The sequence below is a fragment of the Methylobacterium sp. C33D genome (assembly GCF_053345825.1).
In genome coordinates this window covers 1-92,612 of record NZ_JBKFAV010000026.1, presented here as the reverse complement: position 1 = coordinate 92,612, position 92,612 = coordinate 1, and the positions used below count along the sequence as shown (strand labels likewise).

The window sequence follows — 92,612 nt, the reverse complement described above, 5'->3', positions numbered from 1 at the left end:
GTCGCTGGCGTCGAAGGCGTAGCCGGCGTTGATACCGAAGTAGGCGCCGGTCCAGGTGAAGACCGGGACGGGGGTGAACACCGGCGGCGGGGCCGCGCGGCGCGGCAGGTCGGCGGCCGAGGCGGCGGCGGTGAGGGCCGTGAAGGCGGCCAGCGAGGCCAGGAGCTTGGTCATGTCGGTTCCCCGAATGTGTGATCTGGCGGTGTGGCTACCGATCAGCGGGGAAAATGGCTGTAGTTTTGAGGTCACACTGCCGGTCGAAGGCCCGAGATGCCAGAGTAATGCGTCTTTCAAGACGCGGCAGGGCGCGGAAATACAGCGCGCAGTACGCGAGCGAGCGCGATAACAACGCGGCGTCGTTTTGGTTGCATCGAGAAGTACGGTCGGCGCCGGCTGTGACGGGTGTGCCACACCAGGGCGCCGTGAGCCCGCCGAAAGGCCCGGCGGCGATGCCGATCGATGCCGACGCCGGCCCGCGCGGCCCGGCAAGGTGCGGGCGCCCCCCCGCGGCCGCGAGACCGGTTCTCGCCGCGCGGAACCCGCTCAGGACGCGTGTTGCGCGCGTATCGCGAGTCTCGATCCGAGGTTATGACTCCTGTTACCACCGGGAAAATAGATGGACTCGACAGTCGTCGTCTCGGCGACCGTGCGATGGGACCCGGGCGCCATGCATGTGAGAGTTCGCCTCGACGGCGCGAACCCGCGGCGCTGGCACGTCGCGCTGCTGGACCGGCTGTCCGGCCTGCCGGGCATCGCGGCCGTGAGCGTCGACGCCGCGCCCGGTCCGGACCGGTGGCCGGCACAGGCCGACCTGCTGTTCCGGCTGGAGGCCCTGATCTTCCGGCTGGCGCCGAACGGGTCGGCGCCCGTGCCGCCGGCGGATCTCGCGGCCTGGATCCGTGCCGCGACCCCGGACCTCGTGCTCGACCTGTGCGGCGACGCGGTCGCCCCCTGCCCGGTCTGGCGCGTGGCCTACGACGGCGGCCTCGGCGAGGCCGGCCTGCTCGCCAGCCTGCTCGCCGGCCGCGTCCCGCAGCTCGACCTCCTCGAAGGCGGCACCGTCGTCGCCGCGGGCCGCCTCGGCTCGGACTACCGGGGCTCCGTCGCCCTCTCGTTCGAGGACGCCCTGTCGCGCACGGCGACGGTCGTCGCCGCCGCCCTGCGGGCCCGGTCGGATGGCCGCGCCGGCGCGGCGACGCCCGCCGCGGCCGCGCCCGCCAGACAGGCGCGGATCCCGGCGTCCCGGCCGGCGCGGCTCGTCGCCCGGGGCCTCGTCGGCCGCCTGTACAGGCTGTGCTACCACGCCCCGCACTGGCGCACCGGGTGGCGGACCCTCCGCGGGCCGGACCTCGTCGCGCTGGGCCGCCATCCCGCGGAGGGCTGGCAGGTGCTGCCCGACGACGGGCGGCGCTTCTACGCCGACCCGTTCCCCCTCGCGGTCGACGGGACGACCCACGTCTTCGTGGAGGAGTTTCCGCACGCGACCGGCAAGGCGATCATCTCGGCGGTCCGCTTCGGTCCGGCCGGGCCCGAGGGGCCGCCCGTCCCGGTTCTGGAGGAGCCGCACCACCTCTCCTACCCGTTCGTGTTCGCGCGCGCCGGCTCCGTCTGGATGGTGCCGGAGAGTTCCGCGGCCGGCACGGTCGATCTCTACCGGGCGACCCGCTATCCGGGTGGCTGGGTGAAGGAGGCGACGCTCCTCTCCGGCGTGGTCGCCAGCGACGCGACGCTCCTCGAGCACGGCGGTCGCTGGTGGATGTTCGCCACCGTCCGGGACGCGCCCGTCGGCGCCCCGCCCGGCTCGGGCTGCCACCACGACGCGCTGTATCTCTGGTCCGCGCCGGACTTCCGCGGGCCGTACGCGCCGCATCCGGCCAACCCCGTGCTGGTCGACCCGTCCTTCGCCCGGCCCGCGGGCCGGATCGTCGCGCGCGACGGGACCCTGATCCGGCCGGTCCAGGATTGCGCCCACGGCTACGGCCGCGCCCTGTCGCTGGCGCGCATCGACCGGCTCGACCCGGAGGGCTTCGCCCAGACCATCCTCGGCCGGATCGAGCCCGGCCCGGCCTGGCCCGGCAGCTGCCTCCACACGCTCAACACCGGCGGCGGGATCGAGTGCATCGACGGCTCCGGCCGGGCCTCGCGTCTCAGGGCATACCTGAACGCGCGGTCCGGCGCCTAGGCGTGGCCGCGGCGGAAGCTCGACCGTCCGGAACCAGCCGCCGCGATCCGTGTTCGGTCACGAACGCGGAGACCCGTCGCCCCATGATCATGATCCTCATCTGCTTTCTCGCGCCGTGGCTCGCCATGTTCCTGCGCGGAAAGGTGCTCCAGGGCATCCTCTGCATCATCCTCCACCTGACGATCATCGGATGGATCCCGGCGACGATCTGGGCGCTCGTCGTCACCCGCAAGGAGGCGGCCTGACCGAGGCGGCCTGACCGAGGCGGGGCGGTCGGGGCCGGCGGCTCCGCCGCGCTGTCCGATCCCCGCACACGAGAACGGCGGGGCTCCCGCCCCGCCGCTCACGTCGTCCGTTCGGGCGGTCCGGCGCTCGGGCGGACCCGAGCCGGCGCACCGCGCGGCTCAGAAGCCCATCAGCACCCCGGCCGAGCCGGTCACCGTCATCGCGAGGCCGCCCAGGAAGGCGCCGATCATCGCGTAGGAGAAGCCCTTCAGGACCATGTCGTGCACTCCTTTCATCAAGCGGCGGGTCCTCAGCCGGACCCGGTCGGTTCGTCTGCAATGACGATGCCGGATCGGCCCCGCGCGTGCGGTGCGAAGAGTCACGCTGCACCGCGGAACCGTTCGGCGCCGGTTCAGGCTGCCACGGTGAGCGAGACGGCCGCAGGGCCCGTCTCGCTCACGCGAAATGCGCCGGCAGGCTGAGGGCCTGCGCGTAGGTCGCGAGGGCGACGGCGCCGGCGATCAGGGTCGCGGCCAGGGCGATGCGGTTGGTCCAGGTCATGGTCGTCTCCATCGGGTTCGCGACCGGGCTGCGACCCTGTTCGCGGTGTGATCCCGATGTATGCTCAAGCTTTCGGCCCCGGCGTGTCCCGGAACACCTGCGGTCGCCGGAGCCGCTCGGATCCGCCGCGCCCGGGCCGTTCCCGACCACCCGGAACGCGGGAGCGGCGCGCCGTCGGCGCTAGGCGGCTTGCGGCCCCGCCGCGCCGTCCTTCGCCGCGGCGCGCAGGGCGGCCGGGCGGGACCGGCAGCGGTCCAGATAGGCATCGAGGGCCGCGCTCGCCGGGAAGGCCGCGCGGCCGAAGCCCAGGGCGCTGCCGATCAGGATGTCGGCGCCGGAGAACCGCGCGCCCATCACGTAGGGACCGCGCGCCAGGGCGGTTTCCAGGCGGTCGACCACCGCCGCGTGGTTCCGGCGCTTCTGCGGCGATCCCGCGAGCTCACCCGTCAGGCCGGCGAACAGCGCGGGCTCGAACTCGGCGACGTACCAGGCCAGCCACGTCAGGTACGCGCCGCGCTCGGGGGCGCCCGCCGCCGGCGCCAGCCCGGCTTCGGGGAACGTCTCCGCCAGGTAGAGCACGATGGCCTGGGACTCGGTGACCAGACCGCCCGCGTGCAGGATCGCCGGGACGCGCTTGTCGGGATGCGGGTTGGCGGCGTCCGGCACGCCCTCGCCCGTCATCGGCCGGAAGATCGAGACCGGCGCGATGGTGTAGGGCACCCCCATCTCCTCCAAGAGCCAGACGATGCGCGAGGAGCGCGATTGCGGGGCGTGGTACAGGGTGATCATGGCGCGGTTCCTGTCGGCACGGCGCGCGGGAGGGCCGTGGCGGGAGGACTTGTAGGGACGCCCTGCTGACAGCATCCTGTCAGCAGGGGGCGGTGGATGCGGCGCGCGGACAGGCTGTTTCAGATCATCCAGATCCTGCGCCGCTCGCCGCGCCCGGTGACGGCCGCCGCGATCGCCCGGGAGCTGGAGGTCTCGGTCCGCACGGTCTACCGCGACGTCGCCGACCTCGTCGGCCAGCGCGTGCCGATCCAGGGCGAGGCCGGGCTCGGCTACGTGCTCGGCGCGGCGTTCGACATGCCGCCGCTGATGCTGACGCCCGACGAGATCGAGGCGGCCGTCCTCGGCGCGCAGTGGGTCGCGGGCCGGGGCGAGCCGGTCCTGGCCAAGGCGGCGCGCGACCTCATCGCCAAGATCACCGCCGTGGTGCCCGAGCGCCTGCGCCCGTTCATCGCCGATCCGTCGATCGGCACGCCCTCGGCCTTCGCGCAGGCCGCGGACGGGATCGACGTCGCCCGCGCGCGGGCCTGGATCCGCGAGGGCCGCAAGATCCGCATCCGCTACCGCGACGTCCGCGGGGATCCGAGCCAGCGCGTCATCTGGCCGGTGATCGTCGGGTTCTTCGATCAGGCCCGGATGGTGGCGGGCTGGTGCGAGCTGCGCGGGGAATTCCGGCACTTCCGCACGGACCGGATCACGGAGGCGGAGTTCCTGGAGGAGCGGCACGGCCTCCGGCCCGCCGTCCTGCGCGCGCGCTGGAAGCGGAGCCTGTCGGACCGGCGGGAGGCGGCGGCGCCACCCGCCTCGCCGGCCGTGCCGTAGGCGGGGGGCCGGACGCCAGGGCCACGCGGGACGGCGAGGCGACCCCGGTAGGGCTCGAACCTCCGGCCTGCCGCTGGGAGGGCTACGCAGCGGCGCGATGGATCAGCCTGCATTCCGACAGGTTCGCGGTTCGCCCCAACGCGGAGAGCGGTCGCTCATCGCGCGTCGTCGGAACGGCCGAGGAACGTCGCCGCACTGCCCTCGACGGGACGAACGGCATCCCGCTGGTGGTCCAAATCCGACGGATGGACCTCATGCGCTGGGTCCACGGGCGTGGGACACAGCGGTTCAGCATCTGACGGGTCGAAAGCGGCCGCGCGCTCACGGCCTCGTCTTGCTGCTGTCGTGGTCCTGGTTGGCCGCCTCGATCTCTGCACCATGGTCCAGGGCCCACGCGCAGAGCGCCTCGAAGGGCTGGCGCAGCGAATGGCCGAGCGGGGTGATCGCATACTCGACGCCGATGGGGGCGGTCGGCAGCACCGTCCGGGTCACCAGTCCGTTGCGCTCCAGCCGCTTCAGCGCGTCCGCCAGCGCCTTGTGCGTGATGCCATCCAGCCGCCGCTTGATGGCGTTGAACCGTGACGGCCGCGGGCAGAGCACCGTGAGGATCAGGATCGTCCACTTGTCGGCGATCTTGTCCAGCACCGGGCGGACCCGCGCCATGTTGGCGAGCGCGCACGCGGCCGCGGCCTCGAGATCGGTATCGTCGGCCATATCTAGGCTACTCTAGGTGCGTTCTTGATAGCAGATATACGATCTGTATCTGCTGAGCCATCGCGGATGGAGGGATGCGCTGATGGCTCGCATGGTGGACAAGGTTGCCCTCGTGGTCGGCGGGGCGAAGGGCATCGGCCTCGCGGTCGCCGAGCGGCTGGCGATCGAGGGCGCGTCGGTCATCCTCACCGGACGGCGCGCCGACGAGGTCGAGGCAGCCGCCGCGCGGATCGGCCGCGGTGCGCGGGGTCTCGTGGCCGATGCAGCCCGACAGGCGGATCTGCACCGCGTCGTCGCCACGGTGCGGGAGACGCATGGCCGGATCGACGCGCTGGTCCTCAACGCGGGCCTCTCGGAACCGGCGACCCTGCGCGACGGGACGCCGGAGCATTTCGACCGGCACTTCGCGGTCAACGTCCGTGGGGCTGTCTTCGGGTTGCAGGCGGCGCTCGGCGCGATGGGGCGGGGCGGGGCAGTCGTGCTGGTCGGCTCGATCGCCGACGTCATGGGGGTGACGCCCTACGGAACCTACGCCGCCACGAAAGCGGCCCTGCGTTCCTACGCGCGCACCTGGACAGCGGAACTGGCCCCACAGGGCATCCGCGTGAACGTGGTCGCCCCGGGCCCGACCGACACCGCCATGATGGCGAGCGTGCCGGAGGCGGGGCGGGCCGCGCTGATCGCGCCGATCCCGCTCGGACGCATGGCGCGCCCGGAGGAAGTGGCTGCGGCCACCCTGTTCCTCCTGAGCGACGAGGCCAGCTTCGTCGCGGGGGCCGAACTCTGCGTCGATGGCGGGATGCGCCAGATCTAGCCTCGCCAGGTTGGTTTCGGTCTGTCCGCTCCGGCAGGTTTGCCTCCCCGAAGCGGACCGGCCGAAAGCCACGGCGCGCGGTTCTCCCGCTTCCGGCCCAGACTCGTCGCACGCCTGCAAAGGCGCGCTTCCCGAAAGCGGACCGTGCTTTGGGCGTTGTTCAGCCCGCGAAGGGCCTCGAGTCACGCTTGGCAACTCTGGGATGAGAGCCCTCTTCCAGCAAGCGGCGGGTATAGACTCTGCCGCCTCGAAGCCGGAATCCGGAGCTGTGAGCATGGCTGAGCGATCGTCCCAGATCCGAACCATGACGCCGCCGGCCGATTGCGCGGTGGCCTCTTGGTATCCTGGCGCAGATCTCGTCGATGCCTTCGCGGTGACGCTGCCCGGGCCCGGACCGCATGACCTGTCCAGGCTGGCTCAAGCCGCACTCTCAGACCCGCCCCCCTGGGTCACGGCAGCCATGGCGCTGCGTGACGCGGCGGTGCGCCTCTTCGGCGTTCAGACGTCGGGGGAGATCAGGGCCCGCCTGAAGGCCGACAGCCGGGACCGGGTCGACTTCTTCCCAGTACGCTCACGGTCCGAGCGAGAGATCGTCCTGGGCGAGGACGACCGCCATCTCGATTTTCGCCTGTCGCTTCTTCTCAGCCGACGGCCGGACGGACAGGAGGAGCTCGTCGCCACCACGGTCGTGCGCTGCCGCAACCAGCTCGGCCGTGCCTATCTCGCGCTCATCAGGCCCGGGCACGCCCTCGTCGTCCGCTCCGGTCTGAAAAGGGCCGTGGCATTCCAGGCCGGTCGGCGAGGCGTTTGACGAATCTCGGGTCCGTTGGCGCCGCCGGGGCCGCTTCTGAGCGTATGGGACAGAGGATCCTGAGCGCCCCGAAAGCTGCCGGCCATCGCCCTACGATGGCAGCGACCGACATGCCTCATCCCAAAAGCGGTCGGGCCAATGTCCACCCTTCACGGACGTTCCGGAGGGGCTTGCCGAGCCTCTGATCGCCAGCAAGAGCTCCCACCCCACCGGTCATGAGCATGCGGCGCCGAGTTCCGAAGCAGCACGGCTCCCTGTTTCAGCGCGGCGACTGTCTATGCAGCGAGCACTGAACGTTGGCTAATCGTCGAGGACGTAGGAGAATCTCAGGACCGCGTGCGGACTGCTCGCGGAGTAACCGACAACGTCACATCCTCGACGAACGGGACCCGCCCCCCGGAGGGTCAGGGTGTACAGGTGGTCAGAGAAGTGCCCGTTCACCGGATACGGCGCAGGTGGGCAGCCATCCTTGAAGGCGAAAGCGATTCCTCGAACTCGGCCGGGTGAAAGATTGCCTTTGAACAGCACAGTGCCGGGCTGAACCGCCGAGCGGATCGACGCTTTCGGGCGATTGTAGATGAGCGTATCGTCGACCTGAACAACTTCGCTGCCGTTGTGCATCCAGGGTCTTCCGCTGACTTCCCCGGGTGCGATCGGTGGCGGGCGCCGCATCGCGGCCGCGGCGCCGGGCTGGACTGTTGGCGGAATGGGCCTGACGGTCTGCGGCGCCGCGCCGGGGCAGAGGGTTCTCCAGTTCTGATCGAGCGGGTAGGCTTCGCTCGCCATCCCCAATTCGACGACCCGTCTGTCCTCCGACCGCCATTTCGTGATGGGTTTGCCGTCAGTGGTGTCCGGCCAGACGCCGATATACTCGTAACGTCCGCCGCCGGCGAAGAATACAACACCTGCAGAGCAGTCGGCGCTGGCTGCGACCACCTTCGGAAGGGTCGCATCCCAATCTGCGACGCAGGCTTCGATATCCGCGGCGGCCGTGAAGAAGCCGCCGCAGTGCTCCCGCTTCGACGCCGCAGTGAATTCGCCAGTCGCGCGTGCGTCACGCGTTCCAAGTCCCGATGAGCTTCTCACCGTCGCGGCCGGCGTCCGCGTGGCCACCGCGAGCGTCAACTCCGCGGCACTCGCGCTGGCTGTGAGGCCACATGTGCCGAGGAGAAAGGCTGCGCTGCGCTTCATGCGAACAGGATGTCCCGTCTTCGCGCATGTTGAATGTATCCGTCCGATAAAATTGCACCGGTCGTGCGCTCGATCGAATCATGTTTCAGGAAGGTTTGATGTTCGCCGCAGCATGCGCGTCCGGCAGCACGAGGACGTCGGAAGCACAATGGGCGTGTCTTAAGGGGATGATTACGCTGACTTCGCGTCGTGCTGTATCGGATTGCCGATCTCTGTGATGTTGGAATGTGTTCGTGCGAGTTGTCGTGAGCGAAAATGGTCAGAACATCGTTCGTCGTGACTTTCCTCGCGGCCGTATCGACCGCTCCGGCGATCGCGGCTCCGTCGGGCCCCGCCGGTCAGGCGATCGCCGCTTACATGCGAGGGACCGGGATCCCGTGTTACAAGCCGTCGGGAGAGGGGCGGTGCAGCATTGCCGCGCTCAACCAAGGCACGAAGGTCTTCTACGGCAAGCCCGACAGCCTGTCCGAGATGGCGGTGGCGTTCGTCGTTTATCAATATGATGCGACCGGGAACGGCATGGACCAGATGGCCATCGTGTTCAGAAAGGAGGGCGACCGGTGGCTGCCAGTCGGCCGGGCCGACAACACCGTGGGAAGTTCGCCGCGCAACGTGCGCTTCGCGCCGGGCGCGATCGCCTACACCGGCACGGTCGTCGGCCAGAACGACAGCCGAGCCAATCCGACTGGGAAAGGCACCTTCCGCCTGGTTGTCACGTCGAACGGGGTCACCTTCGGCGGTAAAGGCAATGCTGGTGTCTCGCTGCAGAACGAGATCCAGCGCCGCAGATGAGACGCTCCCGCCGGGGGCATGCGCCGCACGGCGGCTGAGGCTCGGCAGAACTGCCGGTTCCCGCGAGTCCGGCCCGGACCGCGGCTCTCCAGGTCCGGCCATAGGGCGACTCGCCGGACGGTCCCCGAATTGGTGGTCAGATCCCGCCCTGGGGCGGGCCAGGCCGTCGGCATGGCTCGCAGCTCGCACCGGACCTCCGGCGAGCTGCGAGGGCGAGGCTGCGCGCGGGCCAGGACCGACTCACCGCGCTCGACCGGTGCCGTGACGTGACAGGGAACGGCCGTCCTCAGGCCGGTACGGCTTGGATCACGTTCCGCAGCGTTCCGAGCCCGACGATCTCCGTTTCCATCACGTCGCCGGGCTTGAGGAATTCCGGAGGCTTGCGCGCGTTGCCGATGCCGGGCGGTGTACCGGTGGCGATGATATCGCCCGGGACCAGGGTGAGGCCGTGTGAGAGCTCGGCGATGATGCGGGCCACCTTGAAGTACATCTGCTTCGTCGAGGCGTCCTGCTTCACCACGCCGTTGACCCGGGTCAGAAGGTGCAAGTCGGACGGGTCGAGGTCTGCGGCGGGAACGATCCACGGACCGATCGGCCCGTACTTGTCGAGGCTCTTGCCCTTGAACCACTGCCCACCATGCAGCTTGATCTGCATGTCGCGCGCGGTGGTGTCGTTGATGACGCTGTAGCCGAACACATGCCTCATGGCGTCGGCCTCTTTGATGTTCCGCCCCGCCGTCCCGATGATGACAGCGAGTTCCACCTCCCAATCGATCGCGGTCGAGACCTCCGGATCGAACGGGATCGGGTCGTAGGGCCCGTTCACGGTGTTGACGCCCTTGGTGAAGAACACCGGATGCGCCGGGTACTCCATGTTGGTGCCGCGGACCGCTTGGCCCTCCGCGAAGTGCTCCAGGTAATTCCAGCCGACCGCGTAGATGTTGCGCGTCGGCGCCGGGATCGGCGCCAGGAGGCGCACGGTCTCCACCTGTGGGCCATCGCCCGAAGCTGCGGCCCTGCGGATCGCGTCGAGTGCCGCGGGGCCGGCCTCGATCAGGGAGACCATCTGGGCCGGATCGAAGCCCGACAGTCCGGCGCGGGACAGGTCGACGACACGCCCGTCAGAGCGCACGACGCCGAGGCGCGGGGTGGCACCCGCATCGGGCATGAAGGTCACGAGGCGCAGGGCGTCGCCGCCCGCCGGCGGGATCGGGTGCCCGGGAGCCGAAGCGGGCGCCTGAGCCGACGCGGACGACGCCAGCGCGCCCGCCGCGGTGGCGGCCACTGTGAGGTTGAGGAAGTCGCGCCGGGTGCTCATGAGCCATTCTCCTCCACGCTCGCCCTTCGCTGAGGCGCTGCGCGCGTGGAACCTCAGTCCTGCGCATTCAAAATGCAATCGCCGGGTGCGACAGTTCAGGCCGCGCGTCGCGGCGTCGTCGCGGGCGTCGCAGGCAATGAGCGTCCCTGCCCGGCCCGAAGCACGCCGGGACGGGGGCCCCGGCGTGGCAGTGCTCTTTAGCGGCAGATGCGCCGCGGGCCGACCGGCGTCCGGCGCACGAAGCAAGGCGGACCGGGCCGGAAGCCACGAGCGATCGGGCGGCATCGACCGAGGGGGCCGCGAGCGAAGCCGGGACCGCAGCCCATAGCTACGGTGGTGACGTGGGCAGTGCCCGCGAGGGTTCCGGCACCGATCGGCGCAAGAGGTGCAGCGCTGGCTGCGGATGCGAGGCCGAGACCGCCAACGAGAGCGGCTGTGGCGGCGAGCATCTTCAGGTGCGTCATGGTCAGACCTCCTGTGGTTGAGCCGCGGGCCGCAGAAGACGACCAGCGGGCGTGCGCTGGTGCCACGGAAAGGGTCAACGAGACGTCACCTCCGCCGGGCGCGGGAGGGGGCGCCTCGACGACCGGCCCGGACGCTCTCGGACCCGACGACCTCTGAGCGGTGACCGCATTGCTTCTGCCACCCGGGCCGGAGAAGCCGGAAGGCGGGTGACCGCGCGCCGCAGATCGGGCGGCGCTGGCGGGCATCATCCCGGTTCTGCGCACCGGCCTGCGGTGGAAACACCTGCCGCGTTCCGAAGGGCGGCGGCAGTGGCGAGACGCGCCGGCGACGGCTCGGCGCGTGGCCGCCTGCGGCCTCGTCGGCGGAACGCGGGCCGGACGGTCCTGTCCCCGGCTCTCGGGCATGAACGCACGCGAGCACGTTCGGCGTCCCGGGGGCGGAGCACCCGATGCGCCTGGCGCGGACGCCCGCTCCCCGGTCGGATCGTTGAACCAGATGCCTGCTTCGGCTCTTCCCTATGCGCCGACGCGATCCATCTGCGCCGAGGCACGGAGGAACTCCATGCGTATTCTTGTTCTTGCTGCGCTCGCCGGCGTCGGTCTGGGCGTCCTGGCTGTCCCCGCCTCGGCCGTGCCAGCCGGTCCCGTGACCAGTATCGCGTCGCCGTCCGACATGGTCACCAACGTTCGGATGAGGCGCCATCACATGCGGCACCATCACATGCGGCGCCACTCGATGTCGCGGATCCAGCGGCGGCATCCCGGCGCAAGCTTCGTCCGGAACAAGACACGCGGTGCCGCGGGCGGCAGCAGTCGGGGCAATGGGGTCACCGGCAGCTACGCCGCGCCCAGCGGAAAGTAGGCTTCGACTCGCGGCGTCGTCACCGGCCCCCTGCTCTGCGGCACCGTGCCGGACCGTGGGCGGCCGATGGCGATGGCGGACAGCCAGAGCGGAACAGGGTGAGCCCGCCCGGTTTTCCGGTGCGGGCTTCTCTGTACGGCGCTGCGATCGACCGCCCGCGCAGGAAGTAGAAGCGGATCAGGACGAGGACCGGCCCCCCGAGGGCCGCGGCGGGCTTCCGGTCGGCAGGTCTCGCGCCAGGACCTGACTGGGCGTTCCCATGGCCCGTGTTCCAGGTCCTGCAGGCAGCTCCGCCAGCGAGGTCGGTCAACCTCTCATTAACCATCCGCGCGCAGACCTCCGGGCCGGCCGAGCCCGAAGGAAGCCGATGCCCGTGACCCACCCATTCGTTGCGCAAGCTATCGCGGCCGAGACCGAGGCGATGAAAGCGGCGATCTTGGCCGAGAGGATGCGGGCCATGGAAGCGACGGGCGCCGCCCGAGCGTTTGCCGAGATGGCCGCCGCCCAGAGGGCCCGAGCAGCATGGGCCAGGGCTCAGATCGCGCTCCGGCGGACCGCATGACCATCGCACCAACGGCCGCCCGGCCGATGTCCTGAGTTCACATCTGCCGTCGGCGCGGACGTCTCAGGACGTCGACCACTCGCGCATGACCTCGTCCGCCGGCCGATCGAGAAGAACCTTTCCCCCCTCGATCGCGTGCACGAAATCGACCGGGATGAAGTGGTGCAGGCCACCGGCGGCGGCGTCCTTCTTGGTCAACTTGATCTCGCCCTTGTCGACATGATCGACGGTCCCGACGTGTTGGCCGTCAGAGCCGATGACCTCGGCATGTTCCTGTATCCGTGCGACATCGACCATCGGTTTCACTCCCTGTTGAGCAGCCGTAACCGGCGTCCGAACGGCGATGTTCCGGCCGAGTCGATCTGCACCGACGGAGGGGGCGCCGAGCCCCGTCACGGCCGGGGCAGCGAAGCCGCGTTCTACCTGGAGGACGAGGATGCCGGGCCGTTCGCCTGGATCCGAGTCGCACCCGACGGCGGAGACGCTGCCCGCGCACGATGCCACCGCGGCCGGCGGAAGCCCGTGATGACCGCCGTCATCACGGGCTTCCCGGTCCAGGGACGGGCGGCTCAGATTCCGGCTGCTGCCGTGGAGAGGCGGCGCGCCCGTTCGCCCGCGCCTTCCCGCACGGGGTCGAGAGCAGGGGCGTTCCTGTCGAGGAACGCCTGCGCGGCGACCGGATGTGTCGGCGCCGCGAGCAGCCGCGCTGAGCCGTCGGCCACGCCGTGCCGGACCGCGTCCCCCGACGCGCGGTCGTCCCTGGGGCCTCGATCGCGGCAGGCGCCACCACGACGCTTGGCCAAGCGTCGCGCGCGCCCAGACATGCTTCGGACCGGCGTAAAAACGCAGGGTCGCGATCTGCTGACTGTGGTAGACGCACAGAATGCCCGCTGGCGATCCAGCGTCTTACGGCCTTCGAGGAGAATTGCGGTGGCGCGTCCGGACCTCGGCACGAAGCGAATCTGCCCGACGACCGGGCGGAAGTTCTACGATCTCGGCAAGAGCCCGGTGATCTCACCCTACTCAGGTGAGGTCGTGCCCATCGCTGCGACGACATCGTACTCCAGGGGGAGCGCGCCCGTGGCGGCGCGCAAGGAGGCGCCGAGCGACGAAGAGGACGAGACGGAGGGGCCTGAACTCGTCTCGCTGGATGAGGTTGCGGCGGAAGAGGCCGACAAAGACACCGATACCGACACCGAAGACGATGACGCTCTCGATATCGAGGACGACAGCGAGCAAGTCGACGATGACAACCTCGTCGTCGACGAGGATGACGACGACGACACCAGTGATCTCGTCGAGGTCACCGATGACGACGACGATCAATAGCCGCGTTCGACATCGGCGGCCGTTCGGCGGGCCGCCAATGATGCGTGCAGCCTCAGTCGCGGTTCGATCTGGTGGTGGGGCGGCTCATGAGCAGGGCCGCCCGCACCGCCATGCGGCGCGACGGCTCGTCGGCCTCGGTGTCAACCACGATCGCGGGCGCGGAGGGGTGGGCCGCGACCGCTGCCGCGAGATCGAGCAGGTGGTCTGGGCCGATCGAATGATCCTGCGTGGTCGGTCCGGCCAGATAGGCGTCGACGGCGGCGCCGACGTCTTCGATGGCGATACGCTCGGCGGTCACCAGATCCCAGAGCGTGGCCTCATCTGACATCCACGGCGTATCGCACCCGCCGCGCGAATATGCAACATTGTAACATGATCTCCGTCGACGGCGTCGGGCTGCGCGCGTATCGGCTGAGCGGCCGGCGCGATCCCTGCAGTGTGAGATGCCGAAGGCGCGCAGGACAGAGGGCACGTGACGGGCTCTCGCTGCCGAAGCAACGCCGTCGGCGCCCGGTGCGCCGACATCACCCTGTCGAGACGCGACGGTCAGGCTGCTGGGCCGCTGGAGGTCGCGATCCACACCACGTGCCGCGGTCCGCTGCGCCCGTTGGCGTGGGGGCGAACCTCCTCGACGACGAAGCCCGAGCGCTGAAGGCGCGCTTTGAACTTGCGGTCGGGCGCCGCCGACCAGACGCCGAGCACGCCGCCCGGCCGCAGCGCCCGCCGCGCCGACTCCAACCCGTGGCTGTTGTAGAGGCGATCGTTCTCCGGGCGCACAAACCCTTCGGGTCCGTTGTCGACATCGAGCAGGATCGCGTCCCAGGCGGCCGGGCTGCACCGGATGAGATGGTCGACATCGGCCTCGCGCAGGTCGACGCGCGCGTCGTCCAGGCAGCCGGCGAAGACGCCCGCGAGCGGTCCACGCGCCCAAGCCGCGACCGTCGGCACCAGCTCGGCAACTGTGACGCTCGCCTCGGGCCCGAGGTTGCGCAGGGCCGCGCGAAGGGTGAAGCCCATTCCGAGGCCGCCGACCAGCACGCGCGCTGCACCCCGGCCGCGCACCCGGCCGCAAGCGATGATCGCCAGCGCCTCTTCGGAGGCTCCGCGCGTGCTGTTCATCAACTCGATCGTGTCGGCGACGATCGAGAACTCGTGGCCCCGCCGCATCAGGTGCAGCGGTGTGCCGCCCGGAACGATGCCGGTGTCGATATGCGTCCACGATGTCACAGGCGTTTCTCCGAAGGCCGGCGCCCTGGATATTCCAGCGCCCGGGAAGGATGCGTTATGAGACGCGCTCCTGACCGCACGTCGCGCCTGCAGTAAGCAGGGGCCGCGACAGCGCTCGCCTCGTTCGAGAAGCCGGCATCACCGCCCATGGCTAAGCGTACCAAGTCTCTGCCCAAGGTGCAGGGGTTCGTGCTGTTCGACGTCACCTACGCCGACGGCAGCCGCGCCTCGAACCGACGCGTGCCGGCCGAGATCCTGGGTGGCCTCGACGGCGATGAGCCGGCACGCGCTCTCATCAGCGCGCAGGAAGAGGAGATCGCCCGCAAGTCGGGGAGGCCGAAGCGCGAGATCGAGAGGATGACGCGGTCTCCGGCTCCGAGCGCGAAGCCCGATATGTGACGAGCGGCCCCAACACAGGCCACTCGTCGCGTAGTGATCAGCCCGCCTTCAGGTTGGCGGCGCTCTCCTTGCCGCTGCGACGGTCCGCCTCGACGTCATAGGAGATCTTCTGACCCTCGTTGAGGGAGCGAAGGCCCGCGCGCTCGACGGCCGAGATGTGGACGAACACGTCCTTGCCGCCATCGTCGGGCTGGATGAAACCGTAGCCCTTGGTCTCGTTGAACCACTTCACGGTACCTGTAGCCATGGCTGTATCCTGGTCGTGACCGGCTCGCCGACGTGGCGGGCCGTGACGCCTGAACTGGCCGCCGCGGCCGCCTGTTCCAGAGGTGATCCTTCCAGACGGCCGCGGTATAGTCCCGATCGACGCGCGAGGGAGATCGGGTCCCCGGGCGCGCTCGGAAGGCGGAGGGCCGGATCTCTCGCCGGTGCGTGCACCCGGAAGCGCCGCCGGTCCGGCGGGACCGGAGCCTCGATACGGACGACAGTGAGTAGCCTTTCGCCGCCTCGTCGGGGGGGCCTCGGAGACGAAGCGATCGTAATGCGCAGCGCCGTCGCTTATGCCGTGGCTGGGAGCGTGCTGGCGATGATGTCAGCCCGGTCGGCCGAGCAACCGCCGGCGATCAACGGCGCGGCTTACTGCGCCACGACGGCCGAACTCGTCGATGACGAGGCCTTCAGGCAGCAATGCCTCGACAGTGAAGCGAAGGCGGAAAATCACGTTCGCGCCTTGTGGGCGGAGACGCCGGACAGCGTCCGGACCACCTGCGCGAAGGAACTCCTGCTGGTGACGCCCTCCTACCAAGCCTTGTCGACCTGCATGTCCACGATGGTTGGGGACCTGTGGATGGCCGGCGAATTGAAGGTGCTGCCTCGATGACCCCGTGCCTCGCCTCCTGGATACGGCGCCGATCGCGCTCGTCGGCAGGAGGAGGCGGTCTAGATCTGTGGGCCGGTAGCGCGATGATCCGAGCCGACCGCTCGTAACGGCCGGTCGCAGGTTCGCGACTTTCCGCCCCTACCAAGCTTCCCTCCCTGCCTCGTGGACGAGGCGAAGGCCGGCCGGGCAGCGATCGGGGTGCGTCGCAGCGCTACACAACCGCAGTAAACATAATGCGAAAGGCGTATTGATGCGTCATCTCTCGTCTTAAAATGCCTATATTCTGTATTCGTCGAATCGATATACGATCGAGCCGGATTATATTTTTGCCGGAATGTTCCGGCCCATTTTATAAGGTTTGGAGATGGCGGCGCGCGTATATCACCCCAAATTTGACGGGCTGCGTGCGCTGGCGATAATCGCCGTCATGTACGAACACTTAGTCAAGACTGACACTGTTGGCGGTCTCGGGACGGGGTTGTTCTTTTGCCTGAGCGGTTTTTTGATAACTGATATCATCCTCGACTCTCGCGAGAGAATGACTTTGAAGCCAGCTGCCGTGCAGTTTTACTGGCACCGGTTCCTGCGCCTCGCGCCGCCTTTCTATCTGGCTATAGCTGTCTGTCTTGCCTTGGGCGTCGGAGGGTCCCACCGAACGCTTCTGGCAAACGCCTTCTATGTCGCAAATATCAATATGTTTGCAACTTCCGATTTTAATGAGTCGGGGCATTTCTGGACGCTCTCTGTGGAAGAGCAATTCTATTTGCTCTGGTTCCCCGTGGCGATGTTGGCGCCTGTTCGGCGTATTCCGGCGATCTTGATCGCGCTTATTATCGCAAGTCTACTATCTCGACTCCATTTCTGTCTGTATCGAGTACCTAACGAATGGATGTTGCCTATCAATAGCGCTGATCTGCTGTGCTCCGGCGCTCTGCTGGCGACCGCGCTTCGGAGCGGCGGTCCTTTGCAACGAAGACTGGCTGCGGCGCTGGATTTCCGATTTGCCCTGCCTGCGTCCTTGGTCGTCGCGGCGCACTACGCGCATCTGATGGATTGGGCTGGAATAAGCGGGAAGATGGTGGCCTTCTCGGCGACATGTCTATGTATGGCTTCGCTGATCAGGCATAGTCTGTCCGGGGTCGCGTGCCGGCCTCTGGATTGGCTCGCCATGCCTTCTCTGCGGCATGCGGGCAAGATAAGCTATGGGCTGTATGTCTATCATTATTTCGTGCCACAGATATGTGAGAAATTCATTCCGGAGGTTCACACGTATTTGTCGCGCGGATTTTATCTGATCTGGATCACCGCCCTGTCGTTTATCGCTGCCGAATTGTCGTGGCGCTTTCTCGAGCAGCCTGTTCTTCGACTGAAGAGGATCCAATTGTCGCGCGCGACCTCATTGCAGGCGGGCTGAGTGCACAATTTCGACTGTGGCGGGGCTCGCGATGGCGGCCGCCCAGGGCAACGAAGCTCGGGATACGGGAGCGTCATGGCAAGCGCGAGGTACCAACTTGACGTCGGGACCCTGCGCCTCGCTCTGACCTGCCTCGGCGATAAGCCGCTACCCACCGTCGGAGGCCGTCCCGCGACGCTGCCGGGCCTTCGCGGCAGCCCACGCGGACAGGTCGGCGCAGAGGCATGCGGCGCGACGCTCTACTGGAACGGAGCGAGATTCGGCCCCGCTCCCTGGTCGCCCCCTCCCCTATCGGTCTCCGCATCTCCCGCGACGGATAAGGGCTACAGATTGTTCGACGCGGTTGCCTCTCGCGTTGCAGGTATGAAGCGCTTGGTCGACCAGACGATCTGGCCGGCATCGTCCCAGAGCGTCGCGGAACCGGAGCGATCGGCGAGCAGGGCCACGAACCGCGCTTCAGCTTGACTGATCGCTTCCGCGTTCGTCCATGCGTCGATCCGCTCGGAAGCGACCGAGAGTCCGCTCGCGCATCGGCGGTACACGGAGCATTCGAGGTGGAACACAGCCATCCCTGAGCGAAGCAACGTGCTTGCCACAGCGCGCGGCCGTGCATGCGCGCGCCTGTTGTCGGCGGCCTTCCAGCAGGCTCGCGCCGTCGCCGAGCCGGCGTTCCGCCGCACCGGCCCGTCGGCCGGTCTCATCGCGCATTGTCACAAAATTCGATTGCGAATACAGTTGATGATAAGTATAATCAGGTCTCATTGAGAAGGCTGCGTGTCTGCGAGCGGAATGTTCCACGAGAACGGGTGGGCGTGATCGCACATAACTGGCGCGGGCCGGATGCCGTGGCTCATCGACAGATGTCATGGGAGGAGGCACATGCTAAGCAGGCGCATGTTCACCGGCTGCGCGATCTGCGCGGCCCTCGGCGTAGTGGCCAACGACGTGTCGGCGCAGGGGCCCGGCGGCATAAAGCGGACCATCTCGTCGCGAGCCGATGGTCCGATGGAGGGTTACGAGACTCTTCAAGTCGTGGTCGATCTTGAGCCGAACTTCGTGCTCGATTGGCACACGCATCCCGGCACCGAGGCGGGCTACACTGTGGGAGGCGTCGGGGAACTGCGCGTCAAGGGCAAGGACGCGCAGATGCTCAGGGCCGGTTCGTCCTGGGTAACCGCGGCCGAAACGCCCCACATGCTGCAGAACGGATCCGAGGCAACCAAGCTGCTCGTCACGTTCACGGTGCAGAAGGGGAAGCCTCTGGCGTCGCCGGCCCCGGCTCCAACGTAGACGCGCACCGTCCGGGCGGACGCACATCAGGTTCGCTCCGCCGTCGCCTTCCGCCGGCCATGAGCCTGCACGATGTCGGCCGCGGCGGTAGGGCGTCATCCAAATGGGGGTGGTGTTCCGGAGCACGTCGCGCAGTGATGTGCGGTGCTTAATCATGGATCGCACCGCCATCGCCGATGAGACTATGCGGCGTCGGTGCTGGAGGGTCTCCACCATGTTGACTCGCACCGTCATCGGGCTCGCCGCCCCCGTCTTCCTCGTCGCCGCGTGGGCCGGTCCGTCTCTGGCCCAGCCCGCCGCCAATGGTGGGCCGAAGATCCTGATCCACGGCAACTACTGCGGTCCGGGTAACAATGCCCCGTTGCCGCCGGTCGACGCGCTCGACGCGGCCTGTGCTCGTCACGACGCCTGCACGCCGGATGTCGGCCTGCCCTCGAAGGCTTGCAATCTCCGGCTAGAGCGGGAGGCGGCGGCAGTCGCCCGGGACCCGCGCCAGCCGGATGATGTCCGCTCCCTGGCAGGCTTCGTGGCCTCCTTCGCTGCCTCCGCCGCGTCGAGCGCCGCTCCGTCGGTGCTCCCGGCGAGGCTCGGGCGCTGAGAGAGGGCGAGCCGGATTCCGCCAGCCGGAGCCATCGTCCGCCCGGGGCTGCATGCCGTGGAAGAGCGCGCCGGCGGCTATCCAACGGCCGATCGGGCTCTTGCCGGCAAGCTCCAGTTCACCGACGGCCTTCGCGGCGTCCGCCGGGTCGGGTTTCTGTCCGGTGGTTGATCCGCGTGTGATCGTCGCCCGCGGAGGCTGACGGCTCGGTGACCTCGACATCGAGACAGCCCGTTCTCCGATACGGCGCGGCATGCCGGAACAGGTTGCCGCTGCCGGAGGCTCAGCTAACCTGCGCACAACCGTCGCCGCTGTGTGGCGCACCTCATCACGCGGCAGGTCGACCATGAGAGGCGCGGCGGTCAGATGGTTCGTTGTCGCGCTTACGGGCCTCGCGAGCACCGAAGCCGTCGCGCGACGTCATCGAGCGGGCAGCTCTACTGCTCAGGGAACGATCGGGGCGCCCCCACTTGCATCTCCGCGATTGCCGGCCACGACGCTGCGGCCGCCTTCCGACGGCATCATCCATTGGAACACGCCGAACAAGGACGGCAACCTCGGTGGCCCCGGCACCGGCGGCGGCGGCGGTGGGGGAGGCTGACACGATCCATCTCCGTCACCTGCTGACTTCCGGACGTGCTACGCGGGCAACGCCCCGGTCGCCTGCCGTCGGCGCCGCCGTGATCGGCTTACCTCCGCCCTCGGCATGCGGATGCAGCTCGGCCGAGCAGCCGCCCCGGCCGCGCCTGCAGCCGCTGCAGCACCCGGTCGAACACACCGGCCTCGCGCCACCGGTAGAACCGGCTCGACACCGCTTCCACAGCACCGCAGCGCGCCGGTCGATCCTCCCAGGGTGCACCCGTGCGCTTCGATCCGGAGCATGCCGTCGAGGACTTGCCGGTGATCCTCCGCGGGCCGACCCGTGCGCGGCTTCCGCGGAGGCCGCACCGGGGCGATCTGCTCCCACCGCGCGTCGGTCAGTTCGAAGCGTCGCATCAAGCCGGCAGGGGTCCGACCACCCAGCCTGCGCACCCCTTTGCGGAGACGCCCCGGGCGGATGCTGCCGGGCGGCCTGAAAATCCCGTCGAATCCTCTCAAGGAGGGAACGGCCGATCGAGAACTGGCTAATTTGACCCCGGCTTCTGCAGTATCTCTGAAGTGGTCGGTTACGCGCCGAACGCGGCGTGGGCGGCCCTGTTCCGAGAACCGGCCGTTCCACTTCGAGCCGTTCAAACGCTGTCGATCGTGACCGGCGAGCGAACATCGGCCTGATCGATGGATTGAGCATCGACGCGGCGGGTCGGATCTGCTTCAAGGCGGCAATAGAAAATGGGAGGGGACATGTCAGGTCTGCCGAAACGCCTCGCGGGGCTCGCATTCGCGACCGCTGCCCTCATGAGCCTCGCCACTCCGACGCGCGCCGACGATTTCGTTGCCATCCTCACCGGAGGAACCTCGGGCGTGTACTACCCGATGGGGGTCGCTCTCTCGAAGATCTTCACCGAGAAGGTATCGGGTGCGCGCCCGTCGGTTCAGGCCACCAAGGCCTCTGTCGAGAACCTCAACTTGGTCCAGGGCGGCAAGGGAGAGCTCGCCTTCACCCTCGGCGACAGCCTAGCGGCCGGATGGAAGGGTGATGAGGAGGCGGGCTTCCGGCGTAAGCTCGATAAATTGCGCGGCGTCACGGCGATCTACCCGAACTACGTCCAGATCGTCGCGTCCAAGGAATCCGGCATCCGGACCCTGGCGGACCTGAAGGGCAAGCGACTCTCCGTCGGCGCGCCCAAATCGGGCACCGAGCTGAACGCGCGCGCGATCCTGGACGCCGCCGGCCTGAGCTACAAGGATCTCGGCAAGGTCGAGTATCTGCCCTTCGGCGAGTCCGTCGAACTGATGAAGAACCGTCAGCTCGACGCGACGCTGCAGTCCGCCGGGCTCGGCGTCTCCTCGATCCGCGACCTCGCGACCTCGACGCCGATCACGGTCGTGGCCATTCCGGCGGCGCTCGTCGACAAGGCGGGCGCCCCCTTCGTCAAGCAGTCGATCCCGGCGAACACCTACGAGGGACAGGCCGAGCCGGTCGAGACGGCGGCGGTCGTGAACTACCTCGTGACCCGGTCGGACCTCTCCGACGACCTCGTCTACAGGATGACGAAGGCGATGTACGAGAGCCTGCCCGAATTGCAGGCCGCGCACTCGGCCGCGAAGGCCATCGATGTCCAGAAGGCGGCCGAGGGTATGCCGGTGCCGCTCCATCCCGGCGCGGCCCGCTACCTCAAGGAGAAGGGCGTGCCTGTCGCCACCCCGTGACGCGCGCGGCGACGGATCCGAGATCACGATGCGTCTGGGCGGGCTCGGAGGATCGGCTCGGCCCGCCGATGGAAGGCACTCCATGAACGAGCGGGTCGACCAGGCCGAGTTGCAGAATCCCGAGCACGGGCTGCCGGAGAATTTCGGGGCCGGCTGGCCGGGCCGCCTCCTGTTCTGGCTGGCGGTGGCCTTCTCGACCTTCCAGATCGTGACCGCCTTCGGTGTTCCGCTCGACCGCGCGATCGTGCTCGGCGTCACGCCGCTCGATCTCGCGTGGGCGGCCCTGGCGGCCGGCGCCATCTTCGTCGGCTGGTCTGCCGCGCGGCGGCGCCCGTTGCCGGACGGGCTGTTCGCCGTCGGCGCGCTGGCGCTCACCGTCGGCCTGGTGACCAAGTTCCCCGGCGGGCTGCCGAGCCAGGCGGTCCGCACGCTCCACGTCGGCTTCCTGTGCCTTGTCGGCGGCGGCCTGCTGGCGAACCACCGGTCGCGCACGGGCGTGACGCGCGGTCTGGGCTGGGCGCTCGCGGTCGCGGGCTTCCTGATCGGCGCCTACCAGTGGGCCTTCTACGACGACCTCGTCTCGCGCGCGGGCGAGTTGACGGATGCCGACCTCTATGTCGGGCTCGCCCTGATCGCGCTGCTGTTCTACTTCGTCGCCCGCATCATGGGGCCGGCCCTCGTCATCGTGGCAGGCACGTTCCTCGCCTACTGCCTGCTCGGCCAGTATCTGCCGGCGCCGCTCAACCATCGCGGCTACGGCCTCGAGCAGGTCGTCGAGCACATGGCCTTCGGCACCGAGGGCATCTACGGCACGCCCGTCTACGTGTCATCGACCTACATCTTCCTGTTCGTCCTGTTCGGCGCCTTCCTCGAGCGCGCCGGCATGATCGCGCTGTTCACCGATCTCGCCATGAGCCTGTTCGGCTCGGCGCGGGGCGGCCCCGCGAAGGTCGCGGTGTTCTCTTCCGCGCTCATGGGCACGATCTCGGGGTCCGGCGTCGCCAACGTCGTGGCGGTCGGCCAGTTCACCATCCCGCTTATGAAGCGCTTCGGCTACAAGCCGGCCTTCGCGGGCGGCGTCGAGGCGACCGCCTCCATGGGCGGGCAGATCATGCCGCCGGTGATGGGGGCGGTGGCGTTCATCATGGCCGAGACGATCGACGTGCCCTACGTCGAGATCGTCAAGGCGGCGATCATCCCGGCTCTCCTCTACTACCTCTCCGCCTTCCTGGCCGTGCATTTCGAGGCCGGCCGGCGCGGCCTGGTCGGGCTGCCCCGCGGCGAACTGCCGAGCGCCAAGGCGGCCCTGCGCGAGCGCTGGTTCCTCATCCTGCCGCTCGCCGTCCTCGTCTACCTGCTCTTCGCGGGGTACACGCCGCTGTTCGCGGGGTCGGTCGGCCTCGCGCTCACCGTGACCCTGATCCTCGGCGGCACCATCGCCCTCGGCTTCGGCCGCGACGCCGTCCGCTCGATCTTCTACGTCGCGCTCGGCCTCATCGCCGCGGCGGCGCTCTGGGTCGGGGTCATGCTCGTCCTGGCGCTCGTCCTCGTCATGGTGGCCGCCAGCCTGCTCACGCACGGCGGTCGCGACACGCTCGTCGCCTGCCGCAACGCCCTCGCCGACGGCGCCCGGCAGGCCCTTCCGGTCGGTCTGGCCTGCGCGGTTGTCGGCATCGTGATCGGCACGATGACGCTGACCGGCGTCGGGACGATCTTCGGCAACTACGTCGTGTCGGTCGGCCAGAGTTCGCTCATCGCGTCCCTCATCCTGACGATGGTGGTGAGCCTGATCCTCGGCATGGGCATCCCGACGATCCCCAACTACATCATCACCTCGTCGCTCGCCGCACCCTCGCTCCTGACGCTGGGCGTGCCGCTCATCGTCAGCCACATGTTCGTGTTCTACTTCGGCATCATGGCGGACCTGACGCCGCCGGTGGCGCTGGCCTGCTTCGCGGCGGCGCCGATCGCGCGCGAGAGCGGCTTCAAGATCAGCCTGGAGGCGATCCGGATCGCGCTGCCCGGCTTCGTCGTGCCCTACATGGCGGTCTACGATCCGGCGCTGATGGCGCAGAACACCACCGGGATCGGCGGACCGGCCTTCGCGGCGGCCGTCGCCTACATGTGCGTGAAGGCCGCCGCCGCGGTGTTCCTGTGGGGCGCCGCCACGAGTGGCTTCCTCCGCGGTCCGATGCGGGCGTGGGAGCGGGGCGTCGCCGTCCTGGGCGCCCTCCTGCTCGTGGTCGCCCTGCCGCTGACCGATCAGGTCGGCTTCCTGCTCGGGGCCGTCGCGGTCGGCGCGCATCTCTGGCGGCTGCGCGGGGTCGCGGCCCGGCCGGCGTGATCTGCCTCCTCGCCGCGGGCGTGCTCGCCCCACTCGGCGCGCAGGCCATCACGCTGCGCTGGACCCACTCGGTCGAGAAGATCGTGTGGGAGGAGGACTGGGTGGACGCGCCCGCCGGCCTGACCCTGACCGCGAGCCGCGTCCGGGGTTCGGGCGCCGGCATGGAGCCCGCCGCCGATGCGCGCTGGGTCGACGGCGCCTGGACCTGGCAGCCGCACGTGAACCCGCTTCGCGCGGTCATTCTCCGGCGCTCGGGAGCGACGGCGGACTGGTCCGTCTGCCGACAGGAGCGCTGCGAGCCGATGAGCGCGTATGTCGGACCGCTGGCCGATCCGGTGACGCTGACCTCGTGCGAACCCGGCCCGCGTGGCGAGAGGGGCGCGCCCTCAGGCCAGCCGTCCGACTGATCCGGCCGCCGCGCCGCCCTTGCGCGACAAACCATTCCCGACAGGCGCCGGCTGCAGGTTGCTGGCAGCGGGAAACGATGCGATAGGCGGCCCCGGGTGCGCGATCCGGAGGTCGGGTCGGCAGGCTTCTGCGCTGGTCGGGCCGCCAGCGGCAGAGGGCGTGTGCGCGTGCCGTCTCTTCCCCGTCGTCCCTTCTCGTCGCTGCGCGACCTGCTCACGAGCGCCGCCGGCGGCGGTCTCGTGCTCATGGCAAGCGCCGCGCTGGCCCTGGCCATCGCGAACTCGCCGCTGGCCGACACCTACTTCGCCGCGCTGAAGGCCCATCTCGGGCCGCTCTCGGTCCTGCACTGGATCAACGACGGCCTGATGGCCGTGTTCTTCCTGCTCGTCGGCCTGGAGATCAAGCGCGAGCTGCTGGACGGCCGCCTGCGGACCTGGCCGGACCGGATCCTGCCGGGGGTCGCCGCGCTCGGCGGCATGATCCTCCCGGCGCTCGTCTACGCCGCTGTCAACCGGCACGCGCCCGAGACCCTGCGCGGCTGGGCCATCCCGACCGCCACCGACATCGCCTTCGCGCTGGGCGTGCTGGCCCTGCTCGGCTCCCGGGTGCCGGTCTCCCTGAAGGTGTTCCTGACCGCGCTCGCCATCATCGACGACCTCGGCGCGGTGATCATCATCGCCCTGTTCTACACCGCGGATCTGTCGCTGCCGATGCTCGGCGGCGCGGCCGTGGTCCTGGCGGCCCTGTATGGGCTCAACAAAGCCGGGGTCAGCCGCCTGTGGCCCTACCTCGGCCTCGGCGCCGTGCTGTGGGTGTTCACCCTCCTGTCGGGGGTGCACGCGACCATCGCGGGCGTCCTGCTCGCCCTGACGGTGCCGCTCCGGCTGAGCGTCGGGCGGCCGGACGACCCGACCTCGCCGCTGCACATCCTCGAGCACGCGATCAGCCCGTGGACGGCCTTCCTGATCCTGCCGGTGTTCGGGTTCGCCAATGCCGGCGTGTCCTTCGCGGGTTTCGGGCCCGCGATGCTGCTCGATCCGGTGACGCTCGGCGTGGCGCTCGGCCTGTTCCTCGGCAAGCAGTTCGGCGTGTTCGGCTTCGTGATCGCGACCGTCCGGCTCGGCTGGGCTCAGCGCCCGGCCGGCGCGACGTGGGCGCAGGTCTACGGCGTCACCGTCCTCTGCGGGGTCGGCTTCACGATGAGCCTATTCATCGGCCTGCTGGCCTTCGCCGAGCGGCCGGATCTGGAAGCCGAGACTAAAGTCGGCGTGCTGCTCGGCTCGCTGGCGTGCATGGCGGCCGGGGCCCTGGTGCTGCGGCTCGCCCCGCAGAGTCCGGCTCACCGCTGAGCCGAGACCAGCCGTCGCCGTGCCTCCGGCGCACGACCGCCTCCCCGCGTCGACATCCATGAACCAGGTGAAGCACCATGCCTCGTCAGTTCCCTCGGCGTCGTCCCGGCGCCATCGAAGGCCGCCTGTCGGACCTCGTGCTCGCCCTCACCGGGGTCCTGCTTCTCGGGGCGATGATCCTGCTGGGGCTCTCGTGGTTGACGGGCGACGCCGAGGGCGCCGCAGCGGGGTACGTGCCGACGCGGGGCTCCTGAGCTCCGCCCCTGATGGACTGACGACCGATGACGACCCTGACAGCGACGCTGCGCGGGTTGTACGAGGGGGAAACGCGACGCGCTTACCGCTTCCGCTACGCCCTGCTCGTGTTCGACGTGGCGACCCTCGCCTTCGTGATCGTCACGTCAATCCTGCCGCTGATGGCCTGGATCATTTCTGCGACGTGGCGCTGGGCCTGTGCATCCTGCTCGATTTCGCGGCCCGTCTCGGCATCAGCCGCGCGCCGCTGCGCGAGTTCAGGCACCCGAGCACCTGGACGGACCTCGTGGCGGTCGCCTCGTTGCTCGCGCCCGACCAACCTCGCGGTGTTCGTGTTCACGATGACCGGCATCGTCTACGCCACGGCGAGGTTGCCCCGAGCGCGGCGTGGACGACGGTGGTCGAGCCGCCCCGTTTCATGGGTGGTGCTCCGGAGGGGCGCGTTGGCGGAGGGGGCGAGGCCGGCCGACTGTCGTCAGGCGGCGTCCCGCTCCGGCAGATCCTTGAGGGTCCGGCGTGCCACCATGCCCAGCGTCGAGCCCTGGACGACGATGGTGAACAGCACCACCGCGTAGGTCGCCGCGAGGATGGCCGGCTTGGCGTCGCTCTCGGGGACGGACAGGGCCAGCGCCACGGAGATGCCGCCGCGCACCCCGGCCCAGGTCAGGAACGGCACGTTGCGCGGGGAGAGGTTGCCGCCCCAACGGAACGCCAGCAGGGGCGTCGAGACCGCCGCGAGGCGCGCGATCAGCACGATGGGGACGGCGCACGCGGCGAGGACGAGCCCGCCGGCCTGGAAGCGCAGCACCAGGACCTCCAGGCCGATAAGCAGGAACAAGACCGAGTTCAGCACCTCGTCGATCAGGGTCCAGAGCGAGGATACGTAGCCTTGCGTCTCCTCGCTCATCGCGTCGCGCGGCGCGCGGTCGCCGACGAGCAGCCCCGCCGCGACCACCGCGAGCGGGCCGCTGAAGTGGAGCATCTGAGCGAGCGCGTAGGTGCCGGCGACGAGCGCGAGGGTGATCAGCACCTCGACCGGGAAGTCGTCGATGGCCCGCATCGCCCGGTAGGCGACGTAGCCGGTGACCACGCCGAGGACGAGCCCGCCGCCGGCCTCCTGCAGGAGCAGGCGGGCGACGCCGCCGGCGCTCGTGGCCTCCCCGCCCGAGCCGGCGGCGAACGCGACGAGGACCGTGAACAGCACGATGCCGATGCCGTCGTTGAAGAGGGCCTCGCCCTGCATCTCGACCTCGAGCGCCTCCGGCACCCGCACGTTCTTCAGCGTCGCCAGCACCGCCACGGGGTCGGTCGGGCTGATCAGCGCGCCGAACACGAGGGCCCAAGCGAGCGGGACGGGCTGGCCGAGGGCGTCGGCCGCGAACCAGAACGCGCCCCCGACGATGGCGGTGGAGATCAGCGTGCCGACGAGGGCGAGCGTCGCCACCGCCCAGGCCCGGTCGCGCAGCGCCCGCAGATCCAGGCTCATGGCGCCGGCGAACAGCAGGAAGGCCAGCATGCCGTTCATCACCACGTCGGTGAAGTCGACCTGGCGGAGAATCGTCGTGAGGTCCTCGTAGAGGTGCTGGCCCGGGAGAGCGAGATCGAGACCCAGAAGGGCGAGCGACGCGAGCAACCCCATCACCAGCAATCCGATGGTGTGCGGAAGCCGCAGGAACCGATGGTTCAGCCAGCCGAACAGGGCCGACAGGGTCAGAAGCAGGGCGGCGAGGTCGAAGATGGAGATCACGGGCTTTCCCCGCCCGGGCCGCGGGAGGGTGCGGGGGGCTTCACGGTGAGAGGGCTCAACGCGCCTGCACGCGTTCGGTCGCGCCTGCGGCGGAGAGCACGGCGTTCGCGGCGGCGACGTCGCCGGCCTCCCGCGGCATCTCCGACGCCGGGCCATCGCCGGACCGGCGGCAGGGGCGCACGAGATAGGGGAAGTGGTCCGAGCCGAAGGCGTCGAGGCGCTCGATGGACAAAGTCTCGAAGCCCCCTTCGTGGAAGACATGGTCGAGCGGCCACCGCCACAGGGACGAGCGGGCGTTCCAAGTGGCGACGTAGCCGCGGTCTCGGCGCGGGTCGATCAGCCCGGACAGCCTCACCATGCGCGCGACCGCGATCTCCCAGGGCGTGGCGTTGAGGTCGCCGGCAATCACGCCCGGCTCGACCCGTTCACGCAGCACGACCGCCGCCGCGTAGAGCTGGGCGTCGCGCCCGCGGGCCGATCGGTCGGGACCAGCGGGACGAGGCTCGCGGCCGCGAGGGTCCCGGCGAGCACGATCAAGACGAGGCGGGCGAGGGCGCTCACGAGCGGCCCTGCGCGGCCCGATCCACTCTCGCGCTGGCGGCGCATCGAACTCGCGATCCGGCACTGGTCGCATCGATCCTGTTCATGATGCACTTGCCGGATAGGTCGAGAACAGGATGAGCGATCGGCCGGGGACACGACGCCCACCGGGGCAAAACGCCTGCGTGGGGTGACGGGACGTCGGCCCGGCGCAGGAGCGAGAGTCGATCAGCGGCGCATGTCCTTGGGCAGGTGCTTGATCGGGTCGGTCCGCCCACCCTGGTCCTTGCCTTGAACCGTTCCTTCCGACTGCATCACGTCCGTCGAGGATTGGATGGCGCTCGGCGGAGCGACCTGTCCGGTGGACTGGTCGCGTGGTGCGGCGCCGTTGCCCGTCACCGTCGACGTCCCGGGCGGGAGCGTCCCGGCCGTCGGCTGGTCGATGGCGCTCCTGGCCGACTGCGCGGCGGCCGGGAGCGCCGAAGCTAAGCCCCCCGAAGACAGGATGGCGGTGCAGGCGAGCAACCTGGCCACGGTCCGCACATGGCGGACATGTCGATGCGTAGACACTGAGAAACGTGCTCCTGTTCAGGCACACGACCGATAGGCATGCCGACTTGCAAGCATCCCCCGTCCGCCTTGGTTCCTGACCGGATTGTCCGACTCAGGCAGGTCGGCCTCGTGGTCTTCGGTCGGGGAAGCCCTCTTCAACCCGTCCAGGGGGGCGGCTCCCGTGCAGATGAATTTTTGCCGAACGGTTTCCGGCACCGCACGTTACCGACCGCGATAAAGCGCCCGCGGGGGCGCGCCGCTGCCGTTGGCCGGAGGCCCGGGCTCGGTCGGCGGAGGCCCTGCACACGGAGTTCCAGCGTGAAGAAGACTTTCCTCGCCGCACTCGCCGTCACCGGCCTGGCCGGCATCGGCCTTGCCACCACGACCCTGCCGTCCGCGGCCCTGCCGATGAACGCGGCCGGCGTCACCGCCCCGGCCAATGCAGACCTCGTGCAGGTGCGCATGCACCGGCGCCACCGGATGCGCCAGGGCTCGGCCAGCCGCGGCAACGCCGGCATGCCCTCGCGCGGCGCCCGCGGGCAGCAGTACGGCGGGACCACCGGCGGTCCGCGGCGCTGATCTCCAGCCACTCAATGGCGCCTCGACCCATGGCGCCTCGACCCATGGCGCCTCGACCCATGGCGCCTCGACCCATGGCGCCTCGACCCATGGCGGCTCGAAGCGCCGCGGGTGACCATGCGCCGCCGGATGGCACGACCGCCTCCGGCGGCCTTCTCAGGCCCCGCGGGACCCCATGATCTTCTCCGAAGCGCTCGGGCGGCTCGAAGAACTGGGTCGCTCGGCCGTGGCACTCCTGCCCGGGCTGGCCATCGCGCTCGTCCTGTTCGGCATCGGCCTGCTGATCGCCAAGGGCGTGCGCGCCGCCGTCCGACGCGCGGCGGAACTGCGCGACGCCTCCCCGGGCTCGGCTTCCGTCCTCGGCCGCATCGCGGGGGGCGTGACGGTCCTGGTCTCGTTCCTGGTAGCCGCGTCCGTGGCCTTTCCCTCGGTCTCGGCGGCCGACCTGTTCAACCTGCTCGGCATCGGCGGCGTGGCCATCGGCTTCGCCTTCCGCGACGTCCTCCAGAACCTGCTCGCAGGCATCCTGATCCTGCTGACCCGTCCCTTCGTGATCGGGGACCAGATCCGCGCCGGCTCGCACGAGGGCACCGTCGAGGACGTCTGGGTGCGCGCCACGGTGCTGCGGACCTACGACAACCAGCGCGTGCTGATTCCCAACGCCACGCTGTTCGTCGACAAGATCACGGTGATCACCGCCCACGACAAGCGGCGCCTCGCCTTCCCGCTGACCATCGGCAACGGCGACGACATCCGCGAGGCGCGCCGGGTCATCGTCGAGGCCTTGCAAGGGACGGAAGGGGTGCTGGCCGACCCGCCGCCGGAGGCGCTGGTCACGGGGCTCGGTGCGGCCGGTGTCGACATGACCGCCCGTCTCTGGATCGACCCTCCCCGGCGCCGGGATGCGGTCGACGCCCTCGACCACGCCATCGCCAACGTGAAGGAAGCGCTCACCTCGGCCGGCATCGACCTGCCGTACCCGACGAGCCAAGTGCTGTTCCACGACCAGACCGAGGAGACCGACGGCGATCGTACGCGACAGCGCGAGGGCTGGCCCGCGGGGAAGGGGCCGCCGCGTGCCCGCTGGCGGGTGCTGCGAGAGGACGCCGCCGCCGGCCACCGTGCGGAGGAGCGGGCGTGACGGCGCGGCTGCGAGCGTGGATCGAGATCCTCGGCGACCTGTTCTGGCTCCGGCCGGCCCTGATCGTGCTCGGCTGCATCCTGCTCGCCCAGTTCGGGGTCTGGCTGGAGACGGCCCACGTCGCCGGCTACGACGCCTCCTCGCCGGACACGAACTGGGGCTATTCCGGCGGCGCCGAGGGGGCCCGCGGCCTTCTCAGCGCCATCGCGTCCTCCAACATCGGGGTCGCCGGCACGACCTTCTCCATCACCATCGCCGCGCTCACCCTGGCCTCGGGCCAGATGGGGCCCCGACTCCTGCGCAACTTCATCCGCGACGCCCGCAACCAGACGGTGCTCGGCATCTTCCTCGGGACCTTCGCCTATTCCCTTATGGTCCTGCGGACGGTCCGTACCGTCGAGGAGGACCCGTTCGTCCCGCACCTCGCCATCACCGGCGCGCTCGTCCTGGCCCTGGTCGCACTCGGGACGCTGGTCTGGTTCGTCCACCACATCGCCACGAGCATCAACATCGAGACCGTGGTCGACGCCGTCCAGCAGGACCTGTGCAAGGCCATCGAGGCCCGTACCCTCGACGCGGCCGATGCGGCCAGGCCCGCGGACGCGTCGACCGGCAGCGCCGTCGCCACCACCGGAGGCGGTTACCTGCAGGCCGTCGACACGGACGCCCTGGCCGATTGGGCCGAGGAGCGCCGCGTCACCGTCGTCCTGCGGGTCCGCCCCGGCGACTACGTGCCCAGCGGCTTCCCCGTCGCGTTCCTGTCCGCGGGCGTCCAGGGCGCCGACGCGGCCATCGCGCGCGCGGTCACCCTCGGGCGCCGACCCACCTCGCTGCAGGACCTCGAATACTCGATCCGGCAGTTGGTCGAGATCGCGGTCCGGGCCCTGTCGCCGGGCATCAACGACCCGTTCACGGCCGGCAGCGTCGTGGACCATCTCGGCGACGCCCTGTGCCGCATCGCGCCGCGCCACCTGCCGACCGGCGCTGTCGTCCGGACGGGGCGTGTCGTCCTGGTCCATCCCGTGACCGATTACGACGGCCTGTGCGACGCCATGTTCCACATGATCCGGCAGAACTCCGCCGGGTCCGTGCTCGTCCTCGGTCGGATGCTCGACGTGCTGGCACGCGTCGCCGAGGTCGAGCGTCTCACGACGCGCCTGCGCGAGTTGCGCCGTCACGCCGACCTCGTGCAGGCCGCGGCCGAGCGGGACGTGGCCGATCCCCACGACCTCGACGACCTCCGTCAGCGCCACGCCAAGTTCGTCGCCATGCACGAGGAGGGTGAGGTCGTCTGAGACCTCGACATCCTCACCGGCCTGAACCCGCGTCTCGTCGTCGGGGCGGCCGCGCGAGCCGGGAACTCGTCCGGCAGCCTTGCCCCGTCATCGGCCAAGCCGGCCATGGACGCCGACCCTGGTCCGGGGCGGAACGCAGCCCCGGCAATCCTTCTTTCCCTTTCGTGGAATTGCGGAATCTGACGGTTGACCTTCCAACTGTTGGAAGCCCCACCTCTCGCATCGACGAGGCTGATGGCGTGGCGCATCCGGCCCACGCCGACCAGCGGGCATTCGCGACGCCTGGTCGGGAGGCGATGGCCGTCACGATGGCCGTCAGCCCGCGTTGGACTGTCGGCACAGCCCCCGCTCCTCGCTTGAAAGGAAACCGTGATGCTCGACACGACCCGCAAGGCCACCGTCTACCGGATGGTGATGGACAAGCACGTCTGCCCGTTCGGCTTGAAGACCAAGGACCTGCTCGAACGCGAGGGGTTCACCGTCGACGACCATTGGCTGACGACCCGCGACGAGACCGACGCCTTCAAGGCCGAGCACGGCGTGAAGACGACGCCGCAGACCTTCATCAACGGCGAGCGGGTCGGTGGCTACGACGACCTGCGCCGCCACCTCGGCAAGGCGGTCAAGGACCCGAAGGCCACCAGCTACGCGCCCGTGGCTGCGGTGTTCGCGATGACCGCCCTGATGGCGCTGGCGGCGAGCTACGCCGTCTCTGGCACGCCCCTGACGGTACGGGCCGGCGAGTGGTTCATCGCCTTCAGCATGTGCGTGCTGGCCATCCTCAAGCTGCAGGACGTCGAGACCTTCTCGTCGATGTTCCTGGGCTACGACCTGCTCGCCCAGCGCTGGGTGCGCTACGCCTACGCCTATCCCTTCTGCGAGGCGCTGGCCGGCGTTCTGATGGTGGCGGGCGCCCTGAACTGGCTGTCCATTCCCGTCGCCCTGGTCATCGGCACGGTCGGTGCGGTCTCAGTCTTCAAGGCGGTCTACGTCGATAAGCGCGAGATCAAGTGCGCCTGCGTCGGTGGTTCGGGCAGCGTGCCGCTCGGCTTCGTCTCGCTGACCGAGAACCTGATGATGGTCGCGATGGCCGTCTGGATGCTGATCGCTCACCATTGAGTGGGATGGCCATGACGGTTCCCCACTGGCTGCACGTCCTCGCCGCGTCCTGTCTGCTGCTCGGGGCGGCATGCGCCCTCATCGTCTCGGTCGACGTGATCCGCCGGCCGCAGCACATGGCCGTGATGAACGTGGTCTGGCCGGTGACGGCGCTGTTCGGCACACTCGCCGTCGTCTGGGCCTACTTCCGTTACGGCCGCCTCGCCACGATGGAGGCGCACCATCACGCCGAGGAGCGGGGCGAGAAGCCGCCGAACATGACTGACACGCCCTTCCCGGTGATGGTGGGAAAGGGCGCGCTCCACTGCGGCGCCGGATGCATGCTCGGCGACGTCGCCGCGGAATGGCTGGCGTTCCTGGTCCCCGCGGTGGCTGTCTGGTTCGGCTGGCACTCTATCTTCGCGGAGAAGATGTATGCGGTCTGGGTGCTGGATTTCCTGTTCGCCTTCTGGCTCGGCATCGTATTCCAGTATTTCGCCATCGTGCCGATGCGGGGCTTGTCGCCGGGCGAGGGCATCTGGGCCGCGCTCAAGGCCGACACCCTGTCGCTGATCTCCTGGCAGGTCGGCATGTACGGCTTCATGGCGCTGGCGCAGTTCTCCATCCTGCCCGCCCTGGGTGCGCCCAGGGTCGCGGTGAACACGGTCGCGTTCTGGTTCGTGATGCAGCTCGCGATGGCCGCGGGGTTCGTCACAGCCTACCCGGTGAACTGGTGGCTCGTGGCGGCAGGCATCAAGGAGCGCATGTGAGACCGCCCCCCGTTCACCGACAGGCCGATTGGGCCGTGCATCGCCGGACCGTACCCTCTTTGACGACAAGCCGGTCGGCCCCCATCCGAGCACGCTGACGCAGCGTCCGGCGCGGACTCAACCCGCGCGAACGTTCCTGGCCGCTCGCCCGTTCTCTGACCCTTCATGTCTGCCTGACGACTGACCGGGCCTATCGACGGCAGCTCGCGGCCCAGGATCGCCGCCGCTTGGCAGCGTCGCATCAACGCCTTGACCGCTCTTTCCGACGACCTTCCATCCGCGCCCCCGAGGCGCCGCTCACGTCCGTCTCCCGCCGAGCAGGCGACCGGGATGATGGGGCGTACCGACCCGTACCGCCCTCAGAGCTGGGGCAGGGTCCGCGACCCGTCCAGGCCAGCCATGCCGCCGCCCGTCGACGCGGTGGCTGCGAGCGCTCCAGTCGGACGAGGGGTCCGCGTGCCGCAATCCCATGCGGAACCGTCGAATCCCTCGAACCAGGCCCTGCGTTCACGCGAGTCCGCCGGGTAAGGACAGGCGTAGCGCGGCCGTCCGACGGTCCGGGCACGCGCGCCTTGCTTGTTGATGTCCATGATCATGAGCACCGCCTTGCAGCCGGCACGAAGCGTTTGTGTCGACGACGAGGAACGGCCATGGCGAAGCGGCCGACAAGGAGTTTTCCCTCGATCGGCCGTTCTCTCCGACAGGCGTCAGGCTCGCACTGACAAACCTCTGTGCGGAACAAGCTTGACCGTTGCGGCCAGGACAGCTGCTTTCGGTTGGGCGGGGCGAACACCGGTAGAGCTCGGGGGCGCGCCCTGTGCCCCCTCCCCCAACACGTGAACGATCAGGTGTTCTTCTTGCTGTACTTGAACTCGGGCGCGCTCTTCAGCGCGTCCTTGTCAGTGTCCACCATCGCCTTGAGCGACCCATCGGCGCGATGCAGGAAGATCGATGACGGGTCGACCAGCACGTAGCGCTCGCCCATGCCGAGGAAGCCGCCGACGCTGACGACGACGCCGGTCACCGTCTTGCCGTTGTCGATGACGAGATCCTCGATCTCGCCGACATTCTCGTTCCTGTTGTTGTAGAGGTTCTTGCCCACGAGCTTCGAGGACGTGACCTCGGCCGGCTTGGCCGTGACGAACTTGATCTTGGCGGTCGCCGTGTCGGCCATCGTCATTCCGCCCGCGCCCCCGGCGGCCGTAGCCCCGCCGTTCGGGGCCGCCGGCATCGCGGTGCCGGCGGCCGGCGGCATCGCCATCGGCTTCGCCGGGTCGTTCGCGGGCTGGGCCGCCTGCTTGTCCTGTGCGAGGGCGGGCATCGCGAACAGGGCGCTGGCAGCGATGGTGCTGATGAGTGCGTTCTTCATGGCTTGGACCTCGGATTTTCGCATGGACGACCCGGCACCGGCAGTCCGTGGACCGCGCGATGCCAGCCGAATTCGGCCGCGTGGCGGAGGGGAGCCTTGTCCGGCACCGAGCGACCTTCGCCGCGCTTCGCCCGCATCTTAGTAGCCGCAGTAAGGGCGGCCCACGCCGTAGCCGTAGCGGTAGCCGACCGGGGCATAGGGGTACCCGTAGCCGTAGGACGCCCCGTAATAGGCGGGTCGGCCGGCCGCGGCGGCGAGCCCGAAGCCCAGACCAGCGGCGAGGCCCAGGCTACGATAGCCGCGGCGGTAGCCGTAGCGGCCGTAGTGGTGCCCGTAGCCGAAGCGCGCCGGACGGAAGCCGATGCCGCGGTACCCACGGTAATGGCCCCGGAAGCCGTGACGAGGGCCTCGGAAGCCTCGGTAATGACCTCTGAAGCCGCGATGATGGCCCCGGAAGCCCAGCCCGCTGTGGCCGTGGACGCCGTGGTGATGGCCGACGAAGCCATGTCCCCGACCGAAGGGCCGCGCCTCGCTCGACGGCGAGAACAGGACGAGGCTGGATGCTGCCGCGAGGGCGATCGAAAGGCGTTTCATCAACTCGGCTCCCTGATGGCTTCGGGGTGGCCGTCCGCGGCTGGCTGTTGAGCCGCGGGACGGTCTCGATGGTCGAAGTGCCTACGGAACGGTTCGGATCGGCGACCGCAGTTCGGCCGCCGGTGTCGCCGCGCCCTGGATACCGTTCAGGCTCGGAGGGCGGCGCCCATCCCGCTCGACAGGTGATCTGTGGTGCGGGGCGCGGGCTTGCAGTCGGAGAAGACCGCAGGCCTGTGGGGACAACCCTGACAGCGCAGAGGGGAGCCCCCGTCACGACGGTCATGCTCGCCGCGTTCTGCCTGCTGATGGCCTCCGACCTCGTTGCCGGCGCGCTGGAGGCCGTCGGATAAGGTCCTGAGACGCCGGCGCTCCCGCGGCGCACGGGTGCCCGGAGCGCCGGCGCCTCAGGTGATGCCCCGGCTCACTGGCCTGCGGGCTTCTCGGCCGGGGGCGCGGCGGCCGGTGCCGGTGCGACGGGGGAAGCCGGGTTGGCCGGTGCCGGTGTCGTAGGGGTAGCCACCGGGCTGGCCGGTGGCGTCTCCGCCTTCTTCTCGTCCTTGCATGCGGCGAGTGCCAGCAGGCCGGCGAGCGGTACGAGGGTGCGCAGACGCATGGTATCCTTGGGGTGAGCGTGTTTTCGGGTGGCGGCCGCATCGCGCCGCCGGATCAGCGAGCGCGGTGGAGCGGTCCGGAAGGTCAGGGGCAAGGGTGGCGTGCGCCGTCGTTGCCCAGGTACGTGCCGCTCGCCGCGTCGTAGGAGCGGAACCGACGGGCACAGGCGGCGACCGTCTCGGCCTCCGCCGCGCCCCGGGCGGCCTGCGCCTGCGAATTGGCGATGGCGCCGCCGATGAGCGCCCCGGCGGCCAAGCCGCCGAGACCCGCGCCGACGGCGCCACCGACACCAGGCCCCCTGCGGTAGCCGTAGCCGCGCCGGTACCCGTCAGGGCGGCCGTAGCGATGGTGCCGATGACCGAAGCGGCGGTACTGGGCGTAGCTCGTCGACAGGGCTCCGGCGGACAACGCCTCGATCGGGCTTCCGGGCGGCTCGGCCATGGCGGGCTGGGCGAGGAGCAATGCCGGGACCGCGACGGTAAGGACGGGAGTGAGCTTCATGTCGAACGATGTCCTTCGGTTCGCAGGGCTGGATTGACTGCGGATAGGCCGGCAGTCGCGTTGAGGATCGGGAACCCATGAGATGACCGATGCCGACGTTCGGTTCGGGCGTTTCGGAAGCCGAGGATTCGGCCGTTGCGGAGTCAGCACCCTGATGGTGGGCACCGGAGCGTTCCCGGTACTTGCCGCGTATCCAGAAACTGCCGTGACAACCGCCGCGGCCTTCGTCCCCCGGTTTCGTGACCGCCTGCCCCGCATGGGCGGGCGGCCTTCGCGTTTCCGCTCCAGACTTATCGGGGGCTCGGGACCTGTGGTCCTCGTTCGGCTCGCCTCTTCGGGAGCCCTCTGCCGTGCCCTCCTTCGGCAAACTGAGATCGTGCCGGTTCAGGCGGGCACCGGTCAGGCCCGAGGGCCGTGTCGGCGCTCGTCGCCCGGGAGCGGCACCATCGCTCCGACCGACCGCTCCGACCGACGTGAACGGCGCTCAATGGCTATAAAGGCAGGGCGTGCGAAGCGTCGTGAGAAGCTCGTGGGTCAGGCTGCCGAACACCAGCTCGCGCATCTTCGAGTGCCCGTAGGCCCCCGCCACCACGAGGTCTGCCGCCTCGTCTCGGACGAGCCTGATCACAGCCTCGACGACGTTTGTCGTCTCCGAAAGCTCGACCCGCTCGCACCGCACGTCGTGGCTCTTCAGGTAAGCCTCGGCCGCCCCGGCGTTTGTCTCCGCCTTCGCCGAGGCGACAGTCAGGAGAAGGACACGTTCCGCCTCCCGCAGCAGCGGCAAGGCGTCCGCGACGGCACGCCGGGCCTCGCGCGTGTCCTTCCATGCGATGACGGCGCATTTGAGGGGCAGGTCATCGAGATCCAACGGTGTGACGAGCACGGGGCGACCCGCGCGCAGGATGATCTCGGCCGGGCTCAGCGCCTGGACGATATCGCCCGGGTCGCCGTCGTCCAGGCCTCGCGCGACCAGCAGGTCGCAGCGCGCGCATTCCGAGACCACGCACTCCAAGGGCTCCCGCTCGTAAACGCGCAACCGGGCCTTGCCGTAACCGCTGGTCATCTCCCGGAAGACCGCCTCCTGTCTGGACAGCTCATCCCGCGCACCGGCGGCGGCCGTCTCGATGATCTGGTTGTCCAGGTACGATCCCTTTCCGTAGATCGAGATCGGAAGCGGGTTCTGCGCCGCAACGCCGGTCAGGCGCGCATCGAAGCGCCTGGCCAGGTTGCAGGCCAGTCGGACCCGTGCCGTAGTGCTGCTGCTGGCATCGAGGCTGACCATGATATTGGAAAGCGTCATGACGACCTGTCAGAGAGCCTGCGAGCATCCGCAGCGAAGCCCAGCATCGGACGACGCTCAATCGCCGCGGACGAAAATATGAGCCTTCGCCAGTGTCGGAGCGGAGACATCGCCGGCTGGGCGTTGAATGGACGTCGACAGCCTAACTGTTTTGGTGTTCGCATCGAGTCCGTGCGAACCCGTCCTGCCGTCAGGATAACCCCTACGCATCGTCGCGAAAATCGGGGTGTCTGGCCGGCAATCGGCGGTCCAATCGTCGGCCTACGCTGACGCAGGCGCCAAGCATTCTGAATGTGAGGCGGTCCTGGTGACGGCGTCTCGCGCTCGGCGCCTGATCCGGACGACTTCACTCGTCAGCAGACGGCGTGTTCGCTGCGCAAGGGGATACCGATTGTGTGCCGCCGTCCCACTCTGGCACGCGCGTGGGCATCCGGCGCGCCTTGGTCGACGATTTGATCCTGTTCCAGCTTCAGCTGCGCTTCGCGGCCGCGATGTACCGGCAATCTGGCATGGCAGAACCCGGCCGCCCACCGAAGTGAGCAACTTCGTCTGAAGCTCCTCCTTCCGAGGCGAGGGAGTGTGCAACGTAGTGCGTCGCCAACGCGCGGATGAGCGGTGCAAACGCACCGATCGACCACGGCAGGGTCCCTTCGAGCCAGAGACTGTCGGCAGCCACGCAGAGGTTGCCGCTCAGGTTTTGGCCGAGCACGCGTGCGGCGAAGGTGCGGCTGCCTTCGAACCAGTCCGTCGTCGCGACGCGGACGTTTCGTTTCTCAAGCCGGCGCAGCACCGGTCCCAGCCGCTGATCCAAGCGGCGCCGGACTTCGGCGACGCTCAGATGATGAGGGATCGCGAGTGTGAAGTGCTTCGGCATCAGCCTTCCCATTGTGGACGGATCACGGATCCGTGAGGTCCGGTTAATGCCCAGTCACCGCCTCGGCGCGGGAGCCATATGGGCAGGCTTGCTGCCGTACCTCCCGACACGAGATCGCGCCGATGTCAGGTTTGTCCTGACACGACTGCGGTCTTCTCCAGCTATGTATGTGCCTCCTCGCGACAAATCTCCCGCCTGTGCCGCACCGGAGAGACCGCGGTACCGAGTCAGCCGTTATGATCTCCGGCGTGAAACGGATCTTCGCCCGGCTGGCGATCTGCTGGCCATCCGTTGGCAGCTCCCGACTCCGAGACATTCGGGAGGGTTCTGCACCACGAATCTGAGGTGGCGGGCGACCAGATCGAGGCGCCTCGACGATCTGTCGAGCGGGAGCGATCGAACCCGCCGGGGCCCGATATTCGCCCACTGACCTGCTTGTAGTAAAAGCAGGCCATCATCGCAGTCGTTCGGGGACACGCGGCCGGGGCTGATCTTGGCTCCGGCATCGATCTCACCTTCAATCACGGCAGATGACGACAGAGCTGGCGCGAGGCGACAATCACCGCTTGTCATCTGAGGAATTGTATTCAAAACTCAAATGATCGATCCCGGATGGGATACGGCGAGCAGGTCGGAAAAACCGGCCGCGCGCAAAGCACTTGGAGGAAGCGTCGTGAAGCTTTTCAGGACGACCCTGTTCGTCGCCGCGCTGGCGCTCGTGGCGAATACGGCGATTGCCCAGGTCGAGGTCAAGCTCGGCCATGTCGGCGAGCCCGGCTCGCTGTTCGATCAGACGACCGCGGAATTTGCCCAGCGCGCGAATACGAAGCTCGCCGGGAAGGCCAAGGTGGTCGTGTTCGGGTCCAGCCAGCTCGGCAGCGACGACGAGATGCTGAAGAAGCTCAAGCTCGGCACCCTCGATCTCGCCCTGCCCTCCACGGTGATGACCACGGTGGCGCCCGAATTCGGGCTGTTCGAGATGCCCTACCTCGTCAAGGACCGGGCCCATGCGGCCAAGATCCGCGACGCGATCATCAAGCCGGTCCTCGCGCCCATCGCCGCCAAGGCGGGCTACACGATCATCGCCACCTGGGAGAACGGGTTCCGCCAGATCACGAACAGCAAGCGCCCGATCAAGGAGCCCGCGGATCTCAAGGGGATCAAGCTCCGGGTGCCGAAGGGCGTGTGGCGCGTGAAGATGTTCCAGGCCTACGACGCGACGCCGAGCCCGATGGCGTTCTCGGAGGTCTTCGTGGCGCTCCAGACCGGCGTTATGGATGGCCAGGAGAACCCCCTGGCGCAGATCTACCCGGCCCGCTTCCAAGAGGTTCAGAAGTACCTCTCGCTCACCGGCCACGTCTACACGCCGGCCTACCTCATCGCCGGGCGCCGCTGGAAGGGCCTGCCCGAGGACGTGCGCAAGGCACTGGAGGAGACCGCCGTCGAGATGGAGCCCCGGGCGCTCGAAATCGCCGCCAAACTCGACGACGACCTGCTCGGCAAACTCAAGGCGGCGGGCATGCAGGTGAACGAAGCGGACAAGAAGGCTTTCATCGACGCGTCGAAGCCGGTCTACGACGAGTTCTCCAAGGACGTCCCCGGCGGTCGCGAGCTGATCGACAAGGCGCTGGCCCTCGGCAACGGATCCTGATCCGCCACCCCACCGGATACCGATCCCTGCACGTCCCGATCCCGTCCAGGCGGGATCGCGCGGGAGCCTGAGACCCACGCATGCAAACCGTCCGCCGCTGGTTCGACCGCTGTCTGGAGGCCATCGCGGCGCTCCTGATGGCGGCGCTGACGATCATCCTCGTCCTGGGCTTCGTCTACCGGTTCCTCGGTATGTCGTTGGTCTGGTACGATGAGGTCGCGTCGATCGGGCTCGCCTGGCTCACCTATTACGGCAGTGCGCTCGCGGCGCATCGCGGGGCGCATATCGGCTTCCCCGGCATCGTCAACGCGTTCCCGCCGGGGCTGCGCGTCGCCGTCACCCTGGTGGCCGAAGCCATCGTGATCGGCTTCTTCCTGCTGTTGGCCGTCTACGGGACGGAGGTCGTCATGGTCCTCCAGGGCTCGACGCTGGTGTCGCTGCCCGCCGTCTCCCAGACGGTCACGCAGTCCGTGATCCCGATCGCCTCGGTCCTGTTCATCGTCGCCGAGCTGCTGCGCCTGCCGGAGGTGATCCACGACGCCCGCACCGGAGGGTTTGAGGACCATGAACTGAAGGAAGCGCTGGGCTCGACCGACTCGGCGCGGGAACCCGCACTCGGGAAGGCCCGGTCATGACCGCACTCCTGGTCTGCATGTTCTGCGGCCTGTTCGGGATGGTGCTCCTGAACGTGCCCATCGCGGTGGCGCTGGGCGTCGTGGCGGTGGCCGCCATGTGGTTCACGCAAGGAGCCGATTCGCTGCCGAACGCCGCCCTGGTCATGTTCGAGGGGGCGACGAACTTTCCGCTGCTCGCCATCCCGCTGTTCATTTTCGCGGGCGGCATCATGAACTCGTCGTCGATCTCGCGGCGGCTGGTGAATCTCGCCTCCGCCATGCTGGGCTTCGTCCGCGGCGGCCTCGCGATGGTGACCATCGGCGCCTCGATGTTCTTCGCAGAGATCTCCGGCTCGGCGGTGGCCGGCGTGGCAGCCCTGGGCACGCTCCTGATCCCGGCGATGAAGAGCCGGGGCTACTCGAAGGAGTTCTCCGCAGCGGTGTCCTCGTCGTCGGCGAGCCTCGCGATCATCCTTCCCCCCTCGATCCCGATGATCCTCTACGCCGTCATGGCGCAGGTCTCGGTGGTGAAGATGTTCATCTCCGGCCTGCTCCCGGGTCTGCTCGGTGCGGCCGGCCTCGCCTTGGCGAGCTACGGCTACGCGCGCAAGTACGACTTCCCGGTCGAGCAGGGCTTCTCGCTGGCGGTGCTGAGAACAGCCCTGCGCGAGGCGCTCTGGGCGCTGATGCTGCCGGTCATCATCCTGGGCGGGATCTTCGGCGGCTTCGTCACGGCCACCGAGGGGGCCGCCGTCGCGGTCGTGGCGGCACTGCTGATCGCCACGCTGGTCTACCGCGAACTCTCCCTGGCAGATCTCTACAAGGCGCTGGTCGACGCGGCCATCCAGACCGCGGTCGTGATGCTGTTGGTGGCGGCGTCGGCGCTGATCGGGGTCCTGCTCACCGAGGCGCAGGTGCCGCAGGCCCTCGCCCGGTCGATCCAGAGCTACACCACCAATCCCTATCTGGTCCTGCTGCTGCTCAACGTCCTGTTCCTGATCCTCGGCATGTTCCTGCACTCGGCGGCCGCTATCATCCTGACGGTGCCGATCGTGCTGCCGCTGATCCAGCAGGTCGGCATCGATCCGGTCCATTTCGGGCTGGTTCTCACCCTGAACCTCGCCATCGGGCAGCAGACCCCGCCGGTGGCCTCCGTGCTGATCGCCGCCTGCGCCATCGCCAAGGCGGACATCTGGGAAACCACCAAGGTCAATCTCGGCTATATCGGCGTGCTGCTCATGGTGCTGCTGATCTGCACCTACCTGCCCTGGCTCGCCCTGGCGCCGATCCACTGGTTCTACGGCGCGGCCGCGGGGGGTTGAGGGGCGCCCGCGGCCGCGCCGGGGCTGCGGGTACCGGCGCGTCCGGCGGGCAGGGCCTGAGAGCGTGACCGGATCCGCCCGCGGCCCGAGGAAGGCGGGCATCGGACGGCACGGCGCGCCGCGGCGGACCCGGCAAACGGCAGTCTACCCACGCCGTCGGGGCGTGGAGCGCTCCTTTGCCAGCCACCCGTTTCCGCAGGCTCGTCAACGACTCCGAGCGCTGTGCCGGCACACTGGCGGACCTGCACCGCGTCGCTTTCGCCCGCCCCATGCCCAGACAGGCCGCTCGTCGCGCCACAGATTCCCAGCAGACCCTCGCGCCGATGGCGCTGACCACCGGAGATCATTCACGCGATGGGGGGGATGGGCCAAGCTGTCCGGCAATTATTTGCGGTCAGGTGCGCGATGGGGTGTCGGAAGCCATCCCCCTGCTCCATCCAGGCCGAGCAGACAGGTAGTAAAAACGGCAAGGATAACTCAATCCGGGCGCAGGCCGAGTTGCGACTTATCGGTGAGCCGGTCATTGCGAAATGTGATCGTGAGATTGGCGCCGTACGATCCGCGCCCGAGCCAGGAATACGTCGCGCGCCGGACGTCCCCGATGAGCAGGTGGGAAACCCGCCGGCCGTCGCACCCCAGACGGGAGCGCACCTGCCGATATGTCATCCCCCGTGCGAGAGAGGCGTACTGCGCGCGGTCGACGCGGCAGCCTGTCCGCGATGCGGCCCATATCGGCGTGACGGATGCCATCTGAAGCAGGGCCGAGACCAGTGCGACAGCGAGTGAGAATCGCATCGTCCGGTCAGCCCGGGTTGCCCGCGGCACGCCGATCGGCGCCCGGCGCTTGAGGCTCGACCGCAGCCCCGGCATCCGCGGACCGGATCTCCACTCTGAGGTTCTCTCGCATGTCCTGGAGGTGATCGGTCACCACCCGCTCGCCGGCCCTGAGCCCGGTCAGGATCGCGGTCGCGTCGCCGAAGCTGTCGCCGGTGGTCACGGGCTTCTGGCGCACCACGCCCTCATCGTCCACGACGTAGACGATCTGCTGGGCGAGCCGCGCCGACAGCGCGACCGTCGGGACCAAGAGCTTCTCCTCGGTGCCGGTCTTGACCCGGGCACGGACGAACTGACCGGGCAGGAAGCGCTCGTCGGTGTTCGGCAGCAGCGCGCGCACGAGGCGCCGGGCGGTGCGGGGATCGAACCGATTGTCGAGCTGGTAGACCTTGGCGTCGCGCACCGGCTTGCCGGCCTCGTCCAGCACCTCCACGCTCACGGGCCCGTTCTGCATCGCCTCGCGCAGAGCCTCGGAATCCTCGGAAGACAGGGCCATCTGCACGTCGATGGGGTCGAGCTGCACCACGCTGACCAGCTCCGTCTGGTTCTCGATGACGAGGTCGCCGGGGTTGATGATCGACAGGCTCGCCCGCCCATCGAAGGGTGCGTTGACCACCGCGTAGTCGAGGTTGAGGTTCTGCCGGGCAATCGCGGCCTCGGCCCCCTGGACCTGCGCCGAAGCCGAGGCCGCGTTCGACTGGAGCTGCTGCAGCCGCTGCTCGGAGGCGTAGCCCTTGTCGGCCAGGGTGTCGGTGCGGCTCACCTCGGCCTGGGCGAATTGGAGCTGCGCCTTGGCCTGCGCCTCCTGCGCCTTGGCCTGGGCCAGCGCCACCTGGAACGGGCGCGGATCGATCCGGAACAGCACCTGTCCCTTCTTCACGTGGCTGCCCGGCTCGAAGGGACGCTCGGTGACGTTGCCGGTCACCCGGGCCTGCAGGGCCGCGTCCTGGGGCGCGATGATCGTGCCCGTGTAGGTGAAGCTGATCGGCACGGATTCCGTCCGCGCCGCCACGACTGTCACGGCGAGGGTCGGTTCGGTCTCGGCGGTCGCGGCGGGCTTGTCCGACCCCGGCAGAGCGGCCATCACGGCGGACGGCTGCGGCCGGCCCAGGGCCAACCAGCCACCCGCCGCCAGGACCAGGGCTGCCCCGCAGCCGAGCAATCCGTATCGCACCCCCGCCCGCACGCCGTCCGCTCCCCTTTGCGGCGCTGCGCGCGCCGGACCGGACAGGGAACACGCCAAACGCGCTCGCGTTGCACGCCCGGTCCTCGTGGCCCTCCCCGCAGCGCCGAGGTGCGATGTTCGCCCGCTTCGTCGACCGGCCGATCCTGGCGGCCGTCATCTCGGTGCTGATCACCCTGATCGGCGCCGTGGCCGGCCTGACCCTGCCGATCGCGCAGTTCCCCGAGATCGCGCCGCCAATCATCAACATCCAGGCGACCTATCCGGGTGCCAGCGCGCAGCAGGCCTACGACGCGGTCACGACGCCCCTGGAGCAGGAGATCAACGGCGCCCAGCACCTGCTCTACATCGCCTCGACCAGCAACACCGACGGCAGCGTCAACCTCGACGCCACCTTCGAGATCGGCTCCGACCTCGACGCCGCCGCCGCCGAGGTGCTGACCCGCGCCAACCGGGCCGAGGCGAAGCTTCCGGCCTCGGTGCGCGCGCAGGGTCTGGAGATCCAGAAGAGCTCCCGCCAGCGGCTCGGCAACATCGTGCTCTACGCCGATCCGGGCGCGCCCTACGACGAGCTGTTCCTGGCCAACTGGGCCGAGACCCAGGTGATCAAGCCACTGCGCCGGGTCGACGGCATGGGCCGGATCCAGAACTTCTCCCAGAAGCGCTACGCCATGCGCCTGTGGCTCGATCCGGTGAAGATGGAGGCGCTCGCGATCAGCCCCGACGCGGTCATCAAGGCCGTGAGCCAGCAGAACGAGCAGATCACCACCGGCTCCCTCGGCAAGCCGCCGACCGACGGCAAGCCCACCGCCTTCGAGCTGCAGGTCGTGACCCAGGGACGGCTCAGCCAGCCCCAGGAATTCGCAAACATCCTGCTGCGGGCGAACCCCGACGGCTCCGTGGTCCGGGTCCGCGACGTGGCGCGGGTGGAATTGGGTTCGGAGCAGTACGGCGTGCGATCGAGCTTCGACGGGCAGCCCTCGGCGACGCTCGGCCTCTACCAGACGCCCGGCGCCAACGCCGTCCACGTCATGGACGGCGTGAAGGCCACCATGGCCGAGCTGGCGCAGCGCTTCCCGCCCGGGCTCAGATACAAGATCGCCCTCGACCGCACCGAGTTCGTCCGGGAGGCGATCCGCGAGGTGGTGCACACCCTGTTCGAGGCGCTGATCCTCGTCGTGGTGGTCACCTACCTGTTCCTGCAGAACTGGCGCGCGACGCTGATCCCCTCGATCGCCGTGCCGGTCGCGCTGGTCGGGACCTTCGGGCCGATGGCGCTGCTCGGCTTCTCGTTCAACACCCTGAGCCTGCTCGGCATGGTGCTGGCGGTCGGCCTCGTGGTCGACGACGCGATCATCGTTGTCGAGAATACCGAGCGGCTGATGGACGAGGGGATGGAGCCGCGCCCGGCCTCCCGGGAGGCGGTGAACGAGGTCGCCGGCCCGGTGATCGCCACCACCCTGGTGCTGGCGGCCCTGTTCGTGCCGGTGGCCTTCATCCCGGGCCTGACCGGCCAGCTCTACAACCAGTTCGCCCTGACCATCGCGATCTCGGTGATGATCTCGGCCGTGGTCTCGCTGACCCTGACGCCGGCGCTCTGCGGCCTGATCCTGAAGCACCGCCCTGAGGGCGCCGGGGCCCACCGGAGTCGGTGGAGGGCGCCGCTGCGCTGGTTCAACCGGATGCTGGAGCGGGCCGCGGGCCTCCTCACCGCGATCATCGGCCGGCTCACCCGCCACCTGGCGCTGGTCGGCCTCGCCTTCGCGGTCTTCGCGGCGCTCACCGTGCTCCTCGTGATGCAGCGCCCGACCGGCTTCGTCCCGAACGAGGACCAGGGCTACTTCTTCGCCGACGTCGCCCTGCCCAAGGGCGCCGCGGTGGCGCGCACCGACCGGATGGTCGAGCGGCTCGGCAGGAGCCTGCGGGACATGCCGGAGGTCGATCACACGATCGGCGTCGTCGGCCGCAGCATCCTCGCCGACGCGGTGGCGCCGTTCTACGGGTTCCAGATCCCGGTCCTGAAGCCCTGGGGCGAGCGGGCGGCCTCGGCCGACGCCATCATCGCCCGCGTGCAGAAGGAATTCCGGCACGATCCGGACGGGAAGGTGCGGGTGGTCAACCCGTCGCCGCTGCCCGGCCTCGGCACCCGCAGCGGCCTGACGCTGGAGATCCAGGACCGCAGCGGCGCGGGCGGCATCAAGCTCGCCGAGGCGGCCCAGCGCTTCATCGACGAGATGGAGAAAAGCCCCAACATCGCCCAGGCGCTCCCGACGACGAGCTACGGCGTGCCGCAGATCCGCCTGGAGATCGACCGGGCCAAGGCCGAGCAGCTCGGCGTGCCCCTCCAGAACCTGTTCGACGCGCTCGGGACCTATGTCGGGTCGAGCTTCGTCAACCTCTTCAACCGCTTCGGCTTCGTCTATCAGGTCTACGTGCAGAGCGAGGCCACGGGACGGCGCACGATCCAGGATCTGGAGGCCCTGCCGGTCCTCAACAGCCGGGGCGCGCCGGTGCGGATCGGCTCGCTGGTGCGGGCGGAGTTCACCACCGGGCCCACCGCGGTCCTATCCTACAACACCTATCCGGCCATCGAGGTGGCGATCGAGGTGGCGTCCAGCGCGAGTTCCGGCACGGTGCTCAAGGAGGTCGAGGCCCTGGCCAAGAGCCGACTGCCCAGCGACTACGCGGTGGAATGGACCGATGTCGCCTATCAGGAGAAGGTCGCGGGCGGCTACGCGCCGCTGATCTTCGGGCTCGGCGTCCTGATGATCTTCCTGCTGCTCGCCGGGCAGTACGAGTCGTTGCGCCTGCCCTTCGTGATCCTGCTCGCGACGCCGATCGCGATCTTCGGCGCGATCGGCTTCCTGGCGGTGCGCGGGCTCGAACTCGACATATTCGGCCAGATCGGGTTGTTGCTGCTCGTGGGGCTGGCCGCCAAGAATTCGATCTTGCTCGTCTCCTTCGCGGAGGATCTGCGCCGCCAGGGTGAGGACGCCCTGAAAGCGGCGCAGGACGCGGCGCGCCTGCGCATGCGCCCGATCCTCATGACCTCCTTCGCGTTCATCACCGGATCGATCCCGCTGGCCATCGCGAGCGGTGCCGGAGCGCATGCCCGCGTCTCCATGGGCACGGTGGTGATCGGCGGGCTGGTCGTGGCAACCTTCATCACCCTGTTCATCACGCCGACCTTCTACGTCGCCTTCGAGCGGCTGCTCGGGCGCGGCGACGCTGCCGGGGAGACGCCTGGGAGCGGAGTCGCGGCTCAGCCTGCCGAGTAGAGCGGCGGCGCCGCTCCGAAGGCGGTGCCCGCCCTCGCGAAGGGTCCGCTCCGGAGCGACCGGCGGCTCTCGGCCGTCTCCTGCCTGGTCCGTCGGCCCGCTCCGGGCCACGATGCTGGGAAGCCGACGGGCATCCACATCCGCTCCACGCCGATCTGGGCAGGCCGTCCATCGGCAAGTCGATCGCTCTCAGCGTGATCCGACAGGCGGCGTCCGGCTCAACGCGTCGTTGAGATTGCGGGAATCGAGATCGTGACGCGTACATAGATCGTGATTGAGCGCCGCTTCGAGATCTTTCGAGATCTTCTGCATCGCGATCCGTGAATCGGCCAGTCGATCTGGCTTGCGCGCACGCCATCTTTGATTGGGGCGGCGCAACGCGGAGCTCCGCTAGGCGACCTGGAGGTCACAAGCGAGGTCGACCAGCGGGCGGTAAGAGGCGATCGGTTGCGGCTTGCCGCGCAGATAGCCTTGGATCTCCGCACAACCGTGTTGCCGTAAGAAGGTCAGCTGCCCCTCGGTCTCGACGCCTTCCGCAATGACCGGAATGTCTAAGCTCTCGCCGAGACTGAGGATTGCCCGGACGATCGCCCCGCCCTTGCTGGTCACGCCGATCTGCCACACGAACGACCGATCGATCTTGATCTTGTCGAACGGAAAAGCTTCCAATGTGGCAAGTGATGAGTATCCCGTTCCGAAGTCATCCATCGAGATGCGCACGCCGAGCGCCTTCAGGTCGCGCAGCATCTCCTGCGCGCGCGCCGAGCCCTTCAGGAACAGGCTTTCGGTCACCTCGATCTCGAGACGGTCGGCCTCCAGCCCGGTCTCCGCGAGCACTGCAGCGACGACGTCGCACAGGGCGGCCTGCTGGAGCTGCGCGATCGAGAGATTGACGGCGATGCCGAGGGGAACGGCCCAACGCACCGCCTCTCGGCAAGCCTCACGGAGCACCCACTCGCCGAGCGGGAGGATCGCCCCTGTCTCCTCGGCCAGGGGGATGAACTCCGCCGGCGAAATCGTTCCGCGGGTCGGGTGGGTCCATCTCAGGAGCGCCTCGAAGCCGCAGGCGCGATCCGAGGCGACCCTGAACTGGGGCTGGTAGTGCAGTTCGAACTGACCCGTCCCGATGGCCGCGCGCAGGTCCAGAGCCAATCGTTGCCGCTCGAAGGCCACCTTATCCATCTCCGCCTCGAAAAAGCGGTAGGTGCCCTTGCTCTCCTTCTTGGCGCGCACGAGCGCCATATCGGAAGCGGATAGCAGCGCCTCGTAAGTGTCGCCATCGTGCGGGAAGAGGGCGATGCCGACACTGCAACTGACGGAATACCGCAGCTCACCGTCGGCGTAGGGCGCTGAGATCGCCTCGATGATAGCCTGGGCCCTCGCGGCAGCTTGCCCGGTGGTCGCGAGATCCGTCGCCAGCACCGCGAATTCGTCGCCACCGAGGCGGGCGACCGCGCCGCGCGCGCCGACCAAGTCCTTCAGGCGTCCGGCGACCTCGACCAGCAGGCGGTCTCCGGCCGGATGGCCGAAGAGATCGTTGACCTGCTTGAAGCCGTCGAGATCGAGACAGAGAAGGGCCACATCCCCGGCCCGATCGGCGCTGGCGGCCAGTTCGAGCTCGACGACCTCCTCGAAATGCAGACGGTTCGGCAATTGGGTCAGAACGTCGTGCCGCGCGAGGAAGCGCAGACGCGCTTCGCTCCGACGGCGCTCCGTGATGTCCTCATGCGTCGAGATCCAGCCTCCGTCCGGGAGGAGCACACGGAGAACGCTGATGTCCCGATCGTCGGTCATATGAACGACGCTCGCCGTGTCCGAAGGTACGCGGGGTAAGGGTGGCGTCAGCACCGCATCCCAGGCCCCCCCCGCGCCGCGGTGTTGCGCGAGGACGAAACTGCGCAGATCCTCGGCCCTCGTGCCGGGTTGCCGAAGGTGATCGGGGATCGCGTAGAGACCGGCGAAACGCTCGTTCAAGATGACGAGCCGTGCGTCGGCGTCGAAGAGGCATAGTCCCTGGACCATGTTGTCGAGCGCGACGCCGAACCGTTCGTAATGGGCGCGCAAGTCGCGCTCGCTGCGGGCGCGTTCCTCGGCGCTCGCGATCCGCCGCTCGGCGCTCGCGCCCCGAAGAAAGAGCCGAAACAGGGCCGCGATGCAAACCAGAAGGAGGGCTGTTGCTGAACCGACCGCGAGCGCCTGCCTGCGGAAGGCGGCCAAGCACGCTTTCGTCGTGCGACTGATGCTGAGGATGAGCGGGTAGCTGGCCAGCGCCTTCGTCGCGATGATGCGTTCCTGATCGTCGACAGGGCTCACGTTGCGCATCACGCCGCCCTGGGGACTCTTCTGGGCGATCAGCGCGGCCCCCGTGGTCGGCAGGATCTTTCCGATCACGTTTTCCCGAGAGGGGTGGCGGACGAGCAGCATCCCGTCCTGGCGGAAGACCGAGACAACCGCGTCGTCGGTCGGCGCGATCTGCCGGTACAGGCGTTCGAAATAACCGAGTTCGATCGCGCCGAGCACGAGGCCGAGGAACGTCCCGTCGGGCGCCGTGACCTTCCGCGCGATGTAGATCGTCCAGGCACCGTCGCCGCGGTTCCGAACCGGCTGGCTGATGAACCGTTGCAGCTTCGGGTCCGAAGCGAGCGCCTTGAAGTAATCACGATCTGCGATGTTGACGTTCGGGATCGGCCAGAAGCGGCTGAAGTTCAGGAGCCGGCCGGTATGATCGACGATCGTGACCGCGTTGACCTGCGGCAAGGCCGCCACGCGGGCTCTGAGGGCCTCGTGTAAGTCGTGCCGGCTCGCCGCTGCCGCGTACTCTGAGGGCGTTGCGACCTGTGCGCCGGCCATATCCCCGATGATGGCTTCTTGAACGATTTCGAGGGCTTGGAGCGAGCGATCGGCCTGATCAGCGAGGATCGTTGAGAGGCCGACGAGGTTGCGTTCGGTATCCTGCAGCGCCTGACCGTACATGTCGGCGATCAAGACGATCCCGCCTGACGCAATCGCGATGGCGAGAACGACAAGCGACGTGACGAGGGCGGCGTATGACCGATCGGGCGATCCGAACATCACTGCGGTGCCGGCCCTCATTATGCAAACTTCTCCGGCGCGGAAGCGAAAGACGGAAGCGAAAACTGGGGCATGATCCGATTGGGCGCGCAATTTCCAGGCTTTCGCACACGTTCAGGCTCTTGCCGTCCAGCGCGTGGAGCTTGGTCGTCGTGTCCGCGTCAGAAAACAGAGCAGGGCGACCGGCTCTGGCAGATGATCATCCGAGCCATCTTGCGGCTGGCCTCGGGGCGGCCGGGTGCGCCACGCCGCACATAAGTCGCACACAATCGACTAATGCATCGTTGCTATGCTGACACGGCCGCGTCCGGGCAACGCCGATAGCGGTCCGAACGACCGCGTCGGGTGGCATGCGGAATGACCGCTCGGGGTGGATTTCCGCCGGTCCGCTTCCGCCCGTAGCTGGGGCGGGAGCGGACGTTCGCGGGTTCAGCCGATTCATGGCGCGACGACGACGCTGCTCATGAGCAGCCGACCTCGCGAAGACGGGCGTCAGGTTCAAGCGGACGGCAATCCGAATTCAGGGGTGCGCACCTCTCCAGCAACGGGATCGTAGAGGTCTGAGCGCGTCACGCTGACCGCACAGAGCTTCGCTCAGCGCGCGTCTGCAGCCTTGGTCAGAATCGGCCGAGCGCGTGCAGGCTGAGGTCGAAGCCCGGCGTCTTGCCTGTGGCGAGATCGGCCAGAACCTCGCCGACGACGCTGCAGAATTTGTAGCCGTGGCCTGAACAGGGCGAAGCGACGACCACCTGCGGCAGGTCCGGCAGCGTGTCGATCACGAAGTGCTCGTCGGGTGTGTTTGTGAAAAAACAGGCGCGAAGCGCCATGGTCGGACCGTTCGCGAGCGGGAAATAGCGGCTCACGCAGGGGCGCAGAACCTCCTCGTCGCGGGCGCTGCACTCGCGCGACAGCCCGTCGGCGCTGCCCGTCTCGCCCAGATGGTGCCAGCGGCCGATCTTGAAGCCCGGCACATGCCACATCGGGAAGCCGTAGAACTTGCCCTCGTCGACTTCCATGTTGAACACCGGGAAGCGGTCGGGCGCGAACAGGGCGGGGTCCTGCGGCTGGAACCACCCGAGCACCTGCCGCTCGGGCACCGCGGTCGTCCTGAGCTGCGGCACGAACTCACCCATCCACGAGCCCGCCGACAGGATCAGGTGCCCCGCCTCGTAGGTGCCCCGCTCCGTCCGGACGCGCACGCCCGAGGCCGTCGGCTCCCAGCTCAGCGCCGGCTCCCGCGCCCGGATCTCGGCGCCGGCCGCCTGCGCCTGCGTGACGTGCGCGACGATCGCGCGCTCGGCCGAGACGAAGCCGCCGTCCGGCTGGAGGACGGCCCGGTGCGTGTCGGGCAGGTTGTAGCCCGGCGCCACGCGCCGCAGCTCGGCGCCGTCGAGCAGACGGTGCGGGAGGTCGTGCATCCGGCAGGCCGCGAGCGAGCCCTCGACCATGGCGCTGCCCTCCGGCCCCGCATCGATCGAGCCGGTGATGAAGAGGAGTTGCTCGCCGAAGCGTCCCTCCAGGTCCCGCCAGTTCTCGTAGGCGCGGCGCAGCAGCGGCACGTAGGAGGGGTCCTCGAAGTAGGCGAGGCGGATGATCCGGTTGAAGCCATGCGAGGACCCAATGGCGTGCGGGATGTCGAAGCGCTCGAGGCCCAGGACCCGGACGCCCCGGCGGGCGAGATGGCAGCAGGCGGCCGATCCCATGCCGCCGACGCCGAGCACGATGACGTCGTAGGTGTTCGCAGACATCGTGAGATCTCCGAAGTTGCGCGAGACGCGCTCAGGCCCAGACGTCGCCGAGCAGGGCGAGCCAGTTGCCGCCCATGACGCGCTCGATGCGGGCGGCGGGCCAGCCGCGCCGCTCCATCGCGGCGGTAAGGTTCGGGAAGTCACCGATGACGCGGATGCCTTCGGGGTTCAGGACCTCACCGAAATCCGTGAGCTTGCGACCGTCACCCTTGTCGTGGGTGATGTAGTCGAAGAAGGCCTGTCCGTAGCCCTGGGTGAAGTCAGTGCCGATGCCGGTGTTCTCTTCGCCGACCAGATCGATCACGTACGCGATGGCGTCGAGATAGTCCTCGATCGTCGCGGCCGCGCCCCGGGCCAGGAACGGCGGGAACATGGTCACGCCCACGAAGCCGCCCCGCTCGGCGATGAAGCGCAGCTGCGCGTCCGTCTTGTTGCGCGGATGATCCTTCAGGGCGGCGGGCAGGCAGTGGGAGTAGGCGACGCGTCGCTGCGAGGCGCGGATCGCGTCCTCGCTGGTCTTGGGTCCGACATGCGAGAGGTCGCACAGGATGCCGAGGCGGTTCATCTCGGCCAGCACGTCGCGGCCGAAATCGGACAACCCGCCGTCGCGGGACTCGTAGCAGCCCGAGCCGACGAGGTTCTGGGTGTTGTAGGTCAGCTGGACGATCCGTAGGCCGAGCGCGTGGAACAGCTCCAGGTACTCGATCCGGTCCTCGATCGCGCTGGTGTTCTGCCAGCCGTGGATGATGCCGGTGCGGCGCTCCGCCTTCGCGCGGTGGATGTCGGCGACGCCGTGGACCGGAGCGATCAGGTCGGCGTGCTCGCGGAACCAGCGCCGCCAGCGCGCCATCGTCCGCATGGTCGTGGCGAAATCCTCCCAGACGGAGCAGGTGCAGTTGGCCGCCGTGATGCCGCCGCGTCGCATGTCGGCGAAGACCTCGGGCCCGAAGTCGGAGACGATCAGCCCGTCGATCACGATCAGGTCGTCGTGCCGGATGGCCATGGGGGGTCCTCTCAGAGTTCGACAGGGACGAAGTGGCAGGCGTCCGGCGGGACGGCGACGTGAACGCGCGCGCCGGGTTCGAGCATGGCCGGACCGCCGGTTGCAGGGGTCGCCCGGCGCGCCGTCAGACACAGGCCGGACGGGGTCCGCAGCCGGTACTCGACGGAGAGACCCCGGTAGGTCGCCGCCTCGATCTCGGCATCCAGCGTGTCGGGCTCGGTGTCCGCGCCGGAGGGCGTGATCCGGACGCGCTCGGGCCGGATCGCCAGGACCGTCGCCCCGCGGCCGGCGCCAGCGACCGGGACGCGGATCGCGTTGCCGTCGGCGAGCCGGAACGTGCCCGGTCCCTCCACCGTCCCCGGCAGGAGGTTCGTCACGCCCATGAATTCCGCCACGAAACGCGAGCGGGGTGCACCGAACACCGCCTCCGGGCTGCCGTCCTGCTCGATCCGCCCGGCGCGCATCACGACGATACGGTCGGCGATCGAGAGCGCCTCGTCCTGATCGTGCGTGACGAAGATCGTGGTGATGCCCATCGCCTTCTGGATCTGGCGGATCTCGAGCTTCATCTCCCCGCGCAGCTGCGCGTCGAGGTTGGAGAGCGGCTCGTCGAGGAGCAGCACCGAGGGCTCGATCACCAGGGCGCGGGCGAGCGAGACCCGCTGCTGCTGACCGCCGGACAGCTGCTTGGGCAGCCGATCCGCCATCGCCGACAGGCGCACCCGGTCGAGCGCCCGGGCCACGCGCGACGCGATCTCGGCCCGGGGAAGCCGACGCATCTCCAGGCCGAAGGCGACGTTCTGGGCGATGCTCATGTGCGGGAACAGGGCGTAGCTCTGGAAGCCGAAGCCGATGTTGCGCTTGGCCGGCGGCAGACGGGTCACGTCGCGGCCGCCGATCAGGATGCTGCCGGCATCCGCCTCGACGAACCCGCCGATCATCCGCAGCGTCGTGGTCTTGCCGCAGCCCGAGGGTCCGAGCAGGGCGACGAGCTGGCCCTCGGGCACATCGAGGGTGATGTCGTCCACGGCCGTGAAGCTGCCGTAGCGCTTGATCAGGGAGCGAAGGACGACCGTCGTCGACATGGTCCGATCTCCGGGCTGTCAGGTGGCCGTCTCAGACGGCCGTCTCAGAAGGCTTGGGCGAGACGCGCGTAGCGGTCGCTGACGAGGAGCGCCGTCCCGACGATCAGGATCTGGACGGCGGCGACGGCCGCGACCGTCCCGTCGAGGTTCCATTCGAGGTAGTTGACCAGGGCGATCTGCAGCGTCGTGCGGCCCGGCCCGACGAGGAAGATCGACTTCTCCAGATCGATGAACGAGATCACGAAGGAGAACAGGGCGGCCGCGACGATCGCGGGCCGGATCGCCGGAAGGGTCACGCGCCGCAGCACGGTGAGCGGGTCGGCTCCGAGGCTCGCCGCGGCCTCCTCGATCGCCCGATCGGCCGACGCGAGGGACGCGCTGACCAGACGGATGGTCCAGGGCAGCGCGATCAGCGTGTGCGCCACGAGCAGGCCGCCGAGCGTGCCGGCCACCTGGATGTCGAGCAGCGCCTCGACCTCGATGAAGGCGATGAACAGGGCGGCGCCGCCGACGATGCCGGGCACGACCATCGGTGCGAGCAGCAGGGCCTGCACGGCGTCGCGGCCGGGGAAGCGGCCGCGCACCAGGCCGAGGCTCGCCGGCACGCCGAGGGCGAGGCTCGCCGCCGTGGCGAACAGCGCCGTCTCCACACTGGTGACGAAGCCGTCGCGAAAGGCGTCCGTGTCGAGGGCGCGCGCGTACCAGTCGAGGGTGTAGCCGCTCGCCGGGAAGGCGAGGATGCGGTTGGCGAAGAACGACACCCAGACGATGACCACCAGCGGCAGCACGATGAAGGCGAGGACCGCGCCCGAGATGGCGCCGTAGGTCCGGCGGATGCCTGCGCGCGACATGGCCCTACTCCGACCAGCGCCGGTAGCGGCGCTGTACGAGGACGTTGGCGGTGGTGGTCAGCACGAGGGTGACCGTCATCAGCACGAAGGCGAGGGCCGCACCGAACGGCCAGTTCATCGCCTTGGCGACCTGCTGGTAGACCTCGGGCGCCATCATGTGGAACTGCGGTCCGCCGATCAGCACCGGCGTGGCGTAGGCGTTCATCGACAGGATGAAGCACAGCATCGTGCCGGCGAGCAGCCCGGGCAGCGCGAGGGGCAGCACGACCCGCCGCAGGATCGTGAGGTGCCCGGCGCCCAGACTCTCGGCCGCCTCCTCGAGGACCGGATCGATCCGCTCGAGCACGCTCTGCAGCGTCACGATCATGAAGGGCAGCGTCACCGAGACGAGGCCGATCACCACGGCGCTGGGGGTGTACATCAACCGGGGCGGCGTGAGCCCCATCCCGGCGAGCAGGGCGGCGAGAAGGCCCTTGTCGCCGAGAATGACCATCCAGGCGGCGGTGCGGACCGCGTTGCCCATGAGGAGCGGCAGGATGATGAGGATCAGGAGCTTCGACTTCCAGCGTGGCCCGACCTGCCGCACCAGGGCATAGGCGACCGGGAAGCCGAGCACGAGGCAGATCAGCGTCGAGAGGGCCGCCACCCAGAGTGTCGTCAGCAGGACGTCCCGATAGAAGCTGTCGTGCAGGAACTTGGCGTAGTTGGCGAGGGTGAGCCCCTCGACCATCAGCTCACCGGGGACGAACCGGTTGAAGCTGTAGCGGAGCATCAGGGCGAGCGGCCCGAGAAGCGCCAGGACGACCAGCAGCGTGCCCGGCAGGACGCCGCCGACCCCCGGGGGGATGCGCGGCCGGGCCCGCGCCGCGCGATCGGGCGCCAGGACCTCCGAGCGTGCGAGGGTGGCCATCGATCAGCGCGCCATCGTCTTGTTCCACCACTCGAGCCACTCGGCGGTGTTCTTCGAGACGTAGGCATAATCCGGGAAGTTGAGGTGCTCGCGCTCCTCGGGGGAGAAGTCGATCCGGGCGCGCAGCTCGGGGCTCAGCTCGGCCGCGCCGTTGGCCGGCGCGTAGAAGCTCGCCGCGGCGAGTTCGGCCATCGCTTTCCGGTCGAGCATCGCGTTCAGGTAGACGTAGGCTCCGTCCGGGTTCGGCGCGCGCTTCGGCATCCCGGCGCCGAAGGTGATCGCGATCGCGCCCTCCTTCGGATACTGGATGGCCAGCGGCGAGCCCTCGCCGATCCATTGCAGGCCGCGGGCCTTGTAGTTCAGGGCGATGTCGACCTCGCCGGTGGCCAGCGCCGCGCCGAGCTGCTGATGCGCGGCGTAGAGCCGGGGCTGGACCAATTCCTTCAGCGCGACGAGCCGCTCGCGGCCGGTCTCGACGCTCGTCATGTTGCCGCCCTGGATCAGGCCGGACATCATCATGTAGTTGAAGTAGAGCTGATTGGTCAGGCCGAGGCGGCCGGCCCACTTCTTGTCCCAGAGCTCCGCGTAAGATTTCGGCGGATCCTTGATCTTGTCCTTGTTGTAGATGAGCACCACGCCACTGTAGAGCCACGGCACGAAATAATCCTTGCGCAGGGCCGGTACCACGTCGCCGTAGTTCGGGATGCGCGACCGGTCGAGGTCGGCCAGCACGTCCTGCTTCATCATCTCGAACCCGTCCGAGTCGTTCAGATGAATCACGTCGATGCTGCCCCGGCGCAGGCGGCGCTCGGCGAGGAGCTTGGCCTTGCGCTCCGGTTCCATGCCGAGATCGCGCACGACGGTCAGTCCCTGCGCCTCCACCAGGGGCGTCTCGACGAAGCGCACCGTGCGCTGGTTCCAGTCGCCGCCCCAGTTGGAGACGACGACCGTTCCGGCCGCCGCGCGCGCCTCGCGTCCCGCCCCCGCCGTGAGGACGGCCGCCGCGCCGCCGAGGAGCGCCTGCCGGCGCGTCGGCGAGAATCGATCGAGAGACAAGTCAGCACGCATCGGCTCACACTCCTGCATGGGCGGCGGGTCGAGGATCGGATCGCGTCGGGCGATGGCCCGGGTCGTCAGGCGGCGTTGCGCAGGCCGACCTCGTCGAGGTAGGCGACGCAGCGCTCCAGCGGCTCGACGTCGGCGAACTTCGCGTCGATGTCGAAGAGGTTCCAGGCGACGGCGCCCGGCACGCGGTCGCCGATGCACTCGCGCACCGCGATGGTCCGGAAGCCCTCGGCGAGACCGTCGCAGAGCGTGGTGCGCACGCAGGCCGAGGCGGTCACGCCCGTGACCAGGATCGTGTCGACGTTGTTGGCGCGCAGGAACCCGGCAAGGTAGGTCCCGTGAAAGGCGCTCGCCCGCTTCTTCACCAGGACCTGTTCGCCCGGCACCGGCTCGATGCGGCTGTCGATCGCCCAGAGCTCGGGCTTGTTCTGATCCACGACCTCGACCGGGATCTTGCGGTGCCACAGGCCCATGTCGGTCTTGGGGCTGTCGACGTCGGTGACCTGATAGCAGGTGGTGACGTGCACGACCGGGTGGTTGTTGCGCCGGCAGGCGGCCAGGAGCGCCTGGACGCCGGGGATGATCTGGTCGTCGATGTTCTCGCAGGTGAAGGGATTCCCCGGCCGCGTCCAGGCATTGGCGAGATCGACGTTGATCAGGGCGGGGCGCCGGCCGAACCCGACGCGGCGCTGGAAACCGCGCTCCTTGTACAGCGCGCTCGCCTCCGCGAACGCCGCTTCGAGAGCGCTGTCGAGTTCGGTGTTGAAGGCCATCTGTCGCGTCCCTTGCATCGTTCGTTCCAGCCCGCCGCAGCGGGATCGAGGCGAGGATGTTGCAGACGGCCCCCGGTGTGAAATGATGAATCCAGCGTGATTGATACGAGATACGGCATCAATGCGGTTTGACCTCAGGCACGTCTCGAGCTGCCTCGTCCTTGCGCAGGAGCTCCACTTCGGCCGGGCCGCACAGCGCCTCGCGACGACGCAGCCGGGTCTCAGCCGGCTCGTCTCAGACCTCGAGGCGGAGGTCGGCGTGAAGCTGTTCCGCCGTACGACCCGAACGGTCGAGGTGACGGAGGCCGGGCGTGCCTTCCTGGCCGAGTGCCGGATCGGGATCGACCATCTGGAGCGGGCCGTGACGCTGGCGCGGCGCACGGCGACCGGCATGGCCGGCGTCCTGCGCGTCGGCTACATGGATTTCGCGATCAACGGCCGTCTGCCGGAGCTGGTCCGCGCCTTCAGCGAGGTGCGACCGGCGATCCGGCTGGAGCTGTCGCACGTGCCCTCGCAATCCCAGCGCGAGGCCCTGCTCAACGACCGCATCGACGTCGGCTTCACGCTCAGCGCGGTCGAGAACGAGCACTTCGAGAGCCTGCTGTTCGACCGCGACTCCTATGTGGCCCTGCTACCGGTAACCCATCCACTCTCGAACGCGCGCAGCCTGACCCTCAAGGATCTCGCCGGCGAGCCGTTCGTGCTGGGGTCTGGCGGGAGCTGGAGCGCCTATCGCGAGGCCTTCTTCGCGATCTGCCATCGACGCGGCTTTCACCCGACCATCAGCCAGGAGGCCTCGTCGAGCGAGGGTATCTTCGGTCTCGTCGCGGCGGGAACCGGCGTGAGCACCTATGCGAGCTGTGTGCGCAACGTGCAGCGGCGCGGGATCGTGATCCGCTCCCTCGACGATGTCCCCGATACCATCGCAACCTACGCCACTTGGATGAAGCCGGCCCGATCCACCAGCCTCGAAGCCTTCACCACCTTCCTGGCGACTGTGTGGGGTGCTGCGCCAGCAAGCAACATTGTGCGGTCTAAGCTTTGAGAACGCGAACGGAGGCGGTCTGCCTCTGCTCTCCCGCGACTTCGGGCGACGCCGGCTACCAGTCAGAAGCCAACTCCGGAGAGCGGGATATTGTCTGGGGATGCGATCACGAAGGTCACGTGGCCTTGCTCACGCCGACCTCTCGATCCGGCTCTGCGATCGCCTCGAGAAAGTCGCTACGCCCTACTAGACGACCGGTCTAATCCGGCCTATGTCTGGATCATGGCACATGTCAGCGGCAACACCGACACCCGGCAAGGCATCCTCGACACCGCCCACCGTATCGTGGGCGCGAAGGGGTTCTCGGGTGTCGGCCTCAACGAGATCCTGGCCGCGGCTGGGGTCCCCAAGGGCTCTTTCTACCACTACTTCGGCTCGAAGGAGGCTTTCGGCGAGGCGCTTCTGGCCGACTACTTCGAGGCGTACCTCGCCGACATCGACGCCACCCTCGCCGAGCCCGGCCTCAGCCATGCCGACCGCCTGATGAACTACTGGCGCAAGTGGCAGGCGACGCAGGGCAGCATCGACTACCAGCGCAAGTGCCTCGCGGTGAAGCTGGCGGCCGAGGTCTCGGACCTGTCCGAGCCGATGCGGATGGCCCTGAAGGCCGGCACGGCCGGGATCATCGACCGCGTGGCGGGCGCCATCGAGGCGGGCGTCGCCGAGGGGTCGCTCACCGTCGACGGCGAGCCGCGCGCCGCGGCCGAGACCCTCTACCACCTGTGGCTCGGTGCCAGCCTCATGGCGAAGATCGAGCGCGACGATGCCCCGTTCGACGCCGCGATGAGAATGACGCGCCGCATCCTGAACCCGCAACGAGCCTGACTGGGCGAGCCGACGGTGAAGCCAGGCATGACCGTCGGCAATTCATAGACGACCAGTCTACTCAAATCTGACCCGTGGAGAAGACCATGACACCCCGAACCGCACATCCCGTCGCCCCCTACCTGCTGCTCGCCGAGCTCGGAGCCGCCCTGTTCGGCGGCACTGCCGCCTCGGCCGAGGAGCGCATCACCCTGGAAATCATCGGGGCCGTCCGCATGGCCGGTCCTGAGATGATCCGCCAGACGGACGCGACGTCCGTCAGGGCCGAGCGCACCCAGGCGCGCGACGCGAGCGCCGAGCGTTCGATCGAGAGGACGGCGGCCCGTCACAACTAGCCCGGCCGCGACCGTCCGAACGTCCAACCCCCACGACCCCGGAGAACGACGATGAAGATCCTGATGGTGCTGACCTCCCACGACCAGCTCGGCGACACCGGCCGCAAGACCGGCTTCTGGCTGGAGGAGCTCGCCGCGCCCTACTACGTGTTCAAGGACGCCGGCGCCGACGTGGTCCTGGCCTCGCCCAAGGGCGGCAAGCCGCCGCTCGACCCGAAGAGCAACGAGCCGGGCTTCCAGACCGACCTGACCCGCCGCTTCGAGGCGGACGCCGAGGCCAACGCGGTTCTGGCGGACACGGCTCGGCTCGACGGCGTCACTCACGACGGCTTCGACGCGGTGTTCTACCCCGGCGGGCACGGTCCGCTCTGGGACCTCGCCGAGGACGCCGCCTCGATCAAGCTCATCGAGACGACCCTCGGCGCCGGTAAGCCCGTCGCCCTCGTGTGCCACGCGCCCGGCGTGCTGCGTCATGCCAGGTCGGCCGACGGCAAGCCGCTGATCGAGGGCAAGGCCGTCACCGGCTTCACCAACACGGAGGAGGAGGCGGTCGGCCTGACCGCGGTGGTCCCGTTCCTCGTCGAGGACGAGCTCAAGCGGAACGGCGGAGCGTTCTCGAAGGCGGGCGACTGGGAGCCCTACGTCGTGGCCGACGGCCTGCTGATCACCGGTCAGAATCCGGCCTCGTCCGGGCCGGCGGCGGAGCGGCTCCTGACGCATCTCCGCGAGGGCTGACTGCCCGCACCGACCGGTATCGACGCGGGCAGCCCGCGCAACCGGTTCGCTGCGGCTTCCCACGGATTCCTCGGCCAGGACGGCAGCTCGACGACGGGCCGTTCGGTCCGGTCATCCACACGGATGCCTCCAAGCTGACGACCGTCGCGGGGGTGTCCGCGGCGGGCGACATCGCAGGGGCGCCCCACGGCGTGAGTTGGGCCGTGGCGGACGGGGGCACGGCGGGTGTCCCGGTCCACCAGTCCCTCGTACTCGCGAGCTTGGCTGCCTGATCGGCGATGGCCAAGCGGCCGGCGAACCCCGGGCGCTCCACCTGCTCTGCGAATTATCGGATCCCGGGCAGGATGGTTGCGCCGGCCGGCCCGAGACGCTCACCGCGGCGGTCGGCCCACGATCGCGGGCACGCTTGCCGTAACGGCTCGCGATGGGTCAGGATCGGCCCGGAAGACCGTACGCGGCTTCGATGCGCCAGCGCTCCGACCCGAGGTGCCTTGATGTCGTTCGAGACGATGGGGGACCAGCGGCGCGGTACATGCCAGGTGCTCGGTCGGATCGACCATCGGGCCCGGTTGGTCGTCGAACGCCGGATCAACGGCGCCGGATCGCACCCGAGGCAAGCCTATCCCTGCAACGAGCTCATCGTGATGCTCAGCGGCCGCGCGGTCGTACGACGCACCGGTGACGGTCAGGACGAGAAGTGCCTCGCCGGGGCCGGAACGGCCTGGACCGGACCGGTCGGCTTCGTGGAGAAGGCGGAACTCTCGGAGGCCATCTCGTGCCTCCACGTGTGCCTACCGCCGGCCCTCATCGAGCACAGTGCCCTGGCGGACTACGGCATCGACGCCTCGCTGATCGAACGCGCCTTCGTCGGCGGCTTGGCCGACCCGCTCCTCGTCAGCTTCGCACGGGCGTTCGAGGGCATGCTGGGCAGGCCGCAGTTGCCGACGGACCGGCTGTTCGTCGACGGTCTGACGGCCGCGCTGGCAGCCCACCTGATCGCCAACTACACGGTCGACCGCTGGAAGCCGTCCAGCACGGCGCGAAGGCTCGACGAGCGACGGCTCAGGCGGGTGACCGACTACGTCGATGCCCACTACGCCGAACCCATCCCGCTCGAACGCCTCGCGGTCGAGGCCTGCCTCAGCCCCTTCCACTTCTCGCGCCTGTTCCGGGAGGCGACCGGCCTGACCCCGCATCGCTACGTGACGGAGCGACGGGTTCGCGCCGCGCGAGAGGCGTTGGCGCGCGACCAACTCACGCTCTCCGAGGTCGCGGTGGAGCACGGCTTCGGCTCCCAGGACAATTTCACCAGGGTGTTCCGCAGGAGCACCGGCCTGACGCCTGGGCAGTACCGGGCCATGTTCCGCCGCTGAGACGGCACATAACCTCGTCGTTCGCTGCAAACACCGCAATTGTGGCCGGAAGGCCCGCAAGAACGGCCGATACGACAGCGCCCCGGAGACTGTACGCCGTCATGCGGGGCTTGGCAGAACGGTCACGCGGTACGGCTCGCGACGACAGCTCGCAGACGCAGGCCCCGATGTCGCGCCGACTTCCCCACGCTTGGAGGAGCCATGACCATCAGGGACGCCCTGCTCGCCGGCCCGCTCGGCTTCGGCGCCGCACCGCTCGGCAACATGTTCCGCGACATCCCCGACCACGAGGCGGACGCCACGGTCGACGCGGCGTGGCAGGCCGGCACGCGCTATTTCGACACCGCGCCCTTCTACGGGAGCGGCCTGTCCGAGGTCAGGCTCGGCAAGGCCCTGTCGAACTACCCGCGCGACGCCTACCGCCTCAGCACCAAGGTGGGCCGCATCATCCTCGACGAGGTCGAGACCGGCGTGCGCGACCAGGGCGAGAAGGGCGAGATCTTCAAGTACGGTCGCCCGAACAAGGTCGTCTACGACTACACGGCCGACGGCGCGAAGCGGTCCATCGAGGACAGCACTTCTCGCTCGCTCATCCGGCCTCCGCGGCGGTCATCCCCGGGGCGAGCCGCCCGGAGCGGATCGCGGAGGACCATGCCGCCATCAGCTTCGAGGTGCCCGGGGTTTTCTGGCGCGACCTGCGCCGGAGCGGGGTCGTGGCGCCCGACGCGCCCCTCCCGTCCGGTCAGTAGGGCGCGGCCATGGCGACGGCATCGGCCAGCGTCGAGATCCCGGCTCCAGCCTCCGAAGTCTGGCGGCTCATCGGCGGGTTCGGCTCCCTGCCGGACTGGCTGCCCTACATCCCCGAGTCCGAGTTGCACGAGGGCGGCCGCGTCCGGCACTTGGCGAACCCCGACGGCGGCCTCATCGTCGAGCGGCTGATGGCCTTCGATGAGACCGGACGGAGCTACAGCTACCACATCCTCCAGTCCCCCTTTCCGCAACAGGGTTACCTCTCGACCTTGCGGGTCCGGGAGACCGGCGACGGGCAGCGGTCGCGCGTCGAGTGGTTCGGCGACTTCCAGCCGGTCGGGGTCAGCGACGCGGAGATCGCGAAGCTTTTCCAGGGCATCTACGAGGAAGGTCTCGCCGCCCTGAGGAAGCACTACGCAGACAGGGGCTGAACGGCCGAGGCCACCGCATCACTGCCATAGAGGCGGTGGAACGGGCGCCCGTTTCCAGGGACGGCGCGGCTGTGCGTGAACGACCACGCCGGGTCGGATGCGGAACGTCCGGTCCATCCCCGAAGGTCAGGATCGCCCTAGGCCGGCAGGAGCCCCGAGGCGCGGTAGCTCTCGACCAACCTGTCGAACTCCGCGACGTCCGAGCGGCTCCGCGCATAGAGCTGGGCGCCGGACACCGCGGCGAAGACGGCCCGGGCCCGCGCCTCGCTCTCCTTCGGCTGCACCGCCCCCGCCATCACCAGCACCTTCGCCAACCAGGCGACGTTGACGTCCGCGAAGCCCTGGGCCTCCCGTTGCACGGCCTCCGGCAGGTTGGCGTACTCGGCCGACATGAAGCTGCACAGGCAGAGCCTGTTCCCGTCCTCGAGCGACCGGCGGAAGGTGCCCGGATAGAGCCGCAGGCATTCCATCGGGTCGCCGGTCTTCTCCAGCATGGCGTCGAGCTCGACCGCGATGTCCTCCCAGTAGCGCCGCGCCACGGCCGCGCCGAGGTCCGCCTTGCTGGCGAAGTGATGGTAGATGCTCGCCGCCTTGATGCCGACCTCGGCGGCGAGGTCGCGGTAGCTCAACCCGCCGTAGCCGTGCGCCTGCGCGGTCCTCCGCGCGGCGGCCAAGATCGTCTCCTTCGCGTTCGTGCTCACCCCTGCCTCCGTTCCGGGCTCAATGACCTACCAATCGTTAGTTAGGGGTTGACGACCGGAAAATCCAGCTCTAACTCTCAGCCTACCGAACGTTAGGCAGGAACAGCGGCCATGACCCAGGACATCATCTTCTCCGACGCGACCCGGCTCGCCGAGCTGGTCCGGACCAAGCAGCTCTCGCCCGTCGAGGTCGTGCGGGCGCATCTCGACCGCATCGCGGCGGTCGATCCCAAGGTCAACGCCATCGTCACCGTCGCGGAGGGCGCACTCGCCGCCGCGAAGGAAGCCGAGGCGGCGGTCATGGCCGGTAAGGAGATCGGGCCGCTCCACGGCGTGCCGTTCACCGTGAAGGACTCCATCGACACCGCCGGGGTGTTGACCCAGCGCGGCTCGCCGATCTTCAAGGGCCGTACCCCCGACGCCGACGCCACGAGCGTCGCCCGCATGAAGAAGGCCGGCGGCATCCTGCTCGCCAAGACCAACCTTCCCGAGTTCTCCTACTGGATCGAGAGCGACAACCTGCTCTCCGGCCGCTCGAACAACCCGTGGGACCTCGACCGGACGCCCGGCGGTTCCAGCGGCGGCGAGTCGGCGGCCATCGCGGCGGGCCTATCGCCGCTCGGCCTCGGCACCGACCTCGCCATCTCGGTGCGCGGCCCGGCCGCCCAGACCGGCATCGTCTCGCTGAAGGCGACCCACGGGCGCGTGCCGATGACCGGCATCTGGCCGCGGGCGCCGCGCCGCTTCTGGCACGTCGGCCCGATGGCCCGCTCGATCCGCGACCTCGCGCTCGCCTTCTCGCAACTGGCCGGCCCGGACGGGCAGGACGCGTTCGCGACCAGCACCGTCCCGTTCGACGCCGGCCTCGGCGCCACGCCCGACCGCAAGCTGCGCGTCGGCTGGATGGTCGGGCCGGGCTTCGGACCGATCGACACCCAGGTCGCGGCGACGGTGAAGGCGGCCGCCGAGGCCCTGAAGGGCGAGGGCCATCACGTCGAGGAAGTCCGCATCCCGGCGCTGGAGCGCGACTTCGCCCTCGACGTGTTCAACAAGCTCCACGTCATGGAGATGAAGCCGGCTTTCCGCGAGGCGACGGCCGGGCACGAGGACGAGATGTACAGGATGGCCAAGACGATGCTGTCGCTGCCCGACACCACGGTGGAGGACTACGTCGCGGCCGAGCAGGCGGCGGAGCGGCTCCGGAACGGCTACGCGGCCTATTTCCGGGACTTCGACGTGCTCCTGACCCCCGTGCTGCCGGTGCCGGCGCACAAGCACGGCATCGAGGAACTCGTCGTCAACGGCGAGACGGTGGACCTGACCTACCTGCAGGGCGCGACCGTGCCCCTCAACGTCACCGGCCTGCCGGGGCTGTCGATGCGGTTCGGGACGAGCCGCGAGGGCCTGCCGATCAACGTGCAGCTGGTGGGAAGCTGGCAGGCCGAGACGACACTCCTGCACGCGGCATCGGTGCTCGAGGGCGTGAGCCCGGTCCGCGGGCTGCATCCGAGCCTCTGACGGATGTGACCGGGGCCGGTGATCTGTCCGGCCCCGGACCTCTGGGACGGCAGAATCGTACGGCGGCCCTCTATGACGTGGCCGCCGGATCAACGGCGGGTGTCGGGGGATCGTGCCCTCTCCGTCAGAGAGGGATTCGGGAGTGGCGATCTGTCGGAGGGACTGCCGATGCCGTCCGCGCGATCCGGCGGCGAGCACCCTCCCCGTGGCGGGTTGGTCCGCGGGTCAGGCCCGCCTGGCCGGCGGCTCGGCGGCGATGGCCGCCGCGTCCGCCTCGCTCAGGGCGGGGCGCACGACCGGCGGATGGCGCGGATCGTACCCGTCCGGCATCGCGTCCCGCAGGGTCGCGGAGCGGGTCACCAAGAAGTCGATCAGGTGGTTGCGCAGGGCGTAGTACCCGGGCGCATGGTGGAGCTGCGTGCGGCTCCGGTCCTTGGGCAGCGGGTTCTCGACGATCTCGGCGACCTTAGCCTGCGGTCCGTTCGTCATCAGCACGATCCGGTCGGCGAGGTAGATCGCCTCGTCGACGTCGTGGGTGATCATGAACACCGTCTGCCCGGTCTCGACGCAGATCCGGCGCACCTCGTCCTGCAGGGTTCCACGGGTCAGTGCGTCCAGGGCCGAGAAGGGCTCGTCCATCAGCAGGATCTTCGGCTCGATCGAGAGCGCCCGGGCAATGCCCACGCGCTGCTTCATGCCCCCCGAGAGTTCGGACGGGCGCTTGTGCTCGGAGCCCGCCAGCCCCACCGTGGCTATGGCCTTCCGCGCGCGCGCCTCGACCTCGGCCCTGCCCGCCTTCCGCCAGCGGGCTGAGACCGCGTAGGCGACGTTGCCGAGCACGCTGCGCCAGGGCAGCAAGGCGTGGCCCTGGAAGATCACCGCCCGGTCCAGGCTCGGGCCGTCGATTTCCCGACCGTCGACGATGACGACGCCCTCGGACGGCGTCTCGAGGCCCGCCAGGATGTTGAGCACCGTGGTCTTGCCGCAGCCCGAGTGCCCGATCATGCACACGAACTCGCCCTTCCGCACGGGCAGCCACAGGTCCTCGAAGATCGTGCTCGTCTTGCCACCCGGTGCCGGGTAGCGCCGCGCGATGCCCTCGATGGAGATGAACCTCTCGGAGTTGGACATGCGGCTGGGCCCGCCCTGGACGGTGTCGGGAGCGGCGCGGCCGGAGCGGCGCACGAACGGAAGCAGCTTGCTCATCGGGTGCCTCACTCGGGGAAGGTGACGAGGCGCTGGGCACGCGCCAGGAGCTGGTCGAGGGCCATGCCGACGAGGCCGATCACCAGGATCGAGGTGATCACATTGGTGATCGAGAGGTTGTTCCACTCGTTCCAGACGAAGTAGCCGATGCCGGTACCGCCCACGAGCATCTCGGCCGCGACGATCACGAGCCAGGCGATGCCGATGGAGATGCGCATCCCGGTGAGGATCGTCGGCGCGGCGGCCGGCAGGATCACCGTGAACGCGCGGCGCACCGGCCCGACCTCCAGAGTCCGGGCGACGTTGAGCCATTCCTTCCGGGTGCTCGACACGCCGAACACCGTGTTCATCAGCATCGGCCAGAGCGAGCAGATGAAGATCACGAAGATCGCCGACAGCGTCGAATCCTTGATGGTGTAGAGGGCGAGCGGCATCCAGGCGAGCGGCGAGACCGGCTTGAGGATCTGGATGAACGGATCGAGCGCCCGGCTCATCAGCGGCGACATGCCGATGAGGAAGCCGACCGGGATCGCCACGAGAACCGCGAGACCGTAGCCGAGCGCCACGCGCCCGATCGAGTAGGCGAGCTGGATGCCGAGGCCCTTGTCGTTCGGGCCACGGTCGTAGAACGGATCCTTCAGGTGCCCCCAGATCGTCGCCCCGACATCGAGCGGGCCGGGCATGGCCGACTTGCCGGTGGTGGCCGTCTGGCCCATCAGGGCCGCGTATTCCGGGTCCATGGCCTCGGTCTTCGCGGTTCCGCTCACGGCCATCTGCCAGCCGAGCAGGATCACCGTGAGGAGCGCCAGCGAGAGGATTCCGGCGCGCAGGGAGAGGGGGCGTTGCATGGCTCAGCTCGCGCGCTTGATCTTGAAGGAATCCAGGTATTCCTGGGGCTTGGCCGGATCGAACGTCTTGCCCATCACCGCGAACGTCTTCGTGGTGGTCTCCGGCGGCGCGAGGCCGTCCTGCCGCATCAGCTTGGCGGCATCGGTGGCGCGGTAGACCTGCCGCGCCACGGCGGCGTAGTCGACGTCGCCCTTGATCTGGCCCCAGCGCTTCATCTGGGTGAGCGTCCAGATCGCGAAGCTCTCGTACGGGAACGGGTCGAAGGCGACCCGCTTCGGATCCTTCTTCACGCTGCCGAGGCCGTCCGCGTAGGTGCCGGTCAGAACCTGCTCCACGACGGTGAGCGGCTGGTTGAGGTAGTTGGCCGGCGCGATCGCGGCGGCGATCTCCTTGCGGTTTTCCGGCCGCGAGGCGTAGGCGGTCGCCTGGAGGATGGCGCGCAGGAGCGCGGCCGTGGCGTTCGGCATCTCGCGGATCGTGTCCTGCGCGACCGAGAACGAGCAGCAGGGATGCCCGTCCCAGATCTCCTTCGACAGCACGTGGATGAAGCCGACGCCGTCGTAGACCGCGCGCTGGACGATGTTGTCCGGCGCCAGGAAGCCGTCGATGTTGTCGGCGCGCAGGTTCGCGACCATTTCCGGCGGCGGCACCGAGCGGAGCTGCACGTCGGTATCGGGATCGATGCCATGCTCGGCCAGGTAGTAGCGCAGCAGGTAGTTGTGGTTCGAGTAGTCGAACGGGATGGCGAGCTTGAAGCCCTTCCAGTTCTTCGGGTCGCGATTGTCCTTGTGCTTGTTGGCGAGGCAGATCGCCTGGCCGTTGACGTTCTCGATCGCCGGCACCGCGAAGGGCACGGGGTTCGAGCCGAGGCCCAGCGTGATCGCGAGCGGCATCGGCGCCAGCATGTGGGCGGCGTCGTATTCCTTGTTCAGGGTCTTGTCGCGCACCACCGCCCAACCGGCGGTCTTGACGACGTCGACGTTCAGTCCCTGCTTCTCGTAGAAGCCCATGGGCTTGGCCATGATGATCGGCGTGGCGCAGGTGATCGGGATGAAGCCGACCTTGAGATCCGCCTTCTCCGGCCTGCCGGCCTCGGCGAGGGCCTCGGCCACGAACCGCGTCGGCAGGAACTGGCCGACCGCCGCGGCGGCGGTTGCCGCGCCGACGCTCCTCAGGAAGGCGCGGCGCCTGCCAGCGTGCGGGAACAGGGCCCGCATCATCGCCGCCTCGACGACGCGCACCACCGCGGCGTCGCCCGACGTGACGGAAGCCTCGTGCTCGGTTTGGTCCGCGTGCGCGCCGCAGGAGCAACCGCCGGAGCGCCGTCGGGCATCGAAAGGATTGTCGAATAGGGCCATCGAAAACTCCGGCTTCGTAGTCTTGGAATCCGCAGCAACTGTCGCGCCAAGCGCGTTAGCTCATGACTTGTCCGCCCTGATCAGCATCCCACCGCATTTCGGATCGACGGAGATCGAGCACGTGACCCGGCAACGGACTCTCGACATCGTCGGACCGCCCTAAGTCGCCGGAGCGACAGTGCGAGGCCTGCACGTCCGATGATCGTCGCCAGCACCGTATCGAGCAGGTCCTTCCGGGCGGCGCAGGCGGAACGCGGCCGGAGCCCGGCGAGGCCGGATTGAACCGCCGCCTGAACGTCACGGACGCGGCCGCGAGCATGACCAGCGCGAACAGGCATTGCAGCCGGTGCCCGTCGAGCTGCTTGCCGAGCCCGGCGCCGAGCGTCGCCGCCAGGATCCCGGCGCAGCCGAACAGTCCCGCGGCCTCCCAGGGAAACCGCGCGATCCGGAGAGGGCCGACGAGGTCGAAAAGGGAGCAGGCCGCGACCGCGAACGCGCCCGTCCCCACCGCGACGTGCGCGTTCCTGAGCCCGACGACGTGGATCAACATCGGGATCGCGCACGACGAAGGTCGCGGTGTTCGTCGGCTCGTCGAAGAGGCCGTGCACGGCGGGCCGCGGGTTCGTGCCCGAGAGGCGCGCCTCGACCTGCGCCTGCGCCAGGGCGGGGTCGGTTGCGCGGGGTTCGTGCGTCATCGTCCCCTCCTCAGGCTGCCAGCCAGGCGGTGACCTCGCCGTCGCGCCGCTGCTCCATCGCGAGCCGGCTCTCGGTGTGCTCGACGACGTGCCAGGGTTCTCCCGGGAGCGGCGCGCCGTGCAGCTCGATCGGCGTCGAGCGCGTCTTCAACCGGATGACGGGCACGGCGTGCGCGTAGCCCGGATGCTCCCGGCCCAGGATCGCGTGGGCGATGGCCTCGGCTTGACGGGCGACCGGCTCGATGAAGCGGCAGGGTCGCCCCTCAATGCTGATGCAGTCGCCGAGCGCGAAGATGTCGGGTCCGCTCGTGCGCAGGGTCGCCGGGTCGACGACGATCCCGCGGTCGAAGGCGAGCCCGGCCCCGCGCACGAGCCGCGAGGGCGTGGCGAGCCCCGTCGCGGCGATCACGGTCGTGGCGACCAGAGTCGTCCCGTCCGAGAATGCGAGCGCGACGTCGCCGTCCGGCCGGCGGTCGAGGCCGCACACGAGGGCGTTGGACCGGTGGCGCACGCCCAGCCCCTCGAGGCCCGCCAGGAGCCGGCGGCCCGCCAGGTCCGGAAGGAGCTCGGGCAGCGGCAGCGCCCCGGCCCCGACGAGCGTCACGGCGTGACCGGCCCGGGCGAGATCCTCGGCGAGCTCGCAGCCGACCATGCCGGCACCGATCACCGCGACCGCGCGGGGTCCGCGCGCGAGCTCGGCGTGCAGGGCGGCCCAGGCCGCGAGGTCGTTCACGCGCCAGCACAGGGCCGGGTCGAGGCAGGCCGGCAGCGCCGGACGCGCGCCGTGTGCCAGGACGAGGGCGGTGTACGCGAGGGTGCCGCGCGTGGTGCGCAGGCTGTGCCGCCCCGGGGTCAGGCCCACCGCCACCGTGTCGGCCATCAGGCGCACGCCCAGGCGCGCCGCCGCCGCGGCGCCCGTCTCCCGCCGCAGCCTGTCCGGCGACAGGCCACGCCCGAGCGCGACCGAGAGTTCCGGCTTGTGGTAGACGTCGCCGCTGCAGGCCGTCACCAGCGTGATCGGAACCCGGGCGTCCTCGGCCCGGATCGCCTCGGCGGCGGCCCACCCGCCGACGCCTGCGCCGACGATCACTACGCCCGGCCGGCGCTGCAGCACCGCGGTTGCCGCCACCGGTGCGATCGGGGCCCGCCGCTGGTACGGCTCGAAGTCGGACTTGGTCACCCCGCAGATCGGGCAGGCCCAGTCGTCCGGGATATCGGCGAAGCGCGTCCCGGGCGCCAGGCCGCTGTCGGGATCGCCCTCGCCCTCGTCGTAGATCAGGCCGCAGGCCCGGCAGAGGAACTGCTTCCAGGGGCCGAGGCCGTCAGTGGGTTCCTGGATGGTCATGCCCGGCCCCCCGTGTGGGCGCCGCTGGGCAGGACCTCACGGGACAGGCGCGCCATCTCCCAGCGCAGGTGCTTGATCGCCGGCGTGACGATGGCGACGAAGTGCGCCTCGCGGACGCGGCGCTGGGGGGATGCCGACATCAGGTAGCCCCGCGCCCCCTGGTGCAGCAGCGCCGACTGCGACGCGCGCAGCGCCAACTCGGAGGTCTGGGCCCGGGCATCGAGGACGTCGATCAGGTAGTCGGTCGATCCGTCGTAGGGCGTCTCGGCGAGCCGCATCACCCGGGCGCGAAGCTCCGCGAGCTCGGCCGCGATCGTGTCGGGGCGATCGTCGAGGAACTGGTTGACGTGCCCGAGGGTCTCCTCGACCGCCAGCATGGCGTCGAGGCTGCCCTCGGCGACGCCGAGGCCCATGCCGCACTGGAGCAGGATGAAGGCGCCCCGGATCCCGCCGATGAATGGGCGGGCCGGGTCGGCGATGAGGTCGTCCTGCCCGACGAAGTACGCGTCGAGCCGCACGCCCCAGGTGCTGGTGCCCTCCATGCCGGAGAATTGCGGGCAGGGCCGCAGCTCCGCCCGGTCGCAGCGCAGCAGGAACATGATCTCGTGGCTGATCGCGTCGCCGGCGCCGAGCACGCCCGCTATGGCGCCACAGTACTGTCCGGGCCCGATGTGGCTGACCCAGGGGAGCATCCCGCTGACCCGGTAGCCGCCGGGCACGCGGTGGGCGCGGAGCAGGATCGGCTCGATCCCGGCGAACGCCTTCATCGGGTTGGACAGGGCCGTGCCGCCGAAGCTGCGGCCCGCGACGTGGTCGTCGAGGACGGCGCCGGAGAGCGCCGGGTTACCCGAGCGCTCCAGGTAGAGGCCGCAGACGTCGTGGCACCACATGAGGAAGCCGGTGGCGCCGCATGCCCGGCTCGCGGCCTGCATGGCGGCGATCGCGAGGCCGACCCGACCGCCGTGCCGGTCGAGGTGGACGCCGAGCGCGCCCGCACCCCCGAGCCGGCCCATGATGTCGAGCGGGTACGCCCCATGGTCGATCTTGGCTGCCGCCGCGGCCAGGGGACCGTCGGCGATGGCGATCGTCTCGGCGAGGACGGCCTCGTCCGTCCACGCGTCGCCGACCGGTGTCGCGAACGGCGTCTCCGTCACGGGGGGCTCGGCCGGCCGAAGGGCGAGGGCGCTCGACATCGTGCAATCTCCTCAGGAAGGGGAAAGGGGGCGGGGCCGCCGGGTCCCGCCACCGACCTCAGTCGGCCAGGCCGATCTTGAAGGGGACCGGGTTGCGCATGGTGTTGGCCACGGGCGAGAAGTGGTTCGCGTGGCGCACGATCGCGTCGAGTTCCTCGCGGGTCGCGTCGCCCTCGATGGTCACGGCGACCCGGATCTCCTGAAAGCCCATGTCCTCCGGCTTCTTCTCCGCGCCGCCGGCGCCCCAGGCGGCCGGGTTACCGATGTCGCCTTCGAGGTGCAGCTCGAGGCGGGAGAGGCGTACCTGCTTCCAGGTCGCCACCGCGGTGATGCCGACCGCCAAGCAGCCGCCCAGCGCCGAGAGTACGATCTCCCCCGGGGCCGGCGCGGTGTTCTCGCCGAACAGGTGCAGCGGCTCGTCGACCACGACGGGCGCGTGGTCGCCGACGTAGCTGAGGGTGCGGTACTGGCCGTCGACCACGGTGTGCACCTTGTTGGTGCCGCGCGAGCCGGGATTGCCGCGGCCCTTCTCGGCGAACTGCATCAGGCCGTCGCGGTCGATCGGGCGCAGGTAGGTAGTCACGGTCTTCGGGGCGGCGCTGGCGCTCATGTCTTGCTCCTCTTCCGGCTCGACCCCGCGATCGGCGGTTTCGGCTCGAAGACAGTTGCGCAAGGCAGGTGCCAGAGCAGGCCGGCGAAGGTTTATTTTAGAAACCCGATGCCCATCAAGTGTTTACGTCGATTTCACGATCGCTTCGCGTCTCTGTTGCCGCTACGAATGTCGACAATATGTCGACATTGTCGGTCTTTGTCGAAACCGTTCACGGCTCCGTCCGCAGCTTGCGCCAACGATAGGAGAACTGTCGCTCAGTCAGGCCGAGCCGCTGGGCTGCACGAGTCTTGTTGCCCCCGGCCTGCGCGAGGGCCACGCGCAGCTGTTCGGGATCGTGCGAGTCGGCAGATAGATACGGGCGGACGGTACCGACCGCTTGGATCGAAGCGCCTCTTCCAGGCAGGCCCAACTGTGACAGCCCTGGACTCGGCATGGCTGGCTTGCCTGCGGCCGCGCCTCCCAGCATGGGGCGCAGATCGTCGACGTCGAGGACGCCCTCGCTGGCGAGCAGGACGAGCCGCTCGATGAAGTTGGCGAGCTGGCGAATGTTGCCCGGCCAAGCTTGGCGGGCGAGGTGCGCGATGGCGGACTGCGTCAAGTTGACGTTGCGCTGGTTGGCTTGGTTGGCCTGGGTCAGGAAGTGCAGCACGAGATCCGGGATGTCGCCCCGGCGCTCGGCCAGCGGCGGCAGGGTGATCGGGACGACATTGAGCCGGTAGAACAGGTCTTCCCGGAAGCGGCCGTGGGCGACTTCCGTGGCGAGATCCCGGTTCGTCGCGGCCACGAGGCGCATGTCGACGCGGATCTCGCGCTTCCCGCCGAGGCGCACGACCGTCCCCTCTTGCAGGGTGCGCAGCAGCTTGGTCTGGAGGATCGCCGGCATCTCGCCGATCTCGTCGAGGAAGATGGTGCCGCCGCTCGCTTGCTCGAACCAGCCGGCTCGTGCCTCGACCGCCCCAGTGAACGCGCCGCGCTCGTGGCCGAACAGTTCGGATTCGAACAGGCTGTCGGGGATGGCCGCGCAGTTCACCTTGATGAAGGGCCGGTCGCGACGTGGGCTCGCGAGGTGGAGCGCCCGGGCGAACAGTTCCTTGCCAGAGCCGGACTCGCCGAGCAGCAGCACGCTCGCGGTCGCATCCGCGACTTTCTCGATCTGGACGAGCGCGCGCAGCAGGGCCGGCGAGGTGCCGATGATGCCGTACCGGGCTCGCTTGATGCGCAGCTCGCGCGCGAGCATGTCGTTGTGCTCCTCGAGCGCGCGCGTCTTCCGCTCCACGCGCTCGTTCAGGGTCAGCAACTGGCTGACCATGGTCGCGATGATGCGCAGGATGGCGAGATCGTCGGAGAGCGCCCGCTCCCGATGGCGGATCCGGTGACAGGCGATAGCGCCGACCGTCTTCTGGTCGACCCGAATCGGGAGCACCAAGAACGACACCGCACCCCGGGGCAATTTCGCCCGCTCGACGGCGCGCGCGAGGAAGATCGGATCCTTGTCGATGTCCTGTACGATGATGAGATGGCCGTCTTGGATAACGCGCCCGGTGATGCCTTCGCCAAGCGCGTAGCGGCCCCGGGCGACCTCCTCGCGGGTCAGGCCGTAGGAATGGGCGATGTGGTAACCGTCCCCGTCGGGGTCCTTCAGGACGATGCGTCCCCGGTTGAGCCCGACGATCTCCGAGAGGAGATGCAGCATCTCGCGGGCGACCTGATCGAGGCGGATGCCCTTGCCGATCAGATTCATGACCTCTTGGATGAGGAACATCTCCTGTGTGCGCCAATGGGCGCCCGACGCGGCCTTGCTCGCTCGCCCCTCCATTCCTCGACGCACCTCGATCACCCGGTTGCCGCCGACAACCTGCAAGGCCCGTGCGAGCAGAGAGGCGCAGCACCCTTGCCGCATCCCTATGATGGCGCATCGAAGGCGCGCCGTTCAATGCGCCATCGAAGGGGCAGCAATCCAAAAATCTGCACCCGATTGACTGGTTGGTGCGCAAATAACGTCGCCATATTGAAAATATAATGTCTTGCTGAATTCCGTTATCGATCGTTCTTCATCTCTTGTGCTGAAGTCGCTCATTGGAGGCGAATGTGGCATGGCTCCCGCACTCCTCACGGTCGGCTTTGATCGGGCCGGGCGCATCGTACGCAGCCATCTTCGCGCGAGCGGCAGCTGTTGCGTGCCGAGCGGCCATTCTGTCGGCTCCAAGCGGAGGACCGGACGTGACGAGATGCAGGCGTTCCGTTGGGTTTGAGCCGATGTCTGCTCCGGAGAAGTCGCCGAGCGCCATTGAACGGCCGAGACGGGTGCGAAGCCGAGCGTCCGGCTCTGCGCACGTCGACGATCGGCATGACGCAGTCTGGCCGAGAGCGGCGCGTCCGCCTCAGAGTATGCCCGCTGTAGAATCGGACACTCGCGATGAGAGCGATGTCACGACCGCGTGCCGAAATCGCTGCGCGTGCTGATCGCCTTCGATGACGAAGGCCCTTCGACCAAACGCGGGTTGCGGAGGGAGAGAATAGCCATTCCGCCGGCGGCGAGGACGAAAGCGACGAGGCCCGTCGAGACGGCGAGACCGCCGGTCAGACCCGCGAAAAATCCGAACGCGACCGGCGCCGTCAGGCTTCCGACCTGCCCCATGCTGCTGATGAAGGCGAGACTTCCCACGGCTTCGGCTTCGGAAAGGAAGCGCACCGGTATGGTCCAGAAGAGGGCGGTCGCCGACAGATAACCGATGGCGAGCAAGGCAAGGCAGGCGATGGCCGCCGCAACGTTCTGCGCGACGATCGAGATGGCGAGGGCGGCCGTCGCGGCCAGGAAGGCGGCCAGGGCGAAATGCCAGCGCCGCTCGAGCAGTCGGTCCGAACTGCGGCACAACAGGAGCATGCCGACGGCACCCACGGAATATGGGATCGCCGACAGAAGCCCGACGCTGAACACGTCGGCCACGCCCGATCGCTGAATGATCGTCGGCGCCCAGAAGTTCAGAACGGTCCCAGCCCAGGTGATGGAGAAATATCCGAAGGTCGCGATCCACAGCTTCGGATTCCGCAGCGCCGACAGGAAGGCTCTCGCGGGCGCATGTCCCTGTTCGGCGGTCCCGGACGAGAGATCGGCCGCCACGATCGCCCTCTCCCGCGGCGTCAGCCAAGCGGCATCCGCGGGTCGGTCCCTCAGCACGAAGAACGCGCCGACCCCCGCGAGTACCGGCAGCGCTCCCTCGACGAGGAACAACCATTGCCAGCCCTTGAAGCCGGCCGCCCCGGCGAGGTTCTGGATGATCCAACCGGAGGCTGGTCCGCCTACGATGCCCGACACCGCGATGGCGAGGACGAACAGCGACATCACCCGCCCACGCACGCGATGGGGAAACCAGAATGTGAGGTAGAGGACGATGCCCGGGAAGAAGCCAGCTTCGGCCGCACCGAGGAGGATCCTAGCCAGGTAGAAGGTCGCCGGGGTCGTCACGAACGCCATGGAGCAGGACACGAGGCCCCACAGGCACATGATGCGCGTCAGCGTCTTCCGCGCGCCGATGCGGCCCAGGAGAAGATTGCTCGGCACTTCGAAGAGAATATATCCAACGTAGAAGATGCCGACGCCGAAGCCGTAACTCGCGTCCGACAGGCCGATGTCGCTCTGGAACGTCAACTTGGCGAAACTGACGTTTACACGATCGATGTAGTTCAGGACGTAGCAGAGGAAAATCACCGGGATCAGCCGAAAGCCGATCTTTCGATAGATCATGGCTCGCTCGTTTTCAGACACCTGCTCGATAGCGACGCGCGTCGCGGACGCATCGGCCATTCCGAATCCCCCGTCGCGAGCTTGGCTTCAGCGGCGCTACCGTGTTCGAGGAGTTCGCGCCGTCCCGACCGAGCCAAGTCTCGCGAAGAAGCATAGCAGGCGATTTTGCAGTGTCGCGATGATATCTTTGCATCGTTTCGATCGACGCCTTCGATCGATGATGCCGGCAACTCTGTCGCGTGTCCTGTGGGTGCGCGCCGATCAATCGGCGATGAAGTCCGGAGACATCGATACGGGCCGTCCGGCCTGGGTGAGGATCACCGAGCGCGGAATGGTCTGCTCGAAGGTCACCCCAAGATCCGTCAGACGTCGAATCAGCTCGGGCAGCCGGGCGAGGCATCCGGCCTCGATGTCGTGGATGACCATGACACTCCAGTCCTGCACCCACACCTGGGCCATCGCGGTTTCGACCCAGCCGTCCGCGTCCTTCCAGTCACCGGGAACGCTATTCCAGGTGATCGTCGTGTAGCGTTCGGCGAGGAGGTGGTCGAGCGCCGCTCGACTCAGCAGATGCCGGCCGATCAGCCCGTCGTTCCCGTAGGGGCGGAAGAGCTTCTCCGGTCGCGTCAGCGAACCGATCCTTCGCTGCGTCTCCTCGATCTCTCGGAGCGCGTAGTCCCGGTCCGTCCGGTCCCCGAGCGCCACCGAATGTGTGAAGGTGTGATTCCCGATCCAATGCCCCGCTGCATGCGCGGCCCGCATGAGATCGGCTGCAGCGGGGTCGTCGAGCCTCTGCCCGATCACGAAGAAGGTGCTCTTGATGCCGGCCTGGTCGAGGATTTCCAGGACCCGATCCGTCACATGTGGTGTGGGGCCGTTGTCGAAGGTAAGGGTGACCTGCTTGGCTGCCATATCTCACTCCAATTCGGGCTCGTTCGCCGTAGCGGTCGTGGACATACTTGCGAGCCCCCGCGAGGACATCCCCGTTACAACTGACGTGGCGGGCGAGAAATCTTATCGCAGGCTCGACGGAGCGTGTGCAGGAAGGATGCGACGTGCGGAGGCGGCACTTCGTTCCGGCGCAGTAGCACGCCGGGGCTCCGCACAGGCGTGGGCGTTTCCAGAGGAACCGACAGAAGCGTCCCATCCTCTGGGACGGCCTGTCTCGACAGGATCGCGACGATGTTCATGCGCCGAACGAGACCGAGGATCGGACCGATCGTGTTCATCTCCGCGAAGACGTGCGGGACGGCACCGCATTGCCGGAAGCACTCATCCAGCAGCCTGCGCGTGGTGAATTCCGGTGAGAGCAACACGACCGGCTGATGGTGGAGTTCCGCCATCCGGACCCATTTCCTGGTTGCCCATCGGTGGTCAGGCGACAGCACGAGATCCAGAGGCTCGTCATAGAGGGGTTCGAAGGCGAGATCCTGCTGGTGGTCCGGCCTGTAGGAGATACCGAGATCGAGGGCACCGGCCAGGAGCCGCTCCTCGATCACGCTCGCGGCGAGTTCCTCCACGACGACGCGCATCGAGGGATTGCGGGTGAGGAACTCGGTCAGGCAGGCGGGGACGAGATTGACGTTGAAGGTATGCGTCGCGGCGATCCTGAGCCAACCGGTCAGGACCTGATCCTGGGGGGAGAGCGCCCGAAGCCCCTCGTCCAGTTCGCCGAGGGCCCGCAGGACACGGGGCAGCAGGTTCTGCCCGGCTTCAGTGAGGAACACGCGCTTGCCGACGCGGTCGAACAGGCGCTGCCCGACCTGATCCTCCAGTTGCCGGATCTGGTGAGACAGGGTCGATTGGGTGATGTGCGTCTGCCGCGCGGCCCGGGTGAAGCTCAGGTGCTCGGCCAGAGCCACGAAGTAACGCAGGTGACGGAGTTCCATCGGTCTGCCCGTTCGATCGACGGCATCGATCAATTGAATGCATCGATATCATTATATCGATGCAACCCGGCGCGCTATACGGTGCTGGTGCCGGGCCGGCGGCCCCCTCCCTCATGGCCCGCCACCCCGCGCAACGCCCTGATTGGGAGCTCGAAGTGCCGAGGATTGGGAACGCGAGCCGGGACAGCGTCGGACCAGATCACCAGGGCTTGTTCGACCGCCTGGAAGCGCTGCGGGGAAAGCCGGTCGAGAACGTCTTTCTCGCCGTCGCGAACGCGCCTGCCCTGTGTGACGGGGTCCTCGCGATGGCGATGTCGCTGCGCCAGAGCACTCTGCTCGACCGGCAACTTCGCGAACTGGCCGTCCTGACCGTCGGGCTCGAGACGCGGGCTGACTACGAGGTCGCGCATCACTGGAACTCGGCGGTGAAGGCCGGGCTGCCCCGAGCCAAGCTGCAGCAGCTCGCGGAGTTTGAGACGGATGACCAGTTCACCACTTCCGAACGCGCCGTCATGCGGTTCGCCCGGGACGTGACGCGGACCGGCCGTGTCGATGACGGCCTCTGGGCCGAATTGTGCGGATTCCTGGACGAGCAGGAGCGACTGGAATTGGTCCTGACGACGGCTTGGTACAACTGCGTCGTTCGCATCCTCCTCCCCCTCAATATCGAACTGGAGGACTGGTTCTCACGCCTCTGAGGGCGTGCGCGAGAGAGCTTGCGCCCGGCGCGCCCTCGAACCGGACGGAAGTTCCGGAACAGGATAGGGAGATCATTAATATGGACGTGACGCCCGGAGGTGATCCGCCCGTGCTCGGCCGACCGCCGGCCGAGTCATTCGCGACGGATGATGTGGATGGCGCCGCACTCTATCGAAAATTGCAGTGGCGGCTGCTGCCGTTCCTCTTCGCGTGCTACGTGGCTGCCTATCTCGACCGGGTGAACATCGGCTACGCGCAGTTGCACATGCGCGCGGAGCTGGGCTTCAACGACGCGGTCTACGGCCTCGCCGCCGGGCTGTTCTTCGTCAGCTACTTTCTGTGCGAAGTCCCGAGCAATGTCGTCCTTCAGCGCGTCGGCGCCCGGCGGACGCTGGCGCGCATCCTGATCCTGTGGGGGCTCGCCTCCTCGGCGACGATGTTCATCACCGGGCCCCATTCGTTCTACGCGCTGAGGCTGATCCTGGGCGCGTTCGAGGCTGGCCTCGCTCCCGGGGTGATGTACTACCTGACGCTCTGGTATCCGAACCGGCGCCGGGCGGAGATGACCGCGATCTTCCTGAGCGGCAGCATGCTCGCCGGCGTGATCGGCGCACCCGTTTCGGGCTTCATCCTCGAAGGCATGCAGGGCGTCCTCGGGCTCAGGGGCTGGCAGTGGATGTTCCTTCTGGAGGGCATGCCGGCCGTGCTTCTCGGGCTCGTCGCACTCCGGATCCTCGTCGATAAGCCTCAGGATGCTCCCTGGCTGACACCTTCTGAGAAGACGCGCCTCCTGGCGGAGATCGACAGGGACGCGAACTTGGCTGCCGGCGGTCACGCATTCGGTGCGGCGTTCCGCGACCCGCGGATCTACGTCCTCGCGCTGGCGTACTTCACCCTCGTCTGCGGGCTCTACGCGATCACCTTCTGGATGCCCGTGATGATGCAGGCCGCCGGAGTCCAGGGAGCCGCCGCGATCGGCCTATGGTCCGTAATCCCCTATGCGGTCGGCGGCATCGGCATGGTGTGGCTGTCCCGACGCTCGGACCGGCGGCAGGAGCGGCGGTGGCACTACGCCGTCTGTGTCGGTGTCGGTGCCTGCGCGCTGGTCGGGGCGTCCCTCGCCGGCGCGAACCTTCCAGTGGTCCTGGCACTGCTCTCCGTCGCGACCGCGACGCTCTTCGGCGCGATGCCGATCTTCTACGGCATCCCGATGGCCTATCTTCCCGAGCGTTCGGCCGCGGGCGGGCTCGCGCTGATCAATTGCCTTGGCCTCACGGGTGGCTTCGTGAGCCCCTTCCTGCTCGGCTGGATCCGGAACGCGACGGGGAGCCTGACGCCCGGCCTGTGGTTCATGACGGGCCTGATGCTGACGGGCATCTTGGTGCTACTCCTGGCGACACGCCGCCCGTTCACGCGAGTCACGCCCCACCCCGCCACCTCCGGGCTCGCTTTCGGGCCGGAGGCAGGCCGGTGAGCCTCGATAGCTTGGCCCACCGCTGGCATGCGTCGGAAGGGGGTGGGTCGCCGCTCCTCCTCCTGCACGGCACCGGAGGTGACGAAGACGAGCTTGTGCCCTTTGCTCAGGCAGCGGCCTCCGGCGCGCCGATGCTGGCTGTCCGCGGGGCCGTATCGGAAGGCGGCAAGCTGCGCCACTTCGCCCGCCATCCGGACGGTCGTTTCGATTCATCCGAGGTCGTCCGCCGAGCCGATGAGCTGGCGGCCTTCGTCGCGGCCGCCCGCGACCGTTACGGCTTCGGGCCCCCGCTTGCCCTCGGCTTCTCGAACGGCGCCAACATCGCGGCCGCACTCATGCTTCTGCATCCCGCTCTTCTGACGGGCGCGATGCTGTTGCGCGCCGTTCCACCGCTGACCGGTACCGCGCCCGCTGCCCTCGTCGGGCGGCGCGCCGTCGTCGTCTCGGGCGAGATGGATTCGATCGCGCCGCCGGAACTCGGGGCTGATTTGACGCTTCGCCTGTCCGAGCAGGGCGCCGAGGCGGCCCACCATGTCCTACCCTGCGGCCATGACCTGACGGCGGCCGACGTGACCCTCGCCCGCGACTGGCTCGGCTCCTTCGCTGAAGGGGTACCTGCTGGACCGGTTTCCGCCCACCTGAATCGCCCCTGATCCGGAGATGATCGATGAAGCTCTGTCGCTACGGTGAGGTCGGGTCCGAGCGGCCTGCTCTGGTCGATGCTGCGGGCGTCCTCCGCGACCTCTCGTCGGTGTGCCGCGATCTTGGCCCGTCCGAACTCACCCCCGACGGTCTCGCCAGGATCACGCAGACGGATCCGACGCGCCTGCCCCAGGTAGAAGGAAGCCCCCGCCTCGGCGTTCCGTTCACGGGCCTCTCGAAGTTCATCTGCATCGGGCTCAACTACTCGGACCACGCGGCCGAGGCCAGCATGGCCATCCCGAGCGAGCCGATCATCTTCCTCAAGGCTCCGAGCGCCGTCTGCGGGCCGAACGATGACACGATCCAGCCCCGCGACTCCACGAAGCTCGACTGGGAAGTGGAGCTCGGCGTCGTGATCGGATCGACGGCGCGGTACGTCACCGAGGAACAGGCTCTCGACCATGTCGCCGGATACTGCGTCGTGAACGACGTCTCCGAGCGGGCCTTCCAGCTTCAGTCCAGCCAATGGGACAAGGGCAAGGGATGCGATACGTTCGGTCCGATCGGACCCTGGCTCGTGACGAAGGACGAGATCCACGATCCGCAGCAGCTCGACATGTGGCTCGACGTGAACGGAACCCGCCGTCAGACGGGCAATACGCGCACGATGATTTTCGGCGTTCGCGAGATCATCGCCTATTGCAGCCGATACATGACGCTCTTGCCCGGCGACATCATCGCGACGGGCACGCCGCCGGGCGTCGGCATGGGGATCAAGCCCACGCCCGTCTGGTTGCAGCCGGGCGACACGGTCTCGCTAGGGATAGAGGGCCTCGGGCAGCAGAGCCAGCGCATCCGGCGGGCCGATCACGGCTAGGGCGCTGTCGGCCGGGTCAGGGTCGAGTGGGCGACCCGCCATCCGATCCGGGCCGAGCCGGCGGCCCACTCGGATCATGCATTCCGCAGGATCGCGAGCATAGGCCCGTAGGTCCGCTTCAGTGTGCGGCAGGTGCAGAACTTCGCGCCGGCCCGCGCCGTGCTGCGCTCGGCCTCGGGGCCGTGCCGAAGGCCCTTCGGCCGCGGTGCTCGACAGCCGGACGCCGCGCTCGACGCCCGAGAGTGGGGCCCGCGCCGCCTGGGACGGACATAGGCGCACCCGGGGCTCCAAACCGCACGCGGCCGTCGATACGCGCGGTCAGGTGCCGGCGCTGCACGTCACGCCCGCCGATGCCGGTGACCGCGCCGCCGTGGCCACCTTGGCTGATGCCGTGCAGGAGGCGACCGGCGACAGCCTGGACCTCGCCTCCGTCGATCACGGCATCGCCCTGGAGGTCGTGAAGCTACCCGAGGCCAAGCGCGGCTTCGTGCTGCTGCCACGCCGATGGGTCGTCGAGCGCGCCTTCGCCCGGATGGCCCGTTTCCGCCGACTGGCTCGCGACTACGAGCGCTTGCCCGGGACTCCGGCCGGATTGCATCGCGTCGCCTTCAGCGTCCTGCTCCTTCGCACGGCCGCCGACTTCGCTGCAGTCCGCAACAGCCTCCAGGTCAAACGCCACACCCGTTAGGGAGCTTCGAGTCGCTGAAACACCTGGCGACCCCGGTAGGGCTCGAACCTACGACCTGCCGCTTAGAAGGCGGCTGCTCTATCCAGCTGAGCTACGGAGTCGGGACCAGGCGGCCCCAGAAGCCACGGGCTCGCCCGAGGGTCAAGCGCGCGGGACGTGGACCGGCCCGGCATCCCCGGTCGGGCCTGGGACGCGGAGAGGGTGTCGTGCGGCGATGCCCGGGACACGCCGCCCGCGCCGGCCGCAAGCCGGGGTTGCGCGCCGCCGCGGATCCGGTCAGGCCGGAGCGCGGTTCATGCCGGGGCGCCGCGCCCCGCCGGGAGACCGAGCTTGACCGCGCCGAGTCCCACAGCCTCGCCCCCCGGACGTGTCCGGCGCCGCCTCGCCGCCGGCCGGGGCAGCCTGAGCCGGCCGGGCGGCGACCTGCGGCGCCTGCCCACGGGCCTCGATCTCCGGAACGTGCGGCTCGTAGAGGGCGTGCGCGCCGCCTTCGCGTTCGGCGTCGTCATCCTCCTCAACCTCTGGATCCAGTGGTCGCCGCTGCTGACCATGGCGCTCGCCGCCAACCTCGCCTGCTTCTGCGACAACGGCGGCCCGATGCGCGCGCGCCTGCGCGTCCTCACCGCCTTCTCGGTCCTCGGCGGCCTGCTCTGGGCCGGCCTCGGCCTGATCCAGCCCCTCGGCCTGCCGGTGGTCGTCCCCGTCGCCTGCGCGCTGATCTTCGCCTGCTCGTACGCGCGGGTCTGGAGCGTGCAGGCCCAGTCGGCCGGCAACGTGCTCGTCGTGGTGCTGTGCATCGCCCTCGACCGGCCGCTCGACGGCGCGCAGGCCGCCGTCACCGCGGCGATGTTCGCGGCCGGCGGCCTCTGGGCGACCTTCCTGGCCCTGGTGATCTGGCGGCTGCACCCGTACCGCCCGGCCCACCGGGCGGTGGCGGAGGTCTGGCACAATCTCGCCCGGCTCTGCGGCGACCTCGAGCGGCTCGTCGCCCTGCCGGAGCCCGACACGGCCGCCTTCGACGGCCACGCGCGGGGTCACCGCCGCGGCGTGCGGGCGAGCATCGAGACCGCCCGGACCATGATCCTCGACCTCGCCCGCTCCCGCGAGCGCGTCTCGGACCGCACCGCCCAGGCCCTGCTGCGCCTGGAGAGCGCCGAGCAGATCTTCGCCGCGCTGATCGCCGTGGGCGAGCTGATCGACAGCCGGCCCGACGCGCGCCGCCGGGCGCTCGCCAAGGTCTTCCTGCGGCGCCTGCGCCCCCTGCTGGTGACCATCGCCCGGGCGATCCGCGACGACGTCAACCTCGACCTCGCCCGCCTGGAGCACTCCATCGCCCGGGTGGCCGAGGGCCTGTCGGAGGACCCGACCCTGGCCCGCCTCGCCGACCGGATCGCCGGGCGCGTGCGGCTCGGCGCCAAGCTGTCGACGCCGGAGGGCTACCGGCCCGGCGGCACGATCACGGAGGGCGGCAGCCTCGACCGCTGGACCCGCTACGTCGGGCCCCTGGCGCAGAACTTCACCCTGGCCTCGCCCAACCTGCGGCACGCCCTGCGGGCGAGCGCGGTCGCGGCGCCGGCGCTCGCCGCGACTCTGACCTACGCGGGCGCCTTCACGCACTGGCTGGTGATGACCGTGGTGCTCACCATGCAGCCCTTCTACGCGGCGACGTGGCAGCGGGCCCTGGAGCGGATCGGCGGCACGGTGCTGGGCGGCCTCGTCGGCGCCGTGCTCGCCTACTACGCCACGAGCCCGCTGGCGGAGGCCGGGCTCATCCTCGTGCTCAGCATCGTCGGCTTCGCGGCGCGCCAGATCTCGTACGGGTTCTTCGTCACCTGCCTGACGCCCCTCGTGGTGCTGCTCGTCGAGTTGCTGGAGCCCGGCCACAGCTCCTGGGAGATCGTCGCCATGCGGGGCGGCTTCACGGTGCTGGGCGGCGTGATCGCGGTGGCGAGCTGCCTCGTGCTCTGGCCGATCTGGGAGCCCGATCAGGTCCGGCAGGAGCTGCGCCGGGCGCTGAAGGCCCAGGCCGGCCTCGCCGAGGCGGTGCTCCGCGCGCCGCCCGGCGAGGGCCGCGAGGCCGCGATCGCGGCGCAGAGCCGCGAGGCCGGCCTCGCCCTCAACGATCTGGAAGCGGCGCTCTCCCGCGCCCTGCAGCAGCCCCGGGCCGGCAGCCACCCGGAGGTGGAATCCGCCCTGGTGGCCGACGCGACCCTGCGCCGGATCAGCGCCCGGCTGATCGTCCTGCGGCACGCCCCGGAGGCGGCCGCCCCGGAGGCGGAGCCGTGGCGGGCCTGGATCACCGCGACCCTGGCGGCCCTGGGCGCCGACAGGCCCGTGCCCGAGCGGCCGGCGCTGGATCGCGGACAGTCGCTCGTGCGCCTCGTCAGTCAGGTCGACCTTCTGGTCGGAACCCTGCGGCCCGGGGAGATCCGGGCCGCGACGGTTGCGGATGGCGGAGCCTCGGCTTCGAGCGACGGGACCGAGGCGCGGGCCGGTCAGCCCGTCCTGCCGTCCTGACGGACGGCATCCCGGTAACCGGTCCCGCGGCCGTCCCGCGGGACCGGCCGCCCGTCAGAACCGCGGCAGGGCGTTGGCCGGGCCGCCGGCATGCGGGCCGCTGTAGCGGTAGGCGGCCGGCCGCGCCGGGCCGGCGGCGTCCCGGTACAGGACGGGGGCGTTCCCGACCCAGCCCGAATAGGCCGAGGCCGGGTAGGGCGCGTGCTTCGAGTCCAGGCCCTGCGCGAGAGCGGGCGTGGCGACCGCGGCGACCAGGGCGGCGGCGGCGAGCATGCGAACGGTCATGATGATCTCCTGATGTTCTCGTATGACTTCAGCGGGAAGTCATCCGGTCAACCGTGTCGAGTGAGGAAGATCGTCGTCGCGATGCGCTGGGCGGCGGTCTTGATCGCTCCGGCTTTGCTTGGCCGAATGTGACCTCTCAACGGGGATACTCTGCCCCGGGTTCGACCGCTGCCGTGCGCTGGCGCACGGGGAGACGCGGCGCGGGCCCGACGGCGCGCGACGGGGTCCGGGCACGGCCGGGGATGCGTCCCGCGCCGAAGCGTGGCACAGACCGCGGCCTGAAAGGGATGCAGACCATGCGGCTGATCGTCGGCCTCGGAAACCCGGGCGCGCGCTACGCGGGCAACCGCCACAATATCGGCTTCCTCGCCGTCGACGCGATCGCCCGCCAGCACCGGGCGAGCCCGTTCCGCCACCGCTTCCAGGGCGAGGCCGCCGAGGTGGTGCTGGGCACGGAGCGGGCGATCCTGCTGAAGCCCTCGACCTTCATGAACGAGTCCGGCCGCGCGGTCTCGGAGGCGCAGCGCTTCTACAAGATCCCGCTGGCCGACGTGATCGTCCTGCACGACGAGCTCGACCTCGCCCCCGCCAAGCTCCGGGTGAAGCTCGGCGGCGGCAATGCCGGCCATAACGGCCTGCGCTCGATCACCGCGCAGTGCGGCAACGACTACCGCCGGGTCCGGCTCGGCATCGGCCATCCCGGCGACAAGGCGCTGGTCCACGCCTACGTGCTCAACGATTTCGGCAAGGCCGAGCTGCCCTGGGTCGAGGATCTCTGCCGGGCGGTGGCCGACCACGCCGCCCTGCTTGCCGCCGGCGAGGACGCGAGCTTCCAGAACAAGGTCCACCTCGCCATGGCCGGCCGCGGCTGGGACGACGTGAAGACGCTGGGCGCCAGAAATTGACACGCCCACACGGGGACGGGATATCGGGGCGGGCGAGAGGGTCCGATGAAGGCGGTGCGCGTCGCGCCCGGCTGTCGGCGGTTCGATTGCCTCCCGGCGGCCGCGGCCCGGCGCGTCGGTGCCGCGCGCGCTCGACCGAGGACAGGGCGCGCGGCGTCGTGTTCGCGGGCCCGATTCTCATCAACCCATTCCGCGCGTCGCCCGACGACGCGCTGCGACGGAACTGACCCATGGGCTTCAAATGCGGCATCGTCGGCCTGCCGAACGTCGGCAAGTCGACCCTCTTCAACGCGCTGACGCAGACGGCGGCCGCCCAGGCGGCGAACTACCCGTTCTGCACCATCGAGCCGAATGTCGGCGAGGTGGCGGTGCCGGATCCGCGGCTGAGTGACCTCGCCCGGATCGCCGCCTCGAAGGAGATCATCCCGACGCGGCTGACCTTCGTGGACATCGCCGGCCTCGTGCGCGGCGCCTCCAAGGGCGAGGGCCTGGGCAACCAGTTCCTCGCCAATATCCGCGAGGTCGACGCCATCGCCCACGTGGTCCGCTGCTTCACGGACGGCGACGTCACCCACGTGGAGGGCAAGGTCGATCCGGCCGCCGACATCGAGACCATCGAGACCGAGCTGATGCTCGCCGACCTCGACAGCCTGGAGCGCCGCGCCCAGGCGCTGGAGAAGAAGGCCAAGGGCGCCGACAAGGAGGCCAAGGAGACCCTCGACCTCGTCAACCGGGCGCTCCCGCTCCTGCGCGACGGCAAGCCCGCCCGCCTCGTGGAGCGCAAGCCCGACGAGGAGAGGCTGTTCCAGTCGCTCGGCCTGATGACCGCCAAGCCCGTCCTCTACGTCTGCAACGTCGACGAGGGCGACGCCGACAAGGGCAACGCCTACTCGGACGCGGTCTTCGCCCGCGCCAAGGCGGAGGGCGCCGTGGCGGTGGTGGTCTCGGCCAAGATCGAGAGCGAGATCGCCGTGATGCCGGAGGCCGACCAGGCCGAGTTCCTGGAGGCGGTGGGCCTCGCCGAGCCGGGCCTGAACCGGGTGATCCGCGCCGGCTACGACCTCCTCGGCCTCGTCACCTACTTCACGGTCGGCCCCAAGGAGGCCCGCGCCTGGACGATCACCAAGGGCACCCGCGCCCCCGGGGCGGCCGGGGTGATCCACTCGGATTTCGAGAAGGGCTTCATCCGCGCCGAGACCATCGCGTTCAAGGACTACACGGCGCTCAACGGCGAGGCCGGCGCCCGGGACGCCGGCAAGCTCCGGCTGGAGGGCAAGGATTACGTGGTGCAGGACGGCGACGTGCTGCACTTCCGCTTCGCCAACTGAGGTCCGGCACCCGTCATCGCGCGCGCAGCGACGCGACCCAGGGCGACGCGACCCAGGGCGACGCGACCCAGGGCGGCGCGACTCCGGTGAGCGCTGCGCCGCCTGGATAGCTTCGCTCCGCTCGCAGAGACGGCGATCCCGATCGCCCACCCCACCGATCACCGTGACGAGCCCGCCATGCCCGATCCCGTCCTGCCCGATCCCGCCCTGGAAGACTTCTCCGTCGGCGACGTGATCGTCGGGGCGCCGCTGACGGTGACCCGCGACGCCATCGTGGGCTTCGCGCGGGCGTTCGACTTCCAGCCCTTCCACCTCGACGAGGCGGCGGCGGAGACGACCTTCGCGGGCCGGCTGATCGGCTCGGGCTGGCACACGGCGGCCCTGGGCATGCGGCTGCTCCAGCAGGGGCCGTTCCGGGGCGGCTCGTCGCTGGGCGCGCCCGGCATCGACGAGCTGCGCTGGCTCGCGCCGGTCCTGCCGGGGGACGCCCTGACCCTGACCTTCCGGGTCGCGGGCCTGCGCGACTCGGCCTCGAAGCCGGGCCTCGGCTTCCTGACCGCCGAGGTCGCCCTCGCCAACCAGCGGGCCGAGACCGTGCTGACCCAGCGCTTCACCTTCATGCTGGCCCGCCGCGGCACCGATCCCCTGCCCCCGCGGCCCGTGGAGATCGGCGTGCCGGGGCCGGTCACCGAGCCGGAGGATGCCGAGATCCTGCCGTTCCTGCGGGACGCCGAGATCGGGGCCGTGCGGGAGCTGGGCGCTTACCCGTTCAGCGCCGAGGCGATCGTGGCCTTCGCGCGGGCCTACGACCCGCAGGCCTTCCACCTCGACCACGCCGCGGCCAAGCGCAGCCATTTCGGCGGCCTCTGCGCCTCCGGCTGGCACACGGCGGCCGCCTACATGAACCGGATGCTCACGACCCGCGCCCGGGACGCCGCCTACACGGCCACCCGCGGGCCGGTCCCGGAGGCGGGGCCCTCACCCGGGTTCAAGAACCTGCGCTGGCTGAAGCCGGTCTACGCGGGCGACACGGTCCGCTTCAGCGCCAAGCTCACCGACAAGCGCGCCTCGGCGTCGCGGCCCGGCTGGGGGCTGGCCTTCGCGCGCAACACCGGGGTCAACCAGCGCGGCGAGGCGGTCTTCAGCTTCGACAGCGCGGTCTTCCACCAGTGGGAGCCCTGAGCCGACCGGGCCGGGCGGGTCTCACGCCGCCCGGCGGCGCTCCGGGTAGAGCCCGTACAGGCCCTCGCGGCTCGCCGCGCAGATGCCGCGCTCGGTGATGATCCCGGTCACGAGGCGCGACGGGGTCACGTCGAAGGCGGGATTGGCCACCGGGCTGCCGGGGGAGACGACCTCGATCGTGGCGAAGCCGCCGTCGGGCAGCCGGCCGGTCATGTGGGTGACCTCGCGCCCGTCGCGCTCCTCGATCGGGATCTCCCTGACCCCGTCCTCGAGCGTCCAGTCGATGGTCGAGAACGGCAGGGCGGCGTAGAACGGCACGCCGTTGTCGTGGGCCGCTAGCGCCTTCAGGTAGGTGCCGATCTTGTTGCAGACGTCGCCGCTCGCCGTGGTCCGGTCCGAGCCGACGATGCAGAGATCGACGCCGCCGTGCTGCATGAGGTGGCCGCCGGCATTGTCGGCGATGACCGTGTGCGGCACGCCGTGGCCGTTCAGCTCGAAGGCCGTGAGCGCGGCGCCCTGGCTGCGCGGCCGGGTCTCGTCGACCAGGACGTGGACCGGCACGCCCCGCTCGTGGGCGGCGTAGATCGGCGCCAGCGCCGTGCCCCAGTCCACCGTGGCCAGCCAGCCGGCGTTGCAGTGCGTCAGCACGGTGACCGGCCGGTCGCCGCCCCGGGCGGCGTGCAGGTCGGCGATGACCTGGCCGCCGTGGGCGCCGATCGAGCGGCAGCTCGCCACGTCCTCCTCGGCGATGCGGCCGGCCTCCGCGAAGGCGCGGGCGAAGCGCTCGTCCGGCGCGACCTGGCGCAGGTTGGCGGACACCCGGTCCAGCGCCCAGCGCAGGTTGATCGCCGTCGGCCGCGTCGCCGCGAGGGTCGCCACCGCCCGGTCGATCCCCTCGTGCGAGGCGTCGGCCCGCATGGCGAGCGCCAGTCCGTAGGCGGCCGTGACGCCGATCAGCGGCGCGCCCCGCACGATCATCGTGCGGATCGCCACCGCGGCGTCCTCCAGCGTGGCCAAGCGCTTCAGCTCGAACGCGAAGGGCAGGCGGGTCTGGTCGATCACCTGGACGCTGACGCCGTCCGGGTCCGGGAAGATCGTGCGGTAGGGCTGGCCGTCGATGTTCATGGCCGCTCCTGTGCCACAGCGGGGCGGCTTTTGCATCCTCCCGGGTGCCGCCGCGACGGCCTGGGGATGCCCGGCCGGCGGCCGGTCAGCCTTCCTCAACCTTAGCGGGTCGTTAAGGCGCTCGTGCCTAGCCTCCGGGGTAAGTCCCCGTTTCGCGTCCGGTCCCGCATGCGCTCGCTTCGCCGTCCCGCATCGCCCTACGAGACTTTCGTCGACAGCGTTCGCCCGTTCCTGGGCAAGCGCCTGACGGAGCTCGGCGGCTTCGTGCTGTTCACCGGCGCGGTCGCCCTGACCGTGGCGCTGGCCACGTGGTCGATCGACGACCCGAGCCTCAATCACGCCACAGACCACGCCGCCCACAACGTCCTCGGCCAGCCGGGCGCCGTCGTGGCCGACCTCGCCATGCAGATCCTGGGCCTGGGCTCCCTGGCCTTCGTGCTGCCGCCGGTGCTCTGGGGCATCCGGCTGATGCGGGAGCGCGACCTGCCCGAGGGCGGGCTGCGCATCGCCCTCTGGATCATCGGCTTCTGCGCCGCGAGCGCGGTGGCGAGCGCGCTCCCGCCGACGACCCGCTGGCCGCTGCCCACGGGCCTCGGCGGCGTGGCCGGCGACGGCCTGCTGTCGATGGCGCGGGTGATCGTCGGCGCGGTCTCGTCGGCGGCGGCCCATCTCGTGGGCTTCGGCTACGCCGCGGTGGCGATCCTCAGCCTGACCGGCGCCTGCCGGTTCGGCGCCGTCGAGGAGGATTCCCTGCACGACGACCCCTACCCGATCCGGCGCGCGCCGGACCGGGGGCGGGATTCGGGCCGCGACGAGCGCGAGGATGCCGACGAGCCGAGCCTCGGCCTCGTGGGCGTCGGCGCCCTGGCGCAGGGCCTGATGGGCCTGCGCGGCGCCGCGGCCGACCGGATCGCCGCGTGGCGCGCCGGCCGGGCCGAGCCGATCGACGGCGCGTCGCCCGCCCTCGCGGCTCGCCGCGCCTTCACGGACGCGGACCTCCCCTGGGCCGACCACCTGCCCGAGGGCCGGCCGGCCGGCGCGAGCCGGCGCGAGCCCGTCTTCGACGCGTCCGAGGAGCCCCCCGCGGCGTCCTCCCGCCGCGCCGCGCCGCCGCGGGACGACGCGGAGGACGATCCGGACGCGTTCGAGGCGCCGCAGCGCCCGGTCCCGCCGCGGGCCGAGCCGACCGCGTCGCGAGTGGCGCCGCCGCCCGCCGCGCCCGTGCCGGCGAGGCGCGCGCCGGCGCCGCCCGTCCGCCCCGAGGATTACGCCCTGCCCGCCCTCGACCTGCTGGCGGCCCCCCGCGGCCCGTCCCAGGCGAGCCTGATCTCGGCCGACGCCCTGGAGCAGAACGCCACGCTGCTGGAGGCGACGCTCGGCGATTTCGGCGTGCGCGGCGACATCCTGGCGGTGCGGCCGGGCCCGGTCGTCACCCTCTACGAGCTCGAGCCCGCGCCCGGCACCAAGTCCAGCCGCGTGATCGCGCTCGCCGACGACATCGCCCGGTCGATGTCGGCGGTCTCGGCCCGCGTCGCGGTCGTGCCCGGCCGGAACGCCATCGGCATCGAGCTGCCGAACGCCAAGCGCGAGACGGTGTACCTGCGCGAGCTTCTGGCCTCGACGGACTTCGCCGAGAGCAAGCACAAGCTGGCTCTGTGCCTGGGCAAGAACATCGGCGGCGAGCCGATCATCGCCGACCTCGCGCGCATGCCGCACCTCCTGGTCGCCGGCACGACCGGCTCGGGCAAGTCGGTGGCGATCAACACCATGATCCTGTCGCTGCTCTACCGGCTGAAGCCGGAGGAGTGCCGGCTGATCATGGTCGACCCGAAGATGCTGGAGCTGTCGGTCTACGACGGCATCCCGCACCTGCTCTCCCCCGTCGTCACCGATCCCAAGAAGGCGGTCATCGCCCTCAAATGGGCCGTGCGCGAGATGGAGGAGCGCTACAAGAAGATGGCCAAGATCGCCGTCCGGAACATCGACGGCTACAACGCCCGGGTCGCCGAGGCGGCG

The 92,612-nt window shown here is 69.3% G+C and carries 86 protein-coding genes, 1 tRNA gene and 5 pseudogenes; 45 read left to right on the top strand and 47 right to left on the bottom strand.

What is annotated here, in order from left to right:
• Positions 1–174, bottom strand: a pseudogene (locus ACLBXO_RS20815) (porin family protein); the annotation flags it as partial.
• 493 nt (positions 175–667) lie between these two features.
• Here ACLBXO_RS20815 and ACLBXO_RS20810 point away from each other — a divergent pair.
• Together ACLBXO_RS20810 and ACLBXO_RS20805 are read left to right on the top strand one after the other, a co-directional pair.
• The gene (locus ACLBXO_RS20810) at positions 668–2,182 is read left to right on the top strand and encodes a glucosamine inositolphosphorylceramide transferase family protein (RefSeq protein WP_447686533.1); all 1,515 of its coding nucleotides are present in this window, start codon (positions 668–670) and stop codon (positions 2,180–2,182) included.
• Positions 2,183–2,265: 83 nt separating this feature from the next.
• Complete coding sequence (locus ACLBXO_RS20805; RefSeq protein ID WP_331315858.1) at positions 2,266–2,427, top strand: YqaE/Pmp3 family membrane protein; 162 nt, start codon at positions 2,266–2,268, stop codon at positions 2,425–2,427.
• A 721-nt stretch (positions 2,428–3,148) separates the two neighbouring features.
• On the opposite strand, the gene ACLBXO_RS20800 is transcribed toward ACLBXO_RS20805, so the two are convergent.
• On the bottom strand, positions 3,149–3,757 hold the full coding sequence (locus ACLBXO_RS20800; RefSeq protein WP_331315859.1) for a glutathione S-transferase family protein: 609 nt from the start codon (positions 3,755–3,757) through the stop codon (positions 3,149–3,151).
• Positions 3,758–3,853: 96 nt separating this feature from the next.
• Between ACLBXO_RS20800 and ACLBXO_RS20795 the strand changes: the two genes are divergently transcribed.
• Complete coding sequence (locus ACLBXO_RS20795) at positions 3,854–4,576, top strand: helix-turn-helix transcriptional regulator (protein ID WP_331315860.1); 723 nt, start codon at positions 3,854–3,856, stop codon at positions 4,574–4,576.
• Between the two features lie 321 nt (positions 4,577–4,897).
• Here the strand turns inward: ACLBXO_RS20795 and ACLBXO_RS20790 are convergent, their stop codons facing one another.
• Positions 4,898–5,290 (bottom strand): winged helix-turn-helix transcriptional regulator, encoded by a 393-nt coding sequence (locus ACLBXO_RS20790; protein ID WP_331315861.1) that lies wholly within the window; start codon positions 5,288–5,290, stop codon positions 4,898–4,900.
• Between the two features lie 82 nt (positions 5,291–5,372).
• Between ACLBXO_RS20790 and ACLBXO_RS20785 the strand changes: the two genes are divergently transcribed.
• Together ACLBXO_RS20785 and ACLBXO_RS20780 are read left to right on the top strand one after the other, a co-directional pair.
• Positions 5,373–6,104, top strand: a complete 732-nt coding sequence (locus tag ACLBXO_RS20785) for an SDR family NAD(P)-dependent oxidoreductase (protein WP_331315862.1) — start codon at positions 5,373–5,375, stop codon at positions 6,102–6,104.
• A gap of 274 nt (positions 6,105–6,378) precedes the next feature.
• Entirely contained in the window at positions 6,379–6,915 is a 537-nt protein-coding gene (locus ACLBXO_RS20780; protein WP_447686532.1) for a DUF2867 domain-containing protein, read from the top strand.
• Positions 6,916–7,215: 300 nt separating this feature from the next.
• Here ACLBXO_RS20780 and ACLBXO_RS20775 read toward each other — a convergent pair whose 3' ends face one another.
• On the bottom strand, positions 7,216–8,106 hold the full coding sequence (locus ACLBXO_RS20775; protein WP_331315864.1) for a hypothetical protein: 891 nt from the start codon (positions 8,104–8,106) through the stop codon (positions 7,216–7,218).
• A 255-nt stretch (positions 8,107–8,361) separates the two neighbouring features.
• Between ACLBXO_RS20775 and ACLBXO_RS20770 the strand changes: the two genes are divergently transcribed.
• Entirely contained in the window at positions 8,362–8,898 is a 537-nt protein-coding gene (locus ACLBXO_RS20770) for a hypothetical protein (RefSeq protein ID WP_447686531.1), read from the top strand.
• 286 nt (positions 8,899–9,184) lie between these two features.
• Here ACLBXO_RS20770 and ACLBXO_RS20765 read toward each other — a convergent pair whose 3' ends face one another.
• Together ACLBXO_RS20765 and ACLBXO_RS20760 are read right to left on the bottom strand one after the other, a co-directional pair.
• The gene (locus ACLBXO_RS20765) at positions 9,185–10,216 is read right to left on the bottom strand and encodes a fumarylacetoacetate hydrolase family protein (RefSeq protein ID WP_331315866.1); all 1,032 of its coding nucleotides are present in this window, start codon (positions 10,214–10,216) and stop codon (positions 9,185–9,187) included.
• Positions 10,217–10,413: 197 nt separating this feature from the next.
• Positions 10,414–10,680: a GCG_CRPN prefix-to-repeats domain-containing protein gene (locus tag ACLBXO_RS20760; RefSeq protein WP_447686530.1), complete on the bottom strand. Its 267-nt coding sequence runs from the start codon at positions 10,678–10,680 to the stop codon at positions 10,414–10,416.
• A 160-nt stretch (positions 10,681–10,840) separates the two neighbouring features.
• Between ACLBXO_RS20760 and ACLBXO_RS20755 the strand changes: the two are divergent.
• Positions 10,841–11,033, top strand: a pseudogene (locus ACLBXO_RS20755) (transposase); the annotation flags it as partial.
• 1,134 nt (positions 11,034–12,167) lie between these two features.
• Here the strand turns inward: ACLBXO_RS20755 and ACLBXO_RS20750 are convergent.
• Positions 12,168–12,401 (bottom strand): DUF2171 domain-containing protein, encoded by a 234-nt coding sequence (locus tag ACLBXO_RS20750; protein WP_331315868.1) that lies wholly within the window; start codon positions 12,399–12,401, stop codon positions 12,168–12,170.
• 633 nt (positions 12,402–13,034) lie between these two features.
• Here ACLBXO_RS20750 and ACLBXO_RS20745 point away from each other — a divergent pair.
• The gene (locus tag ACLBXO_RS20745) at positions 13,035–13,433 is read left to right on the top strand and encodes a TIGR02300 family protein (RefSeq protein ID WP_331315869.1); all 399 of its coding nucleotides are present in this window, start codon (positions 13,035–13,037) and stop codon (positions 13,431–13,433) included.
• Between the two features lie 52 nt (positions 13,434–13,485).
• Here ACLBXO_RS20745 and ACLBXO_RS20740 read toward each other — a convergent pair whose 3' ends face one another.
• Both ACLBXO_RS20740 and ACLBXO_RS20735 read right to left on the bottom strand, forming a co-directional pair.
• Complete coding sequence (locus ACLBXO_RS20740) at positions 13,486–13,761, bottom strand: hypothetical protein (RefSeq protein WP_331315870.1); 276 nt, start codon at positions 13,759–13,761, stop codon at positions 13,486–13,488.
• 218 nt (positions 13,762–13,979) lie between these two features.
• Positions 13,980–14,600, bottom strand: a complete 621-nt coding sequence (locus ACLBXO_RS20735; RefSeq protein WP_447686536.1) for a hypothetical protein — start codon at positions 14,598–14,600, stop codon at positions 13,980–13,982.
• A 207-nt stretch (positions 14,601–14,807) separates the two neighbouring features.
• Here ACLBXO_RS20735 and ACLBXO_RS20730 point away from each other — a divergent pair, with 207 nt between their 5' ends.
• Positions 14,808–15,059, top strand: coding sequence for a hypothetical protein (locus ACLBXO_RS20730; RefSeq protein ID WP_331315872.1), 252 nt, complete (start codon positions 14,808–14,810; stop codon positions 15,057–15,059).
• Positions 15,060–15,096: 37 nt separating this feature from the next.
• Here ACLBXO_RS20730 and ACLBXO_RS20725 read toward each other — a convergent pair whose 3' ends face one another.
• On the bottom strand, positions 15,097–15,306 hold the full coding sequence (locus ACLBXO_RS20725; protein ID WP_020094851.1) for a cold-shock protein: 210 nt from the start codon (positions 15,304–15,306) through the stop codon (positions 15,097–15,099).
• A gap of 294 nt (positions 15,307–15,600) precedes the next feature.
• On the opposite strand from ACLBXO_RS20725, the gene ACLBXO_RS20720 reads away from it, so the two are divergent.
• Both ACLBXO_RS20720 and ACLBXO_RS20715 read left to right on the top strand, forming a co-directional pair.
• The gene (locus ACLBXO_RS20720; protein WP_331315873.1) at positions 15,601–15,939 is read left to right on the top strand and encodes a hypothetical protein; all 339 of its coding nucleotides are present in this window, start codon (positions 15,601–15,603) and stop codon (positions 15,937–15,939) included.
• A 364-nt stretch (positions 15,940–16,303) separates the two neighbouring features.
• Positions 16,304–17,353 (top strand): acyltransferase family protein, encoded by a 1,050-nt coding sequence (locus ACLBXO_RS20715; protein ID WP_447686529.1) that lies wholly within the window; start codon positions 16,304–16,306, stop codon positions 17,351–17,353.
• Positions 17,354–17,676: 323 nt separating this feature from the next.
• Here ACLBXO_RS20715 and ACLBXO_RS20710 read toward each other — a convergent pair whose 3' ends face one another.
• Positions 17,677–17,916, bottom strand: a complete 240-nt coding sequence (locus ACLBXO_RS20710; RefSeq protein ID WP_331315875.1) for a hypothetical protein — start codon at positions 17,914–17,916, stop codon at positions 17,677–17,679.
• 316 nt (positions 17,917–18,232) lie between these two features.
• On the opposite strand from ACLBXO_RS20710, the gene ACLBXO_RS20705 reads away from it, so the two are divergent.
• Both ACLBXO_RS20705 and ACLBXO_RS20700 read left to right on the top strand, forming a co-directional pair.
• A complete protein-coding gene (locus tag ACLBXO_RS20705; RefSeq protein WP_447686528.1) occupies positions 18,233–18,643 on the top strand; it encodes a cupin domain-containing protein in 411 nt (136 codons plus the stop codon).
• Between the two features lie 214 nt (positions 18,644–18,857).
• Positions 18,858–19,241 (top strand): hypothetical protein, encoded by a 384-nt coding sequence (locus ACLBXO_RS20700; protein ID WP_447686527.1) that lies wholly within the window; start codon positions 18,858–18,860, stop codon positions 19,239–19,241.
• 655 nt (positions 19,242–19,896) lie between these two features.
• On the opposite strand, the pseudogene ACLBXO_RS20695 reads toward ACLBXO_RS20700, so the two are convergent.
• A pseudogene (locus tag ACLBXO_RS20695) lies at positions 19,897–20,237 on the bottom strand (transposase); the annotation flags it as partial.
• Positions 20,238–20,582: 345 nt separating this feature from the next.
• On the opposite strand from ACLBXO_RS20695, the gene ACLBXO_RS20690 reads away from it, so the two are divergent.
• The 5 genes from ACLBXO_RS20690 to ACLBXO_RS20670 all read left to right on the top strand — a co-directional run bounded on the left by ACLBXO_RS20690 (position 20,583) and on the right by ACLBXO_RS20670 (position 25,906).
• Positions 20,583–21,551, top strand: coding sequence for a TAXI family TRAP transporter solute-binding subunit (locus ACLBXO_RS20690; protein ID WP_447686526.1), 969 nt, complete (start codon positions 20,583–20,585; stop codon positions 21,549–21,551).
• 82 nt (positions 21,552–21,633) lie between these two features.
• A complete protein-coding gene (locus tag ACLBXO_RS20685) occupies positions 21,634–23,895 on the top strand; it encodes a TRAP transporter permease (RefSeq protein WP_447686525.1) in 2,262 nt (753 codons plus the stop codon).
• Positions 23,892–24,302, top strand: coding sequence for a DUF1850 domain-containing protein (locus ACLBXO_RS20680; RefSeq protein ID WP_447686524.1), 411 nt, complete (start codon positions 23,892–23,894; stop codon positions 24,300–24,302). Before ACLBXO_RS20685 ends, ACLBXO_RS20680 begins: the two co-directional genes overlap by 4 nt.
• A gap of 168 nt (positions 24,303–24,470) precedes the next feature.
• Complete coding sequence (nhaA, locus tag ACLBXO_RS20675) at positions 24,471–25,652, top strand: Na+/H+ antiporter NhaA (RefSeq protein ID WP_447686523.1); 1,182 nt, start codon at positions 24,471–24,473, stop codon at positions 25,650–25,652.
• 77 nt (positions 25,653–25,729) lie between these two features.
• Positions 25,730–25,906, top strand: coding sequence for a hypothetical protein (locus ACLBXO_RS20670; RefSeq protein WP_447686522.1), 177 nt, complete (start codon positions 25,730–25,732; stop codon positions 25,904–25,906).
• A gap of 95 nt (positions 25,907–26,001) precedes the next feature.
• Here the strand turns inward: ACLBXO_RS20670 and ACLBXO_RS20665 are convergent, their stop codons facing one another.
• The 4 genes from ACLBXO_RS20665 to ACLBXO_RS20650 form a co-directional block, all read right to left on the bottom strand.
• The gene (locus tag ACLBXO_RS20665) at positions 26,002–26,247 is read right to left on the bottom strand and encodes a hypothetical protein (RefSeq protein ID WP_447686521.1); all 246 of its coding nucleotides are present in this window, start codon (positions 26,245–26,247) and stop codon (positions 26,002–26,004) included.
• A 135-nt stretch (positions 26,248–26,382) separates the two neighbouring features.
• Entirely contained in the window at positions 26,383–27,654 is a 1,272-nt protein-coding gene (locus ACLBXO_RS20660) for a cation:proton antiporter (RefSeq protein ID WP_447686520.1), read from the bottom strand.
• A 55-nt stretch (positions 27,655–27,709) separates the two neighbouring features.
• Positions 27,710–28,288, bottom strand: coding sequence for an endonuclease/exonuclease/phosphatase family protein (locus ACLBXO_RS20655; protein WP_447686519.1), 579 nt, complete (start codon positions 28,286–28,288; stop codon positions 27,710–27,712).
• A 134-nt stretch (positions 28,289–28,422) separates the two neighbouring features.
• A complete protein-coding gene (locus ACLBXO_RS20650; RefSeq protein WP_331315888.1) occupies positions 28,423–28,728 on the bottom strand; it encodes a hypothetical protein in 306 nt (101 codons plus the stop codon).
• 336 nt (positions 28,729–29,064) lie between these two features.
• On the opposite strand from ACLBXO_RS20650, the gene ACLBXO_RS20645 reads away from it, so the two are divergent.
• From ACLBXO_RS20645 to ACLBXO_RS20625, 5 genes are all read left to right on the top strand, one after another.
• The gene (locus ACLBXO_RS20645) at positions 29,065–29,325 is read left to right on the top strand and encodes a hypothetical protein (RefSeq protein ID WP_331315890.1); all 261 of its coding nucleotides are present in this window, start codon (positions 29,065–29,067) and stop codon (positions 29,323–29,325) included.
• Between the two features lie 175 nt (positions 29,326–29,500).
• Positions 29,501–30,466: a mechanosensitive ion channel family protein gene (locus tag ACLBXO_RS20640; RefSeq protein ID WP_447686518.1), complete on the top strand. Its 966-nt coding sequence runs from the start codon at positions 29,501–29,503 to the stop codon at positions 30,464–30,466.
• Positions 30,463–31,761 (top strand): DUF2254 domain-containing protein, encoded by a 1,299-nt coding sequence (locus ACLBXO_RS20635; protein ID WP_331315892.1) that lies wholly within the window; start codon positions 30,463–30,465, stop codon positions 31,759–31,761. Before ACLBXO_RS20640 ends, ACLBXO_RS20635 begins: the two co-directional genes overlap by 4 nt.
• A 372-nt stretch (positions 31,762–32,133) precedes the next feature.
• Positions 32,134–32,880, top strand: a complete 747-nt coding sequence (locus tag ACLBXO_RS20630) for a glutaredoxin family protein (protein WP_331315894.1) — start codon at positions 32,134–32,136, stop codon at positions 32,878–32,880.
• A gap of 5 nt (positions 32,881–32,885) precedes the next feature.
• The gene (locus ACLBXO_RS20625; RefSeq protein WP_419539362.1) at positions 32,886–33,629 is read left to right on the top strand and encodes a DUF4396 domain-containing protein; all 744 of its coding nucleotides are present in this window, start codon (positions 32,886–32,888) and stop codon (positions 33,627–33,629) included.
• A gap of 359 nt (positions 33,630–33,988) precedes the next feature.
• Here the strand turns inward: ACLBXO_RS20625 and ACLBXO_RS20620 are convergent, their stop codons facing one another.
• From ACLBXO_RS20620 to ACLBXO_RS20595, 6 genes are all read right to left on the bottom strand, one after another.
• The gene (locus ACLBXO_RS20620) at positions 33,989–34,219 is read right to left on the bottom strand and encodes a ribosome modulation factor (RefSeq protein ID WP_447686535.1); all 231 of its coding nucleotides are present in this window, start codon (positions 34,217–34,219) and stop codon (positions 33,989–33,991) included.
• Positions 34,220–34,473: 254 nt separating this feature from the next.
• Entirely contained in the window at positions 34,474–34,998 is a 525-nt protein-coding gene (locus ACLBXO_RS20615; protein WP_331315900.1) for a PRC-barrel domain-containing protein, read from the bottom strand.
• Positions 34,999–35,136: 138 nt separating this feature from the next.
• Positions 35,137–35,592 (bottom strand): hypothetical protein, encoded by a 456-nt coding sequence (locus ACLBXO_RS20610; protein WP_447686517.1) that lies wholly within the window; start codon positions 35,590–35,592, stop codon positions 35,137–35,139.
• 696 nt (positions 35,593–36,288) lie between these two features.
• Complete coding sequence (locus ACLBXO_RS20605) at positions 36,289–36,705, bottom strand: BA14K family protein (protein WP_447686516.1); 417 nt, start codon at positions 36,703–36,705, stop codon at positions 36,289–36,291.
• A gap of 484 nt (positions 36,706–37,189) precedes the next feature.
• Entirely contained in the window at positions 37,190–38,005 is an 816-nt protein-coding gene (locus ACLBXO_RS20600; protein ID WP_447686515.1) for a universal stress protein, read from the bottom strand.
• A gap of 469 nt (positions 38,006–38,474) precedes the next feature.
• The gene (locus ACLBXO_RS20595; protein WP_447686514.1) at positions 38,475–38,879 is read right to left on the bottom strand and encodes a polyhydroxyalkanoic acid system family protein; all 405 of its coding nucleotides are present in this window, start codon (positions 38,877–38,879) and stop codon (positions 38,475–38,477) included.
• A gap of 673 nt (positions 38,880–39,552) precedes the next feature.
• On the opposite strand from ACLBXO_RS20595, the gene ACLBXO_RS20590 reads away from it, so the two are divergent.
• The 3 genes from ACLBXO_RS20590 (at position 39,553) to ACLBXO_RS20580 (ending at position 42,466) form a co-directional block, all read left to right on the top strand.
• Complete coding sequence (locus ACLBXO_RS20590) at positions 39,553–40,530, top strand: TRAP transporter substrate-binding protein (protein ID WP_447686513.1); 978 nt, start codon at positions 39,553–39,555, stop codon at positions 40,528–40,530.
• 80 nt (positions 40,531–40,610) lie between these two features.
• On the top strand, positions 40,611–41,165 hold the full coding sequence (locus ACLBXO_RS20585) for a TRAP transporter small permease (protein WP_447686512.1): 555 nt from the start codon (positions 40,611–40,613) through the stop codon (positions 41,163–41,165).
• On the top strand, positions 41,162–42,466 hold the full coding sequence (locus ACLBXO_RS20580; RefSeq protein WP_447686511.1) for a TRAP transporter large permease: 1,305 nt from the start codon (positions 41,162–41,164) through the stop codon (positions 42,464–42,466). Before ACLBXO_RS20585 ends, ACLBXO_RS20580 begins: the two co-directional genes overlap by 4 nt.
• Positions 42,467–42,943: 477 nt before the next feature.
• Here ACLBXO_RS20580 and ACLBXO_RS20575 read toward each other — a convergent pair whose 3' ends face one another.
• Positions 42,944–43,216, bottom strand: coding sequence for a DUF3862 domain-containing protein (locus ACLBXO_RS20575; protein WP_447686510.1), 273 nt, complete (start codon positions 43,214–43,216; stop codon positions 42,944–42,946).
• Between the two features lie 52 nt (positions 43,217–43,268).
• Entirely contained in the window at positions 43,269–44,486 is a 1,218-nt protein-coding gene (locus ACLBXO_RS20570; RefSeq protein ID WP_447686509.1) for an efflux RND transporter periplasmic adaptor subunit, read from the bottom strand.
• A gap of 113 nt (positions 44,487–44,599) precedes the next feature.
• On the opposite strand from ACLBXO_RS20570, the gene ACLBXO_RS20565 reads away from it, so the two are divergent.
• Positions 44,600–47,761 carry an efflux RND transporter permease subunit gene (locus ACLBXO_RS20565; protein ID WP_447686508.1) on the top strand — a complete coding sequence of 1,054 codons (3,162 nt, stop codon included), beginning with the start codon at positions 44,600–44,602 and terminating at the stop codon, positions 47,759–47,761.
• 390 nt (positions 47,762–48,151) lie between these two features.
• Here the strand turns inward: ACLBXO_RS20565 and ACLBXO_RS20560 are convergent, their stop codons facing one another.
• The 8 genes from ACLBXO_RS20560 to ACLBXO_RS20525 form a co-directional block, all read right to left on the bottom strand.
• Positions 48,152–50,854 carry a bifunctional diguanylate cyclase/phosphodiesterase gene (locus ACLBXO_RS20560; protein WP_447686507.1) on the bottom strand — a complete coding sequence of 901 codons (2,703 nt, stop codon included), beginning with the start codon at positions 50,852–50,854 and terminating at the stop codon, positions 48,152–48,154.
• Between the two features lie 596 nt (positions 50,855–51,450).
• Entirely contained in the window at positions 51,451–52,581 is a 1,131-nt protein-coding gene (solA, locus tag ACLBXO_RS20555; protein ID WP_447686506.1) for an N-methyl-L-tryptophan oxidase, read from the bottom strand.
• Positions 52,582–52,612: 31 nt separating this feature from the next.
• Positions 52,613–53,584 (bottom strand): dipeptidase, encoded by a 972-nt coding sequence (locus ACLBXO_RS20550; protein WP_331315922.1) that lies wholly within the window; start codon positions 53,582–53,584, stop codon positions 52,613–52,615.
• An 11-nt stretch (positions 53,585–53,595) separates the two neighbouring features.
• The gene (locus tag ACLBXO_RS20545; protein WP_331315923.1) at positions 53,596–54,669 is read right to left on the bottom strand and encodes an ABC transporter ATP-binding protein; all 1,074 of its coding nucleotides are present in this window, start codon (positions 54,667–54,669) and stop codon (positions 53,596–53,598) included.
• Positions 54,670–54,713: 44 nt separating this feature from the next.
• Positions 54,714–55,520, bottom strand: coding sequence for an ABC transporter permease (locus ACLBXO_RS20540; protein WP_331315924.1), 807 nt, complete (start codon positions 55,518–55,520; stop codon positions 54,714–54,716).
• 4 nt (positions 55,521–55,524) lie between these two features.
• A complete protein-coding gene (locus ACLBXO_RS20535; protein ID WP_447686505.1) occupies positions 55,525–56,430 on the bottom strand; it encodes an ABC transporter permease in 906 nt (301 codons plus the stop codon).
• A 3-nt stretch (positions 56,431–56,433) separates the two neighbouring features.
• The gene (locus ACLBXO_RS20530; RefSeq protein WP_331315927.1) at positions 56,434–57,498 is read right to left on the bottom strand and encodes an ABC transporter substrate-binding protein; all 1,065 of its coding nucleotides are present in this window, start codon (positions 57,496–57,498) and stop codon (positions 56,434–56,436) included.
• A 65-nt stretch (positions 57,499–57,563) separates the two neighbouring features.
• A complete protein-coding gene (locus ACLBXO_RS20525; protein WP_091682123.1) occupies positions 57,564–58,268 on the bottom strand; it encodes an isochorismatase family protein in 705 nt (234 codons plus the stop codon).
• 121 nt (positions 58,269–58,389) lie between these two features.
• Between ACLBXO_RS20525 and ACLBXO_RS20520 the strand changes: the two genes are divergently transcribed.
• From ACLBXO_RS20520 to ACLBXO_RS20490, 7 genes and pseudogenes are all read left to right on the top strand, one after another.
• Positions 58,390–59,313, top strand: coding sequence for a LysR family transcriptional regulator (locus tag ACLBXO_RS20520; protein ID WP_447686504.1), 924 nt, complete (start codon positions 58,390–58,392; stop codon positions 59,311–59,313).
• A gap of 222 nt (positions 59,314–59,535) precedes the next feature.
• A complete protein-coding gene (locus ACLBXO_RS20515; protein ID WP_331315929.1) occupies positions 59,536–60,138 on the top strand; it encodes a TetR/AcrR family transcriptional regulator in 603 nt (200 codons plus the stop codon).
• A gap of 86 nt (positions 60,139–60,224) precedes the next feature.
• The gene (locus tag ACLBXO_RS20510) at positions 60,225–60,473 is read left to right on the top strand and encodes a hypothetical protein (RefSeq protein ID WP_331315930.1); all 249 of its coding nucleotides are present in this window, start codon (positions 60,225–60,227) and stop codon (positions 60,471–60,473) included.
• Positions 60,474–60,524: 51 nt separating this feature from the next.
• On the top strand, positions 60,525–61,208 hold the full coding sequence (locus tag ACLBXO_RS20505) for a type 1 glutamine amidotransferase domain-containing protein (RefSeq protein ID WP_331315931.1): 684 nt from the start codon (positions 60,525–60,527) through the stop codon (positions 61,206–61,208).
• A gap of 494 nt (positions 61,209–61,702) precedes the next feature.
• Positions 61,703–62,581 carry a helix-turn-helix domain-containing protein gene (locus tag ACLBXO_RS20500; RefSeq protein WP_447686503.1) on the top strand — a complete coding sequence of 293 codons (879 nt, stop codon included), beginning with the start codon at positions 61,703–61,705 and terminating at the stop codon, positions 62,579–62,581.
• Positions 62,582–62,782: 201 nt separating this feature from the next.
• Positions 62,783–63,103 (top strand): annotated as a pseudogene (locus tag ACLBXO_RS20495) (aldo/keto reductase); the annotation flags it as partial.
• A gap of 236 nt (positions 63,104–63,339) precedes the next feature.
• Positions 63,340–63,762, top strand: a complete 423-nt coding sequence (locus tag ACLBXO_RS20490) for an SRPBCC family protein (protein ID WP_447686502.1) — start codon at positions 63,340–63,342, stop codon at positions 63,760–63,762.
• A 137-nt stretch (positions 63,763–63,899) separates the two neighbouring features.
• Here ACLBXO_RS20490 and ACLBXO_RS20485 read toward each other — a convergent pair whose 3' ends face one another.
• Positions 63,900–64,463 carry a TetR/AcrR family transcriptional regulator gene (locus ACLBXO_RS20485; RefSeq protein ID WP_331315934.1) on the bottom strand — a complete coding sequence of 188 codons (564 nt, stop codon included), beginning with the start codon at positions 64,461–64,463 and terminating at the stop codon, positions 63,900–63,902.
• Positions 64,464–64,574: 111 nt separating this feature from the next.
• Between ACLBXO_RS20485 and ACLBXO_RS20480 the strand changes: the two genes are divergently transcribed.
• Positions 64,575–65,981: an amidase gene (locus ACLBXO_RS20480; protein WP_447686501.1), complete on the top strand. Its 1,407-nt coding sequence runs from the start codon at positions 64,575–64,577 to the stop codon at positions 65,979–65,981.
• Between the two features lie 225 nt (positions 65,982–66,206).
• Here the strand turns inward: ACLBXO_RS20480 and ACLBXO_RS20475 are convergent, their stop codons facing one another.
• From ACLBXO_RS20475 to ACLBXO_RS20425, 11 genes are all read right to left on the bottom strand, one after another.
• The gene (locus ACLBXO_RS20475; protein WP_331315938.1) at positions 66,207–67,187 is read right to left on the bottom strand and encodes an ABC transporter ATP-binding protein; all 981 of its coding nucleotides are present in this window, start codon (positions 67,185–67,187) and stop codon (positions 66,207–66,209) included.
• Between the two features lie 8 nt (positions 67,188–67,195).
• A complete protein-coding gene (gene ntrB, locus ACLBXO_RS20470; RefSeq protein WP_447686500.1) occupies positions 67,196–68,035 on the bottom strand; it encodes a nitrate ABC transporter permease in 840 nt (279 codons plus the stop codon).
• 3 nt (positions 68,036–68,038) lie between these two features.
• Positions 68,039–69,394, bottom strand: coding sequence for a CmpA/NrtA family ABC transporter substrate-binding protein (locus tag ACLBXO_RS20465; protein WP_447686499.1), 1,356 nt, complete (start codon positions 69,392–69,394; stop codon positions 68,039–68,041).
• A 55-nt stretch (positions 69,395–69,449) separates the two neighbouring features.
• Entirely contained in the window at positions 69,450–69,944 is a 495-nt protein-coding gene (locus tag ACLBXO_RS20460) for a sulfite exporter TauE/SafE family protein (RefSeq protein WP_447686498.1), read from the bottom strand.
• Between the two features lie 155 nt (positions 69,945–70,099).
• Entirely contained in the window at positions 70,100–71,434 is a 1,335-nt protein-coding gene (locus tag ACLBXO_RS20455) for an FAD-dependent oxidoreductase (RefSeq protein WP_447686497.1), read from the bottom strand.
• Entirely contained in the window at positions 71,431–72,627 is a 1,197-nt protein-coding gene (locus ACLBXO_RS20450; RefSeq protein ID WP_331315945.1) for an acyl-CoA dehydrogenase family protein, read from the bottom strand. The genes ACLBXO_RS20455 and ACLBXO_RS20450 overlap by 4 nt, the downstream gene beginning before the upstream one ends.
• Before the next feature lie 58 nt (positions 72,628–72,685).
• Entirely contained in the window at positions 72,686–73,237 is a 552-nt protein-coding gene (locus tag ACLBXO_RS20445) for an OsmC family protein (protein WP_331315946.1), read from the bottom strand.
• Between the two features lie 211 nt (positions 73,238–73,448).
• Positions 73,449–75,056 (bottom strand): sigma 54-interacting transcriptional regulator, encoded by a 1,608-nt coding sequence (locus ACLBXO_RS20440; RefSeq protein ID WP_331315984.1) that lies wholly within the window; start codon positions 75,054–75,056, stop codon positions 73,449–73,451.
• Positions 75,057–75,668: 612 nt separating this feature from the next.
• Positions 75,669–77,045 (bottom strand): MFS transporter, encoded by a 1,377-nt coding sequence (locus ACLBXO_RS20435; protein WP_447686496.1) that lies wholly within the window; start codon positions 77,043–77,045, stop codon positions 75,669–75,671.
• A 201-nt stretch (positions 77,046–77,246) separates the two neighbouring features.
• The gene (locus tag ACLBXO_RS20430; protein ID WP_447686495.1) at positions 77,247–77,897 is read right to left on the bottom strand and encodes a polysaccharide deacetylase family protein; all 651 of its coding nucleotides are present in this window, start codon (positions 77,895–77,897) and stop codon (positions 77,247–77,249) included.
• Positions 77,898–77,971: 74 nt separating this feature from the next.
• Positions 77,972–78,907, bottom strand: coding sequence for a LysR substrate-binding domain-containing protein (locus ACLBXO_RS20425; RefSeq protein ID WP_447686494.1), 936 nt, complete (start codon positions 78,905–78,907; stop codon positions 77,972–77,974).
• Positions 78,908–79,083: 176 nt separating this feature from the next.
• Here ACLBXO_RS20425 and ACLBXO_RS20420 point away from each other — a divergent pair, with 176 nt between their 5' ends.
• From ACLBXO_RS20420 to ACLBXO_RS20400, 5 genes and pseudogenes are all read left to right on the top strand, one after another.
• Positions 79,084–79,572: a carboxymuconolactone decarboxylase family protein gene (locus tag ACLBXO_RS20420; RefSeq protein ID WP_331315952.1), complete on the top strand. Its 489-nt coding sequence runs from the start codon at positions 79,084–79,086 to the stop codon at positions 79,570–79,572.
• A gap of 80 nt (positions 79,573–79,652) precedes the next feature.
• Positions 79,653–81,047, top strand: a complete 1,395-nt coding sequence (locus ACLBXO_RS20415; protein WP_447686493.1) for an MFS transporter — start codon at positions 79,653–79,655, stop codon at positions 81,045–81,047.
• Entirely contained in the window at positions 81,044–81,700 is a 657-nt protein-coding gene (locus tag ACLBXO_RS20410; RefSeq protein WP_447686492.1) for an alpha/beta hydrolase, read from the top strand. The genes ACLBXO_RS20415 and ACLBXO_RS20410 overlap by 4 nt, the downstream gene beginning before the upstream one ends.
• Before the next feature lie 14 nt (positions 81,701–81,714).
• On the top strand, positions 81,715–82,566 hold the full coding sequence (locus tag ACLBXO_RS20405; protein ID WP_447686491.1) for a fumarylacetoacetate hydrolase family protein: 852 nt from the start codon (positions 81,715–81,717) through the stop codon (positions 82,564–82,566).
• 153 nt (positions 82,567–82,719) lie between these two features.
• Positions 82,720–83,254: pseudogene (locus ACLBXO_RS20400) on the top strand (transposase); the annotation flags it as partial.
• A 24-nt stretch (positions 83,255–83,278) separates the two neighbouring features.
• On the opposite strand, the gene ACLBXO_RS20395 reads toward ACLBXO_RS20400, so the two are convergent.
• Positions 83,279–83,355: transfer RNA gene (locus ACLBXO_RS20395), tRNA-Arg, on the bottom strand.
• Positions 83,356–83,584: 229 nt separating this feature from the next.
• On the opposite strand from ACLBXO_RS20395, the gene ACLBXO_RS20390 reads away from it, so the two are divergent.
• Positions 83,585–85,771: an FUSC family protein gene (locus ACLBXO_RS20390; RefSeq protein WP_447686490.1), complete on the top strand. Its 2,187-nt coding sequence runs from the start codon at positions 83,585–83,587 to the stop codon at positions 85,769–85,771.
• 54 nt (positions 85,772–85,825) lie between these two features.
• Here the strand turns inward: ACLBXO_RS20390 and ACLBXO_RS20385 are convergent, their stop codons facing one another.
• Positions 85,826–86,056 (bottom strand): hypothetical protein, encoded by a 231-nt coding sequence (locus tag ACLBXO_RS20385; RefSeq protein ID WP_331316000.1) that lies wholly within the window; start codon positions 86,054–86,056, stop codon positions 85,826–85,828.
• A 296-nt stretch (positions 86,057–86,352) separates the two neighbouring features.
• Between ACLBXO_RS20385 and pth the strand changes: the two genes are divergently transcribed.
• The 3 genes from pth to ACLBXO_RS20370 all read left to right on the top strand — a co-directional run bounded on the left by pth (position 86,353) and on the right by ACLBXO_RS20370 (position 89,471).
• The gene (gene pth, locus ACLBXO_RS20380) at positions 86,353–86,961 is read left to right on the top strand and encodes an aminoacyl-tRNA hydrolase (RefSeq protein ID WP_091682753.1); all 609 of its coding nucleotides are present in this window, start codon (positions 86,353–86,355) and stop codon (positions 86,959–86,961) included.
• Positions 86,962–87,191: 230 nt separating this feature from the next.
• On the top strand, positions 87,192–88,289 hold the full coding sequence (ychF, locus tag ACLBXO_RS20375; RefSeq protein WP_331315999.1) for a redox-regulated ATPase YchF: 1,098 nt from the start codon (positions 87,192–87,194) through the stop codon (positions 88,287–88,289).
• A gap of 192 nt (positions 88,290–88,481) precedes the next feature.
• Entirely contained in the window at positions 88,482–89,471 is a 990-nt protein-coding gene (locus tag ACLBXO_RS20370) for a MaoC/PaaZ C-terminal domain-containing protein (protein ID WP_447686534.1), read from the top strand.
• 21 nt (positions 89,472–89,492) lie between these two features.
• On the opposite strand, the gene mtnA is transcribed toward ACLBXO_RS20370, so the two are convergent.
• On the bottom strand, positions 89,493–90,596 hold the full coding sequence (gene mtnA, locus ACLBXO_RS20365) for an S-methyl-5-thioribose-1-phosphate isomerase (RefSeq protein WP_447686489.1): 1,104 nt from the start codon (positions 90,594–90,596) through the stop codon (positions 89,493–89,495).
• Between the two features lie 168 nt (positions 90,597–90,764).
• Here mtnA and ACLBXO_RS20360 point away from each other — a divergent pair.
• On the top strand, positions 90,765–92,612 hold a 1,848-nt coding region (locus tag ACLBXO_RS20360; protein ID WP_447686488.1), incomplete at its 3' end, for a DNA translocase FtsK 4TM domain-containing protein.

Coding starts and splice junctions, on each gene's coding strand:
- ACLBXO_RS20810 (WP_447686533.1), top strand. CDS start 668: ATGCATGTGAGAGTTCGCCTCGACGGCGCGAACCCGCGGCGCTGGCAC.
- ACLBXO_RS20805 (WP_331315858.1), top strand. CDS start 2,266: ATGATCATGATCCTCATCTGCTTTCTCGCGCCGTGGCTCGCCATGTTC.
- ACLBXO_RS20800 (WP_331315859.1), bottom strand. CDS start 3,757: ATGATCACCCTGTACCACGCCCCGCAATCGCGCTCCTCGCGCATCGTC.
- ACLBXO_RS20795 (WP_331315860.1), top strand. CDS start 3,854: ATGCGGCGCGCGGACAGGCTGTTTCAGATCATCCAGATCCTGCGCCGC.
- ACLBXO_RS20790 (WP_331315861.1), bottom strand. CDS start 5,290: ATGGCCGACGATACCGATCTCGAGGCCGCGGCCGCGTGCGCGCTCGCC.
- ACLBXO_RS20785 (WP_331315862.1), top strand. CDS start 5,373: ATGGCTCGCATGGTGGACAAGGTTGCCCTCGTGGTCGGCGGGGCGAAG.
- ACLBXO_RS20780 (WP_447686532.1), top strand. CDS start 6,379: ATGGCTGAGCGATCGTCCCAGATCCGAACCATGACGCCGCCGGCCGAT.
- ACLBXO_RS20775 (WP_331315864.1), bottom strand. CDS start 8,106: ATGAAGCGCAGCGCAGCCTTTCTCCTCGGCACATGTGGCCTCACAGCC.
- ACLBXO_RS20770 (WP_447686531.1), top strand. CDS start 8,362: ATGGTCAGAACATCGTTCGTCGTGACTTTCCTCGCGGCCGTATCGACC.
- ACLBXO_RS20765 (WP_331315866.1), bottom strand. CDS start 10,216: ATGAGCACCCGGCGCGACTTCCTCAACCTCACAGTGGCCGCCACCGCG.
- ACLBXO_RS20760 (WP_447686530.1), bottom strand. CDS start 10,680: ATGACGCACCTGAAGATGCTCGCCGCCACAGCCGCTCTCGTTGGCGGT.
- ACLBXO_RS20750 (WP_331315868.1), bottom strand. CDS start 12,401: ATGGTCGATGTCGCACGGATACAGGAACATGCCGAGGTCATCGGCTCT.
- ACLBXO_RS20740 (WP_331315870.1), bottom strand. CDS start 13,761: ATGTCAGATGAGGCCACGCTCTGGGATCTGGTGACCGCCGAGCGTATC.
- ACLBXO_RS20735 (WP_447686536.1), bottom strand. CDS start 14,600: ATGCGGCGGGGCCACGAGTTCTCGATCGTCGCCGACACGATCGAGTTG.
- ACLBXO_RS20730 (WP_331315872.1), top strand. CDS start 14,808: ATGGCTAAGCGTACCAAGTCTCTGCCCAAGGTGCAGGGGTTCGTGCTG.
- ACLBXO_RS20725 (WP_020094851.1), bottom strand. CDS start 15,306: ATGGCTACAGGTACCGTGAAGTGGTTCAACGAGACCAAGGGCTACGGT.
- ACLBXO_RS20720 (WP_331315873.1), top strand. CDS start 15,601: ATGCGCAGCGCCGTCGCTTATGCCGTGGCTGGGAGCGTGCTGGCGATG.
- ACLBXO_RS20715 (WP_447686529.1), top strand. CDS start 16,304: ATGGCGGCGCGCGTATATCACCCCAAATTTGACGGGCTGCGTGCGCTG.
- ACLBXO_RS20705 (WP_447686528.1), top strand. CDS start 18,233: ATGCTAAGCAGGCGCATGTTCACCGGCTGCGCGATCTGCGCGGCCCTC.
- ACLBXO_RS20700 (WP_447686527.1), top strand. CDS start 18,858: ATGTTGACTCGCACCGTCATCGGGCTCGCCGCCCCCGTCTTCCTCGTC.
- ACLBXO_RS20690 (WP_447686526.1), top strand. CDS start 20,583: ATGTCAGGTCTGCCGAAACGCCTCGCGGGGCTCGCATTCGCGACCGCT.
- ACLBXO_RS20685 (WP_447686525.1), top strand. CDS start 21,634: ATGAACGAGCGGGTCGACCAGGCCGAGTTGCAGAATCCCGAGCACGGG.
- ACLBXO_RS20670 (WP_447686522.1), top strand. CDS start 25,730: ATGCCTCGTCAGTTCCCTCGGCGTCGTCCCGGCGCCATCGAAGGCCGC.
- ACLBXO_RS20655 (WP_447686519.1), bottom strand. CDS start 28,288: ATGCGACCAGTGCCGGATCGCGAGTTCGATGCGCCGCCAGCGCGAGAG.
- ACLBXO_RS20640 (WP_447686518.1), top strand. CDS start 29,501: ATGATCTTCTCCGAAGCGCTCGGGCGGCTCGAAGAACTGGGTCGCTCG.
- ACLBXO_RS20630 (WP_331315894.1), top strand. CDS start 32,134: ATGCTCGACACGACCCGCAAGGCCACCGTCTACCGGATGGTGATGGAC.
- ACLBXO_RS20625 (WP_419539362.1), top strand. CDS start 32,886: ATGGCCATGACGGTTCCCCACTGGCTGCACGTCCTCGCCGCGTCCTGT.
- ACLBXO_RS20620 (WP_447686535.1), bottom strand. CDS start 34,219: ATGGACATCAACAAGCAAGGCGCGCGTGCCCGGACCGTCGGACGGCCG.
- ACLBXO_RS20615 (WP_331315900.1), bottom strand. CDS start 34,998: ATGAAGAACGCACTCATCAGCACCATCGCTGCCAGCGCCCTGTTCGCG.
- ACLBXO_RS20610 (WP_447686517.1), bottom strand. CDS start 35,592: ATGAAACGCCTTTCGATCGCCCTCGCGGCAGCATCCAGCCTCGTCCTG.
- ACLBXO_RS20605 (WP_447686516.1), bottom strand. CDS start 36,705: ATGAAGCTCACTCCCGTCCTTACCGTCGCGGTCCCGGCATTGCTCCTC.
- ACLBXO_RS20600 (WP_447686515.1), bottom strand. CDS start 38,005: ATGACGCTTTCCAATATCATGGTCAGCCTCGATGCCAGCAGCAGCACT.
- ACLBXO_RS20595 (WP_447686514.1), bottom strand. CDS start 38,879: ATGCCGAAGCACTTCACACTCGCGATCCCTCATCATCTGAGCGTCGCC.
- ACLBXO_RS20585 (WP_447686512.1), top strand. CDS start 40,611: ATGCAAACCGTCCGCCGCTGGTTCGACCGCTGTCTGGAGGCCATCGCG.
- ACLBXO_RS20580 (WP_447686511.1), top strand. CDS start 41,162: ATGACCGCACTCCTGGTCTGCATGTTCTGCGGCCTGTTCGGGATGGTG.
- ACLBXO_RS20575 (WP_447686510.1), bottom strand. CDS start 43,216: ATGGCATCCGTCACGCCGATATGGGCCGCATCGCGGACAGGCTGCCGC.
- ACLBXO_RS20565 (WP_447686508.1), top strand. CDS start 44,600: ATGTTCGCCCGCTTCGTCGACCGGCCGATCCTGGCGGCCGTCATCTCG.
- ACLBXO_RS20560 (WP_447686507.1), bottom strand. CDS start 50,854: ATGAGGGCCGGCACCGCAGTGATGTTCGGATCGCCCGATCGGTCATAC.
- solA (WP_447686506.1), bottom strand. CDS start 52,581: ATGTCTGCGAACACCTACGACGTCATCGTGCTCGGCGTCGGCGGCATG.
- ACLBXO_RS20550 (WP_331315922.1), bottom strand. CDS start 53,584: ATGGCCATCCGGCACGACGACCTGATCGTGATCGACGGGCTGATCGTC.
- ACLBXO_RS20545 (WP_331315923.1), bottom strand. CDS start 54,669: ATGTCGACGACGGTCGTCCTTCGCTCCCTGATCAAGCGCTACGGCAGC.
- ACLBXO_RS20540 (WP_331315924.1), bottom strand. CDS start 55,520: ATGTCGCGCGCAGGCATCCGCCGGACCTACGGCGCCATCTCGGGCGCG.
- ACLBXO_RS20535 (WP_447686505.1), bottom strand. CDS start 56,430: ATGGCCACCCTCGCACGCTCGGAGGTCCTGGCGCCCGATCGCGCGGCG.
- ACLBXO_RS20530 (WP_331315927.1), bottom strand. CDS start 57,498: ATGCGTGCTGACTTGTCTCTCGATCGATTCTCGCCGACGCGCCGGCAG.
- ACLBXO_RS20525 (WP_091682123.1), bottom strand. CDS start 58,268: ATGGCCTTCAACACCGAACTCGACAGCGCTCTCGAAGCGGCGTTCGCG.
- ACLBXO_RS20520 (WP_447686504.1), top strand. CDS start 58,390: ATGCGGTTTGACCTCAGGCACGTCTCGAGCTGCCTCGTCCTTGCGCAG.
- ACLBXO_RS20515 (WP_331315929.1), top strand. CDS start 59,536: ATGGCACATGTCAGCGGCAACACCGACACCCGGCAAGGCATCCTCGAC.
- ACLBXO_RS20510 (WP_331315930.1), top strand. CDS start 60,225: ATGACACCCCGAACCGCACATCCCGTCGCCCCCTACCTGCTGCTCGCC.
- ACLBXO_RS20505 (WP_331315931.1), top strand. CDS start 60,525: ATGAAGATCCTGATGGTGCTGACCTCCCACGACCAGCTCGGCGACACC.
- ACLBXO_RS20500 (WP_447686503.1), top strand. CDS start 61,703: ATGTCGTTCGAGACGATGGGGGACCAGCGGCGCGGTACATGCCAGGTG.
- ACLBXO_RS20490 (WP_447686502.1), top strand. CDS start 63,340: ATGGCGACGGCATCGGCCAGCGTCGAGATCCCGGCTCCAGCCTCCGAA.
- ACLBXO_RS20480 (WP_447686501.1), top strand. CDS start 64,575: ATGACCCAGGACATCATCTTCTCCGACGCGACCCGGCTCGCCGAGCTG.
- ACLBXO_RS20475 (WP_331315938.1), bottom strand. CDS start 67,187: ATGAGCAAGCTGCTTCCGTTCGTGCGCCGCTCCGGCCGCGCCGCTCCC.
- ntrB (WP_447686500.1), bottom strand. CDS start 68,035: ATGCAACGCCCCCTCTCCCTGCGCGCCGGAATCCTCTCGCTGGCGCTC.
- ACLBXO_RS20465 (WP_447686499.1), bottom strand. CDS start 69,394: ATGGCCCTATTCGACAATCCTTTCGATGCCCGACGGCGCTCCGGCGGT.
- ACLBXO_RS20460 (WP_447686498.1), bottom strand. CDS start 69,944: ATGTTGATCCACGTCGTCGGGCTCAGGAACGCGCACGTCGCGGTGGGG.
- ACLBXO_RS20455 (WP_447686497.1), bottom strand. CDS start 71,434: ATGACCATCCAGGAACCCACTGACGGCCTCGGCCCCTGGAAGCAGTTC.
- ACLBXO_RS20450 (WP_331315945.1), bottom strand. CDS start 72,627: ATGTCGAGCGCCCTCGCCCTTCGGCCGGCCGAGCCCCCCGTGACGGAG.
- ACLBXO_RS20445 (WP_331315946.1), bottom strand. CDS start 73,237: ATGAGCGCCAGCGCCGCCCCGAAGACCGTGACTACCTACCTGCGCCCG.
- ACLBXO_RS20440 (WP_331315984.1), bottom strand. CDS start 75,056: ATGGAGGGGCGAGCGAGCAAGGCCGCGTCGGGCGCCCATTGGCGCACA.
- ACLBXO_RS20435 (WP_447686496.1), bottom strand. CDS start 77,045: ATGGCCGATGCGTCCGCGACGCGCGTCGCTATCGAGCAGGTGTCTGAA.
- ACLBXO_RS20430 (WP_447686495.1), bottom strand. CDS start 77,897: ATGGCAGCCAAGCAGGTCACCCTTACCTTCGACAACGGCCCCACACCA.
- ACLBXO_RS20415 (WP_447686493.1), top strand. CDS start 79,653: ATGGACGTGACGCCCGGAGGTGATCCGCCCGTGCTCGGCCGACCGCCG.
- ACLBXO_RS20405 (WP_447686491.1), top strand. CDS start 81,715: ATGAAGCTCTGTCGCTACGGTGAGGTCGGGTCCGAGCGGCCTGCTCTG.
- ACLBXO_RS20385 (WP_331316000.1), bottom strand. CDS start 86,056: ATGACCGTTCGCATGCTCGCCGCCGCCGCCCTGGTCGCCGCGGTCGCC.
- pth (WP_091682753.1), top strand. CDS start 86,353: ATGCGGCTGATCGTCGGCCTCGGAAACCCGGGCGCGCGCTACGCGGGC.
- ychF (WP_331315999.1), top strand. CDS start 87,192: ATGGGCTTCAAATGCGGCATCGTCGGCCTGCCGAACGTCGGCAAGTCG.
- mtnA (WP_447686489.1), bottom strand. CDS start 90,596: ATGAACATCGACGGCCAGCCCTACCGCACGATCTTCCCGGACCCGGAC.